The sequence below is a fragment of the Bacillus sp. UNC437CL72CviS29 genome, from assembly GCF_000482345.1.
GTDB lineage: Bacteria > Bacillota > Bacilli > Bacillales > Bacillaceae_G > Bacillus_A > Bacillus_A arachidis.
In genome coordinates this window covers 1-115,343 of record NZ_AXVB01000004.1, presented here as the reverse complement: position 1 = coordinate 115,343, position 115,343 = coordinate 1, and the positions used below count along the sequence as shown (strand labels likewise).

Genomic DNA, 115,343 nt, shown 5'->3' with positions numbered 1-115,343 from the left:
ATATATGCGTGCTTGGTCTTATAATACTTCTAGCTGTACAAGGAATTATGAAATATAGCTCCATTTCTTTTCGGGACTTAAATTTTTTCATTAATATTTTTCAATAAGGATGTTGAGTTATGTTGTCGAAAAAACAAGTTGGCTATGCAGTTGTTTTACTTGGATTTATCTTAATTATTGTAGGGAAAGTGTATGTAAACGATTATGGATATGGGAAATATCTAAGTGGTTTCGGCCTTATTTGTTGGATTGGGAGTGCATTTCTTATTCCAACATATGAGCCGAAGAAACATACAGAGAGATAGTATTTAATTTTTGCAGCATAGTTTATATAGAATAATATGTGTGAAAAACCTCTTCGAATGATGAAGAGGTTTTATAATGCATTTTTAATTTTCTCAAGTACTTTGTTACTGTTAAACCCACGTTCTCCCATACCAAACACTTCAATTAAACGATCATTTTCATCGAGTAGATAGGAGTTAGAAGTATGAATATAGAGTCCGCTTCCGGGATCGCGGTACTGAAAGTTAAATGTGTCTGCTAGTTTTTTTGTTTCATCTTCATCACCACGTAGTAAGTGCCATCCTTTTGTTTTTTTCATTTCAAATGTATTGGAATATGTAGTTAATACTTCTTTTGTGTCGAACTTAGGATCAATGGTAATTGTTATAAATTCAACCTTTGTTCCAAACAGTTTCTCTTTCTCTAATTCGTCTCGTAAATGTTTCATTTTGTATGTAGTAACAGGACAAATATCAGGGCATTTTGTGTATATAAATTCTACAAGTTTAAGCTTTTTTGGTAATTGATCAAAAGATAGCGTTGTACCATTTACATCCTCCATAACGATTCCACTTGGTATTTCAGCAGAAGCTTTACGATAATCTGTAAAATAGTAAATTCCAATTCCGATTACGATGACTAAACTTAATGTAAACGTAATATAAATTTTTTTCATTTTTCCCTCTCCCTTCCAGTTTTATTTTATAAGAAAAATCCGAAAATTTATGAGGAGGGATTGAAAATTGCATGACAATTCGACGTATTAGCTTGTTCTATTTTAGAAGGAACGAACTTACAATAATAAGAGACAGGCAGCATAGAGGAGGAGATACCGTGAAGAAGGTTGTGAAGTGGTCACTTTTTTTGTACGTTGGTTTTGCATTATTTATATATTGGTATTTATTTGGATGGAATCATGAAATTATTCCAGATATGTATAAAGGAACGAGTGCTGATCCACAGACATTTATGGACGCAAAGGAACTTACATTAAGTCAAGATTATTCGCGTGTGAAAAATTTACTCTTTTTTTTAGCAACGCCCCTTGAATGGATTATTTTATTGTTCGTCCTTGTTTTAGGTATATCAAATCGCTTTGAAAAATGGTCAAAAGAAACGACGAAAGTACGAGTTATTCAAGTTGCTATCTATCTCTTTTATTTATCATTGCTTACAACCGCTCTTGCATTACCTCTGCAATGGATGGGGCATCAAATCTCAATTGATTACGGTATTTCAACGCAATCCACAGCGAGCTGGATAAAAGATCATGTGATTGATTTTTGGGTAAATTATATTATGATGTTTCTCGTCGTCTCTGTCCTTTTAGGGCTGATTCATAAATTTCCGAAGCGGTGGTGGTTAGCGGGATGGGCGTTATCTGTACCATTTACAATTTTTTTAACATTTGTACAGCCCGTTGTAATTGATCCGTTATACAATGATTTTTCCACATTACAAAATAAAGAGTTAGAGGAGAAAATTTTATCACTCGCTGATCAGGCAGACATTCCAGCCAATCATGTATATGAAGTGAACATGTCTGAAAAAACGAACGCGTTAAACGCATATGTAACAGGCATTGGATTGAATTCTCGAATTGTACTGTGGAATACAACGCTCCAGCAGTTAAAAGATAAAGAGATTTTATTTATTATGGCGCATGAAATGGGACATTACGTGATGAAACATATATATTGGGGTGTGGCGAGTTATATTGTGTTGACGTTTGTAGGGATGTATTTAATTAGCCGTATTATCAATATGTGCCTCAGAAAATGGGGTGATACATTGCGCCTATCAAGGATGGCGTGTTTATCGATTATCCCATTATTTTTTCTTATTTCCTCTGTGTTATCTTTTGCAGTAAGCCCACTATCAAACTATGTATCACGTATAGAAGAACGGGCGGCAGATCAGTATGCTTTAGATATGACAAAGGATGGAAAGGCCGGTGTGAAGACGTTCCAGTATTTATCGAAAACAAGTTTAAGTCAAGTGAATCCACCGGCGTTAGTGAAGTTTTTCTTGTATACACATCCGCCAATTTTTGAAAGAATTCATGCGTTTGAACAGTATGAGAAAGAAAGAAAATGAGGAGCAGCGGGGACGCTGCTCCTTTATAAAATTTAAACTTAAATCTGCTGAAAAAGAATCCATTTTAATTTACTATATAATATTAAAGATAAGTGATAGTACATGAAGCATTTAAAATCAATATTTACCAAACAGGTCTTAACCTCGATGATAATTTACTTTCATTTATTTCATAAACTAATTTTGTTAAATCTTCTTTGAGCATTTGCATTCGTTCAGCACCTATGTTTTCAATCCAGCGCCTCTCAATATCGGTTAGTATTTCCTCTTTTGCTTTCACTACTAACCAACCTCGTTCGGTCAAAACAATAATTTTCCCCCTCTTATCAGTGGGATGAGTTTTACGCATTACATAACCACTTTTTTCAAGATAATCCACCATTTTGCTCACAGCTTGCTTCGTAATTCCTAAATATTCGGCTAGTTCTATACCTGTTGCTCCATTAGGAGTGATACATTTAAACATAAAACCGTGTACAGGTCTAATATCTCCAAATCCCAATTCATTTAATTTGTCATGTAATTCATTAATGGATGCACTAAAAGATAATGATAAAAGTGATGTAAGATCTAATTCGCTAAATACTTGATGATTCATACATAAAACCTCCTTAAATAAAGTCAATTAGGTTGACTATACTTAAATCCTATTGTACTATTTAAAATATAGTCAATCAAATTGACTATATTTTAAATTTGAAAGGAATAGAATTTACCGAAACAAAAATTAATAAATTATGGAGGTTTCTCATGGCTAATATCGTTAAAATTAGAGGAAGTGTATTTGCTCCGTATGCTTGGTTGGAACCTATTAAAGATCCTGCAACAGGAAGGATATTAGAATACACTGGTGATGCACGTGAATTTACACCATATGCTGTAAACACTATGCGGTCAAGATTAGAGCAAGAAGTGATTATTGATTTTTATAAAAAAGAGATTTTCACATTTGCAGATGCTTGTATCACAACTGTAAAAATTACAAATCCAGATGGTTCTATTGAACATAAAAAAGGAAAAACAGATACACAAAACATTGTGTGTACGAATGTTTTGTGGGGCGCTGATGAAGTTTCTTTTGAAATGAGAGCAAGTGCCAGCAATCCCTTAAATACAGCAGCACCTGCGGCTGATTATATGTTAACAATACGTGTTAATAAAAGTGGTGCTATGCATATTGAAGGTTCCCATGATGGGTTCCCTTGCTATGAATTTTATAAACAAACAGATTTTGGTCCATTTGAAATCATATATACACATGATTTCAGAGAAACTGGTGACACTCCAGCAGCGCTAGCTGGAGAAATGGAATACAGTTTTAAAACGACGATATAGATATAACTATGAATCAGAAGAGTATCGCTATTTAAACTAAAAGAAAAGCAATTGATTATGCGAAAGAAATTGCGACCTGTTTTATAGGTGGTTAAATGTTATGAATTACCCAAAATAAAATTAGAATTAAAGAGGTGTGTCTCATGACTAGTATCGTTAAAATTAGAGCAAGCGTATTTATTCCAATGTCTTGGACTAAACCTAAGAAGGACATTCAAACAAGAAACGTAATCCAATTCGAAGGTGACTCACGTGAATTTACACCATATGCTGTAAACGCTATGCGTTCCAGAATTGAACAAGAAGTAGTTGTAGATTTTTACAAAAAAGAAATTTTCACATATGGGAATACGGGTATAACCACAGAAAGAGTTACAACTTTAGATGGTTCTGTTCATAAAAGAACAGGAAAAGCTAGTACAGAAAATATTTTGTGCACTGATATTGTATGGAATTCTGATGACGTCAAATTTCAAATGAGTGCGAGTGCTAGCAACCCATTAAATGTATATGCACCTCCCGTTGACTACTTATTAACCGTACAGGTCAAAAAAGATGGCATTGTCCATATTGAAGGTGCACATGATGGATTCCCTTGTTATGAATTTTATAAACAAGTAAATTTTGAGCCGTTTGAAGAAATTTATACACATGATTTCAGAGAAACTGGCGATACAGCTGAAGCGTTAGGTGGAGAAATGGAGTATAGTTTTAAAAAGGTATTGTAAAGGCAATATAACGCCGTTTTTAGTGAATATATAACAACGTAAGAGTGAGTAACAGGAGGAAAAGAGAATGACAACAGTTTTATTTGTAAAAGCAAACAACCGCCCAGCAGATCAAGCGGTTAGTGTGAGATTATATGAGGCTTTTTTAGCAAGTTATAAAGAATCACATCCAAATGATACAGTGGTAGAGCTTGATTTATACAATGAAGAGTTGCCATATGTAGGAGTAGATATGATCAACGGTACATTTAAGGCTAGTAGAGGGCTTGATTTAACAGCAGAAGAAGCAAAAGCAGTAGCTGTTGCTGATAAATATTTAAATCAATTCCTTGCAGCTGATAAAGTAGTATTTGGTTTCCCATTATGGAATCTGACAATCCCAGCTGTACTACACACATATATCGATTACTTAAACCGTGCTGGTAAAACATTTAAGTATACGCCAGAAGGTCCAGTAGGTCTCCTTGGAAATAAGAAAATTGCATTATTAAACGCAAGTGGCGGTCTATATTCTGAAGGACCAAAAGCTGAAGTAGAAATGGCTGTTAAATATGTAGCAAGTATGATGGGCTTCTTCGGTGTAACAGATGTAGAGAAAATAGTGATTGAAGGTCACAATCAGTTCCCTGATAAGGCAGAAGAAATTATTGCTGCAGGGCTTGAAAAGGCAGTTAAAGTAGCAAGTATGTTCTAATTAACAAAACATTTGTCGCGTAATAGCAGTATCAACACTTTTATAGCGGTGATACTGCTTTTTTATTCGCATATCTCGTTATTTTTGGGCAGTAAGAGCATTCTTAACATATTAAACGATAGAAAGCAGGATTACATGATAATGGAACGTTTATGGACAAAGAACTATATAATGCTGACAATTACAGCATTATTACTATTTAGTGGTTTTTATTTACTAATGCCAACACTACCTATGTTTATTAAACAATTAGGTGGAAGCGAATCTCAAGTTGGATTCATTATTGGAGTGTTTACAATATCGGCAGTCATTTTACGTCCTATTGTTGGAGGATTAATGGATCGATATGGTCGAAGAGTATTTATAATAAGTGGACTACTATTTTTCGCGATTACAATGTATTTTTATGATTGGGTAACAGGAATTATATTTTTAGTGGTATTACGTATCTTTCATGGAATCAGCTGGGCGATTGCTACAACTTCGATAGGAACGGCTGTAACTGATGTTATTCCACAATCTCGTCGTGGAGAAGGAATGGGATGGTATGGGCTTGCAATGACTTTAGGTATGGCTTTAGGACCAATAGTAGGCCTTTGGGTAGCAAAATCATTTTCATTTCATTATCTATTTCTTCTATGCACAGCATTAGCAATTATTGCATTTATACTTGCATTTGGTACAAAAATTCCAGCAGTTCAATATACATCAAAAAAACCAATATCATTTTTTGAAAAAACAGTTTTACCAATCGCTATTGTTACATTTTTCCTATCCCTTACTTTTGGTGGCATTACGACATTTTTACCATTGTTTGCGACAAAAATTCAAGTTAATGCTGGTACTTTTTTCTTAGTTTATGCCATCACGCTTATAATAATTAGACCGCTTGCAGGGAAGATATCCGATAAACATGGAGAAGGGATCATTATTGTTCCTGCGCTTGTTACAATGATTATCGCTTTATTAGTCCTAACATTGACAAAAGGAATTGTTGGACTAGTTATTGCAGCTATTTTGTACGGAATTGGATTCGGATCAGCACAACCTGCCCTTCAAGTAGCAACGATACGATTAGCTCCACCAGAGAAAAGAGGCGTAGCGAACGCTACATTCTTTACTGCTTTTGATTTAGGGATTGGTTTAGGATCTATTATTCTAGGATTTGTTTCACAACTCATGGGATATCAAATGTTATTTATTGTTTGTGCTGTATTTGGGTTTGTTAGTATGTTGATTTTTATTTTGTTTGTAATAAAGACGCTAAAATAATTATTTAATTTACGAAAAAAACTGACTATCTTTACCTTGTAGAATATGGAAAACGGATAGCTAATTTTTATTCGAAATAATCGCGCTTTTTTATAAGGTTACAGAAAGAGAGTTCATATATGGTACAAAAAGGATAGATAAAGCATAACTATTTTTCCTTTATCTATCCTTCTTTAGCTCCTTATATAATGGCAATATTTTATAAATAATCTCTATTGCTAATATATTCATAAAATGTATTGACTTGTAATGAAATATATTTTTTCAAAATGGATTTTTTTACTTATCTTACAACGCTAGTTTATGAAGTTTTTTTGATCAAACTCAAAAAGGGCTAGGATTGAGAGGTTTAAAAAATCATTTCTCGAGATCTATATTTCTTTCGTTATATCATACTTTAACAGTTTTCGTTGGTCATAGAACTTCTCATAAATAATCCCCATTAAATAGAAAAATAATAGACCAAAACAAATGTGAATGAGTGTAAATTTAGCCCCAAATGAAGCAAATTCATACACCATAACTGGTAACTTTGCAGTTGTCCAAACTCCTAGAAAAAATACAATGTATCGTATGCTCGCTCCTTTTTTTAATAAAAGTGCTGCGATTGGAAAAGCAACATAGAGGGGACCAGCTGCAATTCCTCCTAATAATAGGGAAAACAAGATACCATAGATACCAGACTTTTTTCCCATATATTTAATTAATGTTTCTTTCTTCACCCACTGGTCAAGCAACCCTACGAATATTAAGACAGGAGGAAGTAGGAACAGCATATCTAAAATGCTTTTTCCTGTTAATTGAAATGCACTCCACCCGAGCGATTGGTTTATAAAAGTTAATATAGTGAGCCCGAGTAGTAAAATGAAAAAGAAACGATATCTTCTTAATTCATTCATCCCATCACCACCCAAATAATATACGAGAATAGGAGAGACATTAACAATGCAGATGCATTACGAGAATAAGCAAAACTTCGTCCAAATATTTTTTGTTCCATCGGTAAAGTTGTGATTCCTACTGACATTAATGTAGACATTAATGCCGCAACTTGAGGAAGTCCCGCACCATTTTGGACTAATGTATTTCCAAGAGGAAACACAATAAAGCTTGGAATGAGTGCAACGGAGCCAATTATTGCTGAATAAATAATACCGATGAACCCAGATTTTTCTCCAATGATAGAAGAAATGAAGGAAGGTGTTAATATAGATAGTGATAGTCCAACGAAAAGCATAATTGATAGCATGGAAGGTATTAGATTACGAAACATTTTCCATGACTTTAATAGAGCCTCTTTTGTTTTACTTCGATCCTTTACAAAAGAAATACTGACAAGAATAATGGCTAAAGAGTAAAGGAGAGCGCCATTAATCATGATTCGATTCTTTCCAGTCTTTATATTTGTCTAAGAAAAATGATAAGTTTTTAATTTTTTCTTCAATATCTATTTGAAAATCGTCTAATTTTTCTTTTCCAACTGTAGTAATTTTGTACATTTTTATCGGCTTATCTTGATCAGATGTATCCAAATAAGACTCAACAGCACCTTCTACCTCTAATTTTTTGAGTGTACGATATATGATGGCACTATCAATTGGATTGATGGGAAGCTCTTCCTCACATTTCTGCAGAAGTTTCCCTCCATAACTATCTCCCTCTGTTAAAAACAGCAAAAGAAATGCACCTGTATGTCTTCCTGTGTGTTTCATAAAACATCTAACCTCCTTAATGAAATGTTAAAAATAGTTTTGTTATCATAACAGCAATACACTGTTAATAACATTATACTGTCATTAACAGTAATGTGTTACTGACAGTTTAACTTTAATCTAACTTCATGTCAATTCTAAATCTACAACAGGCTCTGTCCATGTGCTGTAGACGCCTTATGCTGCACGAAATAATAGAGAAAAGAACTTTTTTGTTTGCAGGACCGTAATGTATATATTAGAAAATCAAAATAGATTGTTAGAAAAAAGTATCTTCATGTAAAATATGGTAAAATATAAAGGTGGCTATAACAGGGAAAACGAGTATTTCCATTGTTGCTATATTTGGCAAAATGATATTGTATATGGTAAGAGGAATACGTATTGTCAATGCTACTTCATAAGAAACGACTTACGTGTAGGTTTAAAATTTAGAAGATTATGAAATTCCGCATGTGAATGTGTGTTTCAGATTAATGGGGGTTGTTTTTATTGTTTCAAAAAAGTGCTACAAATGTACTATTTCAAACAAAATCATTACCAGCAATAAAAATGATAGTATCAATGTCTATTTTCGGTTCCATCGGATTTTTCTCAGTGAAAACAAATTTACCTTCATTTGAATTGGTGTTTGTTCGTTGCATTTGTGCCACGATCTTCTTAACATTATGCTGGATTGCGACAGGTCAATTTAAAGAAGAAAAGTGGAATAAAAAAGAAGTGCTGCAAATACTAGCTTGCGGTGTATTTCTTGTTTTTAACTGGGTATTCTTATTTAAAGCTTTTGAAGTTATGTCAGTGACGATTGCCATTTCTGTATATCATCTTGCGCCCATTATCGTATTAATGATTGGGAGTGTTGTGTTTAAGGAAAGATTAACAGTACTGTCTATTATTTCAATTTTGATTTGTTTTGTAGGCACTGTGTTAGTCGCGGGTATAGATGGAAGTGTATCTATAGAAAAGCTGATGTCTTCAGGGATGGTTTGGGCACTTCTTGCGGCATTATTTTATGCATTTACCACCTTGTTAGGGAAAGGGATTAAACAAACCAGTGCGTATGCGATGACATTTTTACAAACTTTTTTAGGGATATTTCTATTACTACCATTTGTAGACTTTGGAGCGTTTCAAGGGTTAACAGAGAGTAACTGGATTGCGATTACCGCAACAGGACTGATCCATACTGGTTTTGTTTACTATTTATTCTTTGATAGCTTACGAGATTTACCAACAAGACTCATTTCTGTATTAGTCTTTTTGGATCCGGGTGTAGCAATTCTATTAGACACAGTATTTACAGGATTTCGTCCAACTATTATGCAGACAGTAGGGATTATCCTCATTTTTGCTGGAATGGTACTTACTTTTCAAAAATCCAAAACAAAGACAGTAGTATTAGAAGAAAGTGAAAGTAAAGCATAATCAACAAAACGAGCGTGATTGTTATATAACAATCACGCTCGTTTTGTTTTAGTAAAGGGTAACAGATGAGAGCTTTAAATATGCCGCAAAATAAGATGATACCTCATTTACTAGTAAGAAAAGTGCCGGTTTTGAATAGATGGATGTTATGGAAAAAAGGATAAATTTTCAAAAAAATCTTCCTTTTTCGAAAATTTGTTATATAATATAAAACATAAAATCAAATCTGTTATAAAACAGTTGGAGAGGGAGATGCTAATATGTCGACGCAAACTTCACGGGTTACACTCGCTCTAGAAGTATTACCGGCGTATGGAGAAATTTTGACACCGGAAGCGCTCACTTTTTTGAAAGAGCTGCATGAGAATTTTAATACACGCCGTAAAGAGTTGTTACAAAAACGTGTGGAAAAACAAAAAAGGATTGATGCAGGGGAGTTTCCAAGTTTTTTACCAGAAACAGCACATATACGTGCTGGAGATTGGACGATTGCTCCGCTTCCAAAAGATTTAGAAGATCGTCGTGTGGAGATTACAGGTCCAGTAGATCGTAAGATGGTGATTAATGCATTAAATTCGGGTGCACATCTCTTTATGGCAGACTTTGAAGATTCTAATTCGCCAACGTGGCATAATGCGATGGATGGTCAAATTAATTTAAGAGATGCAGTGAAGGGAACGATTTCATATAAGAATCCTAGTGGTAAGGAATATCGTTTAGGTGATAAAACCGCTGTCCTTATTGTGCGTCCCCGAGGCTGGCATTTAGAAGAAAAACATATGCTAGTTGATGGAGAAAAGATGTCAGGTAGTCTTGTTGACTTTGGTTTGTACTTTTTCCATAATGCAAAAACGTTATTAGAAAAAGGAAGCGGGCCATATTTTTACTTACCGAAAATGGAGAGCTATTTAGAAGCACGATTGTGGAATGATGTGTTTATTTTTGCGCAGAAATATATTGGGATTCCAAATGGAACAATTAAAGCAACAGTGTTATTAGAAACAATCCACGCTTCTTTTGAAATGGATGAAATTTTATATGAACTCCGTGATCACTCAGCGGGGCTTAATTGCGGGCGATGGGATTATATTTTTAGTTTCTTAAAAAGCTTTCGTAATCATAATGAATTTCTACTTCCAGATAGGGCGCAAGTTACGATGACGGCTCCGTTTATGCGTGCGTATTCTTTAAAAGTAATTCAAACGTGCCATCGCCGGAATGCACCAGCAATTGGCGGCATGGCAGCACAAATTCCGATTAAAAATAATCCGGAAGCAAATGAGGTTGCTTTTGAAAAGGTTCGCATGGATAAAGAACGTGAGGCTTTAGACGGCCATGATGGGACTTGGGTTGCCCATCCGGGACTTGTACCGGTTGCGATGGAAGTGTTTAATCACGTTATGAAAACGCCGAATCAAATTTTTAGAAAACGTGAAGAAATTTATGTAACAGAAAAGGATTTGTTAGAAGTACCAGTGGGAACGATTACAGAAGAAGGGCTTCGTATGAATATTAGCGTCGGTATTCAATATATTGCATCTTGGTTAAGCGGCCGCGGGGCAGCACCGATTTATAATTTAATGGAAGATGCAGCAACGGCAGAAATTTCAAGGGCGCAAGTGTGGCAATGGATTCGTCATGAAGGCGGAAAGCTAAATGACGGACGAAAGATTACATTTGCTTTAGTGGAAGAGTTCAAGGCGGAAGAACTAACGAAAATAGAACAGGAGATTGGCAAAGAGGCATTTGAGAAAGGTAGATTCGTAGAAGCAACAAAGCTTTTTACTAATTTGGTGCGTAATGATGAATTTGAAACATTTTTAACATTACCGGGTTATGAAATTTTATAAAAAAGAAAAGGGGATGGAAGAGATGACAAACGAAAGAGTACAAAAATTACAAGAAAGCTGGGAGTTAAACGAACGTTGGAAAGGGGTAACGCGTCCATATTCTGCTGAGGATGTAATTCGTCTTCGCGGGTCAATTGATATTGAACATACATTAGCACACCGCGGGGCGGAGAAACTTTGGCAATCGCTTCATACAGAAGACTATATTAATGCGCTCGGTGCGTTAACAGGAAACCAAGCGATGCAGCAGGTGAAAGCAGGATTAAAAGCAATTTATTTAAGCGGTTGGCAAGTGGCAGCGGATGCCAATTTATCCGGGCACATGTATCCAGACCAAAGTTTATATCCAGCGAACAGTGTACCAGCTGTTGTAAAACGGATTAATCAAACGCTGCAACGTGCGGATCAAATTCAGCATATGGAAGGTAGCGGTGATACAGATTATTTTGTACCGATCGTGGCAGATGCTGAAGCGGGATTTGGCGGGCAATTAAACGTGTTTGAATTAATGAAAGGTATGATTGAGGCAGGTGCATCCGGCGTGCACTTTGAAGACCAGTTATCTTCAGAAAAGAAATGCGGACATTTAGGCGGAAAAGTATTACTACCAACGCAAACAGCGGTGCGTAATTTAATTTCTGCTAGACTTGCTGCGGATGTAATGGGTGTGCCGACAATTATTGTAGCAAGAACAGATGCAGACGCTGCTGATTTAATTACGAGTGATATTGATCCAGTTGATCAAGAATTTATTACAGGCGAAAGAACACCAGAAGGTTTCTACCGTACAAAAGCAGGACTTGATCAAGCAATTGCGCGCGGTTTAGCGTATGCGCCATATGCAGATCTTGTTTGGTGTGAAACATCTGAACCGAATTTAGAAGATGCGAAGCGTTTTGCAGAAGCGATTCATGAGAAATATCCAGGGAAATTACTAGCATATAACTGCTCACCATCTTTTAACTGGAAACAAAAACTAGATGAAAAAACAATTGCAACCTTCCAAAAAGAAATTGCTTCATACGGATACAAGTTCCAATTCGTAACACTAGCAGGATTCCATGCGCTAAACTACGGTATGTTTGAACTCGCACGTGGTTATAAAGAGCGCGGCATGGCAGCATATTCTGAACTGCAACAAGCAGAGTTTGCGGCAGAAGAGCACGGTTACTCTGCAACGCGCCATCAACGTGAAGTTGGAACGGGTTACTTTGATGAAGTAGCGCAAGTGATTACAGGCGGAACATCTTCCACAACAGCGCTGAAAGGATCTACAGAAGAGGCGCAGTTTACGAAATAAGTGTGAAAGCGGATGTCCTTTAAGGGCACCTGCTTTTATTTTTGATGTATATTAAGGGCTGAAAGTTGTTTATCAGCGATGGAGTAAGAAAGTTTCACTTTATATGAAGTAAAACTTATGATAATTGTTTCATTCATGAGGGATACCAAAAATTAGAAAAAATATTCCTGAAAAATATTGTACATTCTATTTTAAGTATGCTATGATGAATCTAGTTGAATAACTAAATCAAGCAATCCATATATTATCAAGTGCTGAAAACGAACGAGAAAAAGTATGTGAGAACTGTTTTATGTTTCGTATTTGATAATGTGTGGATTCTTTTTTTATGTATGAAAACTAAAAAAATTTCTATTTTCTTAGGAGGAAATAATTATGACAGTAACAGGACAAGTAAAATGGTTTAACAATGAAAAAGGTTTCGGTTTCATCGAAGTTCCAGGCGGAAACGACGTATTCGTTCACTTCTCTGCAATCACAACTGAAGGTTTCAAATCTTTAGAAGAAGGCGAAAAAGTTAGCTTCGAAATCGAAGATGGCAACCGCGGACCTCAAGCTAAAAACGTTGTAAAACTATAATTTTATAGTATGTGATAAGAAAGAAGCTGTCCCAAAAGGTCGTTTTGAATGACCTTTTGGAGACAGCTTCTTCTTTTTTATATGGATAAAAAATACTTCGTGTGGGAGAAATTCTGTTGATTTCCTGCTAGCCTTCTTGTTTCATATCCCGAGACATGGGACATAGAAACGTAGTAAATTTGCTTTCTAATTTCTTAACTTTCCCACGTTTGTGCCTTCACTATATGATTAAAATGTTTAAAAAAGGGAGTTTTATATATGTTATTACCGGGATATGAATGCTGTGTGGAATGTGTCGGATAAACTGGATGTAGCGGGTAATGGTGAGAAGTAGAAGCTGGTGGAGAATATTGAAAGTAAATCGGTTTTATATGATAGGTATAAGAAACGGGAAAGCTGCTATATCCAGGGTGATATATCAAATGAGGAGTATGCATTCTATTCCAAACTATATTCATTTATGATTCTCCTTAATATGAAATTTGTAGGTAGAATATTTATCATTTTAACCGAGAAGCCTTCCTACCCTAAACGGAGTGAAGGTGGGGGAGTTCAATGATTAATAAGTGCTGTTTTATATGAATTAAAAGCAACAATTACACACACCTTTTCATGTTTACAATATGAAATATACGAAAAAAGGTGCATGAAATGAATGTAAGTATACATATCGAATACATAATTTATGAAAGTATGTATGTTGAACGAATCATACACTTTCTATGTTACAAATATTTCAAAAAGGAAAAAGTTTATTTTTCTATAACGATACATCTTTTATGGTAGAGAAATATGAAGATTTCATATAGATATTTATATGAAGGAATATTATGAAACTTTAAAGTTTTATAAGAAAATGTAAAATATTTGAAAATGTAAACAGTTTTGTTTTTTTAAGTGCTACAATTATCCATGCAGCTGCTGTTATAAATTGTAAAAAAATGATGAAGGAGAGAGTGTAGGATGGGGGAACAAGCAGAACGCTATGTTGAAAGTTATGTCGTAAACAAGAATACTATGGCCTTACTTCCGATTATTTTAGGTGAAAAACGTATTGTAACGCGAGTGGTTGAAGTAGAAGACTCTTTTTTCATGTTTCAAAAGCCTCTTGATATTGTAGAGCGGAGTTGCCGTAAGAACGGATCTAGTTTTTTAGGCAGAAAAGACGGTACAAAAGAGTTAACAAAGATTACGCATAAAGCACCCATTGCAATTAGCCCAACAGATCAGCTTTACTTTTTTCCTACGTATTCTTATTCTAGAAAAGAATGTGCCTGGTTGTCTCATTTTCACATTGCAAACAATAAAGAGTCAGCAGATGGTAACTTAATTATTCGATTCATTAACGGTTTCGCAGTGAAACTAGAAATGTCAAGGAGCAGTTTTGAGAATCAGCAAAATCGCACTGCAAAGCTGCGAACAGAGTACGAGGATCGTAAGAATAAACAAGGAAAGCTTCATTTTAAGCAAGTGGATAAAGAAGATGAATCTAAATTAAAGCCTGCATATGAACAAGCGTATCTTGTGAAAGAAGAGGACATAAATGAATAATGACTGATAAGCAGAAAGGATGGGACAACCATCCTTTTTTATTTCTCAATATGTAGTATCCTGTCAAATATTGATAGATTATCATACAATAATAATGAAGGATTTTTACATAAAACTATGGAACTTTAATAAATACATCTCCATATGTCGTATCTACCATTTCCTCTTTACAATAAGCGATGATAAAGTAGAGGTAGGAATATAGTAAAGGGGTAATTTGTAGAATGGATTTTCAAACAATCAAAGAGTATTTTTCTGCGGAAAATATGAATCAACTTGTAGAAAGTTATCGGGCATTTGGGCCGCTCCTTGGTATTGGCCTGCCGATGGTGGAGGCACTGATCCCGGCATTGCCACTTATTGTGTTTGTGATGGCGAATGCAGTTGCCTTCGGGTTATGGTTTGGTTTTTTGTATTCATGGATTGGGTCGGTTCTTGGTGCATTAATTGTATTTTCGGTTATTCGACGTTTTGGAAGGAGTCGATTCTTCTCGTTTGTGAATAAACATCCGAAAGTACGCAAAGCGATGGGATGGATTGAAAGGAAAGGATTTGCACCTATTTTTATCTTATTTTGTTTTCCTTTTACGCCGTCTGCACTGATTAATGTTGTGGCCGGTTTATCCCGCATTAGTATAAGACAGTTTGTGTTAGCGCTAGCGCTTGGAAAATTAGTTATGATTTTTATTTTAAGTTATATCGGATCTGATTTAACTTCTTTTATCCATAAGCCTGTAAAAACAATTATTGTCATAGGTGTCATTTTTACTTTATGGTATGTCGGTAAGAAAATTGAAGTAAAACTTGAACTACATTGAGACTAGTCTTCGCTGTGAGTAAGGCTCTATTATAGAGAAGGGTGAGGGGAGAGGCAGATGAAGCGTGCTTTGAAAAAAGAAGGCCTAGAATGGATGAGAACAATCTTTATAGGTGTGCTATTGGCAGTTTTTTTTCGAACGTTTTTCTTTTCCACGTATGTTGTAGAGGGGAAGTCAATGATGCCGACACTTCAAGATGGGAACATGCTTGTTGTGAATAAGGTTAGCTATCAAGTTGGGGATTTAAACCGATTTGATGTTGTCGTGTTTCATGCGAATAAAAAAGAAGACTATGTAAAGCGAATTATCGGTTTACCAGGAGATCACATCGAGTATAAGCATGACAAATTGTATATAAACGGTCAATTTATTGATGAGCCTTATTTAGAAACATATAAGAGGCAAGCGGAAGGAAGACAGCTGACGGGTGACTTTAAATTAGAAGAATTAACGAGAGAAAAGGTCGTTCCAAAGGGGCATATTTTTGTAATTGGTGATAATCGTCTCGGCAGCTGGGATAGTAGACATTTTGGCTTTGTGAAAGCAGATACTGTGGTCGGGAAAGTAGATTTACGCTATTGGCCAATTAAAGAAGTACAAACGAACTTTTCAAAGGGGTAATGGAAAGTTTTTATAAGAAAGGAATGTGAAAGACAAACAAAGGGTGTTTGTCTTTTTTTGTGCTATAATACAAGGATGATATCAAACTAACGTTCGTTATGTCAGTGGAAGGTGGGGATTACATGTCGCTACGATTTGTGATTGGACGGGCTGGAAGTGGAAAAAGTACATTTTGTTTACACGAAGTACAAGAAGAATTAAGACAGCGTCCAAGAGGCGAAACCATTTTATATCTTGTACCGGAACAAATGACGTTCCAAACGCAGCAAGCATTAATAGGAAATGAAGAAGTTAGCGGCTCGATCAGGGCGCAAGTGTTTAGTTTTTCAAGGTTAGCATGGAAGGTTCTGCAAGAAGTTGGTGGCGCAAGCCGTCTTCATATTGATGAGGCAGGCGTACATATGCTACTGCGCAAAATTGTAGAATCGCGTAAGGAAGGATTATATGTGTTTCAAAAAGCAGCAGAACAAAATGGCTTTTTTGAGCACTTAGGCAGTATGATTTCCGAGTTTAAACGCTATAATGTAACGCCATCGAATGTATATGAGATGTGGCAACAATTAGATACTCATTCAAGTGGTGATGAACAAAAATTATTAGCAAATAAAATGTACGATCTTCAGCTTTTATATGATGATTTTGAACGGGCTTTAATTGGTAAATATTTAGATTCAGAAGATTATTTACAGTTACTTGTAGAAAAGCTTCCTGGTTCGGACTATGTAAAAGGTGCAGAAATTTATATAGATGGGTTCCATTCCTTTTCACCTGGGGAATTAGAAATTATTAGAAGGCTTATGCTTTGCGGAGCAAGAATTACAGTTACGTTAACAGTAGATGAAAAAACGTTAGCACAGCCAGTAAGTGAATTAGATTTGTTTTATCAAACCGTGCTTACGTATGAAAAAGTGAAACAGTTAGCACGTGAGGAGAAAATTGCAATTGAAAATACGATTTCGCTGAGAGAACAGCCGCGTTTTTGCTCACCAGCACTAGCACATTTAGAAGCTGAGTTTGAATCTCGTCCTGCTAAGAAGTTTCAAGGTGAACCAGATATTACATTATATACAGCGGCAAACTTGCGAGCAGAAGTTGAAGGTGTAGCTAGAGAAATTCGCAGACTTGTTGCGGAAGGGGAGTATCGCTACAGAGATATTGCGGTTCTTCTTCGAAACGGAGAAAGCTATTATGATGTAATGAAAACATTGTTTACGGATTATGATATTCCGCATTTTATCGATGAGAAGCGCCCGATGTCACATCATCCATTAATTGAATGTATTCGTTCTGCGCTAGAAATTATTAGCGGAAATTGGCGTTATGATGCGATATTCCGCTGTATAAAAACGGAACTGCTATATCCGTTAGATGTAAGAAAAGAATCAATGCGTGAAGAAATGGACGCGTTTGAAAATTACTGTTTAGCATATGGCGTACAAGGAAAGAGATGGACGGCAGATGAACCGTGGACATATCGCCGTTATCGTTCGTTAGATGGGGCATTTGGAGCGCAAACAGATAGTGAACGTGAAATGGAAGAGAAAATAAACCGCCTTCGTGATGTGGTACGAACACCGATTATTCGTTTGCAGAAACGCTTAAAACGTTCCGGTTCAATTGTACAGATGTGTGAAGCGGTATATTTGTTTTTAGAAGAATTAGATGTTCCTAAAAAACTAGAAGATTTGCGTATGCGTGCTGAGGCAGAGGGGAATTTCTTATTTGCAAGTGACCATGATCAAGTTTGGGAAGAAGTCATAAACCTTCTTGATACATTTGTAGAGATGCTTGGTGAAGAAAAGATGTCTCTTTCGATGTTTATCGATGTAATGACAACTGGGCTTGAGGCACTTCAATTTGCAAATATCCCGCCTTCTTTAGACCAAGTGCTTATTGCAAATATTGATCGATCAAGGTTATCGAATGTTCGTGCAACTTTTGTAATTGGTGCGAATGAAGGAATCATTCCAGCAGCCCCTTCAGATGAAGGCATGTTATCAGATGAAGAAAGAGAGCTTCTCACCACAGCTGGTGTAGAATTAGCGCCGACAACAAGGCAGACTTTATTAGAAGAGCAATTTGTGATTTATCAAACCGTAACTCGTGCTTCTGAGAAGCTATACATTTCTTGTCCACTCGCGGATGAAGAAGGAAAAACGTTACTTTCATCTAGCTTTATTAAGAAAGTGAAAAGAATGTTCCCTTCTATTAAAGAAGTATTTGTAACGAATGATGTGAATGACTTGTCTCGTCAGGCGCAAATTTCGTATGTAGCAACGCCAGAAGTTACCTTGTCATATGTAACGCAACAATTACAAAACTGGAAACGATACGGTTTTGAAGGAAATCTTGATTTTTGGTGGGATGTATATAACTTCTATGTTACATCGCCCGAGTGGAAGCAAAAAAGTAGTCGGGTATTATCTAGTTTATTTTATCGAAACCGTGCACAGAAACTCAGCCCAGTTGTAAGTAGAAATCTATACGGAGATACAATTAAAGGAAGCGTCTCTCGTATGGAACTATTTAATCGCTGCGCGTATGCTCATTTTGCACAGCATGGATTATCACTAAGAGAGCGTGATATTTTCAAATTAGATGCACCGGATATCGGTGAATTATTCCATGCGGCACTAAAGAAAATTGCAGATAAGTTACTTAGGGAAAATCGCACTTGGGCTGATTTATCGATTAAAGAGTGTGAGCATTTGTCTGCGGCAGTAATTGAAGAAATCGCACCGCTTCTGCAAAGGCAAATTTTATTAAGTTCAAATCGGAATCATTATTTAAAACAAAAACTGCAGCAAATTATTTTCCGTACGTCACTTATCCTTCGTGAACATGCGAAGTCTAGTGGATTTGTGCCAGTTGACTTAGAGGTTCCATTCGGTATGGGCGGGACAGGTTCACTTCCGCCGATGGAGTTTACACTCGCAAACGGTGTGAAAATGGAAGTTGTTGGCCGGATTGACCGCGTAGATAAAGCGGAAGATGAAAACGGTACGTTCCTGCGGATTATTGATTATAAATCAAGCACGAAAGCGTTAGATTTAACAGAAGTATATTATGGTTTAGCACTTCAAATGTTAACGTATTTAGACGTTGTCATTTCAAATGCAAATACGTGGATGAAAAAGGGACAGGCGGCATCACCTGCTGGTGTTCTATATTTCCATATTCATAACCCGATTGTGGAAATGAAAGGCGATGCTTCGGAAGAAGAAATTGAAAAAGAAATTTTAAAGAAATTTAAAATGAAAGGTCTCGTGTTAGGAGATGCGGATGTTGTTCGATTGATGGACAATAAGTTAAGTACGGGAAGTTCAGACATTATTTCTGCTGGTCTGAAAAAAGATGGTAGTTTTAGCGCGCGTTCTAGCATTGCAAGTGAACAAGAATTTACAACTTTACAGCAATATGTGCATCATACATTTGAAAACATCGGGAAAGACATTACAGAAGGTGTGATTGATATTGCACCGTATAAAATGGGGAATAAGGCTGCTTGTACGTTCTGTAATTTCCGCTCTGTTTGTCAGTTTGATGAATCGCTTGAAGATAATGAGTTCCGTACGTTAAAAGATATGAAAGATAGTGAAGCGATGGAGAAAATGAGAGAGGAGGTTGGCGAATGATAGGGAATTGGCCACAGAAACCTGAAGGTAGTCAATGGACAGATGATCAATGGAAGGCAGTTGTCAGAGATGGCCGTGATATTTTAGTGGCGGCAGCAGCTGGGTCAGGAAAGACAGCTGTACTGGTAGAAAGAATGATTCGCAAAATTATTAATGCTGAGAATCCAGTTGATGTAGATCGTCTGCTTGTCGTAACATTTACAAATGCAGCAGCGCAAGAGATGAAGAACAGAATTGGCGAAGCGTTAGAAAAAGTATTAATTGATGATCCAGGGTCAGGTCATATTCGTAAGCAGCTCAGCTTATTGAATAAAGCATCGATTTCAACGATTCACTCGTTCTGTTTACAAGTTATTCGAACGTACTACTATATGCTCGACGTTGATCCCCGTTTTCGCATTGCAAACCAGACAGAAAATGAATTATTAAAAGAAGAAGTATTAGATGACATATTAGAAGAGGAATATGGCACAGAGGGAAATGATATTTTCTTTGAGCTTGTTGATCGCTATACGAGTGACCGAAGTGATGATGACTTGCAGCGCATGATTTTAGCGCTTCATACAGAATCAAGAGCACATCCAGATCCAGAGAAATGGCTTGATAAGCTAGTGGAAGCATATGATGTGGAAGGAAAATCAATTGAGGATTTAACGTATGCTTCTTACTTATTAGAAGATGTGAAGTTTCAGCTAGAAACTGCCGAAAAGCATGTTCAAAAAGCAATTGAACTTACTATGCTTCCAGATGGGCCAGCACCCCGCATGGAGACATTACAAGCAGATTTGGTGTTACTCGGAACGTTATCTAGTGCAGCACATCAGTCTTGGACAAGTGTCTATGAAGCGATGCAAAATGTTTCTTGGCAAACGCTAAAGCGTATTAAGAAGAGTGACTACAATGAAGAGATTGTAAAACAAGTAGATTCACTTCGAAATAAAGCAAAAGATGAAGTGAAGAAGTTACAAGAAGAGTTGTTTAGCCGAAAACCAGAAAGTTTTTTACGTGATTTTAAGGAAATGCATCCTGTACTAGAAAAGCTTGTTCAGATTGTAAAAGTATTTACGGAGCGATTCCAAGCGATCAAGCGTGATAAAGGAATGGTTGATTTCACAGATTTAGAGCATTTTTGCTTACAAATTTTAAGTGAACGTACAGAAAATGGTGAGCTTCGTCCGTCACCGGTTGCGCTTCAATATCGCAATAAATTTACTGAAGTACTTGTCGACGAATATCAAGATACAAACTTTGTCCAGGAGTCGATTATTAAGTTTGTAACGAAAGACTCTGAGCAAGAAGGTAATCTGTTTATGGTTGGCGACGTAAAACAATCGATTTATCGATTCCGACTAGCAGAACCGGGCCTTTTCCTAGGGAAATATAAACGTTTTACGACTGAAGGAATAGACGGCGGTATGAAGATTGATTTAGCGAAAAACTTCCGTAGTCGTCACGAAGTGTTAGCCGGTACGAACTTTATTTTTAAACAAATTATGGGCGAAACGGTCGGGGAAATTGAGTATGACGCCGATGCTGAACTAAAGTTAGGTGCAAGTTATCCAGAAGGGGAAGATGTAGCGGCTGAGCTATTATGTATTCATCAGTCTGAGGGTGAAGAATCGGCAGAGGGAGAAGACGGTGTCGAAGTAGAAAAAGCACAGCTGGAAGCGCGTTTAATGGCCGGGAGAATTAAAGCGATGGTGGATTCAGGTTATGAAGTATACGATCGTAAAACAGATAGCATGCGCCCGGTGAAATATCGTGACTTTGTTATTTTACTTCGCTCGATGCCGTGGGCTCCTCAAATTATGGAAGAATTAAAGTTGCAAGGTATTCCTGTCTACGCTGAGCTTGCAACGGGTTATTTTGAAGCAACGGAAGTGACCGTTATGATGAATGTATTCCGCGTAATCGATAATCCCATGCAAGACATACCGCTTGCCGCTGTACTACGTTCCCCAATTGTTGGGTTACATGATGAGGAGCTTGCGATGCTTCGTGCTCATGAAAAGAAAGGTTCGTTTTATGAAGTGATGCGTTCCTTCTTACAAGGAGCGCCGCTTGAGGAAGAGGTGGAATTACATGGAAAATTACAATGGTTCTATAACCTTCTGCAAGAATGGCGTGAATTTGCACGCCAGCAATCACTTTCTGATTTGATTTGGAAAGTATATCGTGAGACAGGTTATTATGACTTTGTTGGTGGTCTTCCAGCAGGAAAACAGCGCCAGGCTAACTTACGCGTATTATACGACCGGGCAAGGCAGTATGAAGCAACATCTTTCCGCGGGTTATTCCGTTTCCTTCGCTTTATTGAGCGGATTTTAGAGCGCGGGGATGATATGGGAACAGCGAGAGCGCTTGGCGAGCAAGAAGATGTTGTGCGAATTATGACGATTCATAAAAGTAAGGGGTTAGAGTTCCCGGTTGTATTTGTAGCGGGACTTGGACGCCGTTTTAATACACAAGATTTAATGAAACGATTCTTATTACACAAGGATTTCGGTTTTGGATCACAGTTTATTGATCCTCGTAAGCGAATTAAATATACGACGCTATCGCAATTGGCCATTAAACGTAAAATGAAGATGGAACTTATTGCGGAAGAGATGCGCGTATTATATGTTGCTTTAACGCGTGCGAAAGAGAAGTTAATTTTAATTGGTACAGTGAAAGATAAAGCAAAAGAAATGGAAAAGTGGCTTGATGCAAGAGAGCATACAGATTGGTTATTACCAGATTATCTTCGTGCGGGTGCATCTTGTTACTTAGATTGGATTGCGCCGTCACTATATAGACATCGTGATAGTGAAATGCTTCTTGAACTTGGACAAGGAAATATACCAAATGAAATTTATGAATACGATGCGAGCTGGAAAGTGGAAGTCGTTGATGGTAGCACTTTACTTGCACCTGAACCAGTACAAGAAGAGAAGCAAGAATTGTTAGAAGCACTTCGTGAGAAAAAAACTGTTCCGCTAGAAAGTGAACGAAAAGAAGAAGTGTATGCTCGTTTAACATGGGAATATGCGCATGAAGGTGCAACAATGCACCGGGCGAAGCAATCTGTTACGGAAATAAAGCGGAATTATCAGTCAGAAGATGGAAGTGATCATGCTTTTATTAAAAAACTTCGTGCTCCTATAAAAACGCGACCTCGCTTTATGGAGAAAAAGGGGTTGACCTACGCTGAACGAGGGACAGCTGTCCACGCCGTCATGCAGCATGTTAATTTACAAAAAACGATTACACCAGAAACAATCAAAGAACAAATTGCGGAAATGGTAAATAAAGAATTACTAACATTTGAGCAAGCAGAAGAAATTGCGATTGATCGAATTGTAGCATTTTTTGATACGGATCTTGGTAAACGTGTGTTAGCTGCGAAGAGTGTAGAGCGTGAAGTGCCCTTTACGATGATGCTTTCAGCAAAAGAGGCATATCAAGAGTGGGAAGGTCAGAGCAAAGAATCGATACTTGTCCAAGGGGTTATTGATTGTATGATAGAAGAGGAAGATGGGATTGTATTAATTGATTTTAAAACAGATACAATTGAAGGGCGTTTTCCGGGTGGATACGATCAAGCGCGACCTATTTTAGAAGACCGTTATAAAGTGCAAATTAATCTATATGCGAAAGCGCTAGAGAAAAGCTTACATCATCCTGTGAAGGGGAAATATTTATACTTCTTTGATGGGAATCACATAGTACATGTTGATTAAAAAAGTGAGTGAAATATACAGCAAAGTATAAATGTGAAAAGAGGAAAGATGTAACTTTAGAAAGGAGCTATGTAAAATGGTAGCATCCAAAAAAAGTTTAAGGACTTGTGACAGTGGACATCAATACTATAAAAGTAGCGACTGTCCTTCTTGCCCAATCTGTGAGAAGGAACGAAAACCAGAAAGTGGATTTCTTTCACTTCTCTCGGCACCAGCGAGAAGAGCGCTCCAACACAAGGAAATAACTTCTTTGCAGCGGCTCTCAAAATATAGTGAGAAAGAGATTTTACAACTGCACGGTATGGGACCAGCATCTTTACCTAAGCTTAGAACTGCTTTGAAGGAACATGGATTATCATTCAAAGACTAAACAATAAGAATGATTACACTTATTGAAGTGAGAACATGAAAAACAATAGAACGAAAAAAGTAGGAGACTTTTCTCCTACTTTTTTTAAGCTGTTCCAATTTGATCTTGATCCGCAACATCTGAATCAAATGTATTCGTTGCACTGACACCGTTAAATGTATTGACTACAAAACCAACATTTGATGCTCCTGACCCGTTATATGCCTTTGTATTTTCTTTTGGAGATACATTATAGAAATCACCTAAGTTAAAAGAGCCATTACTATTTTGAACAACGAGGTTCCCAACGACAGAGGGCATGTTATTCACCTACTTCAGCAGTCTTCTTTAACATCACTATATGATTTATTTGTTGAAATGTTCATCTGAAATATATTGGCGCATTTGGTGAATACGTGAATTACTAAATACATAATCAACTGAGCCGATTTGAAAGCAGCCAGAATTTAATAAGGTACGAATCGTAACATCATTTACTTCAATAAAGGGGCATTCATTTATAATATTCATTTTGACATCTGTCGATCTTTTGGGAATTGTAATGTACTCATCTGTAAAGATTTTAAAATCCTCGAATCTTCCTTCACTTTTAAAATAGTAAGGAATTTCACGGTGTACGATAAGAGCTCGGGTTTTTAACTCCATTTGGTTCGCATCACCAACTTGAAAAACACCAGCATTCCCCATAGAAATAACTTTGGGTTGATGAACAATTGAAATGTGTCGAAGCATGAAGCCCCCTCCTTAACCTGGAGTAGAAGGCACGGCAGTTACGAGAGGTACAAATGGACCTTCAGTCACTGACTCGAAAGGTGTATCGAGAATAGAAGAGAGAATTAGGAGATTCGCATCACCGATTAAAAAAAGTGCAGATGAAGATACCCCATTCGTTTTAACCTGCCCAACTTTTATTTCACGATTGACAACGGTAAAATTCATATGAATTTACTCCTTTCGAAAATTATTCGGTATGTGCTGAATAAAGGAAAGGAACGCTTTATCGATATCTTGCTTCATAGCCTGAATAATTACGTCTTTCATATACTCGGGGTTTGATGTAATGTCCTCATACGGCTGTACTTGTGATAAATAATAAGGAAGACGATGTTCCATTTGCTTTTTTATATCATCAATCATCATTTGTCGATACATATCATCGAGCGGCGTCCGCTGTTCTTGTTCAAAATGAAGGATTCTGCTATATGCTTCTTCGTCTAAATAGCGATGCATCTCTTGAATAATATCTTGATAAAAATCAGGGTTTGTTTGTGTCTCTGGATTTACTTTTAATGTTTCTGTATCTACCTCAAAATCTTCAATTTGTTGTCCTTTGGTTGAGAATGGATTTAAGCCGATATTTAACGTACCATTTAAGTTTTCTACTTTTAATTGATCGAATTTATATTCTACTTTTCCTATAGAAGAGGAGGGCCGGCTTTTTAGTTCATCAAGTTCTTCTGTTAGTCTACGTACTTGTTCTTCTAATGCATAAATTGTTTCTTGTTGTTTTTGAAGAACTTGTTGAAATTGTTGTAGGTAAATGTATATATCTTGATTCACTGTATGAAACCTCCTTTTCAATAGGGAGGGGTGTGTATGCTTGCTCTATATGTTTATGACATAAAGAGCCTAAGAAGAACCCATCATGGTTTAATAGAAAGAATTTGTCCTTTTGATTTCAAGGGACGAAGTGGCGCTGTAAATCCGCCGGTATTAGAAAATTTAGATAATGCTTTAATGCTACCAGAACTTCCAATTTGAAAAACGGATGATGTTGTAATACTATCAATTCTTATTTTGTTAATGATAATACTTTGTTGTACATAAAAGTTCACTTACGAATCGCCTCCTTTAGTTGGATCCGATTATAGCTTGATCAATCACGTCAGTATCATTGACGGTTGTTGTATTTTGATAATTGTATACAGAGATACTTTCTCCTACATTAAAAGAACCAGCTCCTGCAAAAGCACGAGAGTAACTAATCGGCCTGATTGCAAATACATCTCCAATGTGAAAAATACCACTCGATCCAATGTTAACGATATGAATATGTCCAACCATTGCTGGCATAGCAAACACCTTTCATAGATAATATTTTTTTTTGCTGTTAAAGAAACGATAAAGTGAAACTTTAATCGGTGGAGGTTTTACTGCCCCTTAAGGCAAGATAAATATTCTTTTCTATTATTGTATGGGCGTTTTCATTAAAATGTGTCTTTTTTCAAACAAAAGACACACACTTCATTGTGTGTGTCTATCTATAGTATGCGTTTGGACGAAATCTACTTTCATCAGCCAAACAACATTTAAGAGCCTGTCCAGTTCTTGGCTACAATCCACTGTTTTTTGAGAAGTTATTCCGTAGCGTTCAGCAAAGTATATCATTTTTTCACGTTTTTTTTCAATCGCTTGCTCAAACATAGAATCGGCTCCATCTCTTTATAAATTTTGACTATATATGTAGTACATATTATACAAAAATTCCATAAAAAAGAAACAACTTCGATAAAAAAAGCAAAAATTCTACATTTTATTCCAAAATAGCATTGAGCGGTGTGAAGAGTAGGGAGTTTTGTAAAAATTAAAATGTATTGGCAGGTTTTTTTAAAAGGAATGCGAATACAATTACATTGTATGAGTTTTAGGATGGAGAGTGGAAATAATGCGGTTTGTTACAGTGAAGAAGGAAGAGAAGGTATTTGTTGGTATTGTGGATGAGCATGAAGAAACAGTGCTGCATATTCGAGAAGTGCAACGACAAAAAGGCGAAAAAATTACAATTCCTATTACAATGTTAGAGTGTATCGAAAAGGGAAATGCTTTTATTGAAAAAGTAAAAGAAATTGTAAACTGGGCAAAGGAGAATGAAACAACGGCGTATTACCCTCTACAAGATGTGAAGCTATTGGCACCTATTCCAAGGCCGAGAAAAAATATTCTTTGCGTCGGAAAAAATTACCGTGAACATGCGATAGAAATGGGCGGAGAGGAATCTGTTCCAAAGGATATTATGATTTTTACCAAGGCACCAACGACGGTTATTGGGAATGAAGAGAAGATCCACAGTCATCCGCATGCAACGAATGAACTAGATTATGAAGGGGAACTAGCAATTGTAATTGGAAAACGCGGAAAGCAAATCGCAAAAGAGAAGGCGCTTGAACATGTTTTTGGTTATACAATTGTAAATGATGTAACTGCTCGAGATATTCAAAGAAAACATAAACAATTTTTCTTAGGGAAAAGTTTTGATACATTTTGCCCAATGGGGCCGTATCTAGTTCATAAGGATGCAATTGAAAATCCAAACAAATTAAACATTGAAACAAAAGTGAACGGGGAATCTCGCCAAATTTCAAATACAGCAAATATGATATTTACAATAGAAGATATTATTTCTATTGTAAGTAAAGGGATGACGTTAGAGCCTGGGGACATAATCGCGACTGGAACACCAGCGGGAGTTGGGAAGGGATTTACACCACCCAAGTTTTTACATGCTGGTGATGAAGTAACGGTTACAGTACAACATATTGGAACACTTCAAAACGAAGTTAAATAACCGTTTATCCATTTGGCTCATCCCTATATTATTTGCATTTCATAATGCTGAGGAATATTATTTTTTCCCGGAAATGAAATATGTCCAACCGATTCATATGGAAGAAAATATGATGCAGAAACAACATTTTTTGATAGCAGTATGTTTACTAACAAGTATTGTTTTTTTATGTGCATATGCTCATTTGATAGTTAGAAAGAAATTTACGCTTTATACATTGCTCGTTATACAAGCAATGATATTTATGAATGGATTGTTTCACATTGGCGGAACAATCTTGGCAGAAAGATATGTTCCAGGATTGGTAACGGCAGTAATATTCATTATACCGTTTTCATTGTTTTGGTTTCGGAAAGGGATAAGAAGTGATTGGTGGAAATTAAAACATGTGATTGTCTCCTGTATAGCAGGTATGTTGCTTCTATTTCCAGTTATCGTTGGGATATTACTTTTCTCAAGAATGATTGTTTCATAAAACAAGCTGCCTCGTAAAAGGCAGCTTGTTTTGATTAAGATAATACCGCTTTAATTTTTTGGAATGCCCACTCTAAATCTTCTTCAGAGATTACAAGAGGTGGTGCAATACGGATTACATTTTCATGTGTTTCTTTACATAAAAGGCCAGCTGCTTTTAACTTTTCGCAATATGGACGAGCAGGCTCGTTCAATTCGATTCCGATAAATAATCCTCTGCCTCGAATTTCTGTGATCATCGGATTATCAATTTCTTTTAATTGTCCTACTAATTTTTCACCTAATTGAAGAGAACGCTCTGTTAGTTTCTCATCTAGTAATACATCAAGAGATGCGATAGAAACAGCACATGCAAGTGGATTACCACCGAACGTAGAACCGTGAGAACCTGGCTCGAATACGCCTAAAATGTCGCTGTTTGCAGCAACGCAAGAGATTGGGAATACACCGCCGCCAAGTGCTTTACCAAGTATGTACATGTCAGGAATTACGTTATCCCAATCACATGCAAATAATTTACCTGTACGACCTAAACCAGTTTGGATTTCATCAGCTACAAATAAAACGTTTTCTTTTTTACATACATTGTAAGCTTCTTCTAAGAATCCAGCTGGTGGAATGTTAATACCTGCTTCTCCTTGAATTGGCTCTAAAATAAATGCAGCTGTATTTGGTGTAATCGCTGCTTTTAATGCTTCTAAATCACCGTAAGGAATCACAACAATACCAGGAAGCATTGGTCCGAATCCACGTTTGTATTCTTCGTTGGATGACATAGAAACAGCACCCATTGTACGACCATGGAAGTTATCTTCACAAACGATAATTTCAGCTCTATTTTCTTCTACCTTTTTCACGTCATATGCCCAGCGACGAGCTGTTTTGATTGCAGTCTCAACAGCTTCCGCACCTGTATTCATTGGGAGTACCATATTTTTATGTGTTAATTTCGCAACTTTTTCGTACCAAGGACCTAATTGATCGCTATGGAAAGCACGAGAAGTTAACGTAACACGGTTTGCTTGATCGATTAACGCATTAATAATTTTCGGATGGCGATGTCCCTGGTTTACCGCAGAATATGCACTAAGTAAGTCCATATAGCGATTTCCTTCAGGATCTTCTACCCAAACACCTTCTGCTTTAGAAATAACGATTGGAAGTGGATGATAGTTATTTGCACCGTATGTGTCTGTTAGTTCGATAATATCTTTTGTTTGAATCATGATTGTTCCCCCTTTTGTTATTACAAGAAGTTTATAAATACTCTAAATATTATATCATTTAAATTGGGAAAAGCGAAACATTTCCTGAAAAGAAATAGACATGGTATCATATAAAGTGAAAAAGTGTGAAAAGAAGAGGGGGGATAATATGACAACACACATGCATATTACAGCGTGGGCACTAGGGCTCATTTTATTCTTTGTGGCGTATTCCATGTATACGGCAGGAAGAAAAGGTAAAGGCGTACATATGGGGCTTCGTCTTGTGTATATTATCATTATTGTAACAGGTTTCTTATTGTATCAAAGCATTATGAAAACTGCGACAGGAAACATTCACATGTGGTATGGCCTAAAAATGTTAGTTGGTGTTTGGGTTATTGCTGCAATGGAAATGGTTCTTGTAAAAACAAGCAAGAATAAACCAGCAGGGGCGTTTTGGGGTCAATTCATTATTGCGCTTGTTATTGTATTGTATCTTGGATTACGTTTACCGATGGGATTTGACCTATTTTAGTAAAGAGAAGCCACCTTATTTTTTTAGTAAAAATAAGGTGGCTTTTCTATTTGTATTCACATAGATTCTACATGTAATTCTTCGCCATTTGCTTTTATAAACTTAAATATATTTTTATTACAAGTAGAAAAACGAACATAATGATGGTGCAATGAGCAAATCATTTCTTCGTTATCAAATAATAGAAGGTTTACGCCTTCACAAGGCCCGTCTTTCGGCTGGAACGATAAGAAATTATGACAATAGATACAGTCATATAAAGAATAATTAAATGACTGCAATGTTTCCGCAAAGAATGCAAAAGCGGAATCAGGTAGTTCCTCTAACCATTCATGATAACTGAGTAGCAATTTTTTACGAATTCGTATTATCTCACCATTTTGAAGTGGATGATGCTCATCGGCAATTTGTAATATATTTTGTTCGTAGAATCTTGCCGGTAGCCAATTATTGTTATATAAAACTTCAAATCCGTCTTCAATGATATCCTCTAATAAAAATGCTTCATCATTTTCATCGTCAAAGAATACCCATTCACTGTTTATATATTCCACATTCCCAATTGTATGAGCACGTGGTTGATTATACAAAATATGTTTGCGTTGTTTCATTCGTGACCTCTCCTTTTATCAAAGTGGTTATTATTGTTATGGACAGTTCAGTCGTTCTTTATAACTATGGAACACCTAAAGAAAGTTGGGCATAGAATAAGCACATGCTTCATACAGTGAATTTTTTATCCCGAAGGAGAAAGACTGTCTGGATCGTTAGCGCTCACCAATTAGGATTTTACGCGCAGTTGTTTCAGCTCAGCCTTTTTGGTTCTATTTGGGTTTTGAACGGAGTAAAGTTATACGGATATAGGATAGGAAGGATGATTTGTATGTGCGGGATTACAGGATGGATTGATTATAAGCGGTCGTTAGAAAATGAAAGAGAAACGGTTACGAAGATGGCAGAAACGCTTGCAAAGAGGGGGCCAGATGATACAAATGTTTGGGTGAAAAGGCACGTTGCTTTCGGGCATAAACGCTTAATTGTAGTTGATCCTGAAGGCGGGAAACAGCCAATGACATGTACATGTATGAAAGAGGAAGGGAACTACACCATTTGTTATAATGGGGAACTCTATAATACAGAAGATATTCGTAAAGAATTACTGCAAAGAGGTTATACATTTAAAGGACATTCTGATACGGAAGTACTGTTAGCGTCTTATATTGAATGGAAAGAAGAATGTGTCAATCATTTAAATGGGATATATGCTTTTGCGGTTTGGGATGAGAAAAAAGAACAAGTGTTTATTGCGCGAGATCGCTTAGGTGTAAAACCATTATTTTATAAATATGATAATGGAAGATTATTGTTTGCTTCAGAGTTAAAAGCTATTTTAGCCCATCCTGGTGTAAAGACAGAAGTAACGACAGAAGGTCTGTCAGAAGTATTTGGATTAGGCCCATCTCGAACGCCTGGGCATGGCATTTATGCGGGAATTCAAGAACTTCGCCCGGGGCATGCTCTTACATTTTCAAAAGATGGATTATGCATATGGCGCTATTGGAATGTTGAGAGTAAAAAACATGAACACTCATTTGAAGAAACAGTAGAACAAGTGCGTTTTTTGCTTAAGGATGCAATTACAAGACAATTGGTTTCGGATGTACCGTTATGTACATTTTTGTCGGGCGGGGTAGATTCAAGCGCGATTACCGCATTTGCAGCAAAAGCATATGAAAGAGAAGAAAAAGGGAAGCTACACACGTATTCGATTGATTACGAAGATAATGAGAAATATTTTAAAGCAAATGCATTTCAACCAAACTCAGATGCACCGTTTATTGATTTGATGACAGAAACATTTGGTACGATTCATCACCGTTGTATAATTTCCAATGAACAGTTAGCAGAATATTTAACAGAAGCGGTACTCGTTCGCGATTTACCTGGTATGGCTGATATCGACTCTTCATTATTATGGTTTTGCCGAGAAATTAAACAAGATTTCGTCGTTGGTTTGTCAGGCGAATGTGCTGATGAAATCTTTGGCGGTTATCCGTGGTTTTATCGAGAGGATGATTTGCAATCAAGTGCATTTCCGTGGATGCGTTCGACAAAGGCACGTGAACAACTTCTGAAGAAAGAATGGCGTAATAAGTTGAACTTAAGGGAATATGTACAGCAGCGCTATGAAGAGTCTATACAGGAAGTACCAATTTTAGAAGGAGAAAGTGCAATTGAAGCAAAAAGACGACAATTATTTTATCTGAATATGGTTTGGTTTATGACAACATTATTAGACAGAAAAGATCGGATGAGTATGGGAGCAAGCCTAGAAGTACGTGTTCCATTTGCAGATCACCGTCTTGTCGAATATGCGTGGAATATTCCTTGGGAAATGAAAATGTATAAAAACCGTGAAAAAGGTCTATTGCGTAAAGCGTTAGAGGGAGTCTTACCAAACGACATATTATATCGAAAGAAAAGTCCGTATCCGAAAACACATAACCCGCATTATACAAAAGCGATAACTGTGTGGTTGGAGGATTTACTAACAGATAGAAATTCTATTTTACATGAGTTATTTGATAAAGAACAACTGCAAGGATTAACTCAATCAGGAGGTAGTGCATTTCAAACACCATGGTTTGGCCAGCTGATGACGGGACCGCAGCTATTGGCACATTTAGCGCAAATTCATGTGTGGTTTAAGGAATATGGGGTAAATATTAAAGAATAGGGGAAAAGCGGCTTACAACTTGTGAGCCGCTTTTTAATAAATGTGTTTCTCTTTTTTGAAATGGATATGCACCTTATTACAGTCTATATGGACTAATTGTGTGGGATATTGTAATATGAGGAATTTTAAGTTTTGTCTACATTTTAACTCCCTTGTTTTTAAACTGTCTCGGTGTCATGCCTGTGAACTTTTTGAATACTTTTATAAAATAACTTTGATCATAAAAATGTAATAAGGTATAGATTTCGGACATGGAATGTTTTGTATAGAATATTAACTTTTTTGCTTCTTCAATCTTTTCACGCTGGATATATTCACGTAGTGATACTCCAACTTCTTTTTTAAAAAGGACGGATAAATAGTTGGGATGCATAGAGACGAACTCTGCTAATTGTGAGAGAGTAATTTCCTCATAAAGATGTGTGAAAATATAGTTTCGGCAAGCATTGATTGTTTTTGAGTATTTGAGCTTATTCTCTTTTTCGACCTTTTCTATTAGATCACATAAAGCATGTATCACAAATTGATAAATAACTGTGCTCTCTTTCAGCTCTTCAAGGTTTTGAATATACAAATCGCTGAGGGTGCGGGCAGTTTCGGGAGGAATACCCCCTTCTATAGCGGCCCTTGCTCCAAGTGATATAGCAGCGATGGCAAGGTTTTTTCGACTTCTTAAATGACTCGTTTTAGATAGTATTCTTGGTTCTCCTTTTTCAAATAGTGCCTGTGCATTTTTTATGAATTCATCTTTTTTTCCTTCCTTAATAAATTGCAGAAGTTTTTTCTCTAGTAAAGGAGTAGCAGGCATTTCATTATTTTGTTGATTTTCTGATATACGTATATCAGGTGATTCAGGGCTAATTTTTCTTTCTTTAAGTAATGTATTTTGTTGTAGGATATCGACTATGTCTAATTTTTGATGGTAAAGCATGTAATAAAAGATTGCACTCATATTTATCATCTTCACTCTACTTACTACAGGTAAAGAATGATAGTATTGAACGATTTTGTTTCTCCCTTTATAAATATTAAAGTCATTAAGAATTCCATGAATTGATTTATCTGTTAGTTCGAAATAAAGGAAAGGACCAACAATGATTACACCGCTAAATCCCTTATCTGTGTAAAGGTTTATTGAAAAGAAGTTTTCCAGAGAAGTTGTGGTTTGGAAAATTGGAAATTGGTGTGGAGCATGATCAGAGAAGAATTGATTCAATAATTCTTCTTTCCTAGAATAAAGCGGATGACTTAATGAATTTGTGGAGAATTCTAATTTTAGCTTTTTTTTGCTATCTATAAATAAAACGGGTAATTCATATAGATTGAAAATAAGATTGCAAATATATTCTAAATCTACTAGATTTGTGAATGCCATATTGTAATGATCGCCTCTTTTATAAAAGTTAAAAAATAGAATTTTTTTCTAAAAATACTATTTTTCTTTAGAATATACCATAAATTTTATAGTAATAAAATATAATACTTACAGGAAAGTAATTTTCACGTGCTATTATATGGAAGTTTTATTATGTAAAAATAGCAAAAAGAACTAGAGTAATTTGGTGGGGCTTTGTAGTAGAAGATATGAGTAAGTTTCATGTAGTATATAACATAACAAATGAAACGATTCATGTTAATGCAATAGATGAAGGGGAGTAAGGAGGCTTTATTATGGATAAAGTAGTAACAGTAAAAAAAGGGGAGTTTGTTCATTTTTCGTATCGCGATGATGCTTCTTTAAAATTTACTGGATATGTAGTTAGTGTTCTGAACAATACAATTATTGTCGATATCTCAGAGGATTTGCAACTTAAAGGATATGAAGAAATAGAATCTCGTCAAGTTGTCAAGCATGGCTGCTATGAAAAAATCGACATGCATACAGATAAAAAATGATAACAAACATAATGATTTGTACAATAGATTGGAAAGGTCATTTTTTCGCATCTACTTTATATAAAATCAACTTTTCTAACATGTTATATAAGTTAAGAGTAAACAATAACTAAATACTAGTCGTTCATATTACTGGAAGATGATTTCTTCAAAAAGGGTACAGTAGACTATTTTAGTTAATTTCGGAGGTATGACAATGAAGAAAATATTGTTAATCATGTTTACTATTTTATTTGTTACTGGATGTTCAAAAACATCAAAACAAATTAATGCTTTCGATGCTGAAATGCAAGGACTTTTAAAAGAGGCTACTTCAATGTTTCCTGAATCTAATAGTATGAAAGCATACTATAAGAAAATGGAATCTATTAAACAAGAATTATACAGAAACAAAAACATAAAAGAAAAGGACCGCGAAGTATTAAAAGATCTAACTGTACAATCAAAACTCGTTATGCAATCAGCGGAATCTGGCTTGAGAGATCAATTAATAAATGATATAGAAAAACTAAATAAAATTGTTGAAGAATATAAGAGTGCGTGATTTTTATTGTAGGATTCATTACCACTTACTTTTTGATATATCCCTATAGAGTTATTTATATTCAAATTAATAGAGGCAGGCCCTCTAAAAGAAGAAGTCTATCCAAGGGGAAGTATAACGAATTGATCCGATTTTTAGTCGGGAATATGAAGGAATAGTGAAAAGCGGCTTACAATTTGTGAGCTGCTTTTCACTATTATTTCACTTGAATATAAACAAAATGAATCTTTTATCAGAAGCGTTCTTATAAAGGGGGATTTCATGTCAAACAATTTATACATTACTAAATTGTTTGTGTATAATTTATTATACAGTCTTAATAAAGGATTGTTTCTTAATCATAAGATACAACATTGGCACAGTTTTTGCTTGTATTAAATGTAAGGAAGGGGGAAGGGCTCTAAGAAATAAGTAGGGTGTATTATTAACAGTAAAAAAGTGACTTACCATTATCTCACTACTTTTACTAGTATTAATAGGAAACTGTTTAATATAGACAGATTGAATGATTCATCCTAAAAAAACTGAATTTTTAAAATATTAAAGGGGGCAATAGTATGGCGAAAAACTCGAAATTTTATAAACTGATGCTTGGGGTTGGGATTGTTACGATATCCTGTAATGGAATGCAAATTCAAGCAGAAACAAAAGAGAATAATATGAAGAATGTATTACAAATGGAGCCGGTAGGAATACAGAAATCCGTTGATGAGTTGGCACATCCTTCGAACATACAGGAAAATGCATCTTTCACAAAACGATTAAAGTCAGCAGACTTATCGCAGCGTCCGCCAGCGCCAAAAGAGAATGCTAAACAACTAGTTGAAGAAAAAAAATATTCAATGGCTGAATTGAATCAATTAAGCAACAAAGAATTAACGGACCTTCTTGTGACAATCAAATGGTATCAAATTCCGGAATTATTTCAGTTTAATAATGATAGTTTGAAATTCTATCAAGATGATAGCCGGATGCAAGCGATCATTGATAAACTAGCAGAACAAGGACAAGCTTATACGAAAGATGATTCAAAAGGAATTGAGACATTATCAGAAGCTCTACGTGCGGCATTTTATTTAGGTTTTTATAATGATGAATTAAGCAAACTAAACGAGCGCAGCTATCACGATAAATGTTTACCAGCTTTAAAAGCGATTGCAAAAAATCCGAATTTTAAACTTGGTACACCAGAACAAAACAAAGTTATTTCATCGTATGGAAAGCTGATTGGAAATGCATCAGCTGATGTTGAAGTTATTCAATATGCGGGTGAAATCTTCAAACAATATAACGATAATCTTACAACTTTCATTGAAGATAGAACAAAAGGCGATGCTGTATATGAGTTGATGAAAGGGATTGATTATGAAGTTCAGTCGTATATGTATGCTACGGGCAAGGAACCAAAAGATACGATGTGGTATCGAAACATCGATAACTTTATTAATGAAATCAATCGCTTTGCACTGATTGGTACGGTAACAGACAAAAACGGATGGTTAATTAATAATGGAATTTACTATGCTGGCCGGCTTGGAAAGTTTCATAGTACACAGGCAAAAGGACAGCAAGTTGTTACAGAAGCGATGCGGATTTATCCATATTTAGGGGAGCAATATTTTGTTGCGGCAGAACAAATTACTACAAATTACGGCGGAGTCGATGCGAACGGAAAAACAGTAAATTTAGATCAAATTCGAGAAGATGGCAAGAAGAAATATTTACCGAAAACGTATACGTTTGATGATGGGGCAATCGTTTTTAAGGCGGGAGATAAAGTTAGTGAAGAGAAAATTAAACGTTTATACTGGGCGGCAAAAGAAGTACGCTCTCAATTTTATCGTACAGTTGGTAGTGATAAGCCGCTTGAAAACGGACATGCTGATGATGTGTTAACGATGGTCATTTACAATAGTCCGGACGAATATCAATTTAACCGTCAATTGTACGGCTATGAAACGAATAATGGTGGAATTTACATTGAAGGAACAGGAACGTTCTTTACATATGAACGTACACCACAGCAAAGTATTTATAGTTTAGAAGAATTATTCCGTCATGAATTTACACACTATTTACAGGGAAGATACGAAGTTCCTGGATTATGGGGACAAGGTGATATGTATCAAAATGAACGCTTAACTTGGTTTGAAGAAGGAAATGCGGAGTTCTTTGCAGGCTCAACTCGATTAGATAGCGTTGTACCACGAAAAAGTATAATTGGCGGATTATCTAATGATCCAGCTAAGCGATACACAGCAGAGCAAACATTAAATGCGAAGTATGGAACATGGGATTTTTATAACTATTCATTTGCATTGCAATCTTATATGTACAATAATCGCCCTGAGATGTTCGATAAAGTGCATGATTTAATTCGTGCAAATGATGTAACAAATTACGATGCGTACCGCTCTGCATTAAGTAAAGATAGTAAATTAAATGAAGACTACCAATCTTATATGCAAATGCTGATTGATAATCGTGATAAGTATACAATTCCACAAGTATCAGATGATTATTTAGCGGAGCATAAAACGAAAGCGCTTTCTGATGTCACAGCGGATATCACAAATGAAGCGAAGTTAAAAGATGTGAAGGTAACAAAGAATAAATCACAATTCTTTAATACATTTACACTGCAAGGAACATATACAGGAAGTACGTCAAAAGGAGAAATAGAGGACTGGAAAACGATGAATCAAGCAACGAATGATATGCTGAAACATCTTTCTGAAAAAGAGTGGAGCGGATACAAAACATTGACTGCTTATTTCGTGAATTACCGCGTTAATAGCGCTGGACAATTTGAATATGACGTTGTGTTTAGCGGAGTGAATACAGAAGAAGATACTACTGTAGAAAAAGAACCGAATAATGAATTTAATACAGCGAATCCACTATCTTTGAACACAGTATTACGAGGTAGCCTAAGTGATCAAGATCAAGCGGATCGGTTTGTTATTGATGTAAAGGATCCGAAAGACTTGCAGATTACTGTTACGAATGAACAAAACATTGGGCTAAACTGGGTATTATATTCTGAGTCAGATCTTAATAATTATGCCGCTTATCCAACAAAACGTGACGGAAATAAATTGCTCGGGAATTATAATGCGAAGCCAGGAAAATATTATTTAAGTGTATATAAATATGGCGGTGGATCAGGGAATTATACAGTAGAGGTAAAATAATTTAACAGAAATCCAACAGAAATCCCCTTCCTAGGGCGCGTGCAGGACATAGTCCATGCGGTAGGAAGGGGATGAATGTTGGTCGTGCACAGCACGAAGTTTCTATTTCCTCTTTAAAATGATGTACTTGTTACGCCAAATCTAGAAAAACAAATTTCTTTATTTAGCAAACACATGATTACCGATTACTGCAACAGTTTGGCGTGTGGTAATCCATTTATCAGTAGAGGTTTTTGGATTATAAAAATAAAGCCAATCAGAATTAGTTCCTTTAGTAGAAATTGCTTCTTCAACCGCCATCTTCGCTTCGTGAGTTGCTGGTTGATTAATTCTTCCATCTGTAACAGGTGTAAATGCATAGCCATATTTAATTGGTTCATAAATAACATCTGTAATTGTATTTGGAAATCCTGTGGCACCAACACGATTTAATACAACTTTTGCTACTGAAACTTTTCCAGCGTAAGGTTCCCCTCCTGCTTCTGCAGTCACTAAACGAGCCATTAAGTCTACTTCTTGTTCTGAAATGCCCGTTGTAATGATTAAGTGTTGACCCGCATAAATTCGGTCACCGTTTGTATTGTTAGCTTGTCTAATTGATTGTACGGATACATTGTATCGTTTTGCGATAGCTTCTAATGTATCCCCCCGTTGAACCTGATAAACAGCTTGAGCTGAATGATTTGAAGCTGCTAACTCTTTTTGAGGTGTAGGCTCGCTTGATGGAGATGAGACTGGGATAGTTAAATGTTCACCAATATAAATTTGATCATTCATCTTATTATTAGCTTGTTTAATTGCTTGAACTGAAACTCCATAGCGGATGCTAATATCCGAGAGAGTGTCATTTTTTTTAACAGTATAAATCGTTGCGGCATCAGCCGTTCCTTGATTAGATACTAGTGTAATTGTTGCAGCAGATATAGGTAGCAAATTTTTCACCGTATGTAACTTCATTCGAAAAAACCTCCTGAAAATAGTTGAGATATACTTAGTTATGAATATAAATTCAAAAATGAGATTATTTATTATTTATCCATGGTTAAGTCCTCTATATACTAACAAATTGAATGAGTATCGTCATTAATTGTATATCAACATTTAAGCGGTCTTTGTGAAGTCGAATATTGCGATGAATTTATATAATACAAATTAGTTTTATTCATTTATTATTCATTTTATTGTGATTTTAGGATGCTAAATGAATTGAAAAAATATTTATAGTTGCATAATAGTTAGTCACAAATTCCCCGTCTAGTTTGATGTTAAGGAATTTTGCAACAGAACCTAAACAAGTAAAACAATGATTATATAAAATTAGATTGGTGGAAGATGAATTTTGTTAGGTGTGAGCATCAGTAAATTGGTATAATATAGTAATATGAGTGGGGGAGAGAAATGATGGTAGTAAATAGGGCATGTGAATTCTATATACATCCAAATAGGTATTAATAATTAAAGTAATTAGTTACAGTTGCGTTGTATTCAAGCTTTCCTTCATAGTTAGACTGATAAGTATAAGGAAATATATAATGTTATTTCTCCACCTGTAGATAAAACACTGCATATATTATAATGAATGACACATATAATAGCGCCCGAAAAGAATCAGATCAGGTTATGCGAAAAGAGGAGTGAAGATATAGATATGAACATAGGTGAACGTATTAGACAAATACGTATACATAAAAAATTCACGCAGGGAGAATTAGTATCAGGGATATGTTCTATAACTTATTTAAGTAGAATTGAAAATGGACAAATTAAACCTTCAACTTCTTTTTTAGAAAAGATTGCTCAAAAGCTAGATGTTGATTATAAATTTCTTGTAGATGCGGATCATGAGGATGTAGAACCTAAACTTCTTCATATATGTGAAAAGTATAAAAATGAAAAAATTATATCTGAAAAAGATTTATCATTATTAGAACTTTATGTTCGTGAAACAACCTCAATTCCCTTACTGCTTAAGGCTTATGGTACTTTAATATACTATCATGCTCGAAATAATAACTTAACATATATAGAATCTATTGTAGAACGGGCTTTACAATTAATTCCCAATCAAGTCGAAACCAAACATAGTGATGATTTCATATACTACTTAATGGCCCGTGGTCTTTATTACTATAACAAACAAGATAATATTACAGCCCAAGAAATTTATGTTCAAATAGAGAGTTTACTAGGTGGAGAAGAAAGTGTACAACACGCTGATGTATATTATAATTTAAGTATAATAAAACAACGTCTTTATCAAGATCAAAATATTAGTCGTTTGTACTCTACAAAAGCATACAAATTGTATAAAAAATTAAATATGGAAGACCGAGTTATAGATGTTCTAATAATTCTGGCCTTGCAATATCATTTAGATAAGCTACATGAGAAAGCACTTGAAACTTTGAAACAGGCAGAACTTGGAGCGGAAGCTATTAATAATTCCATGTATTTCCCTATAATTTTATATAATTATGCGAAAATATATCAAGGTTTAAAAGACTATACCAATGCCATAAAATATTATGAAAAAAGCTTACAACTTAGCGAGTTTCTTCCTAACGAAGCAGACAAAGTTTATACATTACGTAGCTTAATAGAAATCTACATAGAATTTAAAGACTGGGAAACGGTTAATAGACTTATGGATGACGCATTTAAAATCTTAGCAGTTCAAGATGTCCCTTACGCACATGTTCAGCTATATAGCTTCAAAGCGACTATATTCAAATTACGTGGTGATTATTATGGATATGAGAAAGAAATGCAAAAAGCTATTGAAATGGGGTTAGAAAAAAAACAATATACGTTAGTTCGAGAACTTTCTACTGAACTAGGGAACCATTTTTATGATAATCGTGCTTATAAAATGTCAGCAAAGTATTTAAAAATATCAGTTGAAAATTCTCTAAATTAAACTTGAAAATTCGCTATATAAACAGCCCATAATTTATTATCATTTCTATCAAATTACAAAAACTCAACCTGTAGCGCAGCTATCATTTTGCTGTTAATATAAATTTCTAGTCAGTAGTGTTTCTGTTTGGATAAGATTTTATAACCGGTATCCCAAATATCAATTTAACTACACTGATTATCTATAAAAATCAAAAGTTTAATGTGATTAGTTAAATTTTTGACTGTTTCTCTTTAAAAAATTGACTGATAAATTCGAATTTTTTACTTCTATTTTTTAACATTGAACCTCTAGTAGTATTTGAATTAACAAAACAACTATTAATGGAGGTTCAATGATGAACATTAAAAAATTCTTTTCAATTATGGTTATGGCTACTGTATTTTCTGGTTTCTCTTTATTTGGTAATGCAGTTCATGCAGATACTACTCCGCAATATTCAATCTCTCAATCTAATGCCGACGATACTCCAATCTTCTATAATGATATTCTACCTCCTGGAAAATAATAAAGTGTGCGCCTAAACTAGAATTAAAAAATACATATATAACAAAACAGGTGAATTTTATTATTCACCTGTTTTTATGTTAAGGTTTCATAACTGATACCTCAAATATCAATTTAACTACACTAACCATCTATAAAAATCAAAAGTTTAATGTGATTAGTTAAATTTTTGACTGTTTTTCTTTTATGAATTGACTGATAAATTTGAATTTTTTACTTCTATTTTTTAACATTGAACCTCTAGTAGTATTTGAATTAACAAAACAACTATTAATGGAGGTTCAATGATGAACATTAAAAAATTCTTTTCAATTATGGTTATGGCTACGGCATTTTCTGGTTTCTCTTTATTTGGTAATGCAGTTCATGCAGATACTACTCCGCGATATTCAATCTCCCAATCTAATGCCGACGATACTCCAATCTTCTATAATGATATTCTACCTCCTGGAAAATAATAAAGTGTACGCCTAAACTAGGATTAAAAAAATACATATATAACAAAATAGGTGAACAACAAATGAACTGTCCCTATACAGTGAGACGGGTTATTAGATTACTGGCTATTCTATTAGTAAAAAAAGAAGAAAAAATAAACAATAATTCACGATATTTTTAATGGAATTTTACTGATTGTTATTAACATAAATTAACGAGTATATTTTAGGTACAGAAAGCCAAACCGCAAGGAGGGAGTTAGTCTGATGCTAGAGACAAAAAATTCTATAGATATGATAAACAATATAAATTATCATTTGGATCTTGGTAGGCACAACAATCATCATTTAAAAACCTTTTCAAATGAACATGGCGTATTACCATATCATGTTTACAAACACCCATTGAATAAACAAGCATCGCAAAAAGAATCGATGAGTCTAGCTCAACCATTTATTCATATTAATACCTTAGCGCAAATTCTATATGAAGCATTTCATGATCAAACATTTACAGCTTTGGTACCTATTTTATTTGTTTTTCAACCGAATATTGTAACCGGTATATCTAACCCGGGTGCTTATTCAATAGATTTGTACAATGATTATTTTGTTCATTTAAAAGACATCAATATTCAAGAATTTACAGCAGGAATAGGTGAAAAAAAAGGATCTATAGCTATTGGATATATGATAAACCAAAACGAAAGCATTCAGCATTCAAAAGAATTTATGCATCAAAAGTTACAGGACCAAACTACAGAGTGTATGTTAGCCTTACAAAAGCAATTGCACATACATGGAGAGTTAGAAGAGCAAATTCAGTTATCATTTGATTTCAAGAAAATAATGATACCTTTAATTATCTTACAATGGATTAAACAGACAACGATCCCGTTGTGAAGTTTTTTAAAGGTAACCTAAGCTTTTGGGAAAATAAGCATGTATATTTATCTTGGAAATTGGATGAGACTTATATCAAATTCAAAGGGGAATGATGTTACCTATATCGTGCAATCGATAAAGAAGGGTGCACATTTTACACAAACGGAACCGAAATCTGAACCCAGATTTCGGTTTTTTGATTTACGATGAATTACAAAATTTATTAACGATGGCATAAAAGGAAGCGCTTTTGGCGGAACTCTTTTATTCTTTAATCAATTTTGCAACAGAACCGCTGAATATAAAGCAATGGTAGAAAATAAATTATCAAATAAAATTAAAAATCATATTATAAATAGTACTTATTTATAATTATTATTTTGACGAACTTATTATCAATTGGTATACTGGAACCAAATATCCTTGAAAAAGATTCTCATTTTCAAAATTGAGATGCATATAGATGACTAAGAAGAAAATAGGTTTACTTGAGATGGTATACAGGACCCAGAGTCATTAACAGATGTGGAAGCATATCATACGCATATCCATCACTGACGTAAGCAATTTCAAGAAGCGCTTGATGATCTAATTGTCGGCTATAAAGTAATTAGTGGTATTTCGCCACTTGCGAAAATTCCAAATGAACAAGCTGATAAATTAACGTAGGAAGTGAATAGACGTTTTTTAGAATATGAATTTGTATGCTATCTAGGCTTAAAGCGCATCGCTCCATTTATTGAAGATGCGGTGGAAGAGAGGAACTAGGTGTACTCTATTTCGGAGCATCTATGCGGAATGCGCAAGATTCATTTATTGATTGCCTAGTAGAAATTGTTTCCAAAATAGCGAATAAAATAATTGACAAAAAAGTAAATTTGAATAATAATTAGATTATAGTAATTTTAAATAAGTAATTATTATCGAGAAAAACAGGAGGTCCCCTTTGATGAATCCAAATAATCGCTTAACAACAAACCAAGGTGCTCCAGTAGGAGATAACCAAAATTCTCGTACAGCTGGTCGCCGTGGGCCGGTATTATTAGAAGATTATCATTTAGTAGAAAAGCTTGCTCATTTTGATCGTGAACGTATTCCGGAGCGTGTGGTACATGCGCGTGGCGCGGGTGCTCATGGTGTTTTCGTAACGAAAAATAGCATGAAAAAATATACAAAAGCAGCATTTTTGCAAAATGCGGGAACAGAAACACCTGTATTCGTTCGCTTCTCAACGGTTATTCATGGGCAAGGTTCTCCAGAAACAGCGCGTGATCCACGTGGGTTCGCTGTGAAATTTTATACAGAAGAAGGAAACTATGATATCGTTGGTAACCATTTACCTGTTTTCTTCATTCGTGATGCAATTAAATTCCCTGACATGGTACACTCTTTAAAACCAGCACCGGATACAAATATTCAAACACCAGATCGTTACTGGGATTTCATGACGTTATCACCAGAATCTACTCATATGTTAACTTGGGTATTCTCTGATTACGGTACTCCGGCAAACTACCGTCAAATGGAAGGGTTTGGTGTTCATTCGTTTAAGTGGATTAATGCAGAAGGCAAAATTGTTTATATTAAATATCACTGGAAACCACAGCAAGGCGTGCGTAACTTAAATACAAAAAAAGTAGAACAAGTGCAAGGAAAAGACTTCAACCATGCTACTCGTGATTTATTTGATGCAATCAAGCACGGAAATTATCCGAAATGGGATCTTCACGTACAAGTCATGCAACTTGATGAAATGGATTCTTTAGACTTTGATCCGTTAGATCCAACGAAAGTATGGCCAGAAGATAGCTTCCCGCTAATGGAAGTAGGGACAATGACGTTGAATCGTAACCCACAAAACTTCTTCGCAGAAGTAGAACAAGCAGCATTCTCACCAAGTGCAACTGTACCTGGTATTGAACCGTCTGAAGATAAATTATTACAAGGGCGTTTATTCTCTTACCCAGATACACAGCGCTATCGTCTTGGTGCGAACTACTTACAAATTCCTGTAAACTGTCCATATGCAGCTGTTCACAATCAACAACGCGATGGTGCAATGCAAATGAATCAACAACCTTCAACAATTAACTATGAGCCAAGTCGTCATGTGGAAAACCCAGTTGAGGATCCGGTATACCGTGATTCAACTATGAAGCTTGAAGGTTATGTATCTCGTGAAAAAATTGACAAACCAAACGACTTCCAGCAAGCGGGTGAGCGCTACCGTTCATTCTCTAAAGAAGAACAAGATAACTTACTTGCAAACTTAACAAATGATTTAAAAGATGTGCATGAACAAACGAAGTTACTTGCAATCTGTAACTTCTTCCGTGCAGACCGTGATTACGGTATGCGCTTAGCGCAAGCATTAAACGTTGATATTTCGGCGTATGTAGGAAAACCTGCGAAGTAATAAGATTCTTGATTGTATTCTCAAATTGAAACTGCTATATGTGTCTATAATAAATAGAAAAGGCGACTGATTTTTTTCGGTCGTCTTTTGTTTTGAAATAGTGAGAAGAATTTCTTGTTCTATGAATAGGAATTATATACATTAAATGTTAAAAATACATAGGCATCTCTACGGAGGAATATAATGCAAGGAATACTTTTGCAGAGGAGCGAAGAGATGCCTGAGAATGTGAACAATCCATTAACAACGGAGCAAATGATTCGTATTATTAGAAATGGTCTTGTAAATTCGCAATCTCCTAAACATATTCTTGTTGTTGGGGCGGGAATGGCTGGTCTTGTTGCTGCCTCTTTATTAAAAGGAACTGGGCATAAAGTCACAATTCTTGAAGCGAATGATAGGATAGGTGGGCGTGTTCATACCTTGCGCTCTCCCTTTAGTGATGGGTTATACTTTAACGCAGGACCAATGCGAATTCCTAATACACATACTTTAACTTTAGAGTATATTAAAAAGTTTATGTTGTCGACAAATGTATTTATTAATCGAACTCCAATGGATATCATTTACGTAAATGGCATTCAAACACGCCTCGGCATATTTGAACGCAGTCCAAGTATTTTAAAATATCCAGTTGCCCCTAATGAAAGAGGGAAGACAGCTGAGGAACTGTTGCTTTTAGTCATGCAACCCCTTATTGATTTTATTAAACAAAATCCGGAGAAAAATTGGTCTCTTTTAGAAAAACAATTTAGAACCTATTCGTTGGGTTTTGTGTTAAACACTTATTTTTCAGATGGCGCAATTGATATGATTGGTGTACTCCTTGATATGGAGGCGTATATGGGAATGTCCTTTATTGAAGTTTTACGGGAATCTATATTTTTCACATCAACAACTCATTTTTATGAGATAACGGGCGGCACGGATCAATTACCTCAAGCATTTCTACCGCAATTAAAAGAAAATATACTGTTCCATCAAAAAATGACACAAATCGTTCAGGAGAAAAACAGTGTAACCATCCATTCTATTCATAAACAAACCTCAGAGTATTTCACAATAACAGGTGATCTCGCCATCATAACCATTCCTTTTTCAGCTTTACGATTTGTGAAAGTCGAACCGTTTGATTCTTTTTCCTATAATAAGCGAAAAGCAATTCGGGAACTTAACTATATAGCCTCAACAAAAATTGCAATCGAGTTTAAGAGTAGGTTTTGGGAAAGAGAAGGTCAATATGGTGGTAAATCTATCACTGATCTACCCATTCGATTTACCTATTATCCAAGTTATGGGATTGGCACAAAAGGGCATGCGATGGTCTTGGTAAGTTATACATGGGCAGATGAGGCTTTAACATGGGACAGCTTATCCGAAAAAGAGCGAATTCAATACGCCTTGAGGAATTTGGCGGAAATTTACGGGAATCAAGTCTATTTTGAATTCGTATCAGGTTCTTCCTTTAGTTGGGGACAAAATCCTTACTCTTGTGGAGCTTTCGCGGCTTTCGAACCGGGGCAGGAATTAGAATTATACCCATATATCACTATGCCTGAAGGAAAAGTGCACTTTGCTGGTGAACATACTACACTTACCCACGGGTGGATGCAAGGGGCGATTGAATCGGGAATACGAGTTGCATATGAAGTAAATAACTTGCCAAACGTACCATAACCTGAGTTATCGGTAGGTCGAAAAAAGAAAATTTTAAATTCAGTTTTCATAACTAAAAGAGTTTTTGTGAGTGATAAAGAAGTGAGAATAAACAAGGAAGAACGTTCTATTCTTGTTTCTCTTCATAGACAACAACTTATGTGTTAATTTTAATTACGAAAAAAGTATATTTGTTGGATCACCAATTGTTCAGTCTATGACAAACCAAAAGACGACTGTAAACCAGTCGTCTTTTGGTTTGTTCTCTAGTACTTTTCTTGCTTTTTGTAGTATTTTACCCTGTGACAACGACATTTGAAGTAATAGTCGTCTTCGTACTTATCTTCGTACTTATCTTCGTACTTTTTCTCATACTTGTCTTCATATTTATCGTGGCACTTTTTCTTGTAATCGTCTTCGTATTTATCGTAGTATTTTTTACGACATTTGCATTCAAACTCGAAATGTTTATGACACTCATTATCGTGTTTTTTATAATAGTATCCCATATTCATATCCCTCCTTTTCTTTTGATACTATCAATCTATGTAAGAAGAGAAAATAAGGAAGTGTACTTGTCCAATGTTTTTGAAAATTCCGCAATCCATCTGGCTGGTTTGCTAATATTAGGATATATGTAATTGATAGGAAAAACTATATAAACTATTTAATTTAGAAGCAGGAAGGGTGATAGATAAGTTTTTTAGAGGAATTAGAATGTTATAACTTATGTAGTTATAGCTGAAAAAGAGATATATCCTATTTGAAAGGGGATATATCTCTTTTTCGTATATTTATTACTGACTTACCGATTCTTCGGTATATTCATATGCCTTCTCTCCGTGCATCGAAATGTCTAGCCCTATTTGCTCTTCATGTTCATGTGCGCGGACGGGAAGGAAGAAACTAATTCCTTTAATAATGGTGTACGTCATTACAATTGTAAAAGCATAAGTCGCTCCAATTGCGACCAGTTGTTTAAAGAGAAGCGCGGCATTTCCGTAAAATAATCCATCAGCACCACTGCTATTTACAGAAGTCGTTGCAAATAGTCCAGTTGCAATACCGCCCCATGTTCCCCCGATGCCGTGACAGCCGAATGCATCAAGTGCATCGTCATATCCAAGTTTATGTTTTAAAAAGAAAACGGCTGTGAAGCAAAGGACGCCCCCGATTGCTCCGATTAAAAGAGCGGAAAGTGGAGTGACGAATCCGCAAGCTGGTGTAATAGCAACGAGACCTGATACAGCACCGCAAGCTGCGCCCATTACAGTTGGTTTTGATTGAAAGCACCACTCTGCTAGGATCCATGTTAAAGCTGAAGCAGCAGCAGCTGTATTTGTATTAATGAATGCAGTCAGTGCTACATCGTTTAGTGTAAGGGCACTGCCAACGTTAAATCCGAACCACCCAAACCATAGTAAGCCTGCGCCTAAAAGTGTAAAGGGTAGATGGTGAGGAGAAGGTCCGTTTATGTCTTTTCTCTTGCCGAGAAAAATCGCTAGTACAAGCCCGGCAACGCCGGATGTGATATGAACAACGTTACCGCCAGCGAAATCTAATGCTCCAAGTTCGCGAAGCCATCCGCCAACGCCCCATACCCAGTGGGCAACAGGGTTGTAAACAATTGTAGTCCAAAGAAGAATGAAAATGAGAAAAGCGGAAAAACGCATTCGTTCAGCAAATGCTCCTGAAATTAATGCTGGTGTTAAGATTGCAAACATAAGTTGAAACATCATAAATAAATTGTGTGGAATAGTAGTGGAGTAGTCTGGATTTGGTGTGTAGGTGACGTTTTGTAAACCGAACCAATCGAGCGAACCGATGATGCCATTCCAATCTGGGCCGAATGATAAAGAATAACCGATAAAAATCCATTGGATAGAAACGATTGCCATTGCGCTATAGCTATGCATCGTTGTGCTCAGTACGTTTTTGCTACGAACCATTCCGCCATAAAAAAGTGCTAGACCTGGCGTCATGATCATTACCATTACCGTCGCTAAAAATAAAAACACAGTATCTCCCATATTCATTCTTTTTCCCTCCTATAATGTTATAAAATATTACGTGTGATGTTATTTTTTTCATATCATATTCAATAATTAATAAAAAATCAACGTATTTTTCAGAAATTTTTAAATTTCGTGTAAGAAAACCTGACATGTTATTTGTGTAAGTGCGGTTTGTTTAGAAAATTGATATACTATTCTTACAATTAGAAAGAAGTTGGGGGATATTATGTGGAAAAGAGGAATGTTCAGTTGTTTTTGTATGGTATTGGTCTTTTTAGCGCCTATGTACGCATTGGCGGAAGAAAAAAGAGAGTGGCAAGATGAAGTGATTTACTCTATTATGATTGATCGTTTTAATAATGGAGATGCAAAAAATGATAAAGAGCTTAATGTAGGGAATTTAGAAGGATATCAAGGGGGAGACATACAAGGAATAATAAAGCGAATGGATTATATAAAGGATATGGGATTTACCACGATTATGCTTTCGCCAATTTTTAAAAGCGAAACGTATGATGGGCGTGGTGCGGTTGATTTTCAAAAAGTGAATGAGCATTTTGGATCACTGCAAGATGTGAAACAATTTATGCAAGAAGCGCATAAGCGAGATATGAAAGTGGTCTTTCAATTTGTTGTAGAAAAAGAGCAGGAAACGCTTATTGATTCGATAAAATGGTGGATAAAAGAAGCGAACATAGATGGAATTTATCTTATGCATAGTAAAGAAATATCTCGTACCTTTTTAAATGAAGTAGAACAAAGTGTTCGAGGAATGAAAAAAGATTTCCTCTTTATGACTGATGGGGAAGAGAATATACATAGTAGATACTATGAGTACATAACGGATATCTTTACGAAACCAGATACATCTATTAAACCACTTTATGATGCTAGTTTAATAGAAAATGGTAAAGTAACAGGTGCTTTTTTAGATAGTCAAGACACAAAGCGATTTGTCAGAATCGCGAAAGAGAACGCATATTATCCGCCAACACGTTTAAAATTAGCTCTTGCTTATTTATATACATCACCAGGGGTGCCGATTGTTTACTACGGTACAGAGATTGCGCTTGATGGCGGGGGAGTACCAGATAATCATAGGTTAATGGATTTTAAAACCGATGAAAAATTTTTACAGTATATAACAAGATTAGGAGAGTTGCGTCAAAAGTTGCCATCTCTTCGTCATGGTACGTTTGAGTTGCTATATGATAAGGCTGGAATGAGTGTGCTGAAAAGGAAGTATAAAGATGAAGTAACACTCGTTGCAATTAACAACACAAAAGGGACGCAAAAAGTCTCGCTTACGGCAAATGAGATAGGAGAAAATCAAGAATTAATGGGATTATTGGAAGATGAGATTATTAGAGAAGAAGATGGGAAGTATTATCTCATATTGAAGCGAGAAGAAGCGAATGTATATCAAGTTAGAGAAAAAACAGGGGTTAATTGGCTTTTTATCTCTTTATTAGTTGGTGTAAATGTGCTGTTTATTGCTTTTTTAATTGCTGTAAAGAAGAAAAAATCCTCTACGCTGTAAAGTGAAAGTGGATAGAGTGATGGTATATCTCTTTTATTCATGGATAATATATATTCTCTAGTGCACTACTAATTCATGAGTAGTGCACTTTTTTATTTATTCTATTACAAATGCGACAGTGGACATTATGACGAGAATATATGTTTTTTAGTAGTAATGTAGGATGAATGAAGGTGGAATTGTTTTAGCGTTTGTGGATCAGATTGATAGCGTATATAGAAGCAGGAAAGGTATTTGTAAGATTTCCTACAGCGAAAAAATATGTGGATGTATTTTTTTAAAGAATTGATTAATTCGTTTAAAACATTCTAATGTGACATTGAATAGTATGAATATGTAATCTGCATGTTACGAATCTTTTTAGTTAATAGGAGGTGGATTTAAAATGCCTTTCTCTACTGGGCCAATTGAAAACGTAGGAAATCAGCCTAATGATGCAAGGAAAGCTAGGGTTAAAATCCTCAATCGTACTGGAGGTACACTTACTGGGGTACTCCGATCTTTTAGGCTTAATGGTACAAGAGAATTAATCGAACAGAGAAACTTTTCTGTAGCTTCTAATGCTTCTACTCTTGTAGTTCTAAGTTTAGTTCACTTTGCTTCGGGACAAGCGGATCAATATGAAGTTGAAATTGTTCCTAATCAAAACGGTGGCTTATACAGTGTTTATGGAGTAACTCCTCAGGGTGTTATTATTACTGCGCAACGAGTTTTGAATACAGAATTAACGCAAATTCTGTAGTAACTATTCCTGATTAATAAAAATTTTCTGTAATCTGCAGGTTATGAATCTTTTTAGCTAATAGGAGGTGGATTTAAAATGCCTTTCACTACTGGGCCAATTGAAAACGTAGGAAATCAGCCTAATGATGCAAATGAAGCTAGGGTTAAAATCCTCAATCGTACTGGAGGTACACTTACTGGGGTAGTTCGATCTTTTAAGCTTAATGGTACAAGAGCATTAATTGAACAGAGAAACTTTTCTGTACCTGCTAATGCTTCTACTTTTATAAATCTAAGTTTAGTTCACTCTACTTCGGGGCGAGCAGCTCAATATGAAGTTGAAATTGTTCCTAATCAAAACGGTGGCTTATACAGTGTTTATGGAGTAACTCCTCAGGATGTTATTATTACTGCACAACGAGTTTTGAATACAGAATTAACGCAAATTCTATAGTAACTATTCCTGATTAATAAACACTCTCTGTAAGATTAAACTTAGATTCTTTTTCTGTGCTATTTATGAATGTATAAGAGAAATCGGCCGATGAAAGTAATGAATTTTATTTCATAAATGCAGTCTTCATCTATTGTAGTTGTTCTGGTTGGGATGTGTTTTTTATTTCCAACCAGAACCTATTGTTATTATTTCATGATGATCGCACTCTTATGGAGTTGTTTTGTTAGCGATAGTTAATGAATTGTACATCGATTGGTAAATCGGCACCGCGAATTGCTGCAATGACTGCTTGTAAGTCATCACGGCTTTTTCCAGTAACACGTACTTGATCATCTTGTACTTGTGTTTTTACTTTTAATTTTAAATCTTTAATAATGTTATTAATTTTTTTAGCGTTCTCTTTATCGATACCTTGTTGCAACGTTGCACGTTGACGTACTGTGTTACCAGCAGCGTTTTCTACTTTTCCGTAGTCTAAGTTTTTGATTGGTACTTCGCGTTTAACTAGTTTTGAAATAAGAACGTCTTTTACTTGCTCTAATTTAAATTCATCATCAGAAGTTAAAACGATTACTTCTTTTTCTAATTTAATATCACTTTTGCTTCCTTTAAAATCATATCGATTTTGAATTTCTTTTAATGCGATGTTAATAGCATTTGTTACTTCTGGTAATTCTACTTTTGAAACGATGTCAAAAGAACTATCTTTTGCCATAGTAAGCACCTCCAAATTAAATTCCATCTTCTATTATAGTGAATTTTGGTCAGTTGGACAAATAAAGGAAAAATCGTGTTATAATGAAGTTTCTTTGGAATGATAAAAATATAACTTTATATATAGAAGGGAATTAAAATATATGTATTTAGAGCCAGGAGCGATTGAACAGGTAACTGTTTTACGAGAAACGGAAATAGGATATATGGTTGGATTTGACGATGAGGATGGTTATGAAGAAGTATTCCTACATAAGAATGAAGTAGCAGGAGAAATCGAAGAAGGCGATACGATTGATGTATTTTTATACCTTGATCATAAAGAGCGAATTTCTGCAACAATGAAGACGCCGGTAATTACAGTACATGATTGGAACTGGGTAAAAGTTGTAGACGTAAAACCTGATTTAGGTGTGTTTGTTGATATCGGTGTTTCTAAAGATATCTTGATCCCAGCTGATGAGTTCCCGATTTATACACCAGTTTGGCCAGAAGAGGGCGACGAATTGTATTGTACATTAAAATTAACAAATCGTGGCCGCCTAATTGCTCTTCCAGCAAGAGACTCAGATATGCAAGAGATTATTGTAGATGCAACGCCATCTATGCGTAATAAAAATGTGAACGGACGTGTGTATCGCTCACTTCAAGTCGGTTCATTTGTATTAACAGATGAACATTTCCGCGCCTTTTTACATCATACAGAAAGAAAAGAGCAAGTTCGTATTGGTGAGCGCGTAACAGGCCGTATTATTGATGTGAAAGATGATGGTACGATTAATATTTCACTTCTTCCGCGTAAAGAAGAGGGAATGGAAGATGATGCAGCGGTGATTTATGAGTATATGGAGAGCCGCGGCGGGGCAATGCCGTTTTGGGATAAGAGTCATCCAGAAGACATTAAAGAACGTTTTAATATGAGTAAAGCAGCATTTAAACGTGCACTTGGTAAGTTGATGAAAGAAGAAAAAGTTTATCAAGAAGACGGTTGGACGTACTTTAAGAAATAAAAAAAATCCGAACAAGCGTGTAACTTGTTCGGATTTTCAGAGTGTTTGGAAACAGGAGTCAGTAGGCTCCTGTTTTTTGTCCTTGTGTTTTTCTATCAACTCACTCTATCGCCCTTTTTTATTGTTGTCCAAAAAGGCGAGAGAATGTATCTTTCAAATCACTATCTTTTACTTTAATATCAGCTTTTTTGAATTCGTCTAATAATATTTTTTGGCCAGTAGTTTGATCTGCTAACCGCTCTTCTTCTAGATTTTTACGGATGGAATCTTTTACTTCGTCATATGGTTTTAATTCTTTTTTATCGGTAAGCTTAATAATGTGGTAACCTTGTGATGATTTAATAGGTTTGCTAATTTCACCGACATTTAATTTGTAAGCAGCTTCTTCAAATTCAGATACCTTTTTACCTGGACCGAAGTATCCTAGATCTCCGCCATTATCTTTTGAACTAGGGTCTTGTGACTGTTGTTTTGCTAACTCTTCAAATGAAGCACCTTCATCCAGTTGTTTCTTAATGTCATTTGCTGTTTTTTCATCATTTACTAGAATTTGACTAGCTTTAATTTCAGGCTTATAGTTTGCTTTTACATCTTTCTCTGTAATGCTTTCCTTAATAGCTTTTTCCATCGCTAATTTGAATCTAATTTGATTTTTAAAGTCATCTTCATCTTTTAGACGGTTACTTTCTAGTACCGTTTTGAATTGATCACCAAACTGGTCTTTTGCTTTTTTAAATTCTTTATCGACTTCGTCATCGGATACTTTATATTTTTTTGTCATGATATCTTGTGCCATCATTTCATATAACATATCTTTTCCGTACCGTTCTTTTAACTGCTTGTCAAAATCACCTTTTGTAATGGTCGAGACTTTTGATGTTGCAATCGCCTCTGAGTTATCTTTTGGGCCGCAAGCAGACAGCATTAACGTTCCGAGCGCAGCTGTTGCTATCCATAGTTGTTTTCTTTTCATACTAACACCTCATCTAATTATGTTGTTATTATTGTAAAATAGAGAAGTGAACAAGAAGTGAAATTGAGATGTTTTTTTATGAAATGAAAAAGTACATCAACAAGATTGTTGATGTACAAAATAATTAAAGGTGATCTGTTTTTTTAGAATATGCACGCTTTCCTTGTGAGATGTTTTTTTGTTCTTGCTCGTTTTTTTCTGTGCGTTTTGCGTTGTTATCGCGTGCTTTTTTGTCATTATCGCTCGTATGTGGCATACATATCAACTCCATTTCTAAACAGTTGTATGTTTATCATTTCCATTTTCGTAAAGACTATGTATACAATGTAATCGTAAACGCATTATCTATAAAGGTGGGCTGGGAGATGGATTTCAAATTAAATTATGCTGAATTAACGAAAAAACTCATTGTTGTTATCATTGCCGGTTTATTAAATGCAATTGGAATGAACTTGTTCTTAACACCAGCAAAAGTATATGCGAGTGGTTTCGCGGGATTATCTCAATTACTTTCGCAAGTATTAGGTGATTTTGCATCGATTCACATATCAACAGGGGTACTTTTTGCTTTATTTAATATTCCAGTTGTTATTTTAGCGTGGAAAAAGGTTGGAAAAGCTTTTACGTTATTTAGTTTTCTATGCGTTGTATTTATGACACTGTTTTTAGAAATCATACCAGTAAAGGCAGTTTCTAATGATATTATATTGAATGCTATTTTTGGTGGTCTCATTTCGGCGATAGGAGTAGGAATTGCTTTGAAATGGGGAGCTTCCACAGGTGGTTTAGACATTATCGCAATGATTTTGTCGAAAATAAAAGATAAGCCTGTCGGAACATATTTCTTTTTCTTTAATGCGATTATCATTATTGCAGCTGGTTATTTGTATGGATGGGAAAAGGCGTTATACACGTTAGTAACATTGTATGTATCATCCAGAATTATTGATGCGATTCATACCCGTCATGTGAAAATTACAGCATTTATCGTTACAAAAAATGGTAAATATGTACGACAAGCGATTCAATCTCGTTTAGTAAGGGGAATTACAACTGTACCAGCTACAGGAGCGTATACAAATGAAAATAAAGAAATGATAATGATTGTAATTACCCGTTATGAGCTATATGAACTAGAGCGAATTATTAAACAAGTAGATCCTGGTGCATTTACAAATGTAGTTCAAACAGTCGGCGTATTTGGATTGTTTCGGAAAGATTAAAGAGGACCGGGAATCGGTCCTCTTATTTTAATGTGCGTTAGTGATGTTTTGCAATTGCTGTTGCATCTCGCGCAATTGTACCTTCTCAGCAGTTGAAGAATTGGCGTAAGCGGATTGCAAAGCATTTTTTGCTTTATAAACGAGTTCCTGCTGTTCGGTGCTGCTTGAACAAGAAACAGCATCTGAAACAGCATCTCGCGCTTGCTGAAATAGTAGGTTGCCCATTTAAACCCCTCCGAGAGAAGAGTTGTTTCGTTCTTTTTCTGCATCAGCTAATGTACCGCGGTAAGGGAATCTTTCAGCGTGCTTCATAACAGCATCGGCCCCTTGTTGGGTGAAACGTTTTGACTTGTTCTTTTTACCCATTCGTAATTCCCCCTTATTTAGCAGAAAATAACTGACACATCGCTGTGTCTAGTTATAGTATGGGCGTTTTGCGGGAAACTATAAGTAGGGAATTTTTAGATTACAATCCAAGAACCTCTTCTAAATAAAGGGCAATTCCGTCTTCTTCATTTGTTAATGTTGTGTGATTGGCTAATGTTTTTAATTCAGGAATCGCATTGCCCATTGCAATTCCATGACCTGCGTATTCAATCATTTCAAAGTCATTATCTTCGTCACCAAAGGCAATAATACGTTCTCTTGGGATGTTATAATGACGGGAAATCTTTTGGAGCCCAACTGCTTTATTGAGGCCGCTTTTCACGATTTCAATAATCGGCCAAGGAGCACCCCATTTGCGGTGATCAATCACTTCAGCATGCATATCAGTTAAATGCCTGCGAATAGCAGTTGAATGTTCATCAAGTGCATCAATTAATAAGCAGGTTGGATGATCTTGTAAAATGTTTAGCAAGTCTCCTGTGAAAATATTGGGAGATCCGAATTCAAAGATATGTTTTTTATCTTCATCAATTTCGCGAACATATACATCATCCATCACTTCAGCGTAAATGTTTTTAACACCAAAATCGAAGCAAGCGCGAACGATTTCTTGTGCAGTGGAAAGTTCGAGAGGAGAATGGTGCGTTCCCCAATTTGCATCGAGCGGGTGATGAACGTAAGCACCGTTAAAGTTAACGATAGGCGTATTTAAACCAAGTTCTTTATAATAAGCGTGACTGGCACGAAATGGACGTCCTGTTGAAATGACAACAACATGTCCTTGTTCTTTCGCTTTTTCAATTGTCTTCTTTGTTCGTGCGGAAATGATTTTATTGTCTGTAAGTAAAGTGCCGTCTAAATCTAATGCGATTAAATGTTGTTTTTTCATGTTTTCACCTCTTATGAAAAATTTTTGTATCTATCTGTATTTCCGTTTTAATATGCAGAAATAAGAGGTTGGAAAGTGTATAGAGAAACAACCGTGAAAGGAAGTTTCTTTATATATTCATCTTACGTCGCAAAACAGGGTAGTGTCCACTATTTCCTATTAAAAACTAGAAAAGTCAATGATTTTTTCGAAAGTTCAAATAATGTTTCTTACATTTTGTACAATTTGTGAAAGGGGTTACATTACCCGTGAAGCAAGACGTATAATGAAAACGTAATCTTCTCGTATATGTTTGACTCTCCTTTGGAACTGGCCTGGAATAGGTCGGTTTCTTTTTTTTCAACGAATGATGCTTGTTCTCCTGCGCTCATATGTAAATTCATACATATGAACGGTAATCAAAAATATGACTCGTTTCCTAAACATAACAGAAAAGCTTTTCCGAAAATGGACATACTAACGGTGTAAGGATGTCATGGAAGGAGAATGAAGATGGGACAAAATCGTAGGTTTCGTTCTGGACAGAAGGCACCGAATGATGGGATTTATGTAGAAATTGGTGAAACAGGAAGTATGGTGAAAGATCCACAAATGGTAAAATTAACTGCTGGTGAAAGGTTTCCTGAGAATTCGAATCAAAATCGTCAGTGGACATATAAAAGAAAACCGTAAAGAAAACCGCAGTGATAAGCTGCGGTTTTTATATGTTTTTCAAAAAAATGAAATATAGAGTTAAATTTATTGTATAAAAAAGGGAACAGGAGTATAATAAAGTTAAAGGTCAAAGAAAGTCAAAAAATCAAAAAAGGTCAAACGTCAAGAAGGTTGAAATGTTTGGAGGTTTGTGAAAATGGACTTAAATCAAATGACGACAAAAACACAAGAAGCGATTATGAGTGCCCAGTCTTTAGCGTTATCCCATCATCATCAAGAAGTAGATACTGTGCATCTATTACTTGCATTACTCAAACAACAAGATGGATTAGCGGTGCGTATCTTTCAAAAAATAAATGTTAATATAGAAGAGTTAACGAAAGGTGTAGAAAGTTTAATTAAGAAGAAGCCTTCTGTAACTGGAAGCGGAGCAGAAGCAGGGAAATTATATGTGACGAGTTTATTGCAGCAACTGCTTGTGAGAGCAGAGTCTGAAGCGAAAAAACTGCAAGATGATTATATTTCAGTGGAACATGTATTGCTCGCATTTTGCGAGGAAAAAGGTGATATACATCAGCTATTTACAAAGTTCCATATTACAAAGGGTACATTGTTACAGTCTTTAATGGAAGTTAGGGGGAACCAAAGAGTGACTAGTCAAAATCCAGAAGTAACATATGAAGCATTAGAAAAGTATGGTCGTGATTTAGTAGCTGAAGTAAAACAGGGGAAAATTGATCCTGTCATTGGGCGTGATAGCGAAATCCGCCGCGTTATCCGTATCCTTTCTCGTAAAACGAAAAACAACCCTGTTTTAATTGGTGAACCTGGGGTTGGTAAAACAGCGATTGTTGAAGGATTGGCACAACGAATTGTGCGAAAAGATGTACCAGAAGGATTGAAAGATAGAACAATCTTTGCATTAGATATGAGTGCACTTGTGGCAGGTGCCAAGTTCCGCGGTGAATTTGAAGAGCGTTTGCAAGCTGTTTTAAATGAAATTAAAAAAAGTGAAGGACGCATTCTTTTATTCATTGATGAGCTTCATACAATTGTCGGTGCGGGTAAAACAGAAGGAGCCATGGATGCAGGGAATATGCTAAAACCAATGCTTGCCCGTGGTGAACTGCACTGTATTGGAGCGACTACTTTAGATGAGTACCGAAAATATATTGAGAAAGATCCGGCGTTAGAACGTCGCTTCCAACAAGTGTTAGCAGAAGAGCCAACAGTAGAAGATACGATTTCTATTTTACGTGGTTTAAAAGAGCGTTTTGAAATTTATCATGGTGTAAATATTCATGACCGTGCGATTGTAGCGGCGTCTGTATTGTCCGATCGATATATATCCGATCGCTTTTTACCAGATAAAGCAATTGATCTTGTCGATGAAGCGTGCGCAACAATTCGAACAGAAATTGATTCCATGCCAACAGAATTAGATGAAGTAACGCGCCGCATTATGCAATTAGAAATTGAAGAAGCTGCTTTAGGAAAAGAAACAGACCGTGGTAGTCAAGAAAGATTAAAAACATTGCAACGTGAATTATCTGATTTAAAAGAAGTTGCAAATGGGATGCGAGCGCAGTGGCAAAAAGAAAAAGAAGAAATCCATAAGGTTCGTGACTTAAGAGAACACCTGGAACGTTTACGTCGTGAACTAGAAGAAGCAGAAGGGAATTATGATTTAAATAAAGCAGCAGAGCTTCGTCATGGTAAGATTCCAGCGGTGGAAAAAGAATTAAGAGAAGCGGAAGAAAATGGAGCAGGAAATGAACAAGAAAACCGACTGCTTCGTGAGGAAGTTAGTGAAGAAGAAATTGCAAATATTGTTTCACGCTGGACAGGAATTCCAGTTGCCAAGCTTGTAGAAGGGGAACGTGAAAAACTGCTGCGCTTAGAGCAAATTTTATCAGAACGCGTGATTGGACAGGAGGAAGCAGTGAGTCTTGTGGCAGATGCAGTTCTTCGTGCTCGCGCGGGTATTAAAGATCCAAATCGTCCAATCGGTTCATTTATCTTCTTAGGCCCTACAGGTGTAGGGAAAACAGAGCTTGCCAAAACATTAGCACAATCTTTATTTGATAGTGAAGAACAAATGATTCGTATTGATATGTCTGAGTATATGGAGAAACATGCTGTGTCTCGCTTGATTGGGGCTCCTCCTGGATATGTAGGTTATGAGGAAGGTGGACAATTAACAGAGGCAGTGCGTCGTAAACCGTATTCCGTTATTTTATTAGATGAAATTGAAAAAGCGCATCCAGAAGTATTCAACATTTTATTACAAATGTTAGATGATGGGCGTATTACAGATTCACAAGGACGAACTGTAGATTTCAAAAATACAGTTATTATTATGACATCAAATATTGGTTCAGGCTATTTACTAGAAGGTTTACAAGAAGATGGTGCGATTAAAGAAGAATCGAGAGAGCTTGTTATGGGGCAGCTTAGAGGACATTTCCGCCCTGAATTTTTAAACCGTGTGGATGAAATTATTTTATTTAAACCACTTACAACAAATGAAATTAAAGGCATCGTTGATAAAATTGTGAAAGAATTGCAAGGACGTTTAGTAGATCGTCATATCACGGTGGAATTGACAGAAGCTGCAAAAGAATTTGTTGTAGAATCTGGATTTGATCCAATGTATGGCGCACGCCCATTAAAACGATATATACAGCGTCAAATTGAAACGAAATTAGCAAGAGAATTAATTGCAGGAACGATTACAGATAATAGTCATGTCGTTGTTGATGTAGGGAACAATGAATTAGTTATTCATGTAGAGTAAAAAAAGAGTTCGGATGTAATCCGGACTCTCTTTTTATTAGTGTTGTTCTACTGGTTCGTTTGGAATTGCAGCAGCAATTGCCATTACAAGTACAGCAAGAACAATTGAGAATTTAGACGCTAGCGCGAAATCGTATACACCGCCAGTCATAGAGCTAATTACGTAGCTCATCATATGTACAAGCATAAACGACCAAATAAAGGCCCAAATTACACGCATCTTTTCACACCCCTATTCGTTCAATCTGTCCTTATTGTAACACAATTGAAAACAGAATATAGAAAAATATTTGTGGATTTTTCAACGCAAATTCGGATTCTGTTCATACATTATAAAAGAGTAGTTTTTTATGTTTAGAAAATAAGGCGGGAGAATAATGAGTGTTACGGAACGTTTTTTTTACTTAGAGCAAGAACCGTGTGTAATTTATTTACCAGAGAAGCCAAATGGATTCGGTGTCATGCTACTTGGTGATTACAATTATTTTATTGAGAATGGTACAAGTTTATGGATGCAGCATGCGGGGCGCGCTCATTTTTTAAATGGGCTCATAGAGAATGGATATACGGTTTTTTCATCTAATTTATACGGAAGACATTGGGGGAATGATCAATCGGTTCGTTTAGCGAAGCGATTGTATCATGTTGTGATGAAGAAAGAAACACTAAACGAACAAATTCATATCATTGCAGATGGAATGGGAGCACTTGTGGCTCTTGAAATGATGAATCGGTACCCAGAGTGTATCCGATCTGTGGTGATGCTTACTCCATGCTTAGATTTGCCTGCACATGTGGAATTTGAGAAAGAGCACAAATTTTTCTATAAAAGGCTAGTGAGAGAGTTATCACTTGCGTATGATGTGAAGGAAGCTTTATTAGAAGCGAAAATTTCCAAGAAGTCCTTTTCTTATTTACCTTCTTGTGTACCTGTAAAAATATTTGTACCGACCCAAGAAAAAAAAGCGCGTAAGCAGTTGTTACGAGAATATGAAAAAAAGCGAATAAATGAAAATTGTGAGACATCATTATCGTTTCATTTACAAGATGTAAAATATAAAATGGTTCAACATACATGTCGTTTCTTTAAAAAGTATGAGGAAGATTTATGAAGCTCCAATATACATAGATGAGGAGCTATTTGTTTAGAGAGGGAAAGGATTGGTGACATGAAGCGCGTACTGATTATAGGGGCACTTTCGTTTGTAGGCTTTCATCTTGTAAATAAAATGCTTGCGGAAGAAGTGGAAGTGTATGGCCTTGATTTTGCTGATCTAGAAAGTATGTCAAAGGTAAGTGAAGAAAAGTTATATTTAATTGGCCGGAATGCTCTGTTTGTGTATTCGTCTATAAGAGGTGAAAATGGATGGAAGACGATAGAAACCGACCATTTTGATGCGGCTTACTTTTGCTTATGTGAACCGAATCAGCAAAATGGATTTCGGAATGAACGAATCATTTTACAATATTTGAAACGTGTTATCCATATGTGCGAGAGAAAGAAAGTGAAGCTAAATCTACTTTCTTCTATTGAAGTAGCAAATATGGAAGATGAATCTGAAAATAAACGGTTATTTATGAAAGTAGAGGAAGAGGTAGAAAAGGGAAATATCCATTATAGTATTCTACGTGTTCCAGTTTTATATGGCCCATGGCAACCTTCTTTTATGACGTACCATAGGCTCATTCTTTCTGAAATTATGGAAAAGGAATATCAACTTGCCCAAAATGAAAATGGAGCGGATCTTCTTTATGTAGAAGATGTGTGTGAATATTTATGGGAAAAAGGCAAAAGTGTAGAAAATTTAGGGGTATATAATATGGTCAGTGGTAAAAAGAATTTATGGGAAAAAGGAATTATGCTTTTAAATGCCGAGGATAAAGTGAAGAAAACTGTTAAAGAGGAAAGTAGAGAAGCGATAAAGAGTATTTGTATTGAGAAAAACACACCGTTAGAATTCGGTTTAAATAAACAACTGGCACATTTAAAACGATATAAAGAGTTATACGAAGGACAAAACACATGGTAAACTAGTGTAGAAATAAGGAGTTTGTTACTCCTTTATGGAAAGGATGAAGAACTATGAATGAAAAAAATATGCAGTTTTTACAAATCGCTATGAAACACCTGCCAGAAGCAAAGGCAATTTTAGATGATAATGGGATTGCACTTGATATGGAAAAAGCACAACCAGTACTAGAGCTATTAATGAAAGTAATGGATGAAGCATATGAACTTGGAAAAGCGGGAAAATAAGGTCGACAATATGTCGGCCTTATTTTTTTACTTAGAAATATATTCTAGACAAATAAACATTTATGTTTTAGAATTAGTACCAAGTCATAATAATTGATATAAAGCGGAGGGCTGCGATGTGAACGTAGGCATTTTAGGAATTGGGAGATATGTGCCAGAAAAAGTAGTCACTAATCAGGATTTAGAGAAAATAATGGATACATCAGATGAATGGATTCGTACGAGAACGGGAATTGCAGAAAGACGCATTGCCGATGATACAATAGATACTTCATATATGGCGGTAGAAGCTGCCAAGAAAGCACTTGAAGATGCAGGAATTAGTGGAGAACAAATTGATCTTATTTTGGTGGCAACGGTAACGCCAGATCAATCTTTCCCAGCAGTTGCTTGCGTGATTCAAGAACAAATTGGTGCTAAGCATGCAGCGGCGATGGATTTAAGTGCGGCATGTGCTGGATTTATGTACGGAATGATTACAGCGCAGCAATTTATTCAAACGGGAACTTACAAAAATATATTAGTAGTTGGTAGTGATAAACTATCTAAAATTGTTGACTGGAACGACCGCAATACAGCCGTATTATTTGGAGATGGAGCAGGTGCTGTTGTCATGGGAGCTGTTTCAGAAGGGAAAGGTGTTCTTTCATTTGAATTAGGAGCAGATGGAAGTGGTGGCAAGCATCTTTATCAAGATGAATATGTTATGATGAATGGTAGAGAAGTCTTTAAATTTGCTGTTCGTCAACTTGGTGACTCTTGTCTTCGCGTTATTGAAAAAGCCGGTCTTACGAAAGAAGATGTGGACTTTTTAGTTCCGCACCAAGCGAATATTCGCATTATGGAATCGGCAAGGGAACGATTAAATTTACCACAAGAGAAAATGAGTACAACGATTGAAAAGTTCGGAAATACGTCAGCTTCTTCAATTCCAATTGCGATCGTAGAGGAATTGCAAAATGGACGTATTCAAGATGGTGATTTAATCATATTAGTTGGCTTTGGTGGCGGATTAACATGGGGAGCAGTTGCTCTTCGTTGGGGTAAATAAGGACTGAGAGAAAAAAGGAGTGTATTTTGTATGGAAAAGAAGCGTGTTGTAATTACAGGATTAGGAGCTGTTACGCCGATTGGAACAGATGTTGAGACAGCTTGGAATAACATTAAAAAGGGTGTATCTGGAATCGGACGTATTACACGCTTAGATCCTGAACAATTTCCTGCAAAAGTAGCAGCGGAAATTAACGACTTTGAAGTCGAGAAATATATAGACAAAAAAGAAGCACGCCGTATGGATCGCTTTACACAATATGCTGTGGCAGCAGCAAAAATGGCTGTTGCAGATGCGAAATTAGAAATTACAGAAGAAAACGGCCCGCGCATCGGGGTATGGATTGGTTCTGGAATCGGTGGTATGGAAACATACGAGGAGCAATTTAAAATCTATACAGAAAAAGGGGCACGCCGCGTTAGTCCTTTCTTCGTACCAATGATGATCCCTGATATGGCTGCTGGTCAAGTATCGATTGCAACAGGTGCAAAAGGAATTAATACTTGCTCTGTAACAGCTTGTGCATCAGGTGCAAACTCAATTGGTGATGCTTTTAAAGTGATTCAGCGTGGTGATGCAGATGCGATGATTACAGGTGGAGCAGAAGCGCCGTTAACAACTATGGCGTTTGCTGGATTCAGTTCAGCTAAAGCATTAACATTTAATGAAGACCCAGCAACAGCATGTCGTCCATTTGATAAAAACAGAAGTGGATTTGTAATGGGAGAAGGATCAGGTATTCTTATCCTTGAAGAGTTAGAACATGCATTAGCACGTGGTGCGCATATTTATGCTGAAATTGCTGGATATGGTGCAACAGGTGATGCGTTCCATATTACAATGCCTGCCCCTGGCGGTGAGGGCGGTGTTCGTGCGATGCGTCAAGCACTAGCAGATGCAGGTCTTCAGCCGGAGGATATCGATTATATTAATGCCCATGGCACAAGTACAGATGCGAATGAGAAATACGAAACGATGGCAATTAAAGAAACATTTGGTGACCATGCATATAAAGTAGCAATTAGCTCTACAAAATCAATGACTGGACACTTATTAGGAGCAGCTGGTGCTGTTGAAGCGATTTTCTCTGTTAAATCGATTACAGATGGCGTAATTCCGCCAACAATTAACTATGAAACACCAGATCCAGAATGTGATTTAGATTACGTACCAAACAAAGCGAGACATCAAGAAGTACGTACGGTTTTAAGTAACTCATTAGGATTCGGTGGCCATAACGCAGTATTAGTATTTAAAAAGTATCAATAATATATTGTAGTAAGAGGGTGTTTTGAGAAGCAGCAAAGGGGTTGTTTCTTAAAACACCCTTTTTTAGGTGGGAAAGATCGTCCGATCATACGTAGAATCGATCGGCTTTTTTTCATTTATCTTATTCTTCTCTTTTTTTATAATGAACGGTATGATGGAAGTAAACAACAAGATACCTATGTTACATATAACAGAAGTCATTCTAAATTTTATAAAAATGTCAAAAACATGATGCTCCTTTTAGTTATCAGGTTGGGGTATAAAGAAAAAGCACACGATGAAAAGGAAGTGAAACTCACATGGTGAACACATTGCATACCTTTTGGGAGGACTCTGATGAGTTCGTAAACCCAAATCCAGTTACAGATGAAATGATTCGGATTGCAGAAGAAAAATTAGGTTATAAATTACCAGATTCCTACATTTGCTTAATCAAATCGCAAAATGGTGGTACACCTGTACAGAATTGTTTTCCTACTACCGTACCTACCTCTTGGGCTGAGGATCATATTTACGTAGCAGGATTCTATGGCATTGGTGGAGAGCATGGAATTGATACGGAGGGAATTTACATGATAGAGGAATTTGAATATCCACCTTCTTGTATATATGTAGGAGAATCGCCTACAGCTGGACACGATGCTGTTTTGTTAGACTATAGCGATTGCGGAAAACAAGGCGAACCAAGAGTAATTCATGTGAATGTAGAAAATTATCAAGATCCAATCATTACGTTCTTAGCGGACGATTTCCAAACTTTTTTAGAAGGGTTACTCCCGTACTCTCATTTTGACAAGGATTAAATGTTTGATTGTCGACAAACAGGCTCTTTTTTGAAGGGCCTGCTTGTATGAACAAAAACCAAATTATAATTCTTATACCCGCCTTTTCCCTTCAGTTTAACAGTGCTCCAACAGAAGTTCCCTTCAGCAAGCACATGCAGGAAAGATAAAGCTGTGCAATTCGAAACAAATCAAAGCCAATCAAAAGTTTCACTTCATCACTTCGCGTTCGCTCCTTTTCTTGCATATGTATAGAAGAGAGGGGAGAGGTGAAGATGGGGATTATTCAAACTGCAGATTGGTTGCATCTTTATTATGGACGCCCAGAAAAACTTTGTGAGAAGTTTACAAAATATATTCCATTGCCAAAAGAAAGATTATATCGTTTTTTAATTTCTAAAGGTATGTATCGACCAGTGATGGAAGGAAAAAAGGAAATTGAGCAGTTAGAGGAAAAACAGATTTGGAAAGAGCTTGCCAAGGAGTATGAAGAACTTAAGAACTGGTTGCAAGGCCCGGATGTCCCTGTCTTTATTTTATTATCAGATTCATATAATCGCACTGTGCAAACGGAATATAATGGAAAATCTGGCTTAACAATGCGTCACGTGATTTTCTTATTCGTATGTGGGCGAAATACGGTAGAGGAATTAAAAGCTTTACTTACACATGAATATCATCACATATGCCGGTTACACCAAATTGAAAAGACAGAAAAGGATTATACATTACTTGATACGATGATAATGGAAGGGCTTGCAGAGCAAGCGGTGTATGAAAGGCACTCAGAAAAGAGTTATGCACCATGGACATCGTACTTTACAAAAGAAGAAGCGATTCATTATTGGGAGAAGATTGTAAAAAACAGAAAAGATATTCAGAGAGGAACAAGGGAGCATGATTATTTATTAAATGGAGTGCAACTGTACCCAAAGATGCTGGGATATGGCGTCGGATTTCATATTGTAAAAGATTGTGTGGAACTTGAAAAAGATAATACGCTTTCTTTATTGTCTTTAGATGCAGTCCGCATATTAAATAAAGCGAAAACATTTACTTCTTGATAAGGAATAAATAAGAAACTTGGCGCTGCCAAGTTTTTTTGCATGATGAAAATGGAAGTAAGGAGCAGTGGAGAAATAATATAAAACGAAAGAAAGCCTTTCTTTCTAGGTGGAAGAGAGTGTCCGATCATGCGTAGAAGCGGTTAAGGGCTTGTTTCTCTTCGTGCCGAGTGAAAGGAGATAAAAGTACAATTCACCTCTGGTGGCTTCGCGCCTTCCAGCGAGGCAAAAATCGCCTCTAGGTCAGGAGTTCCATCCTCCTCACATTCTAAGCGAGCCGCTGCCGCTTTTTGTTATTATAGCCACGGCTTATATGTCGAAAAACAAAATGGATATATGAATAGAATATATTTCCTTTAGTGGAATAAATTTTTTAAAAACTGAACATAATGAGATGTACAAACAGTAATAAAGTGAGGGGTAGAAAATGTTATATCTACATGATGTATGGGTAAATTGGTTTGAAGGTGAAGAAAATGGGTATAACGTTTGTAATTTTTACGAATGGCGGAAGGATGATACGATCGAATTATTAGATCAAGTGCCATTATTAAAAGTAGATTCTACATTATATCATTACATCGAGAACGAATTATTGGAACTTCCGCAAAAATTATTGGAAGACGTACATCATAAGGCGTATATTCGTAAAAATCATGAGCGTTTGCAACAGGAGTATTGTTTTGTTGTAACAGATGGAAAAGGAATTATTGCAGTGGATTCAATTGGCTACAATGTGCCGATTCGAAAAAGTAGGCTTATTCCACGTCAAGAGCAGATGGTATATGAGATGGTAGAAAATGTACAAGCAGAAAAGTATGAGTTTCAAATGGAAGAATCACAAAAAGAACATCATATTTTATCGCCATCGCCATATATTATGAATGGCTTAACGCGTAAAGAAAGACAATTAAAACAATTGCTTTTTATGGCGCTAGATCAACTACATACAACGAAAAATCCAGCTGAGATTCGCTATTGGTATACAGAATGGGATCCATCTGCATATGGAACTGTTCAACATATGAAATTTGAAGATGTTTGGGAGCGCCTTTATGAAGAAGCGCAATATGGCTGGTCAGAGAAGCATGAACAGCTATGTGAACGCCTTGTAAAAGGGCAACCATTCTTTGAAAAGCTATGGGAAATGGAAAATGAGCAAAAGGTAAATTAAAAAAACCGCCAAATTTGGCGGTTTTTTTAATTTAGTCGAGCTCCAGTGGGAACAATGTTCAGTGGCTTCGCGCCTTCCTGCTAGGTAAAAAGCGCCCCTGCGTCAGGAGATCCATCCTCTTCATATTTTAAACGAGCCACTTCCGCTTTTTGTAGTAATTCAGCGCCGGCTCCTAGCCCTTCGCGTCTAAGAACCTTCCCCACGAGAAGGTAAAAAGCACCTTCTGTGGGAAAGAACCTTAGCCACCCAGGGCTAAGCAGTCGCCTCCGCTTTTTGTTATTACCTACGTTTTCTGCTTAATCCCATTGCATTTTCAACTTTACGTAGTTGTTTGAATGCAACGTGGTTTGCTTTTTCAGCACCTTTGTCAAGGATTTCATCTAATTCAGGAGAGTTGATTAGTTCGTTATATTTTTCTTGAATTGGACGGATCGCTTCTACGACCACTTGGGCTAAGTCACCTTTAAAGTCGCCGTATCCTTTTCCTTCGTACTCCGCTTCTAGTTCTTCAATTGTTTTGCCTGAGAATGAAGAGTAGATTGTTAATAGGTTGGAAACACCAGGTTTGTTTTCTTTGTCGTATTTTACGATGCCGTCAGAATCAGTTACGGCACTTTTAATTTTCTTTTCGATTGTTTTTGGTTCGTCAAGCATACTAATCATTGACTTTGGATTTGGATCAGACTTACTCATTTTTTTCGTAGGCTCTGTTAATGACATAACACGTGCACCTACTTTTGGAATACGAATCTCTGGAATTGTGAAAATTTCACGGAAACGTTTATTGAAACGCTCTGCTAAATCACGAGTTAATTCCATATGTTGTTTTTGATCATCACCAACTGGCACAATCTCAGTATTATAAAGTAAGATGTCAGCTGCCATTAATGGTGGATACGTAAGTAATCCAGCTGGAATAGACTCTTTACCAGATGATTTATCTTTATATTGCGTCATGCGCTCTAATTCTCCAACATATGCGATAGATTGCATAATCCATCCTAGCTGAGCGTGCGCAGGCACCTCTGACTGTACAAATAAAGTTGATTTTTCAGGATCAATACCACAAGCTACATATAGTGCAGCTAGGCTACGTATATTTTTGCGAAGCTGTACAGGATCTTGGGCTACTGTAATTGCATGTTGGTTTACAATGCAGAAATAACAATCATGTTCATTTTGTAACTCCGTAAATTGTTTCATTGCACCTAAATAGTTCCCAAGCGTAATTGTTCCGCTCGGTTGAATACCAGAAAAAATAACTGACATAAGTAATTCCTCCTTAAATTGGGTATGTATTGTTAAAGAGTAGGGAGGCGCTTTTTGAGTAATCTAGCTCCAGCGGCAAGAATGATCGGTGGCTTCGCATCTTCCTGCGAGACAAAAAACGCCTCTACGTCAGGTGCTCCATCCCCCTCACATTCTGAACGAGCCGCTGCCGCTTTTTAAATACAAAAAAGCCCATTCATCCCAAATGATATAGGGACGAATGGACCGCGGTACCACCCTAATTATTTCACAGTTGTGAAATCTCTTGCATCCATTATAACGTTGGATATAACGCCAAAGCCTACTTTTTTCGGTTCGGTTTGGTGCTCAAAAGCCCATTCCATACTGTACAATTACTTGTTCTCACCAACCACAAGCTCTCTGAAATTGCTGCAATATGTACTCTTCTTTCTCATCGCATAAATATGAATTTATTATAAAATAGCTCTGTTTTTAACAGCTGAGCAAGCCGCCACTTTTTGATATAAAATGTTTTGCAAGTAATTATATCATATAGAAAATCGTTTGCAAACTACATCAAAATAGTGAAGCTAATAAGTGTAGAGATGAGACCTAACAGAATACCTGTAAGGCAGATAGGGTATGTCCATGTGAAAGAATACGTTTTATATATTCTTTCTTTTTTGTTTGTTGCTGGTTCTTCTTCTTCAATTAAAGATTCTACTTTTTTGTTCGTTCCAAATACTTTTTGGAACGCATATATCGTTATGTTGAAAAAACCACTTTGAAATAAGAATAAAAACCCTCCTATAATGATGAAAAAGAGCGCAATATAAAACATAATATTGACAAAATTCAACAAATATTGAGCTGAAGATAAGAATGCTCCAATACTAGAAGCGATTATTGCCAACGATATTAGTATACAAGTATGAAAAGAAAGTTTATTCAAAATATTCCCCTCCGTCAAAATATTACTAGAATTATTATACTATAAAAGTTATAATGAGTACTAGGAATAATTATTTGAAAATTATACGCAATTTTGTATTTTATTTCAATATGATGGGAGCAATGTTAAGTACTCCATTTACAAAAAATAAAAAAAATAAACATTTTATTAAAAATTTTAACAAAAAAACAAAAAACTATATTCACAATCGTCACATTATATGTATAATGAAAATTGTAGAAACTTGGAGATTATTCTTTCAATTCTGCTTTTTAGCAAGTGGGGGTACAGGAAGTGCACTTAGGGGAGGCAGTTCAACATGAAGAAAAAGACGTCGCTATTACTTGCATCGACATTGACTGCAAGTATGTTACTTGGGGCTTGTGGGTATCAAAAAGATGATGCTAAAGCAAAAGGGAAAGAAAAAGAGAACAGCAGTAGTAATGGAAAACAAATTGTTAATTTAACGGAACTATCTGAAATTCCGACAATGGATGCGTCTATGACATCAGATTCCGCATCTTCAATGGTATTAAATAACACGATGGAAGGATTATACCGTGTTGGAAAAGACCAAAAGGCTACCCCAGGCGTAGCGGAATCCTATGAGAAACTAGAAGATGGTAAGAAATATATCTTCAAATTACGAAAAGATGCGAAATGGTCAAACGGAGATCCTGTAACAGCACATGATTTTGTTTATTCTTGGAAACGTGCAGTGAATCCGGATACAGGCGCTACATATTCTTATATCATGTTTGATATAAAAAATGCAGAGAAAATTCATAAAAAAGAGTTACCAGATACTGAATTAGGTGTAAAGGCAATTGATGACCATACATTAGAAGTAGAGTTAGACAATCCTGTTCCTTACTTTGTTGATTTAACAGTTTACCCTGTGTTCTACCCATTAAATGAAAAGTATATACAATCACAAGGGAATAAATTTGGTTTAGAGGCAACTACAACACTTTACAATGGACCATTTGTACTGAGTGAATGGAAACATGAAAGAAGCTTCCAGTTTAAGAAAAACCCGTCATATTGGGATAACAAAACAGTTAAGCTTGAAGAAGTTAACTTTAATATTGTGAAAGATACAGCAACGGCCGTTAATTTGTATGAGACAAATGCAATTGATCGAGTAGATTTAAAATCTGAATTTGTGGACAAGTACAAATCAAGTTCAGAATTTAAAGCAACGAAAGAAGCAGGAGTTGCATACTTACGTTTCAATCAAGGAAATAAATTTTTAGCAAATAAAAATTTACGTAAGGCAATTTCAATGTCCTTTGAACGTGAAAATGTTGCGAAAGTTATCTTAAATAATGGAGCTATCCCGGCGTATGGATTTGTTGGTAAGGATTTTGCTGAAGGGCCTAATAAGAAAGACTTCCGAGCTGAAAGTGGAAAACTTGTAGACACGAATGTAAAAGAAGCGAAGAAATTATGGGACACAGCAAAGAAAGAGCTTGGTACAGACAAAGTTGAATTAGAGTTGTTAAACTTTGATAACGAAGATTCTAAGAAAATTGGTGAATTCTTAAAAGGTGAGATTGAAAAGAATTTACCAGGAGTGACAATCAAGATTAAACAGCAGCCATTCGCACAAAAAAATAAATTAGAAGATGCGCAGCAATATGATGTTTCTCTTGGTATTTGGGGTCCAGACTACCCAGATCCAGTGTCATACTTAGATATGTTTGTTACTGGTGGTACACAAAACAAAACAGGGTATTCAAATCCAAAATATGATGAACTAATTTTAAAAGCAAAAACAGATACGAAAGATTTACAAGCTCGTTGGGACAATCTTTTACAAGTTGAAAAAATGTTAGTTAAAGAAGATGCGGTGATTGCACCAGTTTACCAAAAAGGAGCATCTTATATACAAAAGGGTACCGTAAAAGATATTGCCAAACATAATTATGGTGGTAAATATTCCTTTAAATGGGCATCTGTTGAGCAAAACTAATTTTTATTCCATCGTTTACAAGGGTATGTGCCTATGATGGGCGTATGCTCTTATTTTAAAAAAATAAAAGTAAGAATATTTCAAACTATCTTATTGCTTTTGAGAAAAATGGGGAGGTGCTTGATTATGGGACGTTATGCATTAAAACGTTTCGTGTACATGGCTTTGACGTTATTTTTAATTACTACGTTGACATTCTTTTTAATGAAATTACTGCCGGGTTCTCCGCTTAAAAACCAAGAGAAATTATCTCCGGCACAAAGAGAGATCATTTTGGAAAAATACGGTTTGAATGATCCGGTACCAGTGCAATATGCGCGCTACTTAGGAAACTTAGTAAAAGGTGATTTAGGAGTATCATTCCAATATGATAACCGTCCAGTAACTGAGATGATTGTTGATCGTATTGGACCATCAGCACAACTTGGATTCCAAGCAATTCTATTAGGAACATTTATAGGCCTAATTTTAGGGATTGTTGCAGCACTTCGTAATAATACATGGGTGGATTACGGGGCAACCATAATTTCCGTACTCGGGATGTCGGTACCATCATTCGTATTCGCAGCATTATTACAATATTTTGTAGGGGTAAAACTTGGTTGGTTCCCAGTGGCATTCTGGAAAGGACCTGAATTTACAGTTATGCCTACGGTTGCTTTATCGATGGCGGTTATCGCAACGATTGCTCGTTTTGCTCGTGCAGAATTGATTGAAGTTATGCAAGCTGATTACATTTTAACAGCGAAAGCAAAAGGGATTAGTCAAGGAGTTATTATTATAAAACACGCACTTCGTAACGCATTGATTCCAGTTGTTACAATTTTAGGACCAATGGTTGCAGGGTTAATTACAGGAACACTTGTTATTGAACAAATCTATGCTGTACCTGGACTTGGGGAACAGTTTGTTAAATCCATTCAATTAAATGACTATACAGTTATTATGGGAACAACAATTTTCTATAGTGCAATCTTTATTTTAGTTATTTTTATCGTGGATATTCTATATGGAATTATTGATCCTCGTATTCGTTTAGCGGGAGGGAAAAAATGATGAAAGATTTACAGAAATTATCTCCAGATCTATTCCAAATAGCTAATCAAAGTAACATTGATAATGAAGTCATTGCCCGTCCGAGCTTAACGTTTTGGCAAGATGTGAGAAGACGTTTGTTTCAACATAAAGGAGCAATGTTTGGACTTGTATTGCTGATCCTTATTGCGCTTTTGGCAATTTTTGGACCGATGGTAAGTAAATATTCTTATAAAGATCAAGATTTAGGCCGTGCAAAAATGCCGCCGAAAATTCCAGTGCTTGAAAATGTTCATTGGTTACCATTTGATGGTACAGACCAATACGGCGTTGATCAATATGAGAAACGTGATATTAAAGAGTATTTCTGGTTTGGTACAGATGATCTTGGGCGTGATCTTTGGACAAGAACATGGGAAGGAACACGCGTATCATTATACATCGCTCTTTTGGCAGCGGCAATTGACCTAGTAATTGGGGTTGCATACGGAGGTATCTCAGCGTTCTATGGCGGACGAGTAGATAATATCATGCAGCGTATTATGGAAATTATTAATGGTATTCCGTATTTAATTATCGTTATTTTGATGGTAATTATTATGGGATCAGGTATTTGGTCCATTACACTTGCGATGGCCATTACCGGTTGGATTGGTATGTCACGGATTGTGCGTGGACAGATATTAAAATTAAAGAACCAAGAATATGTATTAGCATCTCGTACATTAGGTGCAACAAATACACAATTAATCGTAAAGCATTTAATTCCGAACGTAATGGGACCAATTATCGTTATGACAATGTTTACAATTCCTACAGCAGTGTTCGGTGAAGCGTTCTTAAGTTTCATTGGACTTGGTATTCAACCACCATTTGCATCGTTAGGTTCTCTTGTAAATGAGGGGTATAAATCGATTCAAACATATCCACATATGATGTTCATCCCTGCGGTTGTCATCAGTGTGTTAATTTTAGCATTTAACTTAATGGCAGATGGATTACGCGATGCGCTAGATCCAAAAATGCGTAAGTAAACGAGGAAGGAGAGGTAAAAATGAAAACATTGTTAGAGGTAAAAGATTTACAGGTCTCCTTTGATACACACGCTGGCGAAGTACAAGCTGTTCGCGGAGTTACATTTGATTTGAAAAAGGGAGAAACATTAGCGATTGTAGGAGAATCTGGTTCTGGGAAATCAGTTACTTCGAAAGCACTAATGGGATTAATCCCTAATCCTCCAGGACGCATTAAAGAAGGAGAAATTGTATTTGATGGTCGTGATTTAACAAAATTAACGGAAAAAGAAATGCAGCAAGTGCGTGGGAAAGAGATTGCAATGATTTTCCAAGATCCGATGACATCATTAAACCCAACGATGACAATCGGTAATCAAATTATGGAAGGTCTTATTAAACACCAAGGGATGAGTAAAGCGGATGCTCGTAAAGTTGCTTTAGAGCTTCTTGACCTTGTTGGAATTCCAAACCCAGAAGCGCGTTTAAAGCAATACCCACACCAATTCTCTGGTGGTATGAGACAACGTGTTGTTATCGCAATGGCGCTAGCTTGTAATCCGAAATTATTGATTGCGGATGAGCCGACAACAGCACTTGACGTTACAATTCAAGCGCAAATTTTAGAACTTATGAAGGACATTCAGCAGAAAACAGAAGCGGCGATTATTTTCATTACGCATGATTTAGGCGTAGTAGCAAACGTTGCGGACAGAGTTGCAGTTATGTATGCAGGTAAAGTTGTTGAAATTGGTACGGTTGATGAAATTTTCTACAACCCAAAACATCCTTATACATGGGGATTGATCGCGTCTATGCCAAGTTTAGATGGTTCAGAAGCTGAGTTATATGCAATTCCTGGAACGCCTCCAGATTTATTAAAACCGCCAAAAGGGGATGCATTTGCACCACGTAACCCACAGGCGTTAAAAATTGATTTCGAAATGGAACCACCGTTATTTAAAGTAAGTGATACACATTATGCAGCAACATGGTTACTTCACGAGCAAGCACCAAAAGTACAACCGCCAGAAGTCGTTCAAAAACGAATTCTTCAAATGAAAGCAGGTGAACAACATGACTAATCAGCGTGAGAAATTAATTGAAGTAAAAAATGTGAAGCAGCACTTTAATGTTAGTGGTGGTGTTGTAAAAGCGGTCAACGATATTTCATTTGATATTTATCGCGGTGAAACATTTGGACTTGTAGGGGAATCTGGTTGCGGAAAATCAACAACTGGAAGAACGATTATCAGGTTATACGATGCAACTGGTGGAGAAGTGTTGTTCGATGGTGAAAATGTACATGGTAAGAAGTCACGTGCAGAATTAAAGAAATTTAATCGTAAAATGCAAATGATTTTCCAAGATCCATATGCGTCATTAAATCCTCGTATGACAGTTGGAGATATTATTGCAGAAGGCATTGATATTCACGGTTTAGCAAAAAGTAAAAAAGACCGCATGGATCGTGTGCATGAATTATTGAACACAGTTGGTTTAAATAAAGAGCATGCCAATCGTTTCCCGCATGAGTTCTCTGGTGGACAACGTCAACGTATCGGAATCGCTCGTGCACTTGCGGTAGAACCAGAATTTATTATTGCGGATGAGCCGATTTCAGCACTTGATGTATCGATCCAAGCGCAAGTTGTAAACTTATTGAAACAACTGCAAAGAGAAAAGGGTTTAACATATTTATTCATCGCCCATGACTTATCCATGGTAAAATACATCAGTGATCGCATTGGTGTTATGTATCGCGGTCAAATTGTTGAATTAACAAGTAGTGACGAGTTATACGAGAATCCAATTCATCCGTATACAAAATCACTATTATCAGCAATTCCGCTTCCAGATCCAGATTACGAGCGCAATCGTAAGCGTATCGTATACGATCCATCTCAGCATCAATATGGAAATGAAGAGCCAAAGATGCGAGAAATCCGTCCAGGACATTTTGTTCTTTGTTCCGAAGCAGAATACAAGAAATATAAAGAAATCTATCAATAATAGAAAAGAAGCGGCCTGGGAGGTCGCTTCTTTTTTTATACATACAAATTAGAAAACTGATATAAACTCTTTCTTTTTGGATGGGAGAGAGCATCAGCTCATGTAGGCGGTCAGATCCCCATACTTTATGAATTTCCTTTTGTATTAAGCTTGAACAGGTGCTGACTCTTCAGAAGTCTCCGGTTTAACAAGTGCATAATTTTCCCAAGCTCTACTTCTCCAGCGGAAGAACATGATGATCGCGCGTGTCCACTCATCAATGGCAATGGCTAACCAAATACCAGGCAGTCCCATGTGTAAATAAAATACAAAAAAGTAGCCAAGTGGTAAACTCATTAAGACCATTGAGAATGCCCCGATTAAAACAGGATATTTTGCATCACCAGCAGCCCGCAAAGAATTAATGATTACAATATTCATTGTTCGCCCTGTTTCTAGCAGAATACTTAATAAAAGAACGGTTGATCCTAAAGTGATAATATCATGGTTATTTGTAAATAGTCCCATTAACTGTGTACGGAATGTTATGACGAGAATGACCATACACAACGTGACACCGATGGCCCATTTTACACTTTTCCACACGCGTATATATGCTTCATCTTTCGCATTTCCACCAACTAGACGCCCAACGATGATTGCTGTTCCCATTCCGATGGCGATAGCAAATAAATAAGTAAACATTGAAATGTTTGTCGCGTATTGTCTTGCGGCCAAGGATTCTGTTCCTAAGTATGTCGCATAATATAAAAAGACAATTTGACATGCTTGATACATAACTTGCTCAAAAGCCGATGGGATACCAATTTTTAAGATTTTTCCTACATATTCTTTTGATAAAGTGAAGTAGTATTTTAATTTGACGCGGTATTCCATGACGCGATATAGTAGCCAGAAGAAAACAATGAGTGCGATAAGTCGGCTGAAAGCAGAGGAAATAGCTGCCCCTTGAACACCGAGTTTAGGCATACCGAACTTTCCGAAAATAAGTATATAATTTCCAGCAATATGAAGAATATTCATCCCTAGTGAAATGAACATCGCTTGTTTTGTAAATCCATGAACACGAATAATTGCGGCCAGTGAATTGATAATGGCTTGAAGAAAAATAGCTCCCCCGACAATCGATAAATAATTTTGGGCGTAAGTCAATACATCACCTTGTAAATTCATTGCAGTCATCATATGTTTTGAAAATAAAAGAAAAACTGCGCTTATAACGAGCCCGACTCCTAAATTTAAAGTGATTGCTAATGCGGATATTTTTGATGCTTCCATATATCGTTTAGAACCAAGATACTGCGATACAACAATAGCAGCCCCATTTCCGATTACTTCTAGTACTAAGATTGCGATATGAAGGTATTGATTCGCAGCTCCAACACCTGATACGGCGTCATCTGATAGTGCACTTAGCATAAAAGTATCAGCAATCCCCATTAACATAAAAAGAAACACTTCTAAAAAAATGGGCCATGTTAAGAAGAATAAATTTAACTGTTCTTCTTGCCCTTTTTTGGATGTAACCTCTGTCATATCATCCCTCACTTTACTGATATCTTTTTAAACAAAATGTATCTTAACACACTTTAGCAACACTTGCATTGATTTTGGAACTTGGTTAACAAATATATATTTCAAAGAAAAATAGGACATATATAGGTACAAATATAGAAGCGGTCGGATCCTTTTTTAGCCCCATGCCGCGTGAAGACAAAAGGAGAGAAGAGTGGAGATATCTTTTTTAGATCAGCAACCTATATAGAAAAATCAAAATGGATTTATGTATGGTGCATGTGAAATTATAATAAAAGTCTTACAGATTTGATGAAAGGGAGAACTAACGTATATGAGAAGGGAATAATCATGCGAAAAATATTATATAATATAAAATTAATTATACTCTGATAATTTAGATAATTACAAATGTGGTTAAATTTAGTATTTTAGGTGTTTAAATACGCAATATAAAACGTTTGCAAAAAAATGTTGTATTAGCAGAAAATTTTAATAAGATAGGAAAATAAATATACAAAGAATGTATTTATGTGTATAATATGAATTATTAGAACATACATATATTTCTTTCTGTTTGAAAATGAAAGGGCTAACATTTTTGGGAGGGGTAGCAGAATGAAGAAAAAAGTACCAGTTTTTGTAGCATCGACATTAGCAATGAGTATGATTTTAGGGGCGTGTAGTAGTTATCAAAAGGACGAGCCGCAAGCGAGTGCAAAAGGGGATAGCGGTAAGGCTAACGGGAAACAAGTCATCAATTTAACTGAAACACAGGAAATTCCAACAATGGACCCAGCATTATCAGCTGATGCAGTATCATCACGAGTGATGAATAATACGATGGAAGGGCTATACCGCCTTGATAAAGGAGACAAACTTGTCCCCGGTGTAGCAAAATCAAGTGAAAAATCGGCAGATGGGAAAAAATATACGTTTAAATTACGCGAAGATGCGAAATGGTCAAATGGAGATCCTGTAACAGCGAAAGATTTCGTATATGCTTGGCAGCGAGCGATTAATCCAGATAAAGCTGCAGTATCAGCATATATCATGTTTGATGTGAAGAATGCACAGAAAATTAATAAAAAAGAAATGGCGCCAGATCAATTAGGGATAAAGGCCGTTGATGATTATACATTAGAAGTAGAATTAGAACATCCAGTTCCTTACTTTGAAAATTTAATGATTTATCCACTTTTCTATCCAGTAAATGAAAAGTATGCAAAAGAGCAAGGGGACAAATTTGGTTTAGAGGCAAATACGACACTATATAATGGACCGTTTGTATTAAGTGAATGGAAACATGAAAGAAATTTCCAAATACAGAAAAATCCATCATACTGGGACAATAAAGTAGTGAAGCTAGACGAAGTGAACTTTAATATTGTAAAAGACATGGCAACATCGATTAACTTATATGATACAAAAGCGATAGATCGTGCTATTTTGAGATCTGAGTTTGTTGATAAATATAAAGGGGATAAAGAGTTTAAAACTGCAAATGAAGCTACTATATCCTACCTTCGTTTCAATCAGAAAAATGAAGCTTTAGCAAATAAAAATATACGTAAAGCAATTTCTCTTGCCTTTGAACGTAAACCACTTGTTGAGACGATTTTAAACAATGGCTCTACTGAAGCGACAGGATTAATTCCAAGCAAATTTATTACTGGGCCAAATAAAAAAGACTTCCGAGCTGAAAATGGGGAGTTAGTAAAAGCAAATGCGAAAGAAGCGAAGAAATATTGGGAAGCTGGTAAAAAAGAATTAGGAAAAGATAAGATTGAGATTGAGCTATTAAATGAAGATGTAGATTTATCTAAGAGAACAGGGGAGTATTTAAAAGGAGAGTTAGAAAAGAACTTACCTGGTTTTACATTAAAAATTAAGCAACAGCCATTTGCGCAAAAGCTTAAACTTGAAGAAAGTGGAGACTATGATATGACATTTTCTTTATGGAGTCCAGATTTCCCAGATCCAGTAACGTATCTTGATATGTTTGTAACAGATGGTGCGCAAAATAGAATGAAATATTCTAATCCGAAATACGATGAAATTATTATGAAAGCGAAGACTGACGGTAGCGATGTACAAGCACGCTGGAATAGTTTACTTGAAGCAGAAAAAATACTACTGGATGATGCGGCAATTGCTCCTGTATATCAACGCAGTTCAGCTTACTTACAACGAGGAACAGTGAAAAATATTTATAAACATAATTACGGCGGAGATTTAAGCTTCAAATGGGCATCGGTAGAAAAATAATTTAAAAAGAAGCAGGAGAAATTCCTGCTTCTTTTTAGTATGTTCGTTTTTTATAAATCCCTTTTCCGCCAACTTGCTTCCAGCCGGATTGTACTTCGGCACTTTTATCAACAAATTTCATTTTCTCTTTCCCGCCAAATAGCTTTTCGCCAATGCCATTTGTAATGACACCAATCAATGCTGTAATTCCAATAACGAGGGCAGCGACAATGGCAAAATCAATAAAAAAAGCAACCATATGGAATTCCTCCTTTTGCCTGTCCGTAACTTTATTGTATGAAAAAAAAGAAAGAAAAGAAAGAAAAGTTAGAAAATAAATTTATTTTACTTGAAAATAAGCTAGACAGTAACTAGGGGATTTGATAGAATAAAAAAGAACAAATGTTCTGTGCGCTCGTATGTCTTACATTTCACCGCTGTTTTATGATGAAAAGAGTAAGGAAACGATATCTTTAGCAACTGGTTGATTGGATGGACAGCTTCTATAAACGTGTTAAGAAGTAGCACCAAAGGTATATATATTAATAAAATAGAAGGATTTGTTCCATGAAAACCCATGACAATTTTAGCTTAATGAAAGATGAGTTTTCCCATTAAGAAAGGAAATTTCCTGTATATTTCTTTCTCAATCTATTGTATAATGATTATAGAAGTTACTTATTTAAAGTAATTGTTGTTTAATAAGAGTTACTTGCTTAAAAGTTGTTGTTTACATGTAAGGCAATTTTTCATTATGTTGTAGGATAAGTTATAGTGGGGAATTGCTGGAAAATAGAAATTTAAACTGTAAGTAGTACAGAATTTGTACTCTTTAAGGAGAGTGAGTCTTGTATGGTAACACTATATAGTTCTCCAAGTTGTACGTCTTGTAGAAAGGCGAAATTATGGCTAGAGGAAAATCATATTCCTTATACAGAACGCAATATTTTCTCGGATCCATTAACGATTGAGGAAATTAAAGAAATTTTACGCATGACAGAAAGCGGAACGGATGAGATCATTTCAACTCGTTCGAAAGTTTTCCAAGAGTTAAATGTTAACTTAGAATCTTTACCACTTCAAGATTTATATAAGATGATTCGTGACTACCCAGGCATTTTACGCCGTCCTATTATGATTGACGAAAAACGTCTTCAAGTAGGTTATAACGAAGATGAAATTCGTCGTTTCTTACCACGTACAGTAAGAACATTTCAGTTACGTGAAGCACAGCGTCTTGTAAATTAATAATAAAAGTTTTGTATATGAAAACCTTCTACTGTAAAGTAGAAGGTTTTCGCATACATATATTCATTTGTATACAACCCATTTTGATTTTTGGCTATATAAGTTGCTACTATGCTCTCTTTTGCCTAAATAGAAAGGCTTTTCAGTTTTGGTTTATATAAATCTATATCAAATTAGAAAATACAAACTTTACTTTGCATTTCCTAATTTGATATGTTGCACAATAAATCCAATTGTTAATACTGTGAAAATAAAGAGGAAGGGCATACTTGTTGCAAAGATAGGGTTTTGCTGAAAAAAGTTTGTAAGCCGTGTTTCATGGGTGATCATTTTTCCGGCGGTGTAAGCAAGAACTGCTCCTCCGCAATAAATGAGAAAGGGAAAACGCTCCATAAGTAGTAAGATAAGCTTGCTTCCCCAAATAATAATAGGAATGGAAATTAATAATCCGATAATCACGAGTGTGAAATTTCCATGAGCAGCCCCCGCAATCGCAAGGACATTATCAAAACCCATAACGAGATCGGCAAATACAATTGTACGAATTGCTTGAAATAATGTCGTTTTTCCTTGTATAGAAGAAAGATCATCGCTATTATCAGTAAGTAAATTTACGGCAATCAGTGTAAGTAAGATGCCACCAATAAGCTGTAAGAAAGGAATATCGAGTAAGTAGACGGCAAGTATTGTAAGGAGAATTCGCAGTACGATTGCTAGGCCCGTACCAATAAAGATCGCTTTATTTCGTTTCGATTCGGGCAAGTTTCGGCTTGCAAGTGCGATTACAATTGCATTATCGCCGCCTAATACAACATCGATACCGACAATCATTAGTATAGATGTCAAAAAATCTAACTCCATTATTTTGCCTCCATTTATTCTGTTTTAATAAAGAGTACAGGTGTGGATATATGTATAGAATAAAAAAAGCCTGACCAGCTCTATTACAATTGTACGGTGCGAAGTGTAATTGTATGTCCATTTTTTTATTAATGAGGTTTATATGGTAAGTGTATATAATGGAATATATAAGAGTAAGGAATTATAATTGATTTGCGAACAATAATCTAGGCGAATGACTGTTTTTGTAAAATAAAACGATTTTATTTCCATTCTGGAGAATCTTATCATAAAATGAAAGTACAAGAATCTATTGATTTGTCATATGAGTGGGGAATCCCTTCATAACAATTCCAAATAGGAAGGGAGAGTTGTATTTTGGACATTGAAAGAATTAATGATCATACGATGAAATTTTTTATTACGTACATTGATATAGAAGATAGAGGGTTTAATCGTGAAGAGATCTGGTACAATCGTGAACGAAGCGAACAATTGTTTTGGGAAATGATGGATGAAGCGCACGATTATGATGATTTCTTTATTGATGGACCACTGTGGATTCAAGTGCAGGCGCTTGATAAAGGCATTGAAGTACTTGTAACAAAAGCGCAGCTTTCAAAGGATGGACAAAAATTAGAATTACCAATAGGTCTAGATAAAATTATTGATATCCCTCTAGATGAGCGGATTGAATCACTATTTCAACAAGAATTAGAGGAAGAGATAGAGGCGGGGACAAACTTTAACGAAGATGGAACATTAGGCTTTTTAATTAAATTTGATGATTTTGAAGATGTCATTTCTTTAAGTCATCGTCTCATATTTGAAGATATAAAAGATGAGTTGTATTCGTTTGAAGACCGCTATTATGTATATGTTGAATTCGATGAAGTGCTACACGATGAAGAAGAAATTGACCGTATTTTAAGTATTATTTTAGAGTATGGGGAAGAATCTACATTAACGGTTCACCGTGTAAGTGAGTACGGCAAACAGGTCGTTAAAGAACATGCACTTGAGACGATTCGCAGTCATTTTCCTTCTAAAACTTAGGCCGATTTCAATATTATGAAATCGGTTTTTTATATGCTGGGTATGACAATAGAAATGCTTCGTAAGTAGGGGGGAAGAAATGAAAAATACGCTAAAGTTACTTGTCTTTTTTCTAGGTTTATTCGCAGCGTTTGTTTCGTTACGCATGTTTATTGATGTAGCATTTTATTCGGATGTTATAGGCATAAAAGATATTTCGTTTTTAGGAATTATAAGTATCGTATTTACTGTTTCTGCATTTTTAATTGGGTGTGTCATTTTCTTAGAAAACAGGCATCCATCTAAAACACTGACGTGGTTAATTGTACTAGGCATTTTTCCTGTAGTTGGTTTTTTTGCCTATTTATTATTTGGACAAAATTTTCGCAGAAAACGAATGTTTCAAAAGAAGGCTCTTTTGGACGAACAAGCTTTTTTGCAGTACAAAGGGCATGATGATTATAACGAACGCATTTTGCAAAATCATAAACATCAAGAATTATTATTTCGTTTAGCGGATAGGCTTGGCGCCTTAAATATTTCATTTCAGACAGAAACAAAAGTGTTAACGAATGGTGATGAAACGTTTCAATCGATTTTAGCAGGATTGCAAAGAGCGAAGCATCATATTCATATGGAATATTATATTGTACGTGATGATAAGCTCGGTACACAAATTAAAGAGATTTTAATGCAGAAGGCGCTGGAAGGTGTTACCGTCCGTTTTTTATATGATGCGGTTGGAAGTTTCAAACTGTCAAACGCTTATATTGATGAACTAAACGATGCAGGTGTAGAAATGATTCCATTCTTTCCGGTTCGTTTTCCGATTTTAAACGATAAAATTAATTACCGAAATCACCGGAAAATCGTTGTGATTGATGGAAATGAGGGGTTTGTAGGCGGGCTAAATATTGGTGATGAATATTTAGGGAAAAATAAATATTTTGGATTTTGGCGAGATACACATTTATATTTACGAGGTGAAGCAGTTCAAAGTTTGCAACTCATATTCCTGCAAGATTGGTTTTATATGACAGGTGAAGCTGTATTAGCACCTGAATATTTACAGGCGAAAGCTGTTGATGGAGATCATTGGGGCGGTGTACAACTTGTTGCAGGCGGGCCGGATAATAAATGGGAGACAATTAAGCATCTTTATTTTGCAATGATTGCTTCGGCAAGGAAGTCCATTTGGATTGCTACGCCATATTTTATTCCAGATGATGATATTTTATCTGCATTAAAAGTAGCAGCTCTTGCTGGCATTGATGTCCGTTTATTAATGCCGAGTAAACCAGATAAACGGACTGTATTTTATGCATCGAGGTCTTATTTTCCAGAGTTATTAGATGCAGGGGTAAAGATATATGAATATGAAAAAGGTTTCCTGCACAGTAAGATTGTCATTGTTGATTCTGATTTAGCATCAATTGGTACAGCGAACATGGATATGAGAAGCTTCCATTTAAATTTTGAGGTGAATGCCTTTTTATATGATACAAATAGTATTCGAAAGCTTGTTAAAGATTTTGAAGATGATTTACAAGTATCAAGTGAAATTCATGTGGATCGCTTTCATAGACGCCGTCTTCATAGGAGGATTGTGGAATCAGCGTACCGTTTACTATCGCCTTTATTATGAAGAAGAGGATATTCTTACAAGGATGTCCTCTTTTTGTTTAGAAAGGAATTTGTAATAAATTGTAGAATACAAAGCAATATAGAAAGGATGTGGTATGATGTTTGTCGCAAGGAGAGAAAATGGAGGGAAGGTTCACCTTCTTGAAAGCCGAGATGAAAAGGAACTGCTTGCAATGCGAAAGAAAGAGCGCTTTTTTTGTCCGGTTTGCGGGCGGGAGGTACAACTCAAGTTAGGTAAGCAAAAGAGATGGCATTTTGCTCATAAGAAAGTAAATCAGTGCCTCGTTTCATCTGAGCCGGAATCTGCTTATCATATGCGCGGGAAGGAACAGTTATATAAATGGCTTAGGTCACAAGGGTTTCATGTGAAAATCGAACATTACCTCCCAGGGATTCGCCAAAGACCCGATCTTTTTATTGAAATGAAAGAGAGACAGATTGCAATTGAATATCAATGTGCCTCTTTATCCACGGAACAGTTATTAAAACGAACTTCTTCCTATTGGAAAGCAGGAATACAAATCATTTGGATATTAGGCAGAAATCAAATGAAAAAGCACTCTGCTTACTGGATTTCATTATCCTCGTTTCACTTTCTCTGCATACAATCTTATCCTCAGCCTTTCCTTCTCTTTTTTTGTCCAAATACAAAATCATTTATGAAATGCGAACTGCTTACGCCGTTTTCTACAAATGTTTATTTTTCACACATCACTCATTTTTCGGTGCGCACCGTTACTTTTGAGGAGCTCTTTTGCCAAGCAGTCATTACGAAAGAACGATTGGAGCGGGAGTGGCAAAAGAAAAAGATTTATTTTCGAACGAATGTCCTTCCAATTTGGAATTATAGTCATAAATCACTTTTACACCTTTTATATCAATATCATCTTTCACCTTCTTGTTTTCCATCTGAAATTGGTGTTCCTCTTCCATCTGCATTTGCGTTTCAAACACATCCTTTTATATGGCAAGCTCTTCTTTGTATAGATTTCATTGGTAAATTTAAAACTGGAGAATACTTTTCATTACATGCCGTTTTTTCCTATGTAAATAAAAGACGTAATATTCAGCGGCGTACGTTACCTTATTTTTCGCAAAATGTATGGAGGTTAGCGATTCTAGAATATATAACGTTTTTATGTAAAGCAGGAATGATTGAAATGGTGAATGTGCATAAGTACCGAAAAATCAGGCAATTTATGATACTGAAAACGGAAGGGGAAATACAAGAATATGATGCGATTTGTTTGTCGCATGCATTATCGTTATTCGAAACAAAGTACAACATGAGAGAAGGAAAAGCGGATATAATAAGAGAGTACATGGAAGGAATTACATAACAAGAATCGAATTGTACTAAATAGAGATTCGAAGGAGGGTTTATAATATGGCTGATCAAAAAACAGCAAAAGCATTGCCGGACCGTAGTGAGATTGAGGAAATGAACACATGGCGCTTGGAAGATATTTTCCAAACGGATGAAGAATGGGAAAAAGAATTTCAAGCAGTGAAAGAGTTATTGCCGAAGTTAGCTGAATTTAAAGGGAAACTAGGTGATTCTGCTGATTCATTATTAGCGGCTTTACAGTATGAAGATGAAGTTTCGATGAGATTAGAAAAATTATATACATATGCTCATATGCGTTACGATCAAGATACAACAAATTCTGTTTATCAAGCGTTAAATGATCGTGCAAGCAACTTATATTCTCAAGCTGCCAGCAGCACGGCGTATATCGTTCCTGAAATTTTAACAATTGCAGAAGAAAAGTTACAATCCTTCTTACAAGAAAACAAAGAATTAAGTGTATATGAACATGCTTTAGAAGAAATTACACGTCAGCGTCCACACGTACTATCAGAAGCTGAAGAAGCATTGTTAGCTGAAGCATCTGAAGTCCTGAGTGCATCAAGTAATACATTTGGTATGCTGAATAATGCGGACTTGAAATTCCCATCTATTAAAGATGAGAATGGTGAAGAAGTAGAAGTAACACATGGTCGTTATACTCAATTTTTAGAAAGTGATGATCCTCGTGTTCGTCATGATGCATTCCATGCAGTGTATGAAACGTATGGGAAATATAAAAATACATTTGCAAGTACACTTAGCGGTGCGGTGAAACGCAATAATTTTAATGCGCGCGTTCGTAAATATGATTCGGCACGCCAAGCAGCGTTAAGCAATAATAACATTCCTGAAACAGTATATGACCAGCTTGTTAAGACGGTAAATGACAACTTACATTTATTGCACCGATATATTGACATTCGTAAACGTGCATTAGGTCTTGATGAATTGCATATGTACGATTTATATACACCGCTTGTACCAGAAGTGAAAATGAATGTGAAATATGAAGAAGCACAAGACATTCTACTCAAGTCATTAAACGTCCTTGGGGATGAGTATGTTGAAATTTTGAAAGAAGCATATGAAAACCGCTGGGTAGACGTATATGAAAACAAAGGAAAACGAAGCGGTGCATATTCATCTGGTGCATATGGAACAAATCCGTATATTTTAATGAACTGGCACGATAATGTAAACAATTTATTTACACTTGCACATGAGTTTGGTCATTCTGTGCATAGCTACTATACAAGAAAAGTACAACCACATGTTTATGGTGACTATTCAATCTTCGTTGCAGAAGTTGCATCAACTTGTAACGAAGCACTTTTAAATGATTATTTACTAAAAACGACAGAAGATAAGAAAGAGCGTTTATATTTACTAAATTATTATTTAGAGGGATTCCGTGGAACTGTATTCCGTCAAACGATGTTTGCTGAATTCGAGCATATCATTCATAAAAAAGTGCAAGAAGGTCATGCAGTAACGCCAGATATGTTAACGGAAATTTACTATGATTTAAATAAAAAATACTTTGGCGATGCTTTAGTCATCGATAAAGAAATTGGTATAGAGTGGTCTCGTATTCCGCACTTCTATTACAACTATTATGTATATCAATATGCAACAGGATTTAGTGCGGCAACAGCTTTATCAAAACAAATTTTAGAAGAAGGGCAACCAGCTGTAGAGCGTTATATTAACGAATTCTTAAAAGCTGGAAGCTCTGATTATCCAATTGAAGTACTGAAAAAAGCAGGAGTAGACATGGCATCTCCAGAGCCTGTTAAAGAAGCACTTCAAGTATTTGAGGAAAAGTTAAATGAATTAGAAGCATTATTATTTGAAGGGAAATAATAATGAAAGAAGAAGGGCGAGAGGGAAATTCTCGCCTTCTTTCTTTTTAGCCTTGTTACATAATATTGTTGATTTCAGTAAAAAGTAAGGGAACTCCTATTGATGGAGTTCCCTTGTTTTGTTAAGCCCTCGATTATTAAATAGAAAAATCGGTCCAAGTATGTTAAACGATCGTGTTGATTATTTATCAATTTCATATTAACTACGTTTTTTGAAAGAGTTTCAGTTGTTTCATGTAGTCAACACCCTTTGTTTTATTCTTTTGTTTAGAAACATATTCTGCCTCGTTTTTATCTCTATAATAGTGATTAAATGTATCTTCACAAAGAGTACCGTCTGAAATGGCTTTTTTAACGGCACAGTGTGGCTCGCTTGTATGTGTGCAATCAGAAAATTTACATCTTCTGGATAAACCTGCTATATCTTCAAATCCAAAATCTAAGTTTTCTTTCGGGTCTATCATTTCAAATCCCATTCTACTAAAATTCAATCCCTCACCTACTTTTAATAATATCTAACAATTGAAATCTTATCTTGCTAGTTCTCTAAAAGAATTTAATTTTGTAAATTCTGATAATTAAAGTGTATCATACGTCATTTCCGTTGAGAACAGATAGTTTTCAAGCATCATTTTACTAACTGTTGTATCGTCATTTCGAGCTCTGATTTGTTCAAAGAACTCTTTCAGGACGTATTGATTTGCTATGCTTAACTTTCTAATTTCTTAGGTGATGTCCTTCAGTGTCATGCGAAACAAACCGCTCTCGTACTTTTTGTATGAAGAACAATCGTCTGTTACTTTCGAATATCAACAGAGAAATTTAACATAGCGTTCTTTTTAAAAACCTTTAAAACGCTTTCTATGATTGAAATAAGAGAGGCTAACGAAGATGATTGCAAACAAAAGCGGCAAGGCAATAATCTTTGGGAATGCTTGTAATAGTGAAAGGATGTACAGGAAAAAAGAAATACAAGTACAAAAAAGAAGAAAGAAGATATGTGTTTTTTTCATCAAATCCCTCCTAAAAAGTTTCTTTTTATAGCTTATTCAGTAATGAAAACGTTTAGAATGTGACAGAAGTGTGAAATTCGACAAAAAGGGTTGTCATCTGACGTCGAATCTTGTAATATAATAGATGTGAACGAATTCACATACAAACATATACCCCTTTGTTTGAACGTGAAAATTTCTCCCATCCCCTTTAATATTTTTATAAGCCGTAAAGAAAAAGACCTGGTGTTTACACCAGGTCTTTTTCTTTTGCAATCCATTTCCAATAACGCTCACATTTTACTTCAACCATTCGTACTTTTCTTTTTAATGACAATTTTTTGAGCTCGCGTTCTATTTCTTGCTCCGAGCAGTCATAGATAAATGCAATTTCTTTAGATGACATAAATTGAGCCATCTCTAGCAATGTCTCTAGTGGTGGTAACGGAGCAGGCTCGATATCAAATTTTACAAGTTCTTTTAAGAGTTGTACGTATACATTATATGAATAAATGCCCGCAATCTTAATGCCTTCCTCATCTGAATTTGCATGGAAGAATACAAGAGAAGGGATTTCGGTGATGTGCATTTCATTTGTGAACTTTAGATCACATTGGAATGCTTTTTTTGCACTAATTGAATGCAAATCTTTTTTAAATTCTTCTACATCAATACCGCTTTGCTCTGCGCAAGCAAGTAGTAATTCTAAATCTGGTTTTGATACATTTTCAAGAAAAATGTATTCTTGGAGTTTCCGCAAAAATTTCGAACCTGCTTTTCGGCCTTGTAACTCAGCTGCTTTAATTGCAATAGAAACTAAATACGGTGTAGATGAGGCATCTTGCATATGCACTTTTCCATCACATGAAAAGCCTTGCAAACTTGTTGTTTTTTCCCACACAAATCGAATATTAGCAGGTTTATTCCATTTGTGTGGGGAGGCGATTGCCCCTTCCACTTTGCCGGTTAATATGTGCCGAATCGAAAAATATGTTCCGTATTCGAGCCATAACTTAATAATAACTGGTTCAATGTCCCAGCAATCTTTGCAGAGCGGATCAATAAACAAATAGGCTTCTACAGATTTATGTTCGCACTTGGAAAGAGAAGGAATGCGTATATGCTTTGCTTCCTGTTTATCCATTACGCTTCACCTGTTTCGTTTGGAGTGTTGACCATATGCTGCGCAGTTAATGTTAAACGTTCAAAAACAAATTCTCGAATCTGCCCGTGTACTCCCGTATCTTCCATCGCTTGTTCCATACATGCTAACCAGGCTTTTGCTCGCTTTGGTGTAATCTCAAAAGGGAGATGGCGTGCTCTTAGCATAGGGTGACCATGTTCCTCTGTATACAAATTCGGTCCACCTAAATATTGCGTTAGAAATTGCTTCTGTTTCCTGGCTGTTTCTGTCAAATCGTCTGGGAAGATCGGAGATAAGTCAGGGTGTTTACTGACATAGGAATAAAACGTATCGACTAATGTTGCAATGGCTTGTTCACCGCCAATTGCTTCAAATGGTGTCATCGGTTGCTTGTTCATCCTGTATAAACTCCTTTTTCCATCAAATGTATATCTATTGTAGCAATGGATTGTCACGAAGAGCAACTAAACAGCTTTCGTACAATCTCTTGCTTAAAATAAAGTGAAACTTTAATCAGTTAGGGTCTTACTGACCGTAAGAGCCCGATTGGTGAGGGCTAACCATCAGTGAGAAAAACGTTCGCTCATGGAAGTTTCACTTTAGCGTGCTTCGTTTTGTTTTGCAAGAAAAAAGCGTTGCACTTTATTTTTTGTATGACGAACAGGTATATGATATTTGTTTAACAAATTGAGGAAAGCCGCTTTGCCCGCTGCTTCATTTTGTACTTCATACTCAAGTTCATAATCATCGTGATTGTAATAGAAACTATGATCAAATACAAGTGTGCCGCCTTCGAATGTAGTTTCTGCTCGCTTTGTTGTTAAGCTTCCCATATAAGCTAAAGTAGAAACAGGGATTTGAAGTTTATGTAATTGATCTAGCACAGGGCCCGTAATGAGCTGATTTGTTTCCATCATTTGCATTGCTTCCTGCTTTGTTACAGATTGATGAGTTTCTAGTAATCCAACTTCAGCGGGTTGTTTTAAAGTGAGTGTATACGCTCCACCTTTATAGCGAATACGAAGAGCAGAGCCCGCTGCTTTTAAAGAGAACTGAGGTGTTTCAAAATAATGATTCACTTGCTCTGCAAGTGATTGAATGGAAAAGGCGTTACATAATACTTGAAATTCTTCTTCTGTGACCATATTTTTAAATTCAATTTCAATTTCTTGTGTCATGGTTTAGGCTCCTTCTTAAAAATAATTCTTTAGACATTATCGCTTTTTCACAAATTTGGTTCAATGTTTTATTTGTTTGCGTCTATGTTATGATACAATAATAGTGTGAAGTAAGACAGGAAGTTGATATGGAGGAGTTAGAGCATGCAGAATAAAATTCAAGTTAAGAGCGTAGAAGAAAGAGAAAATGCTCTTATTTTTTGTGCGGAAAATACTGAAATACAAGTGGAGGAGTTAACAGCACGTAATCACGTACTTGTAGACTCAGATCATTTATCATTTTTATATATTTTAGAAAACGAATCATCTTTCATTTATGTAAGTATTCCGCATACATGCTGGGAAGCAATGCAAGATGCAATGAAGAATGATAAAACGATGTTTGTTCGCGTAAATAATACTGAAATTGAGTTAGAGCAATTGAAGGAAGAAGTAGAATATTTAATTGAAAATATTGAAGGTAATGCAAATTATGGGGAAGAGCTTGTAACGGCTGTAGAAAAAGTATTTTTATAAGCAAATGGATTGACTTTGGTGGTGGTTGAAATGAATCGTAATTGGGAAGAATTTTTAGCGCCATATCACCAGGCGGTGGCAGAGCTAAAAGTGAAATTAAAAGGAATGCGTTCTCAGTTTACAATGTTAACAGAACACTCTCCGATTGAATTCGTAACAGGTCGAGTGAAGTCGGTTGCAAGCATTATTGATAAGGCGGAAAAGCGAAATGTACCGCTTGACCGGCTCGGAGAAGAAATGCAGGACATTGCTGGTCTTCGGATGATGTGTCAATTTGTTGATGAGATTAAGCCTGTTGTTGAATATCTTCGAAAACGGAATGACTTTGAAATTGTGGAAGAACGAGATTATGTAACGCAAAAGAAAGAAAGTGGCTATCGTTCGTATCATGTTGTAATTAGTTATCCCGTTCAAACGATTTGCGGAGAGAAAAAAGTATTAGTTGAAATTCAAATTCGCACGCTAGCAATGAATTTTTGGGCAACAATTGAGCATTCTTTAAATTACAAATATAGTGGGCGTTTTCCAGAAGATATTAAAGTACGTCTTCAGCGTGCGGCAGAAGCTGCATTTTTATTAGATGAAGAAATGTCTTCGATTCGTCTTGAAATTCAAGAAGCACAAAAGATTTTTTCGCGCAAACAAGAAGCGAAAGAGTCCGAATCATAAACTAAAGGGTGTTGGGCGATGAAATTTGCAATTATGTCAAAGGGAGATCAATCATCAAACGCACTTGCAAGTACAATGACCAATTACTTGCAGGATTTTGGATTTACAATGGATGAAGCAAAGCCGGATATTGTCATTTCTGTTGGGGGAGATGGCACGCTCTTACATGCGTTTCATCGCTATTATAACCGATTAGATGAGACTGCATTTGTCGGTGTACATACAGGGCATTTAGGATTTTATGCCGATTGGTTGCCTACAGAGGTAGAAAAACTTGTTATCGCGATTGCTAAAACGCCGTTTCAAGTAGTGGAATACCCGCTTTTAGAAGTCATTATTCGCTATGTGAATGGCGGTAAAGAATCGCAATATTTAGCAATGAATGAAGCGACAGTGAAAAGCGCAGAAGGTACATTAGTAACAGAGGTAGAAATTCGCGGGGAATATTTTGAAACATTCCGCGGGGATGGTCTTTGTATCTCTACTCCTTCGGGAAGTACAGCGTACAATAAAGCGCTAGGCGGAGCGATTATTCATCCTTCTATTGAAGCGATTCAAATTGCAGAAATGGCTTCGATTAATAATCGTGTGTTCCGTACAGTTGGTTCACCGCTCGTTTTACCGAAGCATCATACATGTGTTCTAAAACCAACTGCAGGAATGAATTTACAAATTACAGTGGATCATTTAACGATGGTGCATCAAGATGTAAAGTCAATTCAATACCGCGTTGCAAACGAGAAGGTAAGATTTGTTCGTTTTCGTCCGTTCCCATTTTGGAAACGTGTCCGCGATTCGTTTGTTGCGGGTGAGTAGAGAGGATTTATGCATTTGAGAAGATTTACATTAAAATGGTGTATGACAGAAGCAGAGAAGGGAATGCTCATCCGGGAGTTTCTAAAAGTGAAAGGGATCTCTAAAGCTGCTTTGACAGATATAAAGTTCCAAGGCGGGGCAATTGAAGTTGACGGTAAGCATGCGACAGTGCGGCACGTATTACAGACTGGGGAAGAATTACAAGTGTTCTTTCCAGTTGAGGAGAGAAGCGAAGGAATGCTTGCTGAAAATATTCCTTTACACGTCCTATATGAGGATGAATCTGTACTGGTGATGAATAAAGAGCCATACATGTCTACGATTCCGTCTAGGGAACACCCAGCAGGAAGTGTCGCCAATGCGCTACTTTATCATTATAATAAGCAGAATCTCGCAAGTACAGTGCATATCGTAACGCGACTCGACCGTGATACGTCAGGACTTATGCTGATTGCAAAAAATCGTTTCATTCACCACCTTTTATCAAAACAGCATCAGCAAAAGCAAGTAAAACGAACTTACGAAGCAATCGTTCATGGAGAATTGATAGAAGCATCAGGAACGATTGATGCGCCAATTGGAAGAAAAGATGATAGTATTATTGAACGAATTGTATGTGAAGACGGCCAAAGGGCAGTTACGCATTTTCAAGTGCTAGAGAGATTTTCTGATAAGACGCGAGTTTCATTGCAGTTAGAAACAGGAAGAACGCATCAAATTCGTGTACATATGGCATATTTAGGCCATTCGCTATTAGGAGATGGCTTGTATGGAGGGAGTAAGTCGCAGATAGGGCGACAAGCGCTCCATAGTACGAGTTTAACGTTCTATCATCCTATTTTAGAAAAACAGATGACATTTCATGCGGATGTGCCGGAAGATATGAAAGAATTATTGAAATAAGCTGCCTTGAGTATTGAAGTGACCGAAAAAAGTTAGACAGGTTATTTCATTAGGTAGCTTTTGGGGCATGGGCCTGGGTATTGTACCGGGCTCATGCCCTTTCGTTCTGTCTTAATTCTTTTATGGTATGTATGATTTACTTTGTGTCCGCGATTCGTAAGTTCATCACGAATATGACGATAAACATAAAGCCCTTCAAGTTCGTTATAAATGGCTTGAATTACCCCTTTTAGTTCTCCATCTGGATCAGGACGATCGAATTTTTTATCCAATAATAATACGTGCTTCGTGGAATACATATTCACTATATATTGTTTTTATAACGAACTCTACATGGAATATTATATTCATATTAAGTTATTAGGAACACCCAATGTTGTTTCACAACTGAAAGGAATTTGAAAAAAAACTGAAACTTTTCTCATTAAAATTCAATCTTACTTAAAAAATGAAAGAAAAGTGAAATTTTCCAAAAGAAATTCTTTGTTAAAATAAAAAGCATAAATAAAAAAAGTGTTGACATATGGAGAAGAATGTACTTTTTCAAGATGTAGTGGGGGAAAAAATGAGATTAGAAAAACAATTAATAAAAAAGACATATTATGAAACATTCCTAATGGAGAATGAAACAAATCCACCTCTTCAAGTACTTGGGGAAGCATATTTAAACGAACAAAAAAATGAGATTTCCGATGGATCTTATATTCGTTTTGCACAGGGTGAATTTTATTATCACCATCAAGATTTTGAAACAGCTATTTTTAAATGGGAGAAAGTCAGTAATGAATTAGCGCCATGGGCACAAAAAAATATTGCGGATGCTTATTTCGAACTTGACCAATTATCAGTTGCTGAAAATGTTTATACCTCGATTACTACTGATAACAAAATACTTATGACTGAAATTGTACTGCAATTACTGTCTCTTTACATCGAGCAAAATAATCTTGATTCAGCTTTCGGTGTTATTAAAGAAGCGGTTTCTTTAAATCCCGATTATCCAAACGTCACAACAATTGCACGTTCCTTTTATGAAGAACAGCAGGATTTTGACAGTGCAGTAGAGCTTGCTGTGAATGAGTTAATTCGAACAGAATCTTTTCCATGGTTTGAGGTTCTAAAAGAATATATCGATAAAGGATTTACTAAAAATCTTTCACCAGACTATTTTTATCAAGTATTAGCTACATTAAATAATGTAGATCAAGTACAATTTACGCAAATTGTTTCATCGCTTTGGCACAGCTATAAAAATGAACAAAATTACTTATTATGGCTTAAAACAATAAATGAATTTTTATTACATATTGAAATACATTCGTCCGATAGATGGGACGAAATTTCTGCTCTTTACGAAGAAACGTACTTTGAATTAATTCAAGGTCAATATATGCTAAGACAATTACAGGATATCATTCCTAACTTCTTAACAAATTGGTTAAAGATAGCCAATCCGTCTCATTCTGTATTTCCATCTGCAGCAGTATTGGCATGGAATGAGAGTTTCCCTTCCAAAATAGATTCAGAAAATATAAAACATGCGGCAAGCCTACTGTCATATTCTATTAATCATGTGAATGGCTTAGAGCATAGTTTACATCTTTTTGAATCTATTACACAGTGGGCACAAAAACATGATTTAGAAATGGGTCATCGATTTAGATGGTTAGTTGGTGAGCTTGCAGATTTAAGAACAAATCGCCTTTTAGTAACTGGAACTTCAGGAAATGGAAAAGCTTCATTTATTAACTCTATACTAGGAGAAAATATATTAGAAAACTCAATCTCAAATGTAGTTGTCTTTAAAAATGACGCTCATACAGAAATTAACGCGATAACAGATGCAGCAATTACAACAACTGAGAATTTCTCGGATTTCTATAACATGATGTCCATGCATCGCCAAACATATAGAGATAGAGCATGTGTTGAATTTAAATTACCATGTAGATTTTTAGGTAAAAATAAACTTACATTCGTTGTTGCACCTAGCTTTAATAGGAACAACGACACTAGAGATGAGATATTCGAATATTTGAATTCTGTAGACGAATTATTATTCGTATTGAATGCGGATTCACCTTTTACTGATAAAGAACGTGACATTCTATTAAGTATCCAAGAACATATACCAAATCTACAAATTCATTTCTTATTAAATAAAATCGATAACATTTATAGTGAAGTAGAAGTGAATAGAGTTATACATGATACGCAAGCGAGAATAAACGCATATTTTCCGTATGCGAGAGTTTTCCCTTACTCTTCGTTATATACAAACAGTCAACAACTAAATGATTTAACTGAGTTTATCCATTTTAACTTTAACCATAAAAACATCGATGCAGAACGTACTGAAAAGCTATTGTTTTTCATTCGAAAAACAATTACATATCTTTTGGATAAACGCGTCGAGATGGAAAATGATCTAGTGGATTCTATTAATTGGAATGAAGATATGTTAGTTAAACTAAATGGTTGTATTAATAACCTTACTGCTTTTGAGAAGGAAAAAATTCATTTAATTACAGAATCATATCGTACAATGAAAAACGAAATTACGAATGATCTTACAGAACATATTCCGAAACTATTACAGAGTTGTTCTGATTTAATTAGTGAAGAAAGCGATTTTGGGCACATTGATATTGAACTAAATACAGCGATGAACGAAAGAGTTCAAAAATATCTAGAACAAACTGTGTTACCTAATCTTGCTCGCTCTATGCAAAATTGGATTGCAACTTCTAATAACGAGTTCCTTCAAAGTCAATCGTACTTAGAAGAAATCAGTGAAGGACTTAATTCTTTATGTGGAGAAAATCGAATACAATTAGAATGTGACTTTAAAGTGCTTGATGACTGGCGCAGAGATACTGATAGAATGACAACTAGAATACAAATGGAAGAAGTAAATATCTTACGCCGATTTACACCAGCACAATTTTTACTGAAAAGTGCCGGTAAATTATTTGGAGTTCTTCCTAAAAATAAAGCTATGCTATATAACAAATACAAACAGTATTTAGAAAATGAAGATTATACAGATGTAACGGCTTCTATTATGAACAAATTTTTCTTGCAATTTGAGCTGTTTGAAAACGCACTAGAGCGAGATATTAATATATTCTTTAGAAATCCATTTGGCTCATTGAAACAAGCTGTAGAAAACACTCATTTAGAAATACAAGAAAAACAAGATACACTGCATAAAATGAAATCAAATCCTGAAGTTTATCATGATTCTATAACGCTCTTTGAATTGAGATTACGTCAATGTGAAGTGATCTTAAATATAGGTGAGGATAATTCCTATACAGATTTAACTTTAGAAACAAGCATAGAATAAACGTAAAGTAACTCCAAAATCTACAATAAAAGTTGATTTTGGAGTTGTTTTTTATTTCCTTTTCTTTTTTTGGCACTCTGCATTTAGACGGTAAATCCTTTAAACGCGGCAAGACTTTATTATGTAATTGCACGGAATTTTTCTGGTACAAAGGGCATCGAAGAAGGAACTGAAACAGTTTCCATCTCTGGATAACGCAGTCCTGTTAATTTCCCGCCAAATACAGCACCTGTATCAATATTTACCGTATGATTTACAAAACGGGGTTCTGCGACAGGTGTATGTCCATATACAATCCACGCTTCCCCTTCATAATGCTTCGCCCAATCACGGCGGACAGGTGAACCATCGGGATGTTTTTCTCCTGTAATGTCACCGTATAATACGAAAGTTTGGACTTTCTTATCAGTCCTTCCAATATAATCTTGGCGAATACCAGCGTGACAGACAATGAGTTTACCGTTATCTAATACATGGTAGAGAGGAGATTGTTCATATAAATCAATAAACTTTTTCTGCACTATTTTTTGCTCACGAGTAGGTAATGCTTCATATTCAGCGACAGTTGTTTCTAAACCATGTGATACTTGTACTTTACGTCCAATAAAATAACGATACAGTTTGTTGCAATGATTCCCAGGAGCATAATAGGCTTCTTTTTTATTCATAACAAGCTCCCACACAATTTCAATCATGCGAAGGGATGCCGGGCCACGGTCAGTAATATCTCCGACAAAAGCAAGCTGTCTCTTCTCTGGATGGACAGGAAGACCGCTATCCCAGTTATAACCGAGCTGCTTTGTTAATGATTGAAACTCTTCTAAACAGCCGTGGATATCTCCGATAATGTCGTACTTCATATTGTAACCCCCATTTCAAGTTTTTCTTAGTATACCTAAAGTGGATATAGAAAAAACCATATCCAAGTGGATATGGTTAGTCAAACATAAATGTTTTCGTTCGCGATCGTACGTTCAGTATGAAGCCAATCGCAATCATATATGTTAGTAAGGAACTACCTCCATAACTCATAAGAGGAAGCGTAATCCCTGTAATTGGAAGTAATCCAATCGTCATCCCGATATTTTGGAATACTTGGAATGTAAACATCCCAATCGTTCCTGCACATAAATAGCTACCGAATGGATCATTACTTTCTAAAGCAATATGAATCATTCGATAAATAAGAAGGAAGAAAAGTGAAATAACAACACTTGCCCCTAAAAATCCGAATTGCTCGGCAATGTTTGTAAAAATAAAATCGGTATGCGGTTCCGGGAAATATACTTGACCATTTTCCCAACCCTTACCATGCAATTCACCTGATCCAGTTGCTAAAACAGATTGCCTCAACTGATATCCTTGCGTTTCGTATTCATATGGTGCTAGCCAGCCGTAAAAACGATCTAATTGATATTCTTTTAAAATATGTTCTTTAAAGAATGCTGTATGTTCAAAATAAATATACGTTAGCGTAGAAGCAGCTGCTACTACGATTCCAGCTAAGCCGAAAATAAAGCGCCAGCGTACACCTGAAACTAAAATCATTGCTGCAATCATCGCTGAAATAACCATTGTATTTCCTAAATCAGGTTCTTTCGCAATTAAAAGTAGCGGCGGTAAACTTGCGCCGAATATTTTCCCAAGTAAAATTAAATCCTCGCGTGGAGAGCGAAACGGATATTTTTCATTATGATTGACGATAATGCGGCCAATAACAATGATTAAAAATAATTTCATAATCTCGGAAGGCTGGAAGTTACCAAGACCTGGCACACTGTACCAAGCAGTAGCACCTTTAATTGTTACAGCTCCAGGGATTTTTAATTCAAGCCCAATAAGTAAAATCATCGCAAATCCATACAAATACCAAGCAATTTGCTTATATCGGTCAAAATCAATAACCATAATTGCAACAACTGCGATGGATCCAATGACATACCATTGAATTTGTTTTGCTACAAAGTCTACTTTTTGTAAGGCTGGTGGTAAAGATGGTTGAGCACTTGCAATGGCAAAACAACTAACAATTGCAATTGCGAGTACAATCAGGATCAATATGTAATCTATTCGATATTGGGAATTCTTGTCTTTCACCGTACGTAGTCCTTTCTATTACTCTTTGTGAAATGAAAAAAAGACGCTATTACCATATTAGCGGATTTTGAGTGGTTTGCAAATATGTTGTTTTGATTTTGATTGTGAGATGTTAGATTATATAAATATAAATAGAGATAAAACCTTTCTTTTTTAGATGGGAGAGAGGATCCGCCCGTGGATAGAAGCGGTCAGTGCCTATTTTAGCCCCATGCCATGTTTAAAATAAAGGAAGAAAATGAGTGCGGTTCCCCTTTTATCTTTCATATTCGCAATCTATATAGCAAGTACATGTAACATAAGAAAGATTGAAATTATATCATTGCAGGAAAGTGAAAGAGCAAAAGAGAAGTAAAGAACCAGTCATACTAATAATTTTGTTTTGCCTTATTTTGAATTTGTGATATGATATAAATATATTACCAGGTACTAATAACTGATGGTTATTTAATAAATTTAGGGGGATAAATAAATGAATCTTCTCAACTTAAAAGGAAAAAACATTATCGTAATGGGAGTTGCGAACCAACGAAGCATCGCTTGGGGAATTGCTCGTTCACTACATGAGGCAGGAGCAAATTTAATTTTTACATATGCAGGTGAGCGTCTAGAAAAGAACGTACGTGACCTAGCAGAATCATTAGAAGGACAACAATCACTTGTTTTACCATGTGATGTAACAAACGATGAAGATATTGCACGTTGCTTCCAATCGATTAAAGAAGAAGTTGGAGTTGTTCACGGATTAGCACACTGCATCGCATTCGCAAATCGTGATGACTTAAAAGGTGAATTCGTTGATACATCTCGCGATGGATTCTTACTTGCACAAAACATTAGCTCATTCTCATTAACAGCTGTAGCAAGAGCTGCGAAGCCATTAATGACAGAAGGCGGCAGCATCGTAACATTAACATACCTTGGCGGAGAGCGCGTTGTATCAAACTACAACGTAATGGGCGTTGCAAAAGCATCACTTGACGCAAGTGTAAGATACTTAGCAAACGACCTAGGACAACACAACATTCGCGTAAACTCTGTATCAGCAGGTCCAATCCGTACGCTATCAGCAAAAGGTGTTGGCGACTTTAACAGCATCTTAAAACAAATCGAAGAACGTGCACCACTTCGTCGTAACGTAACACAAGAAGAAGTTGGAAACACAGCGTTATTCTTATTCAGTGATCTAGCAACTGGAGTTACTGGTGAGAACATTCATGTGGATTCTGGGTATCATATTTTAGGGTAATACATTTTTAAATTAAAGAGGAAGCAGCCGACTGGAAACAGCTGGCTGTTTTTTTGTGCGTGGCATGCTAAGTTGAAGCTTAACGAGGAACAATTTATGTTGCATGGAGGACAACAAATAGAATCAGTTGTCTACTTTATAAATATATAATTTGTACAGGATTCAGCAAGTACAGTATCACTATAGGCGGTATATATATCATACTTAAAAAGTAAAATGGATAAAGAGGTATGTGTATACTGCTATTCATAGGGAATTATCTACTATAAATTAAAGTTTCTTTTTACAAGAAGGAGGTTCGGTTATGAAAGAAATTTTCAAGCGTATTTATCAAAATAATTTATGGGGAGGAAAACAATCTGTATCTGGACCTGGATCAGATGTTGAACAGACTGAAACCATTGTAACGCAAATTCCTAATTTAATTCATAATTTTAAAATTAAAACTATGTTAGATGCGCCTTGTGGGGATTTTAACTGGATGACACATATTAATTTAAATGTAGACTATACAGGGGTTGATATTGTTCCGGAGTTAATCGAAAAAAACAATAAAATGTATGCTAACCCAAAAAGAAAATTCCTCTATTCGGATATTACTCGGGACCCTCTTGCTAAGGTAGATCTAATTCTTTGTCGAGATTGTCTTGTACATTTCTCGTTTCAGGATATTCAACTAGCACTGCATAATTTTAGAAGAAGCGGTTCAAAATATCTTCTTACTACAACATTTACTCGAATAGAAAGTAATATAGATATAGTTACAGGAGATTGGCGTCCTTTAAACTTTGAAAGACCACCTTTTAACTTTACAAAACCTTTGTTCATTATTAATGAAAATTGTACTGAGAATAATCTGCGATATTCAGATAAGTCCTTAGCGCTGTGGGAAACGGAGAGTATACCTCCCTGCTAAGTGTAGAATACCTTAATCTTAAAATAGAGAAAGATGGAACTTTACATTAAGAAAGGGGACTATCAAAATGGATGATTCTCAGTTCTTTATTTTTACCGGAAATGAGAAATTCTACGCACAGAATCTATTTCACTCTGTTAAAAATTCCTTTACGTATGAGTTTTTGGTAAAGCCCCGAGCCGTTCATAAAATAGATAGAGAGTCTCAAAAAGGTTGCTCTGGCACCTTTGGACAAAGATATTTAATTAGTGCAGAATATGGTGGGGATGAAGAAACAGCAGGGGTAGGAGTATCTGTAGGGACAAATGGAATATCTGTTTATGAGCATTCGGTCAATTATCTACCTGCAACTCTAGTTTTCCAAGGTTTCATCTCTGATTGGACGCATGTAACAGTAGTATATGAAGATCGGACCCCTACTCTCTATATAAATGGAGAATTAATAAAAAGAGGATTACCTAGTACAAAAGCTAATGTCCTAGCATCGGGAGTTTTTGGTGGACTTGATCCCTATGGTTTTTTTATTGGGCAGCTAAAATATATTAGAATATGGGATTATCCAAAATCAGCAAAACAAATTAAGGAAATTTTGACTCAAAAGCTAAAGAATAAAGAGAAGGGTTTAGTTGGTTATTGGGAATTTCAGCGTGACTCTTCTGAGGGTTTAGTATTTAGTAATCATAAATTGAACGATATACCGAGAAGAGGGATTTTATTTGTTATGAATCCTATAGGTGGGGGAACTGAACACTATCAAAACTTATATATAGAGAAAAATAAACATAAGTATGAAATTTATAAATTATGGTTAAATTATAATACTTTTCATATCAAAAATATAAATAATGAATTTAATCAATCGTACAATTTTAAATCTTATAATTTTACGATTGAAAAATTTCGAAATATATTGAGTATATTGGATATTGAGTTAATCTATATTAATCACTTGATTCTTTTTCCTATACCATTATTAATGAATCTTATTCAGGATTCTGGCGTAGACTATATTTATTTTATACATGATTTTTATTGTGTATGTCCTCTAGTGAATCTAATAAATAGTGATGGAATATACTGTAATAATGAAACGGATGAATTTATATGTCAAAATTGTTTGAATAAAAGTAAAGCTATAAACATTAAGAATTGGAGAGAGAATTTTTTATCTTTTTTACAAGGGGCCAAAAAGGTAATTGCTCCAAGTAATAGTACAAAAGAAATGATACAGAAACATTTTCCGCTTGTTCATATAGATGTTAAGGAGCATTCTCTATCTAGTACTGTTCGTTATACCTTCAATCCTCAATTTGCAAATGAAGAAAAACTTAATATAGCGTTTGTGGGATATAATTATTATATTAAAGGATCCCATATTTTGTATGAGTTGAAAGATGCTATAGAAAGAGAAAAACTGCCTATCTATATAAAAGTCATTGGTTCAACAGATAGACATCAGAGTTTTAGAAGTACAGATGGGAAATTTATTGTAACAGGACCCTACGATAATACTCAAATCTCGGATCTTCTTGCAAGTCATAAGGTATCTCTTACCATAATGTCTTCTATCTGTCCTGAAACTTTTTCTTATACAACAACTGAAGCTATGTTCTCTGGTTATCCTGTTATAACTTTTGATATGGGGGCACCAGCTGAACGAGTTAGAAGGTATAATGGAGGCTGGATTTTAGAATCTGTAAATAGTACTAGTATTTTGCAACTTTTAAAACAACTGTTGAATAACCGGAATGAAATCTTGGAAAAGGCAAATAATCTATTAAATATTTCTCAGAATAAACTCTAATTAATAAATCTTTAATAAGGGTGTGTATATATGTCATTAACAAGTATTATCATATTGACTTTAAACAATTTTCAAAAAACTAAAACATGTATAGATAGTATTTATAGATTTACTGGTCAGCCATACGAGTTAATCATGGTTGACAACGGTTCGACAGATGAAACTTTAAAGTACTTGAAAAAACTTTCAGATATCAAGTTAATATGTAATAAGCAGAATAAAGGGTTTGCTGCAGGATGTAATCAAGGTATGAAGATAGCAAAAGGAACACAAATATTATTATTAAACAATGACACAATTGTCTCACATAATTGGCTCTTTAACCTTCTTCAAACGCTAAACTCTGATTCTCAAGTGGGCATGGTAGGACCATTGTCTAATATGACGCTTCCAAAACAGTTATATCGAGTAAACTATGCTAATGAAACAGAATATCATGATTTTGCTCTAAAGCACAATATACATGATGCCTCCAAATGGAAACCAGCAACTATTCTAAGTGGTTTCTGCTTATTATTTAAACGTAAAGTAATGGAACAAATAGGGGAAATGGATGAACAATATATGATAGGAAACTATGAAGATGCTGATTATTGCTATCGAGCATCTCGATGTGGTTTTAGGTTGCTTATAGCAGGTGATACATTTGTTCATCACGATGGAAACTCAACCTTTAAAGATAGCGAGCTGAATATAATATCAATATCTAATGAAAACAGGGCAAAGTTCATAAAAAAGTGGGGCATTGATGCAAATGAATTAATTTAAAGATTAGTTGAAATGATGCAGATAATTTTATAGATTTCTCTCATTTACATGAAACTTGTCACAACACTTATGCATATACAAAAAACATAGAAAATTATACCGTTTCAATTGATAGTAGACACAAACAAACTATATAAGGAAAACCAGTCATTAGTATGTCTTTTGATGCATATGCACAAATTGATTTCACAAGGAAGAATATGTGAAAGCTGATTCCAAATGGTTATGACAGTTTCAAGAGAGAAAAAAGCCTATTCTTATGATTCTTGACAACATATCTCTACAAAGCTGACAATCTGGAGAAGTTTCCCGTGACACAAATGATTTCATAACTTTCAGCTGCATGCCTTGCCACTATGTAACTTCTAGTTAGTTCCTTTATCAAAGACGTGGGATATTACGGTACGAAGAATATGGATGTTAGAAGAAAAGATACATATTGTTCTAGAGGAAATGCTTTTAGGTACGATTACGAAGAATTAAAGAAGATAGTGTGCATTACAAAGGGGAATATCTATATTTTTCTATGCGACATCAAGTTTTTTATATAGCGTCTTTCTGAGTCTAGTTACTTCGCTTTCTAGAATGAATTAATTCATAACTCTTACCTGTAGGCATATTATGTTTTGTGTCACCCACTTTTATGAAATACATGAAAAATTCAAAAGAGGTGTTTTATATGAGTGATTTTATTCAAGAGTTTCATAAACATTTCTATGATAGCTTAGTATGGTCCACAAACAAATGGCTAGGTGTTCCAGTTCACAAATCTCCTTTAGATTTATTTTTATATCAGGAAATAATTTGTGAAATTAAGCCTGATCTTATTATTGAATGTGGGACATATGAGGGAGGAAGCGCTCTGTTTTTTTCATCAATGCTGGATTTAATCCAAAAGGGGCAAGTTCTTTCTATTGACATAGCACCTCAATCTAATCTTCCTACTCACCCACGATTAACTTATTTACGAGCATCTTCAACATCCTCTGAGGCTATGGAAAAAGTACAAAGCATGATTAATCCTGAAGATGTGGTAATGGTAATTTTGGATTCCGATCACAGCAAAGATCATGTGTTAAATGAATTGAAATTATATAGTAAGGTAGTTACTACAGGAAGCTATTTAGTTGTAGAAGATACGAATATAAATGGTCATCCTGTATTACCGAATTGGGGACCAGGGCCAATGGAAGCACTAACAGAATTTTTAAAGGAAAATGATGAGTTTGTCATAGATCAAAGTAAACATAAGTTTTTTGTAACCTTTCATCCTAACGGGTTTTTATACAAGATAAGATGAGAGGTACATGAAAAAGTTTTATGAAAAATTGCTTCTACAAGTTATTTATGCTATACAACTTCCAATCAGCCATGATGTTTTGCTATCAAATGTTTATCTGAAACACTAATGGAATGGTTGAAATGTTAGTTCACATTTAAAATGTTTTACTAGAAAAATGTTAAAAACAGTTCTACTCCCTTGGAATATATATTTACATCGATAAATGAATTTTAGGAGGATTGCTTATGAAATGGATATATTATAATCCTGTATTTGATGTTGATCGTATTAATCCATCTGTTAGGTTTCTTTCAGCATGGAGTGGACATAATAATTTTGCATATGATCTAGTAAGATTTATGAAACCTGAAAAAATAGTTGAATTGGGAACATATTATGGTTCTTCTTTTTATAGTTTTTGTCAAGGGATTAAAGATGAAAAACTTTCAGCTAAATGTTTTGCTATTGATACTTGGCAAGGCGATTTACATGGTGGGCTATATGGAAATGAGGTTTTTGAGACCGTTAATAATATCACAACCCAGTGCTATCCAAGTATAGGGTGTATGATTCGTTCCACATTTGATGATGCATTGAATTCATTTGAAGATGGAAGTATAGATCTATTGCATATTGATGGTTATCATACATTTGAAGCCGTTTCACATGATTTTGAAACATGGTTACCTAAAGTTGCAAAGAAAGGTATAATCCTATTTCATGATATTGCAGTATATGATCGTGATTTTGGAGTATATAAATTATGGGATACTTTAAAACAACAATATCCTTATCTTGAATTTACACATTCGTATGGTTTAGGGGTCTTATTTCCTAAGGGATATGATGAAAAATTTAAAGATATATTTAATAAATCACATGAATTACAAAATAAATATACAGGAAATAATATTTAAAATATCATAAAAACTAATAGAGCTGTTCTATTGATTAGTGAATAAATCCAATATTTAACCGTGTGGAATCTATTTACTCCATAATGAATTTGGAGACCTGTTAAGAGTGATTTGATACTTGTTAAATAAATATTTCCTGCTTCAAAGCTCCTTTGAAGCAGGAAAAAGATAAACAACATAGTGCTAATTCCTAACATCCTGTTGTTTGGGAACTTTTATAAGTAATGTTAGTGCTAAGGAATTACGTGAAAGCAGGAAAGGAATCGAAAAGACGAAGAATAATAACGGTTTCTAGGCATAAACTACCAGTTTATCTATGCTCAAGCGAATTCCTTCCTGCGAAGAACAAAATAGCTTTGAAAAATGGTTGATACAAGTAAAGAAGAATGACATATCTGAAATACAACAATTTATCAAATATATCCGAACAGATATAGAGGTTGTGCAACATGTCTTATCTTATTCTAGGAGTAATAGACTTGTTAAAGGTCATGTTAATCGACTAAAGATTATCAAATGAAGCATATATAGGCGTACGCTATCAAACTACATAATATATTCTTGAAATAATGTTGATTAGGGGTATTATGATACCCTGTATTCCTTCACTAAAATTACAGAACAACTATTTCAACAACGTTATTAACAGTCATGGTATTAATAAAACTTAGAATTACTTTCAACAACGCTTGCTATATGTGGTGGTAAGTGTTTGATTTTAGATTGAAGACGTTTCTGAGCAGCACGACCTAAGTGACGTTTGTTTTCGATATAGTACGCACATATAGAAATTTCATAGTCAAAAAGATAGTCGTAGATGTGGTAATCTACAAAAAGAATATCTTCTTTCGGGAAAGGAATTTCTTTTCCTTGTAATGCATACATCAAACTTATGTTATTTTTTGCTTTCAGTCGATACATTCTTGCAAGGTGGGATAAAGGTTCTGCTCTACAGGGTCTGGACTCCCAAGCATTCTGAAGATAAGTAGTAGCAAGAGCAAAAAATTGTTCTTCCTGATGGATGAAGGTATCTATTTCGGATTGATCAACTTTTGAGTTGTTTTGTTCTGACACTTCGATTAATTGAGCGCGTTGGAAAGCAGCCGTATTTGCCAAACGTTCATAACAGAGACCAATTCGTAAGAGGGCATAAAATACTTCTTCCGCCCATCCGCCCGCTTCCACTCTTTTTTTATACCATTTGATTGCTTCATCTAGTTCATTGAGAGTGGATAATGTTTGTGCTAAGTAAAACATATATCTGATTTTTAAATCGGGCGGGGTTGCTTCATCGTGAATTCCTTCTAATAGCAACCGTTTATCTCGTTCAAATTTATCACTCTTACTCCCACCGTCTCCTTGATCATTGATAATTAGACTATCGAGTTTTTCAACTGTATCAAAGTAAGTAAGCTGATCAGCCTTTAATTTAGAACGATCTAAATCCCAATATTCATGTGTAACTCCAACGGATCGCCATGGTAAAGATGTTTTAAGAAGACGAGAAAGCCAATATTTAATGTGACTATCATATTGCATAGTCAAATAATGATCCTTATCTAAGCTACACTTATCAAAATGAGGTTTAACTTCTAAAACCATATCAGCATCGAGCAACAACAAATAATCAGCCTCTGAATAAGTTTTTTGTGCCAAAGACACTGCTAAACTTCGATTATATCCAAAATTTTTAAAAGGTTCATGGTGCACAGTGCCAGGTATATTATTTTCCCTGCACCAGTTTTCAATAATTTCAGGTGTTCCATCAGTCGAACCTGTATCACAAATCGAAACAAAATCAATGATAGATTTAGTTGGGTTTAAACATCTTTCTATAATTTTTGATTCATTTTTTACAATCATACAAAGACATATTTTCTTTTGTGATTCTATGCGTTTTTTTGTTTTTGATTTATTTTTAGCCACTATTTTCCCCCCCTATTTTATTCGAAAGATTTTATTCGTACAACAACATCTGATTTTATATACTTTGAACAAGTGCTAATAAGGAGTTATATGTCTTCTAAAGTATTGTTAATAACTTTCAATCTTACAAATTTCCCTCATTTTAATCATTTGCCTTGCAATCTAATGGGTGCGCTATTGGTATGTGCAACTTCATATACGTAATTAATTACAATGGTAAAGCATGTAAGTATTTTGTTTTACTTTATGTGCGGAAACCATATTAGGCATGCGCTAGATGTATCATATGCAGTAGGCTTTAATTTTGTGAGTCTCTTTAAGCTGACGTTAAAGAGTTATAGGGCTTACTGTAGTAAAAAGTATATTGTCAACATAAATTGTAACGACATTAATGTTATAGAAACGATTATTCTATTGATTGGGACATCAAATATTTTTAGTTGTTTTTATATTTAAGGAAATATAATTTTTGGGAGAGCAAATATTGAAAAACAATATAGATACAGTGGTTGTTGATAATTTAGTTACTGGGTATGAGTATAATATTCCATCAAAAGTTGCCTTCTATCATTTTGATATAAGGGATCCAAATATCGATAAAATCTTCATGGCTGAAAAACCTGATTTTGTGATACATCAAGCGGCACAAGTATCTGTACAGGAATCTGTAAAAAAGCCATTTTACGATTACAGTGAGAACGTAATGGCTACTGTTAATATTCTTCAAGCTTGTATAAAGTATAATGTGAAAAAAATTATTTATGCATCAACTGCTGCTGTATACGGTAATCCCCAATACTTCCCTATTGATGAGAACCATGTTCTTAATCCTGTATCATTTTACGGTTTATCAAAACTGACCAGTGAAGCATATATTCAATTATTTGCAAAGCTTTATGGTTTAAAGTATACAATTCTTAGATATTCCAATGTTTATGGTACAAGGCAGAATACAGATGGAGAGGCTGGTGCCGTTTCCATTTTTATAGATTGTTTATTAAAGAATGATAGTCCAATTATATATGGTAAGGGAAATCAAACACGAGATTTTATTTTTGTTAAAGATGTAGCGCATACTAACTTCTTAGCATTAAAAAATGCTGACAATCAAATATGTAATATAAGTTCGAATCAACAAATTTCAGTCAATGAACTGCTGGATACAATTTATAATTTAATAAAAATAGAAGATAAAAGAATATACAAAGAGGAGAGACCGGGGGACATTATTCATAGTTATTTATCAAAGGATAAAGCTAAAAAACATTTGGATTGGCAACCGAACTGTTCAGTGCTCAAAGGATTAGGGAAAACAATTTCTTTTTTTAATAAAGAATAAAGAAATATTACAACCCAATTATGAAATTGCAAGTAGAATATATTTGATTAATGGAGCTTTCTTATATCTGATGAGAAAGCTCTTTTCTTATGATAGGTATTCTAAAATTTAGTGAATGGTTATTTTTTACATAACATGATGATGAAAACACTTTCTTTATTTTCTGCTTTCAACTATATCGCTTGTACGAAAGACATATATATGTAGATAGTAAATATAATGTGTAAGGGAAATAAAAGATAGGAGTTGTTTAAAGGTATTTGGAAATCTATACGGTTATTCTGAAGTAGGGTAGGTTAGAGCGTAAAAAGCGGTGTGTAGCGAGTATTTTTCTTTATATAAAAGACGAAATAATTGTTTATTAAATGCAGCTAAATGGTGGCTAGAACAATAGTCAGATCTAATTTCACTGTAATCAAGGTGCTGAAGCGGCTGAGGAGAATAAAAAATACTGTTTCTAAATAATAATGTAGCTGTTGCTTCGGTGCAAATGATATTTTCAACTGGCTCTTAAACGGTAAATTTAAGGAGAGTGAATTGGACAATGAGTGAAAATACATTTTTATTTGTTACGTGTGTGAATGATGATCATCTATATGAAAAATGTAAGAGACATATACAATGCTTGTACGTTCCAGAAACGTATACTATAGAATTCTTAGCGGTTCGTAATTCTAAGAGTATGACACAAGGATATAATCAAGCAATGCTACATGATGCTAAGTATAAAATTTATCTACATCAAGATACATTCATTATTTCTCCCCTTTTTTTATTTAACGTATTATCTTTATTTCAAAATGATTCTTCGTTAGGCATGCTTGGAATGATTGGATGTAAAAATATCCCTAAGAGTGGGATATGGTGGGAGGGAAGGGAGACGGTTGGGAAAGTTATTGAGGAGAGAAGAGGAGCTTTTCGCACTCTTACGTTTGATCAGCACGAGCATCGTATACCTTATGTGCCGGTGCAAGCAATAGATGGCCTGTTAATGGTTACACAATATGATTTACCTTGGAGAGAAGACTTGTTTACGGGCTACCACTTTTATGATACTTCGCAGTGTTTAGAGTTTATTAAGAAAGGATATAAAGTAGGGGTGGCAAGTCAATTAGAATCATGGTGTATACATTGTTGCGGGGATGATTTTGATGCACGTTCATATGAAGCATATAGAAAGGTATTTATACAAGAGTATATGCCTTTGCTTATAAAATCATAGATAGTAAAGTGAGAGATTAAATGTGTCAATATTTTCAGATGATAGAACAGCAGAGCGTAAAAACGGTCTAGTAGTTCTTTAATGGAAGGTAAGCTCCTTTACAAGCAAGGAATTAGATAAAGAGGAATATAGAAAAGCATTATGCACATATATAGGGTATGCAGAGAGTTTGCAGGATCCAACTGATAATGTATGGAGATTGAAAGTTGTAGTCTATGAACCAAAAATAAAAATGTCTTAAAGGGGGAGGGATAAAATGAAAGGGATTATCCTTGCCGGTGGAACTGGATCTCGATTGTATCCTATTACAAAGGTCACAAATAAACATTTGCTGCCCGTCGGTCGCTATCCAATGATTTATCACTCTGTATATAAGCTTCGGGAATGCGGTATTACAGATATTATTGTTATTACCGGGAAAGAACATATGGGTGATGTAGTCAATTTTCTTGGCAGTGGAGCTGATTTTGGGGTTTCCTTCACATATCGTGTACAAGAGAAAGCTGGAGGTATTGCCGAAGCACTTGGACTATGCGAAACGTTTGTGGGAAATGAGAAGATGATTGTCATTTTAGGTGATAATGTTTTTTCTGACAGCTTGAAACCGTATGCGGAAAGTTATAGAAAACAAGGGGAAGGGGGAAAAATTTTATTAAAAGAAGTAGATGATCCACAGCGCTTTGGGGTTCCTTATATTCAAGAGGGTAAGATTGTATGCATTGAAGAAAAACCCGTTTTTCCAAAGAGTAACTATGCTGTAATCGGGATTTATATGTATGATAGCAGTGTGTTTTCCATGATTCGTCAGTTAAAACCTTCTCAGCGAGGAGAGTTGGAAGTAACTGATATTAATAACGAATATTTAGCAAGAGGGGTTCTCAACTACGATACACTACAGGGGTGGTGGACGGATGCTGGAACGCACCATTCACTGCATAAAGCGAATACATTAGCGCAGCATGTAGATTTTGGTGATGAGTTTAATAGAGGGGGAGAGAAGGTTTGAAGACGATTCCTGCATCGCTTTCTGATGTTAAGTTCATTGAACCAAGTGTGTTTCATGATGCGCGTGGGTATTTTAAAGAAAGCTATAATGAAAAGGTGCTGCAGCAATTCGGCATCAATCACAAATTTGTACAGGATAATACATCGTATTCAAAGGAAGCGGGTGTAATAAGAGGGCTGCATTTTCAATTGGAACCAAGAGCTCAAACAAAGCTCGTACAGGTTATACAAGGTGCGATTTTCGATGTCATTGTAGATTTGAGGAAGGGATCTCCAACCTATAAGAAATGGCAAACATTTTTGCTGACAGGTGATAATCATCGACTGTTACTTGTACCAAAAGGATTCGCACATGGTTTTTGTACACTCGTTCCTCATACAATTGTACATTACAAAGTAGATGAATTTTACGACGCGTCATGTGATAGTGGAATCGCATGGAATGATGAAGAATTTGCTATTTCATGGCCCGTAAGTAACCCGGTTTTATCAGAAAAAGATGGCATGTTGCCTAAGTTCAACGAAACCACTCATTACTTTCAATTTAAGGAGATATCGACATGAATGTACTAGTCACAGGAGGAGCAGGATTTATCGGTAGTAACTTTGTCCGTCATTTTCTCAAGAAGTATCCTGATTGTCGTGTTATTAATTATGATTTGTTAACATACGCGGGCAATTTATCTAGTATCAAGGATATAGAGTCTCTTAGTAATTATACCTTTATACAAGGGGATATAAGAGATGCTGAGAAAATTCAAGCTGTAATGCAAGAGTACAAAATTGATAGTATCGTGCACTTTGCAGCGGAATCGCATGTAGACAGAAGTATACAAGGTCCTATGCAATTTTATACGACAAACATAGTAGGAACAGCTGTATTATTAGAAGCTGCTAAAACTTTCGGCATTCAGCGATTTCTTCACATTTCAACAGATGAAGTGTACGGATCTTTAGGAGAAACTGGTCATTTTACGGAAGAGACTCCTATCTCACCGAATAGCCCTTATTCTGCTAGTAAAGCCAGTTCGGATTTAATAGCTCTTTCTTATTTCGAAACGTACAAACTTCCTGTAATTGTTACACGCTGTTCTAACAATTATGGTCCATATCAATATCCAGAGAAACTCATTCCGCTTATGATTACAAATGCAATGAAGGATAAAGAACTTCCTGTATACGGGACGGGACAAAACGTGCGGGATTGGCTTCATGTATTCGATCATTGCACAGCAATTGATTTAGTTCTGCATAATGGGAGAGACGGAGAAATATATAATGTTGGAGGCAATAATGAAAAGAGAAACATAGAGATTGTGGAAACGATTTTAGAAAAACTCGGAAAATCAAAGAGTATGATATCATTCGTCCCAGACCGCCTTGGTCATGATTGGCGGTACGCGATTGATTCGTCTAAGTTACAGAGAGAACTGGGGTGGAAGCCGATATATTCATTTACAGAAGGCTTGGAGGATACGATAGATTGGTATAGAAAGAATGAGCAATGGTGGAAACCACTGAAAAGTAGGTGAGATAAAGTGAAGGTACTTGTTACAGGAGCAGGAGGTCAGCTTGGTAAAGAATTTGTTGCGTATTTTGCAGGAAAAGGGCATACGCTCTACAGTTTTACAAGAAATGAACTAGATATTACAGATGCAATATCGGTTTTCTCTACTATAAAAAATCTAAATCCTGATCTTGTCCTTCACTGCGCTGCGTATACAAAAGTAGATGCTGCGGAAGAAAATTGGAAAGAAGCATATGCTGTAAATGCATTGGGGACAAGAAACATAGCGGTAGCTTCGGAAGCAATAGGAGCGAAACTTGTTTATTTTAGTACGGATTATGTATTTGATGGAATGCAAACGTTTGATTATCATGAATTTAATCAAACAAATCCTCTTAATGTATATGGTGCTTCTAAGCTAGCAGGGGAAGAAGCAGTAAAAAACTTTCACAGTCGGTACTTTATTATTAGGACCTCTTGGTTGTATGGCAAATACGGCCCAAACTTTGTACGGACAATGCAGACGTTGGCTCAGACAAAAAAGGAGCTAAGTATTGTGTGTGATCAAATTGGGTGTCCTACTTATACAAAAGATCTAGTATGTAAAACTGGAGAGATTATACAAACGAATCAATATGGAACCTACCATGTGTCAAATCAGGGGGAATGTTCTTGGTTTGAGTTTGCTGCTCGTATTTTTCAGGAAATGGGAGCGGATGTTAATGTTATCCCTGTGAAAACAGAAGAATACGGAGCGAAAGCAGAAAGACCACGCTATTCAGTTTTACAGCACCTGTGCCTGGAACTGAATGGTTTTGCTCCTATGAGACAGTGGGAGGAAGCGCTGGGGGAATATTTAATAGAAAGTTCATAATGACAGATGAAAAAGCATTCAAACACAAAACAGGCTGTGGAGAAGATTTTCTCCACAGCCTGTAAATCGTAGTTCCATTACAGAGCTGTGATTTCGTCAATTAATTAGAAAAAATTCTGCACACAACCATCACAACCTCCGCCGGTAGGTTGGAATACGACGTTGTCAATGGATGCGTCACCTACTGATACTCCGAGATTTTGGAAAGAAATGCACGCTGTTGTCGCACCGTCAGGCACACAAACAACGAGAGTGTAATCTTGGAATTGAGCTTGATTTTGATTACCAACTGGTACAATGTGTGGAATAGGATTAAGAGTATTCAGTGAATTAGCAATCTCTCCAGGGTCAGGCGGACATGTCGTTCCCAGTACTCCTGGAAACGTAACTGCAGCTACAAGTATCGTATTAGCTCTTGCATTAGCAGCAAAGGAAAGCGTATAGCAACAACCCGGATCGACAGGGATAGAAGACTGGTGGATACTTCCGCCTGGTGGAAGTAGCGCAGCTTGGAGGCGGCGTGTTGTAGCACTAGTTAAAATGCCACTGTGGGCGAAGTTGTCTGCATTGCTAGCTGTTCCTCCCACTGTTTGAGGAGGTGCTCCCGTCGGCGACCCCGTCGGACTCCAAAATGGAATTGCTCCTGTAGACCCTGCTGAAGGCCCTGTCAATCCTACATCAGCATCAAATCCAGGGTTGTCGAGCAGGTTGGTACATGGACAACAACCTGGTCCGGTAGGTCCAGTGTTACCAGTCGGTCCAGTCGGTCCGGTCGGCCCAGTCGGCCCAGTCGGTCCAGTCGGTCCGGTCGGCCCAGTCGGTCCAGTCGGCCCAGTCGGTCCAGTTGGCCCAGTCGGTCCGGTAGGTCCAGTATTACCTGTTCCAGCAGCTCCAGTTGGCCCAGTCGGTCCGGTAGGCCCAGTCGGTCCAGTTGGCCCAGTCGGTCCGGTAGGTCCAGTATTACCTG

112 protein-coding genes, 3 pseudogenes and 1 other annotated feature (1 of these 116 running past the window's edge) are annotated in these 115,343 nt (G+C 35.8%); of the genes and pseudogenes, 76 read left to right on the top strand and 39 right to left on the bottom strand.

The features are described from left to right. Positions 1-107: the 3' portion of a hypothetical protein gene (locus tag M014_RS0103760; protein ID WP_026590519.1), read on the top strand. The gene continues 193 nt to the left of window position 1, outside the view; the window shows 107 of its 300 coding nt (coding positions 194-300); its start codon lies off the left edge, out of view; it ends in the stop codon at positions 105-107. Positions 108-119: 12 nt separating this feature from the next. Further along, positions 120-305 (top strand): hypothetical protein, encoded by a 186-nt coding sequence (locus tag M014_RS0103755; RefSeq protein WP_026590518.1) that lies wholly within the window; start codon positions 120-122, stop codon positions 303-305. A 71-nt stretch (positions 306-376) separates the two neighbouring features. Here M014_RS0103755 and M014_RS0103750 read toward each other — a convergent pair whose 3' ends face one another. Further along, positions 377-961, bottom strand: coding sequence for an SCO family protein (locus M014_RS0103750; RefSeq protein ID WP_026590517.1), 585 nt, complete (start codon positions 959-961; stop codon positions 377-379). Between the two features lie 158 nt (positions 962-1,119). Here M014_RS0103750 and M014_RS0103745 point away from each other — a divergent pair, with 158 nt between their 5' ends. Next, a complete protein-coding gene (locus M014_RS0103745) occupies positions 1,120-2,382 on the top strand; it encodes a M48 family metallopeptidase (protein WP_026590516.1) in 1,263 nt (420 codons plus the stop codon). Positions 2,383-2,506: 124 nt separating this feature from the next. On the opposite strand, the gene M014_RS0103740 is transcribed toward M014_RS0103745, so the two are convergent. Then, positions 2,507-2,980 carry a MarR family winged helix-turn-helix transcriptional regulator gene (locus M014_RS0103740; RefSeq protein WP_026590515.1) on the bottom strand — a complete coding sequence of 158 codons (474 nt, stop codon included), beginning with the start codon at positions 2,978-2,980 and terminating at the stop codon, positions 2,507-2,509. 152 nt (positions 2,981-3,132) lie between these two features. Between M014_RS0103740 and M014_RS0103735 the strand changes: the two genes are divergently transcribed. From M014_RS0103735 to M014_RS0103720, 4 genes are all read left to right on the top strand, one after another. After that, positions 3,133-3,717, top strand: a complete 585-nt coding sequence (locus M014_RS0103735; RefSeq protein WP_026590514.1) for a DUF3238 domain-containing protein — start codon at positions 3,133-3,135, stop codon at positions 3,715-3,717. A gap of 143 nt (positions 3,718-3,860) precedes the next feature. Continuing rightward, positions 3,861-4,445 (top strand): DUF3238 domain-containing protein, encoded by a 585-nt coding sequence (locus tag M014_RS0103730; protein ID WP_026590513.1) that lies wholly within the window; start codon positions 3,861-3,863, stop codon positions 4,443-4,445. A gap of 67 nt (positions 4,446-4,512) precedes the next feature. Next, entirely contained in the window at positions 4,513-5,139 is a 627-nt protein-coding gene (locus M014_RS0103725; RefSeq protein WP_026590512.1) for an FMN-dependent NADH-azoreductase, read from the top strand. A gap of 135 nt (positions 5,140-5,274) precedes the next feature. Continuing rightward, positions 5,275-6,411, top strand: coding sequence for an MFS transporter (locus tag M014_RS0103720; RefSeq protein ID WP_331280085.1), 1,137 nt, complete (start codon positions 5,275-5,277; stop codon positions 6,409-6,411). A 371-nt stretch (positions 6,412-6,782) separates the two neighbouring features. Here the strand turns inward: M014_RS0103720 and M014_RS0103715 are convergent, their stop codons facing one another. The 3 genes from M014_RS0103715 to M014_RS0103705 are packed head-to-tail and all read right to left on the bottom strand — an operon-like array spanning position 6,783 to position 8,123. Next, on the bottom strand, positions 6,783-7,310 hold the full coding sequence (locus tag M014_RS0103715) for a permease (protein WP_026590510.1): 528 nt from the start codon (positions 7,308-7,310) through the stop codon (positions 6,783-6,785). Next, a complete protein-coding gene (locus M014_RS0103710) occupies positions 7,307-7,789 on the bottom strand; it encodes a hypothetical protein (protein WP_026590509.1) in 483 nt (160 codons plus the stop codon). The genes M014_RS0103715 and M014_RS0103710 overlap by 4 nt, the downstream gene beginning before the upstream one ends. Then, a complete protein-coding gene (locus M014_RS0103705) occupies positions 7,782-8,123 on the bottom strand; it encodes a PadR family transcriptional regulator (protein ID WP_026590508.1) in 342 nt (113 codons plus the stop codon). Before M014_RS0103705 ends, M014_RS0103710 begins: the two co-directional genes overlap by 8 nt. Positions 8,124-8,615: 492 nt before the next feature. Between M014_RS0103705 and M014_RS0103700 the strand changes: the two genes are divergently transcribed. The 10 genes from M014_RS0103700 to M014_RS0103650 all read left to right on the top strand — a co-directional run bounded on the left by M014_RS0103700 (position 8,616) and on the right by M014_RS0103650 (position 23,994). Next, the gene (locus tag M014_RS0103700; RefSeq protein WP_026590507.1) at positions 8,616-9,548 is read left to right on the top strand and encodes a DMT family transporter; all 933 of its coding nucleotides are present in this window, start codon (positions 8,616-8,618) and stop codon (positions 9,546-9,548) included. A 260-nt stretch (positions 9,549-9,808) separates the two neighbouring features. Next, positions 9,809-11,398 (top strand): malate synthase A, encoded by a 1,590-nt coding sequence (gene aceB, locus M014_RS0103695; protein WP_026590506.1) that lies wholly within the window; start codon positions 9,809-9,811, stop codon positions 11,396-11,398. A gap of 22 nt (positions 11,399-11,420) precedes the next feature. Further along, the gene (gene aceA / locus M014_RS0103690) at positions 11,421-12,698 is read left to right on the top strand and encodes an isocitrate lyase (protein ID WP_026590505.1); all 1,278 of its coding nucleotides are present in this window, start codon (positions 11,421-11,423) and stop codon (positions 12,696-12,698) included. A gap of 375 nt (positions 12,699-13,073) precedes the next feature. Next, complete coding sequence (locus tag M014_RS0103685; RefSeq protein WP_003195857.1) at positions 13,074-13,277, top strand: cold-shock protein; 204 nt, start codon at positions 13,074-13,076, stop codon at positions 13,275-13,277. Positions 13,278-14,240: 963 nt separating this feature from the next. Then, positions 14,241-14,828, top strand: coding sequence for a competence protein ComK (locus M014_RS0103675; RefSeq protein WP_026590503.1), 588 nt, complete (start codon positions 14,241-14,243; stop codon positions 14,826-14,828). 224 nt (positions 14,829-15,052) lie between these two features. Continuing rightward, entirely contained in the window at positions 15,053-15,646 is a 594-nt protein-coding gene (locus tag M014_RS0103670; protein WP_026590502.1) for a TVP38/TMEM64 family protein, read from the top strand. 57 nt (positions 15,647-15,703) lie between these two features. Further along, positions 15,704-16,267 carry a signal peptidase I gene (gene lepB, locus M014_RS0103665; RefSeq protein ID WP_026590501.1) on the top strand — a complete coding sequence of 188 codons (564 nt, stop codon included), beginning with the start codon at positions 15,704-15,706 and terminating at the stop codon, positions 16,265-16,267. A gap of 122 nt (positions 16,268-16,389) precedes the next feature. Further along, positions 16,390-19,902 (top strand): helicase-exonuclease AddAB subunit AddB, encoded by a 3,513-nt coding sequence (addB, locus tag M014_RS0103660; RefSeq protein WP_026590500.1) that lies wholly within the window; start codon positions 16,390-16,392, stop codon positions 19,900-19,902. Further along, entirely contained in the window at positions 19,899-23,624 is a 3,726-nt protein-coding gene (gene addA / locus M014_RS0103655; protein ID WP_026590499.1) for a helicase-exonuclease AddAB subunit AddA, read from the top strand. The genes addB and addA overlap by 4 nt, the downstream gene beginning before the upstream one ends. Before the next feature lie 76 nt (positions 23,625-23,700). Next, entirely contained in the window at positions 23,701-23,994 is a 294-nt protein-coding gene (locus tag M014_RS0103650) for an RNA polymerase alpha subunit C-terminal domain-containing protein (protein WP_026590498.1), read from the top strand. Positions 23,995-24,078: 84 nt separating this feature from the next. Here the strand turns inward: M014_RS0103650 and gerPF are convergent, their stop codons facing one another. The 7 genes from gerPF to M014_RS0103615 form a co-directional block, all read right to left on the bottom strand. After that, a complete protein-coding gene (gene gerPF / locus M014_RS0103645) occupies positions 24,079-24,294 on the bottom strand; it encodes a spore germination protein GerPF (protein ID WP_001141566.1) in 216 nt (71 codons plus the stop codon). Between the two features lie 45 nt (positions 24,295-24,339). Then, the gene (locus tag M014_RS0103640) at positions 24,340-24,726 is read right to left on the bottom strand and encodes a spore germination protein GerPE (protein WP_026590497.1); all 387 of its coding nucleotides are present in this window, start codon (positions 24,724-24,726) and stop codon (positions 24,340-24,342) included. A gap of 12 nt (positions 24,727-24,738) precedes the next feature. Next, on the bottom strand, positions 24,739-24,933 hold the full coding sequence (locus M014_RS0103635; protein WP_026590496.1) for a hypothetical protein: 195 nt from the start codon (positions 24,931-24,933) through the stop codon (positions 24,739-24,741). 6 nt (positions 24,934-24,939) lie between these two features. Then, positions 24,940-25,554: a spore germination protein GerPC gene (locus M014_RS0103630; protein WP_026590495.1), complete on the bottom strand. Its 615-nt coding sequence runs from the start codon at positions 25,552-25,554 to the stop codon at positions 24,940-24,942. 83 nt (positions 25,555-25,637) lie between these two features. Next, complete coding sequence (locus tag M014_RS0103625) at positions 25,638-25,829, bottom strand: spore germination protein GerPB (RefSeq protein WP_026590494.1); 192 nt, start codon at positions 25,827-25,829, stop codon at positions 25,638-25,640. Between the two features lie 16 nt (positions 25,830-25,845). Continuing rightward, the gene (locus M014_RS0103620) at positions 25,846-26,067 is read right to left on the bottom strand and encodes a spore germination protein (protein ID WP_026590493.1); all 222 of its coding nucleotides are present in this window, start codon (positions 26,065-26,067) and stop codon (positions 25,846-25,848) included. Between the two features lie 171 nt (positions 26,068-26,238). Continuing rightward, positions 26,239-26,418, bottom strand: coding sequence for an aspartyl-phosphate phosphatase Spo0E family protein (locus tag M014_RS0103615; RefSeq protein ID WP_026590492.1), 180 nt, complete (start codon positions 26,416-26,418; stop codon positions 26,239-26,241). A 241-nt stretch (positions 26,419-26,659) separates the two neighbouring features. Here M014_RS0103615 and M014_RS0103610 point away from each other — a divergent pair, with 241 nt between their 5' ends. Then, the gene (locus M014_RS0103610) at positions 26,660-27,559 is read left to right on the top strand and encodes a fumarylacetoacetate hydrolase family protein (RefSeq protein WP_026590491.1); all 900 of its coding nucleotides are present in this window, start codon (positions 26,660-26,662) and stop codon (positions 27,557-27,559) included. After that, positions 27,531-28,034 (top strand): HXXEE domain-containing protein, encoded by a 504-nt coding sequence (locus M014_RS0103605; RefSeq protein WP_231503893.1) that lies wholly within the window; start codon positions 27,531-27,533, stop codon positions 28,032-28,034. Before M014_RS0103610 ends, M014_RS0103605 begins: the two co-directional genes overlap by 29 nt. A gap of 34 nt (positions 28,035-28,068) precedes the next feature. Here M014_RS0103605 and rocD read toward each other — a convergent pair whose 3' ends face one another. Further along, positions 28,069-29,259 carry an ornithine aminotransferase gene (gene rocD / locus M014_RS0103600; RefSeq protein WP_026590489.1) on the bottom strand — a complete coding sequence of 397 codons (1,191 nt, stop codon included), beginning with the start codon at positions 29,257-29,259 and terminating at the stop codon, positions 28,069-28,071. A 148-nt stretch (positions 29,260-29,407) separates the two neighbouring features. Between rocD and M014_RS0103595 the strand changes: the two genes are divergently transcribed. Then, on the top strand, positions 29,408-29,776 hold the full coding sequence (locus M014_RS0103595; protein ID WP_026590488.1) for a YisL family protein: 369 nt from the start codon (positions 29,408-29,410) through the stop codon (positions 29,774-29,776). 56 nt (positions 29,777-29,832) lie between these two features. Here M014_RS0103595 and M014_RS0103590 read toward each other — a convergent pair whose 3' ends face one another. Continuing rightward, complete coding sequence (locus tag M014_RS0103590; RefSeq protein ID WP_026590487.1) at positions 29,833-30,387, bottom strand: DUF2777 domain-containing protein; 555 nt, start codon at positions 30,385-30,387, stop codon at positions 29,833-29,835. 272 nt (positions 30,388-30,659) lie between these two features. Between M014_RS0103590 and asnB the strand changes: the two genes are divergently transcribed. After that, entirely contained in the window at positions 30,660-32,513 is a 1,854-nt protein-coding gene (asnB, locus tag M014_RS0103585; protein ID WP_026590486.1) for an asparagine synthase (glutamine-hydrolyzing), read from the top strand. 136 nt (positions 32,514-32,649) lie between these two features. On the opposite strand, the gene M014_RS0103580 is transcribed toward asnB, so the two are convergent. Next, a complete protein-coding gene (locus M014_RS0103580) occupies positions 32,650-33,888 on the bottom strand; it encodes a helix-turn-helix domain-containing protein (protein WP_026590485.1) in 1,239 nt (412 codons plus the stop codon). A 296-nt stretch (positions 33,889-34,184) separates the two neighbouring features. On the opposite strand from M014_RS0103580, the gene M014_RS0103575 reads away from it, so the two are divergent. The 3 genes from M014_RS0103575 to colA all read left to right on the top strand — a co-directional run bounded on the left by M014_RS0103575 (position 34,185) and on the right by colA (position 38,147). Then, positions 34,185-34,409, top strand: coding sequence for a DUF2187 family protein (locus tag M014_RS0103575; RefSeq protein ID WP_026590484.1), 225 nt, complete (start codon positions 34,185-34,187; stop codon positions 34,407-34,409). A 196-nt stretch (positions 34,410-34,605) separates the two neighbouring features. Beyond that, positions 34,606-34,953 carry a hypothetical protein gene (locus M014_RS0103570; protein WP_026590483.1) on the top strand — a complete coding sequence of 116 codons (348 nt, stop codon included), beginning with the start codon at positions 34,606-34,608 and terminating at the stop codon, positions 34,951-34,953. Positions 34,954-35,510: 557 nt separating this feature from the next. Further along, positions 35,511-38,147: a collagenase ColA gene (gene colA, locus M014_RS0103565; protein WP_026590482.1), complete on the top strand. Its 2,637-nt coding sequence runs from the start codon at positions 35,511-35,513 to the stop codon at positions 38,145-38,147. A 159-nt stretch (positions 38,148-38,306) separates the two neighbouring features. On the opposite strand, the gene M014_RS0103560 is transcribed toward colA, so the two are convergent. Continuing rightward, positions 38,307-39,104 (bottom strand): LysM peptidoglycan-binding domain-containing protein, encoded by a 798-nt coding sequence (locus M014_RS0103560; RefSeq protein ID WP_026590481.1) that lies wholly within the window; start codon positions 39,102-39,104, stop codon positions 38,307-38,309. A 691-nt stretch (positions 39,105-39,795) separates the two neighbouring features. On the opposite strand from M014_RS0103560, the gene M014_RS0103555 reads away from it, so the two are divergent. The 8 genes and pseudogenes from M014_RS0103555 (at position 39,796) to M014_RS0103530 (ending at position 46,986) form a co-directional block, all read left to right on the top strand. Next, positions 39,796-41,064, top strand: coding sequence for a helix-turn-helix domain-containing protein (locus M014_RS0103555; RefSeq protein ID WP_026590480.1), 1,269 nt, complete (start codon positions 39,796-39,798; stop codon positions 41,062-41,064). Positions 41,065-41,398: 334 nt separating this feature from the next. Further along, positions 41,399-41,572 carry a hypothetical protein gene (locus tag M014_RS29075; RefSeq protein WP_155924314.1) on the top strand — a complete coding sequence of 58 codons (174 nt, stop codon included), beginning with the start codon at positions 41,399-41,401 and terminating at the stop codon, positions 41,570-41,572. 283 nt (positions 41,573-41,855) lie between these two features. Further along, complete coding sequence (locus tag M014_RS29070; RefSeq protein ID WP_155924313.1) at positions 41,856-42,029, top strand: hypothetical protein; 174 nt, start codon at positions 41,856-41,858, stop codon at positions 42,027-42,029. A 246-nt stretch (positions 42,030-42,275) separates the two neighbouring features. After that, on the top strand, positions 42,276-42,911 hold the full coding sequence (locus tag M014_RS0103540) for a hypothetical protein (RefSeq protein ID WP_026590479.1): 636 nt from the start codon (positions 42,276-42,278) through the stop codon (positions 42,909-42,911). An 11-nt stretch (positions 42,912-42,922) separates the two neighbouring features. Continuing rightward, positions 42,923-43,003: pseudogene (locus M014_RS29880) on the top strand (IS6 family transposase); the annotation flags it as partial. Between the two features lie 353 nt (positions 43,004-43,356). Beyond that, positions 43,357-43,652, top strand: a pseudogene (locus tag M014_RS29515) (ferrochelatase); the annotation flags it as partial. A gap of 190 nt (positions 43,653-43,842) precedes the next feature. Continuing rightward, complete coding sequence (locus tag M014_RS0103535) at positions 43,843-45,309, top strand: catalase (RefSeq protein WP_026590478.1); 1,467 nt, start codon at positions 43,843-43,845, stop codon at positions 45,307-45,309. Between the two features lie 216 nt (positions 45,310-45,525). Then, on the top strand, positions 45,526-46,986 hold the full coding sequence (locus M014_RS0103530) for a flavin monoamine oxidase family protein (RefSeq protein WP_035414576.1): 1,461 nt from the start codon (positions 45,526-45,528) through the stop codon (positions 46,984-46,986). Positions 46,987-47,762: 776 nt separating this feature from the next. Here M014_RS0103530 and M014_RS0103520 read toward each other — a convergent pair. Next, on the bottom strand, positions 47,763-49,001 hold the full coding sequence (locus tag M014_RS0103520) for an ammonium transporter (RefSeq protein ID WP_026590475.1): 1,239 nt from the start codon (positions 48,999-49,001) through the stop codon (positions 47,763-47,765). Between the two features lie 238 nt (positions 49,002-49,239). Between M014_RS0103520 and M014_RS0103515 the strand changes: the two genes are divergently transcribed. From M014_RS0103515 to M014_RS0103505, 3 genes are all read left to right on the top strand, one after another. Beyond that, positions 49,240-50,520: an alpha-amylase family glycosyl hydrolase gene (locus M014_RS0103515; protein WP_026590474.1), complete on the top strand. Its 1,281-nt coding sequence runs from the start codon at positions 49,240-49,242 to the stop codon at positions 50,518-50,520. A 385-nt stretch (positions 50,521-50,905) separates the two neighbouring features. After that, positions 50,906-51,262 carry a hypothetical protein gene (locus tag M014_RS0103510; RefSeq protein WP_026590473.1) on the top strand — a complete coding sequence of 119 codons (357 nt, stop codon included), beginning with the start codon at positions 50,906-50,908 and terminating at the stop codon, positions 51,260-51,262. A gap of 78 nt (positions 51,263-51,340) precedes the next feature. Next, positions 51,341-51,697 carry a hypothetical protein gene (locus tag M014_RS0103505; protein ID WP_026590472.1) on the top strand — a complete coding sequence of 119 codons (357 nt, stop codon included), beginning with the start codon at positions 51,341-51,343 and terminating at the stop codon, positions 51,695-51,697. A gap of 226 nt (positions 51,698-51,923) precedes the next feature. Here M014_RS0103505 and M014_RS0103500 read toward each other — a convergent pair whose 3' ends face one another. After that, on the bottom strand, positions 51,924-52,415 hold the full coding sequence (locus M014_RS0103500; protein WP_026590471.1) for a YajQ family cyclic di-GMP-binding protein: 492 nt from the start codon (positions 52,413-52,415) through the stop codon (positions 51,924-51,926). A 142-nt stretch (positions 52,416-52,557) separates the two neighbouring features. On the opposite strand from M014_RS0103500, the gene M014_RS0103495 reads away from it, so the two are divergent. Then, positions 52,558-53,424, top strand: coding sequence for a CvfB family protein (locus tag M014_RS0103495; RefSeq protein WP_026590470.1), 867 nt, complete (start codon positions 52,558-52,560; stop codon positions 53,422-53,424). Positions 53,425-53,542: 118 nt separating this feature from the next. Here M014_RS0103495 and prsA read toward each other — a convergent pair whose 3' ends face one another. Beyond that, entirely contained in the window at positions 53,543-54,397 is an 855-nt protein-coding gene (prsA, locus tag M014_RS0103490) for a peptidylprolyl isomerase PrsA (protein ID WP_026590469.1), read from the bottom strand. Positions 54,398-54,521: 124 nt separating this feature from the next. After that, positions 54,522-54,653, bottom strand: a complete 132-nt coding sequence (locus tag M014_RS27805) for a DUF3941 domain-containing protein (RefSeq protein WP_081810956.1) — start codon at positions 54,651-54,653, stop codon at positions 54,522-54,524. Between the two features lie 109 nt (positions 54,654-54,762). Here M014_RS27805 and M014_RS0103480 point away from each other — a divergent pair, with 109 nt between their 5' ends. Continuing rightward, positions 54,763-55,620, top strand: coding sequence for a YitT family protein (locus tag M014_RS0103480; RefSeq protein WP_026590468.1), 858 nt, complete (start codon positions 54,763-54,765; stop codon positions 55,618-55,620). A gap of 27 nt (positions 55,621-55,647) precedes the next feature. Here the strand turns inward: M014_RS0103480 and M014_RS0103475 are convergent, their stop codons facing one another. From M014_RS0103475 to M014_RS0103465, 3 genes are all read right to left on the bottom strand, one after another. After that, the gene (locus M014_RS0103475; protein ID WP_026590467.1) at positions 55,648-55,845 is read right to left on the bottom strand and encodes a DUF3813 domain-containing protein; all 198 of its coding nucleotides are present in this window, start codon (positions 55,843-55,845) and stop codon (positions 55,648-55,650) included. Further along, positions 55,846-55,986 (bottom strand): hypothetical protein, encoded by a 141-nt coding sequence (locus tag M014_RS0103470; RefSeq protein ID WP_003195901.1) that lies wholly within the window; start codon positions 55,984-55,986, stop codon positions 55,846-55,848. A gap of 100 nt (positions 55,987-56,086) precedes the next feature. Then, a complete protein-coding gene (locus M014_RS0103465; RefSeq protein WP_026590466.1) occupies positions 56,087-56,896 on the bottom strand; it encodes a Cof-type HAD-IIB family hydrolase in 810 nt (269 codons plus the stop codon). A gap of 492 nt (positions 56,897-57,388) precedes the next feature. Here M014_RS0103465 and M014_RS0103460 point away from each other — a divergent pair, with 492 nt between their 5' ends. Next, entirely contained in the window at positions 57,389-57,568 is a 180-nt protein-coding gene (locus M014_RS0103460; RefSeq protein ID WP_026590465.1) for a YjzC family protein, read from the top strand. 178 nt (positions 57,569-57,746) lie between these two features. Beyond that, positions 57,747-60,347: an ATP-dependent chaperone ClpB gene (clpB, locus tag M014_RS0103455; RefSeq protein ID WP_026590464.1), complete on the top strand. Its 2,601-nt coding sequence runs from the start codon at positions 57,747-57,749 to the stop codon at positions 60,345-60,347. Between the two features lie 36 nt (positions 60,348-60,383). On the opposite strand, the gene M014_RS0103450 is transcribed toward clpB, so the two are convergent. Further along, the gene (locus M014_RS0103450) at positions 60,384-60,566 is read right to left on the bottom strand and encodes a YjzD family protein (RefSeq protein ID WP_016113766.1); all 183 of its coding nucleotides are present in this window, start codon (positions 60,564-60,566) and stop codon (positions 60,384-60,386) included. Positions 60,567-60,723: 157 nt separating this feature from the next. Here M014_RS0103450 and M014_RS0103445 point away from each other — a divergent pair, with 157 nt between their 5' ends. From M014_RS0103445 to M014_RS0103410, 8 genes are all read left to right on the top strand, one after another. After that, complete coding sequence (locus M014_RS0103445; RefSeq protein ID WP_026590463.1) at positions 60,724-61,458, top strand: hydrolase; 735 nt, start codon at positions 60,724-60,726, stop codon at positions 61,456-61,458. 57 nt (positions 61,459-61,515) lie between these two features. Continuing rightward, entirely contained in the window at positions 61,516-62,376 is an 861-nt protein-coding gene (locus M014_RS0103440) for an NAD-dependent epimerase/dehydratase family protein (protein ID WP_026590462.1), read from the top strand. Positions 62,377-62,429: 53 nt separating this feature from the next. Further along, complete coding sequence (locus tag M014_RS0103435; RefSeq protein WP_026590461.1) at positions 62,430-62,603, top strand: ComZ family protein; 174 nt, start codon at positions 62,430-62,432, stop codon at positions 62,601-62,603. A 118-nt stretch (positions 62,604-62,721) separates the two neighbouring features. Next, positions 62,722-63,654 (top strand): beta-ketoacyl-ACP synthase III, encoded by a 933-nt coding sequence (gene fabH / locus M014_RS0103430; RefSeq protein ID WP_026590460.1) that lies wholly within the window; start codon positions 62,722-62,724, stop codon positions 63,652-63,654. A gap of 30 nt (positions 63,655-63,684) precedes the next feature. After that, positions 63,685-64,923, top strand: coding sequence for a beta-ketoacyl-ACP synthase II (gene fabF / locus M014_RS0103425; RefSeq protein ID WP_026590459.1), 1,239 nt, complete (start codon positions 63,685-63,687; stop codon positions 64,921-64,923). 299 nt (positions 64,924-65,222) lie between these two features. Continuing rightward, complete coding sequence (locus tag M014_RS0103420) at positions 65,223-65,726, top strand: SMI1/KNR4 family protein (protein WP_026590458.1); 504 nt, start codon at positions 65,223-65,225, stop codon at positions 65,724-65,726. 254 nt (positions 65,727-65,980) lie between these two features. Then, positions 65,981-66,769, top strand: a complete 789-nt coding sequence (locus M014_RS0103415; RefSeq protein WP_026590457.1) for a DUF2268 domain-containing protein — start codon at positions 65,981-65,983, stop codon at positions 66,767-66,769. A 427-nt stretch (positions 66,770-67,196) separates the two neighbouring features. Next, on the top strand, positions 67,197-67,943 hold the full coding sequence (locus M014_RS0103410; RefSeq protein ID WP_026590456.1) for a YjbA family protein: 747 nt from the start codon (positions 67,197-67,199) through the stop codon (positions 67,941-67,943). Between the two features lie 80 nt (positions 67,944-68,023). Here the strand turns inward: M014_RS0103410 and M014_RS30295 are convergent, their stop codons facing one another. The 3 genes from M014_RS30295 to M014_RS0103390 all read right to left on the bottom strand — a co-directional run bounded on the left by M014_RS30295 (position 68,024) and on the right by M014_RS0103390 (position 70,125). Next, on the bottom strand, positions 68,024-68,146 hold the full coding sequence (locus M014_RS30295) for a hypothetical protein (protein ID WP_269321428.1): 123 nt from the start codon (positions 68,144-68,146) through the stop codon (positions 68,024-68,026). A 76-nt stretch (positions 68,147-68,222) separates the two neighbouring features. Next, positions 68,223-69,212: a tryptophan--tRNA ligase gene (gene trpS, locus M014_RS0103400; RefSeq protein WP_026590455.1), complete on the bottom strand. Its 990-nt coding sequence runs from the start codon at positions 69,210-69,212 to the stop codon at positions 68,223-68,225. Positions 69,213-69,421: 209 nt separating this feature from the next. Further along, positions 69,422-69,637: a binding site (T-box leader), on the bottom strand. Between the two features lie 107 nt (positions 69,638-69,744). Then, positions 69,745-70,125 (bottom strand): DUF3899 domain-containing protein, encoded by a 381-nt coding sequence (locus M014_RS0103390; protein ID WP_026590454.1) that lies wholly within the window; start codon positions 70,123-70,125, stop codon positions 69,745-69,747. Positions 70,126-70,235: 110 nt separating this feature from the next. Between M014_RS0103390 and M014_RS30415 the strand changes: the two genes are divergently transcribed. The 6 genes from M014_RS30415 (at position 70,236) to M014_RS0103360 (ending at position 76,161) form a co-directional block, all read left to right on the top strand. Then, a complete protein-coding gene (locus M014_RS30415) occupies positions 70,236-70,448 on the top strand; it encodes a hypothetical protein (protein WP_026590453.1) in 213 nt (70 codons plus the stop codon). Beyond that, entirely contained in the window at positions 70,445-72,100 is a 1,656-nt protein-coding gene (locus M014_RS0103380) for a peptide ABC transporter substrate-binding protein (protein ID WP_026590452.1), read from the top strand. The genes M014_RS30415 and M014_RS0103380 overlap by 4 nt, the downstream gene beginning before the upstream one ends. Before the next feature lie 126 nt (positions 72,101-72,226). Then, positions 72,227-73,156: an oligopeptide ABC transporter permease gene (gene opp3b, locus M014_RS0103375; protein WP_026590451.1), complete on the top strand. Its 930-nt coding sequence runs from the start codon at positions 72,227-72,229 to the stop codon at positions 73,154-73,156. Beyond that, a complete protein-coding gene (gene opp3C / locus M014_RS0103370) occupies positions 73,153-74,169 on the top strand; it encodes an oligopeptide ABC transporter permease (RefSeq protein WP_026590450.1) in 1,017 nt (338 codons plus the stop codon). The genes opp3b and opp3C overlap by 4 nt, the downstream gene beginning before the upstream one ends. A 20-nt stretch (positions 74,170-74,189) precedes the next feature. Continuing rightward, positions 74,190-75,233, top strand: a complete 1,044-nt coding sequence (locus M014_RS0103365) for an ABC transporter ATP-binding protein (RefSeq protein ID WP_026590449.1) — start codon at positions 74,190-74,192, stop codon at positions 75,231-75,233. Further along, the gene (locus M014_RS0103360) at positions 75,226-76,161 is read left to right on the top strand and encodes an ABC transporter ATP-binding protein (RefSeq protein ID WP_026590448.1); all 936 of its coding nucleotides are present in this window, start codon (positions 75,226-75,228) and stop codon (positions 76,159-76,161) included. Before M014_RS0103365 ends, M014_RS0103360 begins: the two co-directional genes overlap by 8 nt. A gap of 144 nt (positions 76,162-76,305) precedes the next feature. Here M014_RS0103360 and M014_RS0103355 read toward each other — a convergent pair whose 3' ends face one another. Continuing rightward, the gene (locus M014_RS0103355; protein WP_026590447.1) at positions 76,306-77,697 is read right to left on the bottom strand and encodes an MATE family efflux transporter; all 1,392 of its coding nucleotides are present in this window, start codon (positions 77,695-77,697) and stop codon (positions 76,306-76,308) included. A 597-nt stretch (positions 77,698-78,294) separates the two neighbouring features. Between M014_RS0103355 and M014_RS0103350 the strand changes: the two genes are divergently transcribed. Beyond that, complete coding sequence (locus M014_RS0103350; protein ID WP_026590446.1) at positions 78,295-79,944, top strand: peptide ABC transporter substrate-binding protein; 1,650 nt, start codon at positions 78,295-78,297, stop codon at positions 79,942-79,944. Positions 79,945-79,978: 34 nt separating this feature from the next. Here the strand turns inward: M014_RS0103350 and M014_RS0103345 are convergent, their stop codons facing one another. Then, entirely contained in the window at positions 79,979-80,182 is a 204-nt protein-coding gene (locus M014_RS0103345; protein ID WP_000225326.1) for a hypothetical protein, read from the bottom strand. 593 nt (positions 80,183-80,775) lie between these two features. Here M014_RS0103345 and spx point away from each other — a divergent pair. Next, positions 80,776-81,171, top strand: coding sequence for a transcriptional regulator Spx (gene spx / locus M014_RS0103340; protein WP_000258267.1), 396 nt, complete (start codon positions 80,776-80,778; stop codon positions 81,169-81,171). A 189-nt stretch (positions 81,172-81,360) separates the two neighbouring features. Here the strand turns inward: spx and M014_RS0103335 are convergent, their stop codons facing one another. Further along, positions 81,361-82,032: a TerC family protein gene (locus M014_RS0103335; RefSeq protein WP_026590445.1), complete on the bottom strand. Its 672-nt coding sequence runs from the start codon at positions 82,030-82,032 to the stop codon at positions 81,361-81,363. 357 nt (positions 82,033-82,389) lie between these two features. Here M014_RS0103335 and mecA point away from each other — a divergent pair, with 357 nt between their 5' ends. The 4 genes from mecA to pepF all read left to right on the top strand — a co-directional run bounded on the left by mecA (position 82,390) and on the right by pepF (position 87,904). Next, positions 82,390-83,067 carry an adaptor protein MecA gene (gene mecA, locus M014_RS0103330; protein WP_026590444.1) on the top strand — a complete coding sequence of 226 codons (678 nt, stop codon included), beginning with the start codon at positions 82,390-82,392 and terminating at the stop codon, positions 83,065-83,067. A gap of 79 nt (positions 83,068-83,146) precedes the next feature. After that, entirely contained in the window at positions 83,147-84,691 is a 1,545-nt protein-coding gene (gene cls / locus M014_RS0103325) for a cardiolipin synthase (RefSeq protein ID WP_026590443.1), read from the top strand. Positions 84,692-84,788: 97 nt separating this feature from the next. Next, the gene (locus M014_RS0103320; RefSeq protein ID WP_026590442.1) at positions 84,789-86,030 is read left to right on the top strand and encodes a competence protein CoiA; all 1,242 of its coding nucleotides are present in this window, start codon (positions 84,789-84,791) and stop codon (positions 86,028-86,030) included. Between the two features lie 47 nt (positions 86,031-86,077). After that, a complete protein-coding gene (gene pepF, locus M014_RS0103315; RefSeq protein ID WP_026590441.1) occupies positions 86,078-87,904 on the top strand; it encodes an oligoendopeptidase F in 1,827 nt (608 codons plus the stop codon). Positions 87,905-88,106: 202 nt separating this feature from the next. On the opposite strand, the gene M014_RS0103310 is transcribed toward pepF, so the two are convergent. From M014_RS0103310 to M014_RS0103290, 4 genes are all read right to left on the bottom strand, one after another. Beyond that, complete coding sequence (locus M014_RS0103310; protein WP_026590440.1) at positions 88,107-88,379, bottom strand: hypothetical protein; 273 nt, start codon at positions 88,377-88,379, stop codon at positions 88,107-88,109. Positions 88,380-89,145: 766 nt separating this feature from the next. Continuing rightward, positions 89,146-90,039, bottom strand: coding sequence for a ClpXP adapter SpxH family protein (locus M014_RS0103300; RefSeq protein ID WP_026590439.1), 894 nt, complete (start codon positions 90,037-90,039; stop codon positions 89,146-89,148). Beyond that, positions 90,039-90,437 (bottom strand): globin domain-containing protein, encoded by a 399-nt coding sequence (locus M014_RS0103295; protein WP_026590438.1) that lies wholly within the window; start codon positions 90,435-90,437, stop codon positions 90,039-90,041. Before M014_RS0103295 ends, M014_RS0103300 begins: the two co-directional genes overlap by 1 nt. 201 nt (positions 90,438-90,638) lie before the next feature. After that, the gene (locus M014_RS0103290) at positions 90,639-91,217 is read right to left on the bottom strand and encodes a CYTH domain-containing protein (RefSeq protein ID WP_026590437.1); all 579 of its coding nucleotides are present in this window, start codon (positions 91,215-91,217) and stop codon (positions 90,639-90,641) included. 144 nt (positions 91,218-91,361) lie between these two features. Between M014_RS0103290 and M014_RS0103285 the strand changes: the two genes are divergently transcribed. From M014_RS0103285 to M014_RS0103270, 4 genes are read left to right on the top strand one after another with little or no spacing between them, the layout of a single operon-like run. Beyond that, positions 91,362-91,733: a hypothetical protein gene (locus tag M014_RS0103285; RefSeq protein WP_026590436.1), complete on the top strand. Its 372-nt coding sequence runs from the start codon at positions 91,362-91,364 to the stop codon at positions 91,731-91,733. Between the two features lie 30 nt (positions 91,734-91,763). Beyond that, a complete protein-coding gene (locus tag M014_RS0103280; protein WP_026590435.1) occupies positions 91,764-92,402 on the top strand; it encodes a GTP pyrophosphokinase in 639 nt (212 codons plus the stop codon). A gap of 18 nt (positions 92,403-92,420) precedes the next feature. Next, positions 92,421-93,218: an NAD kinase gene (locus M014_RS0103275; protein ID WP_026590434.1), complete on the top strand. Its 798-nt coding sequence runs from the start codon at positions 92,421-92,423 to the stop codon at positions 93,216-93,218. 15 nt (positions 93,219-93,233) lie between these two features. Beyond that, entirely contained in the window at positions 93,234-94,121 is an 888-nt protein-coding gene (locus tag M014_RS0103270; RefSeq protein WP_026590433.1) for an RluA family pseudouridine synthase, read from the top strand. A 104-nt stretch (positions 94,122-94,225) separates the two neighbouring features. Here the strand turns inward: M014_RS0103270 and M014_RS0103265 are convergent. Next, positions 94,226-94,416 (bottom strand): annotated as a pseudogene (locus tag M014_RS0103265) (IS3 family transposase); the annotation flags it as partial. Positions 94,417-94,686: 270 nt separating this feature from the next. Here M014_RS0103265 and M014_RS0103260 point away from each other — a divergent pair. Beyond that, the gene (locus M014_RS0103260; RefSeq protein ID WP_026590431.1) at positions 94,687-97,470 is read left to right on the top strand and encodes a dynamin family protein; all 2,784 of its coding nucleotides are present in this window, start codon (positions 94,687-94,689) and stop codon (positions 97,468-97,470) included. A 119-nt stretch (positions 97,471-97,589) separates the two neighbouring features. On the opposite strand, the gene prpE is transcribed toward M014_RS0103260, so the two are convergent. Both prpE and M014_RS0103250 read right to left on the bottom strand, forming a co-directional pair. Continuing rightward, positions 97,590-98,330: a bis(5'-nucleosyl)-tetraphosphatase PrpE gene (gene prpE, locus M014_RS0103255; RefSeq protein ID WP_026590430.1), complete on the bottom strand. Its 741-nt coding sequence runs from the start codon at positions 98,328-98,330 to the stop codon at positions 97,590-97,592. Between the two features lie 76 nt (positions 98,331-98,406). Beyond that, positions 98,407-99,567 (bottom strand): FtsW/RodA/SpoVE family cell cycle protein, encoded by a 1,161-nt coding sequence (locus tag M014_RS0103250; protein WP_026590429.1) that lies wholly within the window; start codon positions 99,565-99,567, stop codon positions 98,407-98,409. A gap of 472 nt (positions 99,568-100,039) precedes the next feature. On the opposite strand from M014_RS0103250, the gene fabI reads away from it, so the two are divergent. The 6 genes from fabI (at position 100,040) to M014_RS0103220 (ending at position 106,503) form a co-directional block, all read left to right on the top strand. Then, a complete protein-coding gene (gene fabI / locus M014_RS0103245; protein WP_026590428.1) occupies positions 100,040-100,816 on the top strand; it encodes an enoyl-ACP reductase FabI in 777 nt (258 codons plus the stop codon). A gap of 304 nt (positions 100,817-101,120) precedes the next feature. After that, a complete protein-coding gene (locus M014_RS0103240) occupies positions 101,121-101,732 on the top strand; it encodes a class I SAM-dependent methyltransferase (protein ID WP_026590427.1) in 612 nt (203 codons plus the stop codon). A 67-nt stretch (positions 101,733-101,799) separates the two neighbouring features. Then, positions 101,800-103,536 carry a glycosyltransferase gene (locus tag M014_RS27775; protein ID WP_081810953.1) on the top strand — a complete coding sequence of 579 codons (1,737 nt, stop codon included), beginning with the start codon at positions 101,800-101,802 and terminating at the stop codon, positions 103,534-103,536. 30 nt (positions 103,537-103,566) lie between these two features. Next, complete coding sequence (locus M014_RS0103230) at positions 103,567-104,304, top strand: glycosyltransferase family 2 protein (RefSeq protein WP_026590425.1); 738 nt, start codon at positions 103,567-103,569, stop codon at positions 104,302-104,304. A gap of 679 nt (positions 104,305-104,983) precedes the next feature. Beyond that, positions 104,984-105,604, top strand: a complete 621-nt coding sequence (locus M014_RS0103225; RefSeq protein WP_051588532.1) for a CmcI family methyltransferase — start codon at positions 104,984-104,986, stop codon at positions 105,602-105,604. Positions 105,605-105,831: 227 nt separating this feature from the next. Continuing rightward, positions 105,832-106,503 carry a class I SAM-dependent methyltransferase gene (locus tag M014_RS0103220; protein ID WP_026590423.1) on the top strand — a complete coding sequence of 224 codons (672 nt, stop codon included), beginning with the start codon at positions 105,832-105,834 and terminating at the stop codon, positions 106,501-106,503. Between the two features lie 657 nt (positions 106,504-107,160). Here M014_RS0103220 and M014_RS0103215 read toward each other — a convergent pair. Further along, a complete protein-coding gene (locus tag M014_RS0103215) occupies positions 107,161-108,366 on the bottom strand; it encodes a glycosyltransferase family 2 protein (protein ID WP_051588541.1) in 1,206 nt (401 codons plus the stop codon). A gap of 547 nt (positions 108,367-108,913) precedes the next feature. On the opposite strand from M014_RS0103215, the gene M014_RS0103210 reads away from it, so the two are divergent. The 6 genes from M014_RS0103210 to rfbD all read left to right on the top strand — a co-directional run bounded on the left by M014_RS0103210 (position 108,914) and on the right by rfbD (position 114,376). After that, a complete protein-coding gene (locus M014_RS0103210; protein WP_231503892.1) occupies positions 108,914-109,768 on the top strand; it encodes an NAD-dependent epimerase/dehydratase family protein in 855 nt (284 codons plus the stop codon). A 544-nt stretch (positions 109,769-110,312) separates the two neighbouring features. Continuing rightward, positions 110,313-110,990 (top strand): glycosyltransferase family protein, encoded by a 678-nt coding sequence (locus tag M014_RS0103205; protein WP_026590420.1) that lies wholly within the window; start codon positions 110,313-110,315, stop codon positions 110,988-110,990. 256 nt (positions 110,991-111,246) lie between these two features. Further along, positions 111,247-111,996 (top strand): sugar phosphate nucleotidyltransferase, encoded by a 750-nt coding sequence (locus M014_RS0103200; protein ID WP_026590419.1) that lies wholly within the window; start codon positions 111,247-111,249, stop codon positions 111,994-111,996. Then, positions 111,993-112,559 carry a dTDP-4-dehydrorhamnose 3,5-epimerase gene (gene rfbC, locus M014_RS0103195; protein WP_026590418.1) on the top strand — a complete coding sequence of 189 codons (567 nt, stop codon included), beginning with the start codon at positions 111,993-111,995 and terminating at the stop codon, positions 112,557-112,559. The genes M014_RS0103200 and rfbC overlap by 4 nt, the downstream gene beginning before the upstream one ends. Next, positions 112,556-113,527, top strand: coding sequence for a dTDP-glucose 4,6-dehydratase (gene rfbB / locus M014_RS0103190; protein WP_026590417.1), 972 nt, complete (start codon positions 112,556-112,558; stop codon positions 113,525-113,527). Before rfbC ends, rfbB begins: the two co-directional genes overlap by 4 nt. Before the next feature lie 6 nt (positions 113,528-113,533). Beyond that, on the top strand, positions 113,534-114,376 hold the full coding sequence (rfbD, locus tag M014_RS0103185; protein ID WP_026590416.1) for a dTDP-4-dehydrorhamnose reductase: 843 nt from the start codon (positions 113,534-113,536) through the stop codon (positions 114,374-114,376). 104 nt (positions 114,377-114,480) lie between these two features. Here rfbD and M014_RS29510 read toward each other — a convergent pair. Continuing rightward, the coding region (locus M014_RS29510) for a hypothetical protein (RefSeq protein ID WP_026590415.1) at positions 114,481-115,343 on the bottom strand (863 nt) is incomplete at its 5' end.

What these genes read in the sequence shown, in the direction of transcription:
- M014_RS0103410 (WP_026590456.1), top strand. Translation starts at nt 67,197, where the DNA reads ATGTTATATCTACATGATGTATGGGTAAATTGGTTTGAAGGTGAAGAA.
- M014_RS0103220 (WP_026590423.1), top strand. Translation starts at nt 105,832, where the DNA reads ATGAAATGGATATATTATAATCCTGTATTTGATGTTGATCGTATTAAT.
- M014_RS30415 (WP_026590453.1), top strand. Translation starts at nt 70,236, where the DNA reads ATGATGGGAGCAATGTTAAGTACTCCATTTACAAAAAATAAAAAAAAT.
- M014_RS0103470 (WP_003195901.1), bottom strand. Translation starts at nt 55,986, where the DNA reads ATGGGTAAAAAGAACAAGTCAAAACGTTTCACCCAACAAGGGGCCGAT.
- M014_RS0103535 (WP_026590478.1), top strand. Translation starts at nt 43,843, where the DNA reads ATGAATCCAAATAATCGCTTAACAACAAACCAAGGTGCTCCAGTAGGA.
- lepB (WP_026590501.1), top strand. Translation starts at nt 15,704, where the DNA reads ATGAAGCGTGCTTTGAAAAAAGAAGGCCTAGAATGGATGAGAACAATC.
- M014_RS29070 (WP_155924313.1), top strand. Translation starts at nt 41,856, where the DNA reads ATGATGAACATTAAAAAATTCTTTTCAATTATGGTTATGGCTACGGCA.
- M014_RS0103240 (WP_026590427.1), top strand. Translation starts at nt 101,121, where the DNA reads ATGAAAGAAATTTTCAAGCGTATTTATCAAAATAATTTATGGGGAGGA.
- M014_RS0103735 (WP_026590514.1), top strand. Translation starts at nt 3,133, where the DNA reads ATGGCTAATATCGTTAAAATTAGAGGAAGTGTATTTGCTCCGTATGCT.
- M014_RS0103595 (WP_026590488.1), top strand. Translation starts at nt 29,408, where the DNA reads ATGACAACACACATGCATATTACAGCGTGGGCACTAGGGCTCATTTTA.
- M014_RS0103520 (WP_026590475.1), bottom strand. Translation starts at nt 49,001, where the DNA reads ATGAATATGGGAGATACTGTGTTTTTATTTTTAGCGACGGTAATGGTA.
- M014_RS0103415 (WP_026590457.1), top strand. Translation starts at nt 65,981, where the DNA reads ATGGGGATTATTCAAACTGCAGATTGGTTGCATCTTTATTATGGACGC.
- prpE (WP_026590430.1), bottom strand. Translation starts at nt 98,330, where the DNA reads ATGAAGTACGACATTATCGGAGATATCCACGGCTGTTTAGAAGAGTTT.
- M014_RS0103460 (WP_026590465.1), top strand. Translation starts at nt 57,389, where the DNA reads ATGGGACAAAATCGTAGGTTTCGTTCTGGACAGAAGGCACCGAATGAT.
- M014_RS0103365 (WP_026590449.1), top strand. Translation starts at nt 74,190, where the DNA reads ATGAAAACATTGTTAGAGGTAAAAGATTTACAGGTCTCCTTTGATACA.
- M014_RS0103350 (WP_026590446.1), top strand. Translation starts at nt 78,295, where the DNA reads ATGAAGAAAAAAGTACCAGTTTTTGTAGCATCGACATTAGCAATGAGT.
- M014_RS0103710 (WP_026590509.1), bottom strand. Translation starts at nt 7,789, where the DNA reads ATGATTAATGGCGCTCTCCTTTACTCTTTAGCCATTATTCTTGTCAGT.
- M014_RS0103295 (WP_026590438.1), bottom strand. Translation starts at nt 90,437, where the DNA reads ATGAACAAGCAACCGATGACACCATTTGAAGCAATTGGCGGTGAACAA.
- cls (WP_026590443.1), top strand. Translation starts at nt 83,147, where the DNA reads ATGAAAAATACGCTAAAGTTACTTGTCTTTTTTCTAGGTTTATTCGCA.
- M014_RS0103610 (WP_026590491.1), top strand. Translation starts at nt 26,660, where the DNA reads ATGCGGTTTGTTACAGTGAAGAAGGAAGAGAAGGTATTTGTTGGTATT.
- M014_RS0103715 (WP_026590510.1), bottom strand. Translation starts at nt 7,310, where the DNA reads ATGAATGAATTAAGAAGATATCGTTTCTTTTTCATTTTACTACTCGGG.
- trpS (WP_026590455.1), bottom strand. Translation starts at nt 69,212, where the DNA reads ATGTCAGTTATTTTTTCTGGTATTCAACCGAGCGGAACAATTACGCTT.
- opp3C (WP_026590450.1), top strand. Translation starts at nt 73,153, where the DNA reads ATGATGAAAGATTTACAGAAATTATCTCCAGATCTATTCCAAATAGCT.
- colA (WP_026590482.1), top strand. Translation starts at nt 35,511, where the DNA reads ATGGCGAAAAACTCGAAATTTTATAAACTGATGCTTGGGGTTGGGATT.
- M014_RS0103740 (WP_026590515.1), bottom strand. Translation starts at nt 2,980, where the DNA reads ATGAATCATCAAGTATTTAGCGAATTAGATCTTACATCACTTTTATCA.
- M014_RS0103620 (WP_026590493.1), bottom strand. Translation starts at nt 26,067, where the DNA reads ATGCCAGCAATGGTTGGACATATTCATATCGTTAACATTGGATCGAGT.
- M014_RS0103280 (WP_026590435.1), top strand. Translation starts at nt 91,764, where the DNA reads ATGAATCGTAATTGGGAAGAATTTTTAGCGCCATATCACCAGGCGGTG.
- M014_RS0103560 (WP_026590481.1), bottom strand. Translation starts at nt 39,104, where the DNA reads ATGAAGTTACATACGGTGAAAAATTTGCTACCTATATCTGCTGCAACA.
- M014_RS27775 (WP_081810953.1), top strand. Translation starts at nt 101,800, where the DNA reads ATGGATGATTCTCAGTTCTTTATTTTTACCGGAAATGAGAAATTCTAC.
- M014_RS29075 (WP_155924314.1), top strand. Translation starts at nt 41,399, where the DNA reads ATGATGAACATTAAAAAATTCTTTTCAATTATGGTTATGGCTACTGTA.
- M014_RS0103345 (WP_000225326.1), bottom strand. Translation starts at nt 80,182, where the DNA reads ATGGTTGCTTTTTTTATTGATTTTGCCATTGTCGCTGCCCTCGTTATT.
- pepF (WP_026590441.1), top strand. Translation starts at nt 86,078, where the DNA reads ATGGCTGATCAAAAAACAGCAAAAGCATTGCCGGACCGTAGTGAGATT.
- fabI (WP_026590428.1), top strand. Translation starts at nt 100,040, where the DNA reads ATGAATCTTCTCAACTTAAAAGGAAAAAACATTATCGTAATGGGAGTT.
- M014_RS0103320 (WP_026590442.1), top strand. Translation starts at nt 84,789, where the DNA reads ATGTTTGTCGCAAGGAGAGAAAATGGAGGGAAGGTTCACCTTCTTGAA.
- M014_RS0103720 (WP_331280085.1), top strand. Translation starts at nt 5,275, where the DNA reads ATGATAATGGAACGTTTATGGACAAAGAACTATATAATGCTGACAATT.
- aceA (WP_026590505.1), top strand. Translation starts at nt 11,421, where the DNA reads ATGACAAACGAAAGAGTACAAAAATTACAAGAAAGCTGGGAGTTAAAC.
- M014_RS0103670 (WP_026590502.1), top strand. Translation starts at nt 15,053, where the DNA reads ATGGATTTTCAAACAATCAAAGAGTATTTTTCTGCGGAAAATATGAAT.
- clpB (WP_026590464.1), top strand. Translation starts at nt 57,747, where the DNA reads ATGGACTTAAATCAAATGACGACAAAAACACAAGAAGCGATTATGAGT.
- aceB (WP_026590506.1), top strand. Translation starts at nt 9,809, where the DNA reads ATGTCGACGCAAACTTCACGGGTTACACTCGCTCTAGAAGTATTACCG.
- M014_RS0103575 (WP_026590484.1), top strand. Translation starts at nt 34,185, where the DNA reads ATGGATAAAGTAGTAACAGTAAAAAAAGGGGAGTTTGTTCATTTTTCG.
- M014_RS0103285 (WP_026590436.1), top strand. Translation starts at nt 91,362, where the DNA reads ATGCAGAATAAAATTCAAGTTAAGAGCGTAGAAGAAAGAGAAAATGCT.
- M014_RS0103640 (WP_026590497.1), bottom strand. Translation starts at nt 24,726, where the DNA reads ATGCTTCGACACATTTCAATTGTTCATCAACCCAAAGTTATTTCTATG.
- M014_RS0103200 (WP_026590419.1), top strand. Translation starts at nt 111,247, where the DNA reads ATGAAAGGGATTATCCTTGCCGGTGGAACTGGATCTCGATTGTATCCT.
- M014_RS0103515 (WP_026590474.1), top strand. Translation starts at nt 49,240, where the DNA reads ATGGTATTGGTCTTTTTAGCGCCTATGTACGCATTGGCGGAAGAAAAA.
- M014_RS0103335 (WP_026590445.1), bottom strand. Translation starts at nt 82,032, where the DNA reads ATGGAGTTAGATTTTTTGACATCTATACTAATGATTGTCGGTATCGAT.
- M014_RS0103750 (WP_026590517.1), bottom strand. Translation starts at nt 961, where the DNA reads ATGAAAAAAATTTATATTACGTTTACATTAAGTTTAGTCATCGTAATC.
- prsA (WP_026590469.1), bottom strand. Translation starts at nt 54,397, where the DNA reads ATGAAAAGAAAACAACTATGGATAGCAACAGCTGCGCTCGGAACGTTA.
- M014_RS0103730 (WP_026590513.1), top strand. Translation starts at nt 3,861, where the DNA reads ATGACTAGTATCGTTAAAATTAGAGCAAGCGTATTTATTCCAATGTCT.
- M014_RS0103230 (WP_026590425.1), top strand. Translation starts at nt 103,567, where the DNA reads ATGTCATTAACAAGTATTATCATATTGACTTTAAACAATTTTCAAAAA.
- M014_RS0103755 (WP_026590518.1), top strand. Translation starts at nt 120, where the DNA reads ATGTTGTCGAAAAAACAAGTTGGCTATGCAGTTGTTTTACTTGGATTT.
- M014_RS0103205 (WP_026590420.1), top strand. Translation starts at nt 110,313, where the DNA reads ATGAGTGAAAATACATTTTTATTTGTTACGTGTGTGAATGATGATCAT.
- M014_RS0103450 (WP_016113766.1), bottom strand. Translation starts at nt 60,566, where the DNA reads ATGCGTGTAATTTGGGCCTTTATTTGGTCGTTTATGCTTGTACATATG.
- M014_RS0103685 (WP_003195857.1), top strand. Translation starts at nt 13,074, where the DNA reads ATGACAGTAACAGGACAAGTAAAATGGTTTAACAATGAAAAAGGTTTC.
- M014_RS0103650 (WP_026590498.1), top strand. Translation starts at nt 23,701, where the DNA reads ATGGTAGCATCCAAAAAAAGTTTAAGGACTTGTGACAGTGGACATCAA.
- rfbB (WP_026590417.1), top strand. Translation starts at nt 112,556, where the DNA reads ATGAATGTACTAGTCACAGGAGGAGCAGGATTTATCGGTAGTAACTTT.
- M014_RS27805 (WP_081810956.1), bottom strand. Translation starts at nt 54,653, where the DNA reads ATGCCACATACGAGCGATAATGACAAAAAAGCACGCGATAACAACGCA.
- M014_RS0103510 (WP_026590473.1), top strand. Translation starts at nt 50,906, where the DNA reads ATGCCTTTCTCTACTGGGCCAATTGAAAACGTAGGAAATCAGCCTAAT.
- spx (WP_000258267.1), top strand. Translation starts at nt 80,776, where the DNA reads ATGGTAACACTATATAGTTCTCCAAGTTGTACGTCTTGTAGAAAGGCG.
- M014_RS0103480 (WP_026590468.1), top strand. Translation starts at nt 54,763, where the DNA reads ATGGATTTCAAATTAAATTATGCTGAATTAACGAAAAAACTCATTGTT.
- opp3b (WP_026590451.1), top strand. Translation starts at nt 72,227, where the DNA reads ATGGGACGTTATGCATTAAAACGTTTCGTGTACATGGCTTTGACGTTA.
- M014_RS0103215 (WP_051588541.1), bottom strand. Translation starts at nt 108,366, where the DNA reads ATGATTGTAAAAAATGAATCAAAAATTATAGAAAGATGTTTAAACCCA.
- gerPF (WP_001141566.1), bottom strand. Translation starts at nt 24,294, where the DNA reads ATGCCCTCTGTCGTTGGGAACCTCGTTGTTCAAAATAGTAATGGCTCT.
- rocD (WP_026590489.1), bottom strand. Translation starts at nt 29,259, where the DNA reads ATGATTCAAACAAAAGATATTATCGAACTAACAGACACATACGGTGCA.
- M014_RS0103475 (WP_026590467.1), bottom strand. Translation starts at nt 55,845, where the DNA reads ATGGGCAACCTACTATTTCAGCAAGCGCGAGATGCTGTTTCAGATGCT.
- M014_RS0103725 (WP_026590512.1), top strand. Translation starts at nt 4,513, where the DNA reads ATGACAACAGTTTTATTTGTAAAAGCAAACAACCGCCCAGCAGATCAA.
- M014_RS0103500 (WP_026590471.1), bottom strand. Translation starts at nt 52,415, where the DNA reads ATGGCAAAAGATAGTTCTTTTGACATCGTTTCAAAAGTAGAATTACCA.
- M014_RS0103555 (WP_026590480.1), top strand. Translation starts at nt 39,796, where the DNA reads ATGAACATAGGTGAACGTATTAGACAAATACGTATACATAAAAAATTC.
- M014_RS0103360 (WP_026590448.1), top strand. Translation starts at nt 75,226, where the DNA reads ATGACTAATCAGCGTGAGAAATTAATTGAAGTAAAAAATGTGAAGCAG.
- M014_RS0103540 (WP_026590479.1), top strand. Translation starts at nt 42,276, where the DNA reads ATGCTAGAGACAAAAAATTCTATAGATATGATAAACAATATAAATTAT.
- addB (WP_026590500.1), top strand. Translation starts at nt 16,390, where the DNA reads ATGTCGCTACGATTTGTGATTGGACGGGCTGGAAGTGGAAAAAGTACA.
- M014_RS0103580 (WP_026590485.1), bottom strand. Translation starts at nt 33,888, where the DNA reads ATGGCATTCACAAATCTAGTAGATTTAGAATATATTTGCAATCTTATT.
- M014_RS0103530 (WP_035414576.1), top strand. Translation starts at nt 45,526, where the DNA reads ATGCCTGAGAATGTGAACAATCCATTAACAACGGAGCAAATGATTCGT.
- M014_RS0103445 (WP_026590463.1), top strand. Translation starts at nt 60,724, where the DNA reads ATGAGTGTTACGGAACGTTTTTTTTACTTAGAGCAAGAACCGTGTGTA.
- M014_RS0103440 (WP_026590462.1), top strand. Translation starts at nt 61,516, where the DNA reads ATGAAGCGCGTACTGATTATAGGGGCACTTTCGTTTGTAGGCTTTCAT.
- M014_RS0103275 (WP_026590434.1), top strand. Translation starts at nt 92,421, where the DNA reads ATGAAATTTGCAATTATGTCAAAGGGAGATCAATCATCAAACGCACTT.
- M014_RS0103570 (WP_026590483.1), top strand. Translation starts at nt 34,606, where the DNA reads ATGAAGAAAATATTGTTAATCATGTTTACTATTTTATTTGTTACTGGA.
- M014_RS0103310 (WP_026590440.1), bottom strand. Translation starts at nt 88,379, where the DNA reads ATGGGATTTGAAATGATAGACCCGAAAGAAAACTTAGATTTTGGATTT.
- M014_RS0103505 (WP_026590472.1), top strand. Translation starts at nt 51,341, where the DNA reads ATGCCTTTCACTACTGGGCCAATTGAAAACGTAGGAAATCAGCCTAAT.
- M014_RS0103495 (WP_026590470.1), top strand. Translation starts at nt 52,558, where the DNA reads ATGTATTTAGAGCCAGGAGCGATTGAACAGGTAACTGTTTTACGAGAA.
- M014_RS0103615 (WP_026590492.1), bottom strand. Translation starts at nt 26,418, where the DNA reads ATGTTTGAGCAAGCGATTGAAAAAAAACGTGAAAAAATGATATACTTT.
- M014_RS0103420 (WP_026590458.1), top strand. Translation starts at nt 65,223, where the DNA reads ATGGTGAACACATTGCATACCTTTTGGGAGGACTCTGATGAGTTCGTA.
- M014_RS0103380 (WP_026590452.1), top strand. Translation starts at nt 70,445, where the DNA reads ATGAAGAAAAAGACGTCGCTATTACTTGCATCGACATTGACTGCAAGT.
- M014_RS0103590 (WP_026590487.1), bottom strand. Translation starts at nt 30,387, where the DNA reads ATGAAACAACGCAAACATATTTTGTATAATCAACCACGTGCTCATACA.
- M014_RS0103355 (WP_026590447.1), bottom strand. Translation starts at nt 77,697, where the DNA reads ATGACAGAGGTTACATCCAAAAAAGGGCAAGAAGAACAGTTAAATTTA.
- addA (WP_026590499.1), top strand. Translation starts at nt 19,899, where the DNA reads ATGATAGGGAATTGGCCACAGAAACCTGAAGGTAGTCAATGGACAGAT.
- M014_RS0103300 (WP_026590439.1), bottom strand. Translation starts at nt 90,039, where the DNA reads ATGGATAAACAGGAAGCAAAGCATATACGCATTCCTTCTCTTTCCAAG.
- M014_RS0103225 (WP_051588532.1), top strand. Translation starts at nt 104,984, where the DNA reads ATGAGTGATTTTATTCAAGAGTTTCATAAACATTTCTATGATAGCTTA.
- M014_RS0103675 (WP_026590503.1), top strand. Translation starts at nt 14,241, where the DNA reads ATGGGGGAACAAGCAGAACGCTATGTTGAAAGTTATGTCGTAAACAAG.
- asnB (WP_026590486.1), top strand. Translation starts at nt 30,660, where the DNA reads ATGTGCGGGATTACAGGATGGATTGATTATAAGCGGTCGTTAGAAAAT.
- fabF (WP_026590459.1), top strand. Translation starts at nt 63,685, where the DNA reads ATGGAAAAGAAGCGTGTTGTAATTACAGGATTAGGAGCTGTTACGCCG.
- M014_RS0103465 (WP_026590466.1), bottom strand. Translation starts at nt 56,896, where the DNA reads ATGAAAAAACAACATTTAATCGCATTAGATTTAGACGGCACTTTACTT.
- M014_RS0103635 (WP_026590496.1), bottom strand. Translation starts at nt 24,933, where the DNA reads ATGAATTTTACCGTTGTCAATCGTGAAATAAAAGTTGGGCAGGTTAAA.
- M014_RS0103435 (WP_026590461.1), top strand. Translation starts at nt 62,430, where the DNA reads ATGAATGAAAAAAATATGCAGTTTTTACAAATCGCTATGAAACACCTG.
- M014_RS0103705 (WP_026590508.1), bottom strand. Translation starts at nt 8,123, where the DNA reads ATGAAACACACAGGAAGACATACAGGTGCATTTCTTTTGCTGTTTTTA.
- M014_RS0103290 (WP_026590437.1), bottom strand. Translation starts at nt 91,217, where the DNA reads ATGACACAAGAAATTGAAATTGAATTTAAAAATATGGTCACAGAAGAA.
- M014_RS0103260 (WP_026590431.1), top strand. Translation starts at nt 94,687, where the DNA reads ATGAGATTAGAAAAACAATTAATAAAAAAGACATATTATGAAACATTC.